This window comes from Mesorhizobium sp. P2_A12 (assembly GCF_056405075.1).
In genome coordinates this window covers 56,548-165,798 of record NZ_JBFUCU010000009.1, presented here as the reverse complement: position 1 = coordinate 165,798, position 109,251 = coordinate 56,548, and the positions used below count along the sequence as shown (strand labels likewise).

Here is a 109,251-nt window from a genome sequence, read left to right as displayed (position 1 = left end):
GATGCAGCGATGAATAGCGCCATGAGATCGATCACCCGGGCCTGCGCCCTGTTTGCATGCGTGACGGTATCGGCCGTGGCACGTGCGGACGAACCGGCTCCGTCGCGCCCGCCGATCGACAAATGCGTCTGGGAAAAACTGACGGATAAAACTGTCGGGCTTGCCGCATGGGTGCAGCGTTGCGATTTCGGCTTCCGCCAGATCCATTTCGAGTTCGTCGGCAACGCGCTTGCCATCAAATACAGCGATGGTGGCGACGCCGACCCGCTTGTCGAGTTGTATGACATCAGGCCCGGCGAAACCGCCGAGGCCGCCTTGCAGCGGCTGTTCCTGGAAAAGACCGACAAGGCTGTCAGCGCCCGCTGCGTGCTGATGCCTTACACCGAGGGCACCATGCCCGCCGGCGTCAAGCGCTACACATTCAGCCCCGACGCCGCTTACGCGAAAGAGTTGAAAGCGAAGGCCGACCCCAACGAGGTACCCGACCCGCCCTGCGGCGACTGGGGCGAAATGCCTGACGGCATCCAGTATTTCGAGGTGCCAGCGGGTGAAACGCAAAAGCTGCTGTTCGTCCGCATCGGCCAGGATCAGCCGTTGTTCGATGAGCAGACGCTGCAGGTGTTGCCGAAGGGGTAGCGCCGGGGCCTCACGGACAGCTCTCTCTGAGGCTGGAGGTCAGAGAACTGTCTTCAAGGGTTCGGGAATGTAGTGGAAGCCTTCGCCGTGCTTCACGACATGGCCAAGGCCAGGCCAGGGAAAATGGTATCCCATCATCCGCGTACGGTCAGATGTCAGCATGTCGAGCATTCGAATGCGCGTTGCCGCTGCCTGCTTGGCGTCCGTATCAAAGACGAATGTCCCGCGAGGATCTTCCAGCAGCAGAACAGAGTGATGCGCGAGATCGGCGGCGTAGCAGAAGGTTTCGGAGCCGGAGGTAATCATGAACATGGAATGTCCTACAGTGTGCCCCGGCGCCGCAAGTGCCTGGACGCCAGGCAGAAATTCCGGGCCATCCTTGTAAAAGACGATCCGGTCGCGCAAAGGCAATAGGTTTCGGCGGGCAGTTTCGATAAGCGGCTTGAGTTGAGAGCCGAGCTTCACTTCGTCGGTCCAGAAGTCCAGGTCGGCTGAACTGATATAAATTTGGGCGTTTGGAAAGACCGCCTGCCCATTGATGTCGACGAGACCACCGCAATGGTCGGGGTGAGCGTGGCTGATCACCACGGCATCGATATCGCTGGGCGCGATGCCAGCTTTCACCAACGTTGAGGCTAACTTGCCGGGAAGTGGCCCAAAGCTTTTAGAAGTTCCGACCCCGGTATCAAAGACGATGAGTTTGTCGCCGGTGTTGAGAACGAGGACGTTCTGCTCGAGGACGATGTCATCGGTTGGCAAGAAATTACTCTGCAGGAGCTTGGTGATCTCCCCCGGCGGAAACCCGTTGAAGCTGGCTGCGGGTTTGCCCATCGGCAGAGGTCCATCTGAGACGACCGTCGCCTCGATCGCGCCAATCATCAAACGATGGAAGGCCGGTGCTTGGGTGCCGAGAAGAGGCGCCCGTGCAGCAGCGCGGTTCGTGAGCAACGCACTGCCGATTCCGGCCGCACCCAGCCTCAAAAGTGATCGTCTATCCAATGTCGACATCGCAGGTCTCCGATTTCGTTGTTTCTGTTTGAATGTGACCGGCCTGATATCGGTTGGAACGTTTTTGCCCGGCGCGGATCCGCCTGAATATTGATCCGATAACGTTTAGGAGATAAATAGCAGAATGCGCCACTCACTCGTAACCAATGGTTTGTAATGGATCGCTTATCCAGCATGGCTGTTTTCGTAAGGGCCGTCGAAGCCGGCTCGTTCGCCGCGGCAGCTGACGCACTCGACCTATCTGCCCCTATGGTCGGAAAACATGTCAAAATGCTCGAGGACCATCTTGGCGTCCGTCTCATTAACCGTACGACGCGCCGTCAGAGTCTCACCGAAACCGGGCAGTGCTTCTACGAGCGTTGCAAGACAGTGTTGATGGAGGTCGAAGCGGCAGAGGCATGCGCGGCAGAAAGCCGTGCGATGCCGCGCGGCCGGCTGCGTGTGAATGCACCCGTGACTTTCGGCGCTCATTGTCTCGCGCCAATCCTGCCTGAGTATCTGCGGGCCTATCCCGAGGTGTCGGTCGATCTCAGCTTGAACGATCGCATCGTGGACCTTGTCGAGGAGGGCTACGATGCGGTCATCAGGGTCGGGGTCTTGTCGGACTCGACTTTGATCGCGCGTCCTCTGGCGCCTTATCGCTTGGTCGCTTGCGCCGCGCCGAGCTATCTGACTGAACGCGGCACGCCATCGTCACCCATGGATCTTGGTGATCACGAATGCCTTGGATTCGTTCATTGGGCGCGGCGCGGTTCTTGGGAATTCAAAGATGCAAATGGTGCCACGAAAACGGCAGCGATTGCTGCCCGACTGACCACAAACAGCGGTCAAGCCCTCCGCGCTGCGGCACTTGCGGGCTTTGGGATTATCCTGCAGCCATACGCGCTGGTGGCTGCGGATCTCGAAGCCGGACGGCTGGTCCAACTGCTGTGCGACTACGACCCGCCGTCGCGGCCCATGCACATTCTATTTGCGCCCGACGAGCGGCCTGGCCCAAAGCTCCGCAGCTTTGTCGATTTTATGGTGCAGCGCTTCGGATGAAATGATGGTGGCATCAACCAGCCGCCGCGGCGGCTGAAATCCAAACGGGCGGGCCCTTCAGCACGTCAACCCGATCTCACCCTTCTGCGACCCGCCGATCATATTCGTCCCGCTTGATCGCGACCCTCAAAACATTTCGGCCCGATCTTGCGACCGGGCCGATGATGTTGCGTTTTAGCGTATCAATTTTCCTCAGCTGCACCCGCTCGTCGCGCCACAGGTGTCGCACTTCTCACAAGTCCCGTTCCGCACCATCGTAAAGTTCTGGCACTCTGAGCAGGAATTGCCGGTGTAGCCCTGCAGCAGCGATTTGGCGCGGCGGTCGTTGGCGAGTTTCTTTGCCTCGGCCGCTTCATTGGCCGCTGCGTCGGTGAACAGTGCTGCCGTGGCGTCCGAAGCAACACCCGCCGCTTCCTCGAAAGCGATGTCCTCGGCCAATTCCTTCGCCCGCTCCTCATAGTCGCGCTTGTAGGCGACCGCTTCGTCGCTCGCCGGTTTCAGCGCCAGCACGTTGGAGCCGGAGAAGGCGGTCGGCGCCGAGCGGGCAGGGGCGCCCGAGGGAGCCGCAAAGCCCTTCGGATCGTTGCCGCTCACCCGCGACACCAGCTTCACCGGAGAGGCGCCACGGGTCAGGCCCTTGGAGACCGCGTCAGTCTTGCCTTCGCTGATGCCTCGGCCAAGCGCGGTGTTGGAAAAGTCCGACTGGTCGACATGGGCGAGGTCGTTGCGGCCGAGATAGGAGATCGCGAGTTCCCGGAACACGTAGTCGAGGATCGACGTCGCGCTCTTGATGGCGTCGTTGCCTTGCACCATGCCGGCAGGTTCGAACTTGGTGAAGGTGAAGGCGTGCACATATTCGTCGAGCGGCACGCCGTACTGCAGGCCGAGCGAGATGGCGATGGCGAAGTTGTTGAGAAGGCCACGCAGGGTCGCGCCTTCCTTGTTCATGTCGATGAAGATCTCGCCGAGGCGGCCATCGTCATATTCGCCGGTGCGCAGGAAGATGGTGTTGCCACCGATCTTGGCCTTTTGCGTGTAGCCCTTGCGGCGGCCGGGCAGCTTTTCCTGCTCGCGCGACACGCGCTCGATGATGCGCTCGACGATCCGCTCGGTGATTTGCGCGGCGCGCGCCGCCGCCGGTGCGGCGATCAGCTGCTCGATCGCCTCGTCCTCGTCGTCCTCGCCATCGGCGAGCAGTGAGGAGTTGAGCGGCTGCGACAGCTTCGAGCCGTCGCGGTAGAGCGCGTTGGCCTTCAGCGCCAGCTTCCACGACAGCATGTAGGCGCCCTTGGCGTCTTCCACCGTCGCATCGTTCGGCATGTTGATGGTCTTGGAGATGGCGCCGGAGATGAAGGGCTGTGCCGCCGCCATCATCTGGATGTGGCTGTTGATCGACAGCGACCGCTTGCCGATCTTGCCGCACGGGCTGGCGCAGTCGAACACCGCCAGGTGTTCGGCCTTGAGGAAAGGCGCGCCTTCCAGCGTCATCGCACCGCAGACATGGATGTTGGCGGCCTCGATGTCCTTCCTGGAGAAGCCCAGCGCCGGCAGCATCTCGAACGAGAAGTCGTTGAGCTGCTCGTCGGTGAAGCCAAACGTCTCCTTCACCCAGTCGGCGCCGAGCGTCCACTGGTTGAAGACGAACTTGATGTCGAAGGCCGACTTCAAGGCTGCGTTGAGTGCCGCGATCTTGTCGTCGGTGAACCCCTTCGCCTTGAGCGCGCCGGGATTGATCGCGGGCGCCTGGTTGAGGTTGCCGTGGCCGACCGCATAGGCCTCCATCTCGCCGATCTGGGCTTCCGAATAGCCGAGCGTGCGCAGCGCTTCCGGCACCGCGCGGTTGATGATCTTGAAATAGCCGCCGCCGGCCAGCTTCTTGAACTTCACCAGCGCGAAGTCGGGCTCGATGCCGGTGGTGTCGCAATCCATGACCAGGCCGATCGTGCCGGTCGGCGCGATCACGGTTGCCTGCGCATTGCGATAGCCATGCTCCTCGCCGAGCTCGATGGCGCGGTCCCAGGCGGCCTTGGCGTGCACCGCTAGGTCCTGCTGCTTCAGGTCGGAGGCGACCAGCGGCACCGGGTTGACGGCGAGCTTCTCATAGCCCTGCTTCTCGCCATAGGCGGCACGGCGATGGTTGCGCATGACGCGCAGCATGTTCTGCGCGTTGCGGTCGTAATCGGCGAAGGCGCCGAGTTCGGCGGCCATCTCGGCCGAGGTGGCATAGGCCGTGCCGGTCATGATCGCGGTGAGTGCGGCGCAGATGGCGCGGCCCTCGTCGGAGTCGTAGGGGATGCCCGACGTCATCAGCAGGCCGCCGATGTTGGCGTAGCCGAGGCCGAGCGTGCGGTATTCATAGGACTGCTTGGCGATCTCCTTCGACGGGAACTGCGCCATCATGACCGAGATTTCGAGAACGATGGTCCACAGCCGCACCGTGTGCTCGTAGGCGGCGATGTCGATCGTGCCGTCGGCATTGCGGTAGGGCAGGAGGTTGATCGAGGCCAGGTTGCAGGCCGTGTCGTCGAGGAACATGTATTCCGAGCACGGATTGGACGCCCGGATCGCACCGGCGGAGGCGCAGGTGTGCCAGTCGTTCATCGTCGTGTTGAAATGCAGGCCCGGATCAGCCGACGCCCAGGCGGCGTAGCCGATCTTTTCCCACAGGTCCCGCGCCTTCAGCGTCTTCAAGACCTTGCCGTCCTTGCGGGCGGTCAGGTGCCAATCGGCATCGTCCTCGACGGCGCGCAGGAAATTGTCCTTCAGCGACACCGAATTGTTGGAGTTCTGGCCAGAAACGGTGAGGTAGGCATCCGAATCCCAGTCGGTGTCGTAGGTCTTGAACGACATCGACGTGTAGCCCTGCTTGGCGAACTGGATGACGCGATAGATGTAGTTCTCCGGCACAGCGGACTTCTTGGCCGCCTTGATCTCGCGCTTCAGCGCGGTGTTGATCGACGGGTCGAAGCAATCGTCGTCATGGCCTTCGCAGTTGACGCAGGCCTTCATGATCGCTTCGAGATGCTTCTTGACGATCTTGGAGCCGGTGACCAGCGATGCGACCTTCTGCTCTTCATTGACCTTCCAGTCGATGAATTCCTCGATATCGGGGTGATCGGCGTCGACAATGACCATCTTGGCGGCGCGGCGCGTCGTGCCGCCCGACTTGATGGCGCCCGCCGCGCGGTCGCCGATCTTGAGGAAGCTCATTAGGCCGGACGAACGGCCGCCGCCGGACAGTTTTTCGCCTTCGCCGCGCAGCAGCGAGAAATTGGAGCCGGTGCCGGAGCCGTATTTGAACAGGCGCGCTTCACGCACCCAAAGGTCCATGATGCCGCCCTCGTTGACGAGGTCGTCCTGCACGCCCTGGATGAAGCAGGCATGCGGCTGCGGATGTTCATAGGAGGATTTCGACTTGGTCAGCTTGCCGGTGAACGGGTCGACATAGAAGTGGCCCTGGCTCGGGCCGTCGATGCCATAGGCCCAGTGCAGGCCGGTATTGAACCATTGCGGCGAATTCGGCGCCACGCGCTGGGTGGCCAGCATGTAGGCAAGCTCGTCGCGGAAGGCGCGCGCGTCTTCCTCCGACGCCTTGAAGTAGCCGCCCTTCCAGCCCCAGTAGGTCCAGGTGCCGGCCAGCCGGTCGAAGACCTGGCGCGCGTCGATCTCGGAACCGTAGCGTTCGGCTTCCGGCAGCTTGGCAAGCTCGGCCTCATCGGCGACGGAGCGCCACAGGAAGGAGGGGACGTCGTTCTCTTCGATCTTCTTCAGTCGCGCGGGGACACCGGCCTTGCGGAAATACTTCTGCGCCAGGATGTCGGCGGCGACTTGGGAGAACTGCGCCGGCACATCGATATTGTCGAGACGGAACACCACCGAGCCATCCGGATTCTTGATCTCCGAAAGCGCCTTGCGGAATTCGATCTCCGCGTAAGCCGATTGCCCTTGCTTGGTGAAACGACGCTCGATGCGCATTGGTCCGATCCCTTTTGTCTATATATAGCGCTTTCGTCAGGGGATTTCTGCCCCCAATGCGAAACACGCATGTCCGCCGCCTGCCGGCGTTCGAAAACGGCCGGCTCTCCATTTCGCAGTCTCCGCCGGCCCTGCTGGTCAAACTCCTTGCGAAGTGCCTGTCCAACGCGCTGACGAACCCCGCGGGTCCCTCAAAACTGATTTTTTTCCGATTCCCTCACTTGAGGGAAATTCACACTATCTAGCGTCGAACTTGCCTGCAAACACTAAATATAGTGTTAACAGACAATTTATTCCAGTCCGACAATTCTCCCTATTGTCCCCAACCGCCCCACAACCCCAACGCTTCCGCCGGCCTCGTAGACGGGCGGAAATGCGGGCAAAAACGCACATAATCCGGGAAAAAGACCGGGCTCAGAACTTTCCGGTCGCACTCTCAACAGGAGCGCATGGCCTATAAAAGGCGACTCGTTTTGCGCCGTCAAGGATTCGTTTGCGTAGCTTTTGTGACCCCAACATCTTGTGTGTCACATATGTGGATAACGGGGATAGAATTGCAGCGCGGCGATCGCTTCGCCCAACCGCTGCGTCCCGAGGGATCAGCCGTAATGCAGTTTCGGCTTTGGCTCGGTGCCGGTGAACTGCACCCCGATGCGGTCATTGCGGCGCCAGCGAACCTCGCATCGATAGGCGATGCCGTCGAGCGGCACGTAGAGAAGAAAGCGATCGGGAACCCGAGCCTCGAGCGGTATCTTCAGTTCGGCGCCGCTGTCGTGCTGATTGCGCAACGTGCAGCCGACCTCCGAATTCTGAATCCCGGTGATGATCGTTCCGCCCTTGAGCACGCGCGGACGATGCTCGCGCTTGGGCTCGCCGGAATCCTCCGGCAGTGGGTCTACAGGGTTCACCATCGATAACACGCCAGACCGAGCGATTCCTATCCGTGAATGATTAGCAAACCATTCACGGTCCTGCATCGAAAACCGTGCAGGCGTACTTGGTGTGGAATAGACTCCTGGAACCGGAGATCGCGGCCGATCAGGGAAATCGATGCGGATCGGCGCAGAAATAGGCGATGATCTGGCAAAGGTCGGGTTCGTTGACCATGCGCACCGCTTCCTTGGAACTGACCCATTTGCGGGTGCGCGAATTCTTTTCCTTCCAACGATCGGCGATCTTGTCGACGTGCAATGGAAACACCAGGACTTCGCACGGCACTTCCTCGCCGGAAGCCAACACCTTGGCGTAGAAATAACGACCGGCCTCAAGGTGCGACACCGTTCCGCGCAGCCCGGCCTCCTCGCCGGCCTCGCGCGCGGCAGCCTCGCAGAGCGGTTCCCTGGCTTCCGGCCAGCCCTTGGGCAACACCCAGCGGCCGGTATCACGGCTGGTGATCAGCATGACCTCGACGCCATTGTCGGTATCCCGCCAGGGCAGGGCGGCAACCTGCAGGCGGCMCGGCGCCGTGCCGAAGAGTCGCCGGACCCGTTCGGCCAGATGGTTGTGTGTCGTTGGCCTTGTCAACATCGGAGAAGCTAGCCCCAGCCTCCAGAATCGTTTGCCGCCTCACGAATCTTACGGCCAATTGTCAGCAATAAAAGTAAAAACTTTGGATGCACTGGCCAATTTCCGCCAACAAAGGTCGATTTCACAGGAAATCGTACCCCGTGGGCCCATTCCGAAAGCAAATGGTACCCAGTAGCGGCTAAAAATTTAATAAAAACGTTCTGTCGCGAATCAGCCGGCGTGATCGTCGGCGATCGGCTTCTGATAGGTGAAGCCCATGTCCCACGGGAAATAGATCCAGGTGTCCTGGCTGACTTCGGTGACGAACGTGTCGACCAACGGCCGGCCTTTCGGCTTGGCGTAGACGGTGGCGAAATGCGCCTTCGGCATCATCGCGCGCACAATGCCCGCCGTCTTGCCGGTGTCGGTCAGGTCGTCGATGATCAGCACGCCGGCCCCGTCATCGGCCAGCAGGGCAGGGGTGATCTCCTTGAGAACCTGCAGCTGCCCCTGGCTGGTGTAGTCGTGATAGGAGGCTACGCAGACCGTCTCGATGACGCGGATGCCGAGTTCGCGCGAGATGATGGCAGCCGGAACCAGCCCGCCGCGCGTGATGCAGACGATCGCTTTCCATTGCCCCTTGTTGGCACCCGCAAGCCGCCAGGCGAGCGCCCGGGCGTCACGATGGAACTGGTCCCAGGAGACAGGAAAGGCTTTTTCAGGAAGGGACATGTCGCGCACTCCGCAGCACGCGGGGATCGCGCGCAAGAAAACAGGGGAATGCGCGCGGAATTAACTGGAAAGCCTTGGCCTTGGCAAGGGCAGGGGCCAGCGATCGCTGTGGACTTAAAGCGCGTCGCGTTGAACGGATTCAAGCTACGCGCTTCAAGTTTTTGTTTTCTGCATGTCGTTCTCCCAAAACCAGGGTCACTTTTGGGCGACATGCACTAGCGTGACAGGAAGGCCGCCACCGGCGTCGTGCGCAGCACAGTACGCGTCACGCCGCCGAACAGAAGCTGGCGTAGCCACGAGTGGCTGTAGGCGCCGAGCACCAGCAGATCGGCGCCGGTTTCCGCGATTCTGGTCTGGATGATGTCGTCGATCGAATTGCCGCCCGATCTCTGCACCGAGACGCTGACGGTGGCGCCATGGCGCGACAGCGCGGACGCGATTTCGGCGCCGGCGGCTTCCGGGCTCTCGTCGAGCGAGTCGGGTGGGTCGATGACCAATATGTCGGTTTTCTCGGCTTCGATGATGAACGGCAGCGCGTCGAAGGCGGCGCGGGCGGCTTCCTTGCTGCCGTTCCAGGCGAGCAGCACATGCTTGAAGGTGGTGACCAGCGGGCCGGCGTGCGGCACCACCAGCACCGGCCGCCCGGCGTCATAGACCAGCGTATCGACATCCGCGCTCGGGTCGCCGCCCGTCTCGCGCTGCGCGGCGATGATCAGATCGGCGGCGCGCACGCTGGAAATGCCGGTCAGCGCGCTGTCGCCCGAAAAGCTCTCCAGGCTTCGCCACTCGAAGGAAAGTCCGGAGTTCTCGATATGCCTGAGAAAAATGGCCTGCAGTTTCTCGGCCCGCTCCCGGTTCATGTCGGCCGAAACCTGCAGGAATTCGGTGTCCGGAAAGCCGGTGGCCGAGGTGTAGGGCACCGGAAGCGTTTCGGCGTGGATACCGGTCAGATGGCTCTGGAACCGGTTGGCGAGCGGAACGGCGCAGTCCAGCACGCGCTCGGCGTCCTGTTCGTTTTGCAGAATGGCGACGATGGTCTTGAATCGCATGGTAATCCCCTCAGTTTACAAGCGATTGAACTCGCGCGAAGGAAACGTCGCAGCGTCGTGCTTGGTTCCGGTCTGGACCAGATCAGCCGGGATTGCTGGCGAACCCGGCCACCATTGCCTCGACATCGGCACGCGCTGCGTCAAGCGCTTCCTGGCTGCGGGCGCGCACGACCAGTTCGGTCCAGAATTTGCCATCGCCATATTTCGGATAGGAGCCGATGATCGTGTCCGGATGCGCTTTCTGGATGTCACCCAGCGGTCCGCCGATAAGGCCCTCGCCGAAGGGACAGTGCACGCTTGCCGACAGCATCCGGGTGCCGGCCTTCAGCGTCGGCACGACATTGTCGAGCATCGCCTGGAAGATCGACGGGACACCCGCCATGACATGGACGTTGCCGATGCGGAAGCCGGGCGCAACGGACACCGGGTTGTCGATGAGATCGGCGCCGCGCGGCATCCGCGCCATGCGTTTGCGGGCCTCGGTGTATTCGATGCCGCGCGCGGCATAGCTTGCCTCGAGCATGGCATAGGCCTTGGCATCGTATTCGCAAGGCACGCCGAAGGCCTTGGAAATCGAATCGGCCGTGATGTCGTCATGCGTCGGGCCAATGCCGCCGGTGGTGAATACGTAGGTGTAGCGTGCGCGCACCGCATTCACCGCCGCGACGATCTCGCCTTCCTCGTCCGGAACGATGCGCACTTCCTTCAGGTCGATGCCGATCGCCGTCATGATATCGGCGAGATGGCCGATGTTCTTGTCCTTGGTGCGGCCGGACAGGATCTCGTCACCGATGACGAGCATGGCGGCGGTTACGATTTCGGGCATGGAAGGCTCCGGCAAGACGAGTCGCCTCAGATAGCGCGGCGCGGCAGCAGCCGCAATGCCGGCTGGGCGGCGAACAATCTGTGCCGATATGCGAGATATCCATCGAACCAGGCCCGGTTTCGATGCAAGGTTGCAGCGGCACCGGATGCGGCTAAGCTCAAGCCGGTTCTGGTGCGGGTGAACAATGCTCCTGTCGTTTCTGTCATGGCTGCTGGCCGGACTTTTGTTGCTGACGGTCCTGGGGATCGCCAGTCTGGTGCTGGCGACGCTGTGGATCGCGGCCAAGGCCGAAAGGCTGGTGCCGCCGGTCGGAAAATTCATCGAGGTAGATGGCAACCGCATCCACTATGTCGACCAGGGCGAGGGGCTGCCGATCGTCTTCCTGCACGGGCTTGGCGCCCAACTCCACCATTTCCGGCGCACGCTGTTCGGGCGGCTAGGTGCGGGCTACCGGTTGATCGCGCTCGATCGACCGGGGGCGGGCTATTCGGTGCGTGCGAGCGGCGCAACGGGGCGGCTGCCCGAACAGGCCGAGATCGTGCGACGCTTCATTGAAGCTCTCAGGCTGGAAAAGCCGCTGGTGGTCGGTCATTCCCTGGGTGGTGCCATCGCGCTGACCCTGGCGGTGGAACATCCCGAGGCGATTTCCGGCATCGCTCTTCTGGCGCCATTGACCCATATGGAAGCCGGCGGGCGCGAAAAGTTCGGCTCACTCTATATCCCGTCACGCCTGTGGCGCTGGATCATGAGCTACACGGTGGCGATACCGACAAGTCTCCGATATGCGCGGCCGACAATGGAGTTCATCTTCGCGCCGCAAGTTCTGCCCGGCGATTACATGGTCGGAGGCGGCGGCTGGCTCGGGCTCAGGCCGGCCCATTTCTATGCCATGTCCTCCGATGTCGTGGCGATCGAGCGCGACCTTGGCCGCATCGAGAAGCGCTATGGCGAGATCGCCATGCCGGCCGGCATTCTGTTCGGCGATGCCGATCGCGTCACCACCTTCCACACCCAGGGCGCGCCGATGAGGTCCAGGATCGAGGGGCTCGATTTCGAATTGGTCGAGGGCATGGGGCACATGCCGCAATTCGTCGCGCCGGAGCGGATCGTCGCCTTCATCGAGCGCGTCGCCAATCGAGCCTTCGCCGGTCGGGCATCACCGCCGGCTCACGACAATTTCACTGAACCATCAGGCTGATTGCCGGTTTTACCCGTGTCGCACCCAAGGCGGCAAAGACACGGAGCAGTTCAATGGTCACGAAACTTCTGGCAGCATCCGTCCTGACGATTGGTCTTGCCACATCGGCTATGGCGCAGTCGTCGGACAGCACCTATTCCAACAATCACGACTGGTGGCCGTTCGGCAATGGAAACCACACAAGCGTCGATACCACCACCACCGGAAGCATCAACGGCGACCGCTCAGGATTGAACACCCTGGGCAATACCGGCCCGATCGGCCCTTGTGCCTACGACACCGCCGGTCCCGATGCGAATGCCCAAGGGAACGTGAACGATCAGTATTGCGGCAAATAGTCGGAGCACGATCCCGAAAAGCGAGTCATCGGTTTTCGGAAAAGATCACGCTCAAAAAGACAAAGCCGTAGGGCAGCCGCCGGCTGCGGGACGTCTTCTCTCCGGACGTCTGCGGTCGGCGCCCTGCCTGTCCGATTACTGAGACCAGGATACAAGAATTTACTCGGAGACTTCTGTCTGCGGGCGGTCCCGGCCGTCGGCCAGTTCGTCGTGCCATTTGCCTTCGGCATCCTCGTACTGGATGCCGTCCGTAGCCCCGGCGACCTGTTGCTCGGCCGAAGCGATTTCGGCGGCGCGCAGCGCGTCCTGATGCGTGGGAAACGTCTCCGAGAAGGTCGCACCGACCTTATAGGCCCAGCCGCCGTCATGCTCGACGATCTTGTAAGTCAGCTTCGCCATCAAAACCTCCAGTTGAAAGGTCCGTCTGCTCAATGCAGCCGGCCGTCGGGCAGTCTGTCGTCGGGCACCAGCACTTCCGATTCCTTGGCGGCTTCAATCAGTGCCCGGCGCGCATCTGCTGTCGAACGATAACCTTCCAGCACTTTGAGGCAAGTGTCGAGGGCATCACGATGGCGCGGGCCGCGATTGAGCGGCCAAACGGTCATCAGGCACTCCGCCGCTTCCTGGGCGCTGCGGATATGACGATATTTGCCGACGTGGCCAAGTTCGACGACGACCGGCACTTCAAAAGGTTTGTTGTCCATCATGGCCGCAACGCAAAGCAGCCAATTTGGTTGCAACCATGTCCTTGAGCCTGCGCCCAAAAGTCGCGTCGCGTTTGCGACACGCTCTAGGTCTTTGTTTGACGCATGTCGTCATTCCAAACCGGATCCAATTTTGGGTGACATGCACGGGCGTCTCAGTAGCCGCAATCGTTGCGCAACCAGCGTGCATTTGCCCAGCCGGTCCTGCCGCCGATCTCGACCTGATACCAGTTGCCGCGGCGGTCGAAGATCTCGGTGTGATCGCCATTGAACAGTTGGCCGATCATCCGCGACGACGAGTTCGGCCGCGTCCGCACGGCGAGAAAGCCGCTGCCCGTCGCCAGATTGTAGCGGCCGGACAGGCCGTGCACCGTGCCCTCGCAATATTGCGCGCTGGCCGGTGTCGACGCGCCGATCCAAAGTCCGGCCACAGCTGTCAGTGCTGCAACAGGCAAGAATGCCCTGAACGACATGATTTCCTCCCAAGCCCGGCCGCGCCCGCCGCAGCCTCACCCAAGGTAACAGTTTGCGGACAGAATTGAAGCCAAGCTGTGGCAAACTGTCCAGAACTGCGGGCCGCGCCGGGATCAGGAGAAGGGATCGATCAGCCCGCCGCCTTCATCCAGTGCTGCATCGTCGTGACCGAACGGGCAAGCTGCGGCGCCGGGTGGATTGTCTCGCTGAACGTGGCCGCCGCACGCCATCCCCAGCGCGGATCGGCCAGGAAGGCGCGCGCCAGCGCCACGATGTCGGCGCGGCCCTCGGCGACGATCGCTTCGGCCTGCTTCGGGTCGTCGATCAGGCCAACCGCGCGTGTCGCAATGCCGGCGCCCTTTCGTACGGCTTCCGCCAGATGCACCTGGTAGCCCGGTCCGGTGGGCAATTTCTGCAACGGCGAATTGCCGCCGCTCGAGCAGCAGAGATAGGCGACGCCGACCTCCTTGAGGGCTTTCGCCACTTCGATCGCATCCTCGATGTCGAAGCCGCCATCGACCCAGTCCTTTACCGACAGCCGCGCGCCGAGCATCAGATTTGGCGTTGCCTTCCGCACTGCCTTGGCGATCTCGACGGCAAAACGCATGCGGTTTTCCAGCGAGCCGCCCCAGCGGTCCGTGCGCTGGTTGGACAGTGGCGACAGGAACTGGAAGATCAGATAGCCGTGTGCTGCATGCAGTTCGAGGAAATCGAAGCCGGCGCGTTCGGCCCGCCTTGCCGCCTCGGCGAAGCTTTCGATGAGCTGCAGGATTTCTTCATCCTCCAGCGCGCGCGGCACGTTCCAGCCGGTGTCGTAGGCGATGGCCGAGGCCGACACCGTCTGCCAGGGATCATCGTTTGGCTGCAGCGGCCCGCCGCCCTCCCACGGCTTGCGGTTGGAGGCCTTGCGGCCGGCATGGGCAAGCTGCGAGCCGAACTTCGTGCCGGGAGCGGCGACGCGTCTGGCTGCATCCAGCGTGCGGCGGGCGGCCGCCTCATTGTCTTCGGAATAAAGGCCGAGGCAGCCATGCGTGATACGCCCGCGCCGTTCGACATCGGTCATCTCGACCATGACCATGCCGGCGCCGGACATGGCAAGGTTCATCCAGTGGTAGAGGTGCCAGTCGCTGGCCGAGCCGTCTTCGGCGGAATACTGGCACATCGGTGCGACGGCGATGCGATTGGGGAAGGTGAGGCCGTCGAGGGTGATTGGCTGAAAAAGCGATGCGGTCATGAGAAAGGGCTCCGGGAGGGGTAAACCGCTATCTAGGTAGTGGATCGAAGGCGCGCCAGACACGAGAAGGTGACACTGCCTCTTTGGACCGATTGCCTGCATTGCGCAAATGCCGGTTCGCGGCTACGCCTCGACCGGGTAGCATGGAGACCACGATGGAAGATCGCATTCGCATCCGTTCGGAGGAAATCCTCTCGGACGATTGGGCTGTCCTGAAGAAGACCGTCCTCGACTACCGCCGGCGTGACGGACAGTGGGAAACGCAGATCCGCCAGACCTATGATCGCGGCGACGGCGCGGTGATCCTGCCTTACGATCCCTCGCGCTCGACCGTGCTTCTGGTGCGCCAGTTCCGCTATCCCGCCTACGTCACCGGCCACCGCGAGCCGCTGATCGAGGCCTGTGCCGGCCTGTTGGACGAAAACGATCCGGAAACCTGCATCCGCAAGGAGGCCGAGGAAGAACTGGGTTACCGACTGCAGAACGTGGAACGGCTGTTTTCACCCTATATGAGCCCGGGCAGCGTCACCGAACGGCTCTGGTTCTTCGTCGCCCGCTATTCGCCTGCCGACCGCATCTCGGCCGGCGGCGGCGCGCCGGACGAGGGCGAAGACATCGAAGTGCTGGAAATGCCGCTCGACGAGGCACTGGCCGGCATTGCCGATGGCCGTATCATCGACGCCAAGACCATTATCCTGATCCAGCATCTGAAGCTGAATCCGATCCCTGCTTGATCGATTTCCGGCGCTTGCATCCTGTCGAAAGGCTGGCTCTCGAATAGATGGCCGAATAGGGACGGTTGGCCGTGGGATATTTAGCGTTCGCGCGCCCGGCGCGCGGAGGCCGGCCCGGGGCCGCGCATATAGTGAAGTTCCGGCCGGTAGCGCGGTGCAACAAATTCGCGGAAGGCTGATGCCAACCGAGTGATCAAGGCCAAACGTCCCATGACCCAATCTCGGTAAGACACTGCGGGCGGCTGTTCGTTTCCGAATTTTGGCTGTGCTATCCACATGACGGCAAAGTCCGTGACGTTGAAGCCGACGCCGATACGGTCTCGCGTGAGGGACCGCTTGAACAAAAGACCGAATCGGACTGGATCGCCGTCAGAAATTCCCATGAGGTCTCTGACGACAAGAGGGCTACCCCCAGGGCCGTGACCAGGAACACTGCGGGAAGGCCGAACAGAAGCTTGCGCGACATCATTGTCCCAACCTCACACGCCGGTGTCGATGTGGAACAGCGTCTTGCGCCCGGCATGTCTGAAGCTGTCGGAGCAAGAACCGTGCCACGCCTGCGCCCGCGCGCGATTCCGGCCGGACCAATCTTGGCCGACGGCCGCCCAAACTGATGCACGCAGATGTCCCGTAATGGGTCATTTGCGCTTGGCACCAGATTTGCACTGTCAGCAATGCCGGGTGTTGGGGCCGGCATTGGGGTGGGTGGGGGCCTCGCCGCTTCGCAAATGGAGCGGCGAGGCTTTTCATTCTGCCATCAGCCTTCAGGCGGCTCGACAGCCGATCGGGGTGACGAGAGGCCGCCGAGCCTAGCCGGCTTGGGGCTTCTTGTTGGGGCAAGCCGGCTGAAGCCAACCTAATATTAGCTACCCTGCAACAGAAGCCTGTTCGGACGTTTTCCCCTGCTAATGGCCGCTGTGCCGCAATTCCACAAAGCTGGATGTCCAGGCGCTGATCGACAGGTCGGCCCGGATCGCGAGTCGATGCATTGGGAAACTGGTGCGGGACGTGTTTGACGATTTCAGCGAGTGGCGCGGAGCCTGGATTTTTGCCGTTTGGATCATGCCGACTATGCGGTGGGACACGACCCGGGCGGGGCGGCCCAGCGGCCTGGTTGCTAGGTGTGACCGGCAGCTAGGCGGCTGGGCCTGACCGGCGGGGCGGGTTGGGGCGGCGCCGGCTGGCGACGATATATATGCTACTGCTAATATAAGAGGAACACACCCATATGAACGAAGGAAGTAGCAAAAGGTGGAAGCACAAACCGGCCGCAACCGAGCGTTCTCGATAAGCCGCATTGGCGGACCGTGCTGGACCACCAAAGACAGGCCAAAGCGCGCTGGCGGCGGCAAGGGAGATCGGCGACAAGGTGAGGATCGAGGAGATCGCGCCGAAGGTGAAGTGCTGACGGGAGTGCATTCTTCCCGGGGCGGCCCAGCGACTTGCTAGGGGACTAGCAGCGGTGGCCGCTGGGCCTAACCAGTCCGGGCTCGAGGAGGCGCTGTGCTGGCTGACCCGAAGCATGCGCTCGCGCTAATGCAAGAACCAGAGCGCATCCGCATGAAGGGCTACCACCGAAAGGTTGAAGCGCGCTGCTGCCGACGGAGTGTGAGGGACGAACCCCGAATGCAAGATGGCTCTATGAGGTACACCCGGATGAGGTACAGCCGTGCCTCACATGGCGAGCCTTTTAAACGGGCTCACGGAACAAGAGAGCGGTGATCCGGTTTCAGGGGGACGGGAGGAAGTGGACATGCCAAGCAAAGTCAACGATCCGCCACCGAAGCCTGACACGAAGAAGTCACTCCGTCGTCCCGACAAGGAAGCATCGCCGGAGCCTGAACATGTCGATCCTCCACCGCGAGACGTGCGAGAGGCCCCGGCACCAAATCCAAATGGCGATAAGAATTCCTGATCGCAGGGGCGTGACGAAGGGTCCGCTGCCTGACCGTGGCTGGCTTCTTCATTGAGAGTTGATTTCAACATGGTGCGGACGACGGGAATCGAACCCGTACGATCAGAGATAGAGGGATTTTAAGTCCTTTGAGGCTTTGCGCGTTGCTGGTAGGCTGCCGGAGCGGCAAGTAAAGGGAAGGGGAAGCTTATGATCAGTCGCAGTTCGTTCTATCGTGCGGTCGCCATCTGTGGCTTGCTCGCGATCTCTTCGGTGGCCGGCGACGGCTTTGACGGCATTTTGGGCTTTCGCCTCGTCAACCCGGCGGAAGCAAAGACGGTGGTGATCCAGAGGACGACCATCTACATCACGACCCTGCCCAAAGGATGTGTGAAGACCACCTACAGCGGTGGCGCCGTGGTCTGGAAATGCGGGACGAAGTATTACCAGCCCTACAAGAACCGCTACGTGTTGGTTTATATCAAGTAAGGGCGCTGGCCTCACCAAGAGGCCGCGAAGAGCCTTTTCGCCAAGCCGCTGGCGTGACACTGCGCGCCGGCAGCCGTTCGGCTGCGGTCCCTGGTTCGTCCGAGGGAGCCTTTTGCCTGGGGGCGCGTGAGCCAAGAGTGGTGCGGACGACGGGAATCGAACCCGTACGATCAGAGATCGAGGGATTTTAAGTCCCTTGCGTCTACCAATTCCGCCACGTCCGCAGGCCGCGATTACAAGCACTTAAGCGAACATAGGTCCAGCCATTCAAGCCCGCTTGGCACCGGATTGGCACTGAAAGGCCGGATTACTGTTCTGCGCCCATTCTCATCGCGGTTTCAATCGCCGCTGCAACACCTTCGTCCGACCGTGTGAACAGATGGGCGTGGACTGACAGCGTGACCACAGGTGACGCATGCCCTAGGCGACGGCTGATTGCAACCACATCGAGCCTGCTGGCGATCAACGCGGAAGCATGGGGTGTAAGGTCGTGGAACCGCACCTTGGCTGGGCATGCGCCACGTTCCCAAGCAAAGACGAGTGCGAAGCCGGAAGCGAACACCGCGGCGACGTGCTGGACGAGCCGCACGACAAGGATGCAGACGAGCCTTAGCTCGGCCGGACCGTAGGAACCGATCAGCGGCTCACGATGAAGGTCGATGATACCGCGTTGATCGAGGATGGCGAACAGGACGCTGGGGAGATGCCCGTGGAATGCCGGACGGTGGACGGAAGCTGAGTTTCGACCCAGTTTGAGACATTCCTGCTGTCCCTGGTGGCGGGTTTCTCACCGGTGCCCACATCCCTCCGGTGAAGCTGTCCGAATCGGCGATCTGCAAAACGTTAAGTGGGTCCGAATCGTACTTAGCGCCGAACCAACCTTCATATTCAATGCGGATCCAAAACTGGGCCTGCGGTTTCCAAAAGCTTTGCCGCGGATCGCTGTGCGTCATCCCGAACGAGCAGGTCGTCTTATCGCCGTTTTGGAGGAGTGGAATTTCCGTCGACTGGGTGAAACACGCCAGCCACCGCTTTTTGGCATCCTCATTGGCACCGACTCCGAGCGCCGCTTTGAGGCCGGCCTGGTCGTGAACGATCAGGCGGATATTTTTCGCGGGAATTGATCCAGAGTTCAGCACCACGAGATTGTAGGCAATCCCATCGTTTCCGCCGCTGTGAGTTTTGACCGCGGCCGTTACGATCGGGCGAAATTGTCGCCTCCAGAAGTAGACGGACATGCCAAGTGCAACCAGAGATACGGCCAGAGCGGCAAGCGCTAATAAGGTGTCCAAGTTCGTTCTCCTTCTCGTCTTGGCCCGCCTAGCTAACGACGGCGGGCCTCTTCAAGGCGGAAACACGAGGTACGTCCCTCGTGGTACTTGAACAAATCCTGGTCAACCTCTCCTCCGGTCAACCAGCTTTGAGCGTTTCCCTGAAGCGGGCCGCTGCTGATGGAGTGCAGGGAAGAACGCGCAATGCAAGATGGCTCTATGAGGTACAGCCGGATGAGGTACACCGCGCCGCCAAAGGCCCGCCTCAAGGTGGCGGGCTTTTGATTTGGCACCGCAATTGGCACCGGAAGAGCAGGGAAGGGTAGGGATCGATAGATATGTCGGGCTCAGGTAGCGCCTGCAAAGCCCGGAAAACAAGGCTGGCCAAGACTGCGAAGGACGCGTCTGGACGGCTTGGCTCGCATCTAAGATCCCTTGCCTCTACCAATTCCACCACTTCCGCAGGCCTGCCTTTTTCAGATGTCAGGATGCGGGCCGTCAAGTCGTGTCCCTGGTCAGGTCTGAATACGGAAGCCAGACCGGGCGGTTTGATCGTACTGGTGCGATCACGGAATTATGCGCGCCGGAGGTACTGGTATGATACTACTCGGCGGATCAAACCCGCCCAGGCCGGCGCTTCTCAGCCCAACCCATCACCCCGCCCAACTGGGGGCGTCGGCCGCCCCTTCCACCAGAGAGCTTCTTGAGCCACGGCCTTGGCCGGGTCGCGCCAGGCCGCTGGCGAGGCTCAGAACTTGTAGCTCAAATTTATGCCCACCGTGTTCAGCTTCACATCCTGGTCGCGGTCGGTGAAATCGCCGGACGCGTCAAAATGCTCCGAGCCGAAATCATAGTAGCGATACTGGGCGCCGACGACGAACTTGTCGGTAAGCGCGTAGTCGACGCCGGCACCCACGGCCCAGCCGACACTCGTGCGTGAGCTGTCGAACGCTGTGGCCGTCGCTTGCGACGTTTCGATGCCGGCAAAGGCGATGCCGCCGATGCCGTAGACCAGCAGCCGGTCCATTGCGTAGCCGGCCTTGGCGTTGATTGATCCGAACCATTTGACGTCGGTGCCGAAAGTGTTTCCCGGCTCCGCCTCGGTCGTGCCGTCGACCGAGGAGTAGTTGAGGTCGGCCTCGGCGCCGATCACCGCCTGGTCGAACTGCCACAGGCCGGCGATATGGCCGCCGACAAAACCGCCGTCGATGTCGGGCGAGACGGAAAAAGGCTCGCCCCCCGTCCCCGTGATATCGGACTGGCCCCAGCCATATCCGGCCTGCAAGCCGGCGTAGTAGCCGGTCCAGTCGAAGCCGGGCGCGGTCATCGGGACGTCGACGGTGGGGTCGGCTGCGGAAGCCGGCACGGCCAGGGCAGCGAGAAAACCGGCAGTTGCGACCATCAGGCGACGCACATCGAACTCCCCGAAATGACGAATTCAGAAAGGCCCTTTCCGGAAGGGTAACCCGATTTACGACAAAACGGAATCCTATTCTGGCCGATGCCGGTCGCAAGCCCGGTGCCGCCAGGCCGGAGACAAGCGGCATTGCCGCGGCAGCGTCGCCGTGCAAGATCGGCGGTTTGTGGAGAAAATTCCCGATGCGCGTCCTGTTTGGCCCGATCGCTGCAACAGCCGTCGTGCTGCTCGCCTGCGGCCTTGCCATGGCCGAGCCGTTGACGCTGGCCATCGCCAAGGCCATGGTGGTACCCGATTCGGCACCAGGACAAGTGGCGCTCAACCTCAAGATGACGCCGGACAGTGGGCGGGCATTCGCCGCTGTCACAAAGGCGAATGTCGGGAAGACGATTGATCTCAGCGTCGGCGGCAACGTCGTGATGTCGCCGCGGCTGGTCGAACCCATCCTCGGCGGCGAGGTCATGATCAGCGGCAGGTTCGCCAAGGGCGAACTCAGGCGTCTCGCCGAACAAATTTCGGCCGGAAAGGCGAAAGTCACTGTCGACGTCGGCGCGCAGTAGCCTTCGTAAGGCCGAACAGCCTTTGTCAAGGCGCGACAGGTGCCAGTTTGATGCTGGTCAAAACCACACTGGCTTGGCACAGTCGGGCAAACAGGAGTCTTTCATGGCCAAGAAGCCATCGGCGCATGCGACGAAACCGAAACCCTGGACCGAGATGGCAACGCAGCTGGTCGATGTCGCCATGGGCCGCAAACCCGCCGATCTCGTCATCCGCAACGGCCGCTGGGTGAACGTCCATTCTGGCGAGATCATCGCCGGGACCGACATCGCCATTGCCGGCGGGCGCTTCGCCTATTGCGGGCCGAACGCCAGCCATGCCATCGGCCAGGGCACAAAGGTGGTCGACGCCGGCGGGCGCTATCTGGTTCCCGGCCTTTGCGACGCGCATATGCATGTCGAGAGCGGCATGGTGACGGTCACCGAGTTCTGCCGCGCCGTCATTCCGCACGGCACCACCTCGATGTTCATCGATCCGCACGAGATCGCCAATGTGCTGGGCCTGCCCGGCGTGCGGCTGATGCATGACGAAGCGGTCGCGATGCCGGTCAATGTGCATGTGCAGATGCCGTCCTGCGTGCCTTCGGCACCAGGGCTGGAACATGCCGGCGCCGAGCTAACGGTCGCCGATGTCGCCGAAGCGATGACTTGGGAAAACATCATCGGGCTGGGCGAAGTGATGAATTTCCCCGGTGTCGCCGCCAACGACCCGGTCATGTCTGGCGAGATCGCGGCGACCGTGAAAGCGGGGAAAACGGTTGGCGGCCACTATGCCTCGCGCGATCTCGGCCTGCCGTTCCACGGCTACGTCGCTGGCGGGCCGGAAGACGACCACGAGGGCACGCGGGCCGAGGATGCCATTGCGCGCGTGCGCCAGGGCATGAAGGCGATGCTGCGGCTGGGCTCGGCCTGGTATGATGTCGCCTCGCAGATCAAGGCGGTGACCGAGAGCGGCATCGATCCGCGCAACTTCATCCTGTGCACGGACGACAGCCATTCCGGTACGCTGGTCCATGAAGGCCATATGGACCGGGTGGTGCGGCACGCAATCCAACAAGGGTTGAAGCCTGTAACGGCAATCCAGATGGCGACGCTCAACACCGCCCAGCATTTCAAGCTCGAACGCGAGATCGGCTCGATCGCGCCGGGGCGGCTGGCCGACCTGCTGATTGTCTCGGATCTCTCCGCGATGACCATCGATGAGGTCTACGCTCGTGGCGTCAGGCTGGCCAAGGGCGGCAAGCTCGAAATCGACATTCCTGCCTACGACTACCCGAAGACGGCCAAGAACACCGTCAAACTCGGCAAGAAACTCAAGACCGGCGACTTCGACATCGCGGCTCCCAAGGGCGCCAACGAGGTGCGCGTGCGCGTCATCGGCGTCATCGAAAACCAGGCGCCGACGCGGGCATTGGAGGCCGACCTGCCGGTCGAGGACGGGCTGGTCGCCATGGATCGCCGCAACGATATCTGCCAGATCGCGCTGGTCGAGCGCCACAAGGGCACCGGCGGCGTCACCAATGCCTTCGTCTCCGGTTTCGGCTACATGGGCGATTGCGCCATGGCCTCCAGCGTGGCGCACGATTCGCACCACATCATCGTCGTCGGCACCAACAAGCAGGACATGGCGCTGGCCGTGAACCGACTGGGCGAGGTCGGCGGCGGCGTCGTGCTGTTCTCCAAGGGCAAGGAACTGGCGCTGGTCGAAATGCCGATCGCGGGGCTGATGTCGGACGAGCGGGCGGAAATCGTCGCCGCCAAGGCCGAGAAGCTGACCGAAGCGATGCGGAAGATGGGCTGTTCGTTGAACAACGCCTATATGCAGCACTCGCTGCTGGCACTGGTCGTCATTCCGGAACTGAGGATTTCCGACGTCGGGCTGATCGATGTGACGACGTTTCAGAAGGTCGATCTTTTCGTCTGAGATCAGCCGTCGGCGCTCGGCTGATCACCCGCCAGCGCCGACGGTCAGCACCCTGAACGGCGTGGTGATCACGACCTCGGCGACCGAGCCGACGGCCTTGCCTATACCCTGGCCGATGTTATCGAACCGCACCGCGTCGGGCTCGTCCGCTCGTAGAGCGGCCGGTGTGCGCAGCCGGTCGCCGAGCAGTTGCACCAGGATCGGGTTGTCGGCGAATTTGGCATGGTTCAAACGGTCGCCGCTCTTGGTCTTGGTCAGGTCCACCACGACCACGCCATAGCTGGCAAGGTCGGCGGCATTGCTGTAATCGCCAACGCGCGGCTTATCGCCAGAGATCAGGGAAGACAGCTTGAGCGCGCGGTCGTCGCCCGAGAGCAGGATGGCGAACGGCTTGTCCGGCTTGCCGTAGCGGATCATCTGCTTCTTGAACACATCGACATCGATGTCCGGTGAGGCCAGGATGACATAGCCGAGCTTGCCGCCGAGGTCGCGATCGCCGATGATGGCGAGCTGCCGCAGCGCTTCCATCGTCACCCAGGTTCCCATCGAGTGAGCGATGATGTCGATGCTCTTCACCCGCGTCCTGGCCAGCATCCTGAGCGTCGCCTCGAGGTCGTCACGCGCCGCGTTGGCGCTTTCCTTGTCGTAGATATAACCGGTCGTCTTGCCGCTTGACGCCCAGGAAAATAGCACCGGAGTGCCGGGATATTTCGTGTCGTGGGCAATCTGTGTCAGCCGATAGATGCCGTCGTCGAAACCGTTGTTGAAGCCGTGCACGAAAACCAGCGCACGTCCGCCGCTCATGGCGATGTCTGCGCCGACCGCCTTGGCGAATTGCGGCGCGCCTTCATAGAAGGTCACGTCCTTGGCGGTGAAATCCTTGGCCGGATTGCTGTTTGCGGATCCCTTGACCCGCTCGATGGCACCGAGCTGATGGCTTTTGGGAACGGTCACGTCGACCCGGGCAAAACTGGTGGTCAGCGAACGGTCGCCGTCGTAGACCTGTCGCGGGTTCTTTGTTGCCCTCTGCCGGGTGGTGGCAACGAAGATCTCATGCGTCGCAGCGATGTCGGAAGCGGGCACCGTGATCGTCGTCTTGTTGAGCAGATCATGGGTTTTCTGGCCGGCGCAGCCGGTGACAGCCAGCGCGAATGCGACGACAAGGTAGCTCTTCGAACGCACGGTCACACGCCGGCTCCGCAAAGGGGGACGTCAAACGCATGACGTCGCTGGATATTCCGATAAAGCCAGAGCTCGGCGCGGTCCAGTTCAAAGTGCGCCTAGATGTCTGCAATGCTGAACAGGCACGGCAAAATCGGGGGATTTCCTCTATTTCCCGAGCAGGCCGATGCGATCGGTCACGTCACGATCGCTGGCAAAGCCGTCATCGTCGCGCAGCCGCTGGCCGATCATCTTCACCAGTTCGGGATTGTCGGCGAATTTGGTGTGGTTGAAGCTATCGCTTCCCTTGACCTTTGAAAGATCGACCACGGTCACGCCGTAGGAGGCAAGATCGGCGGCATCCTTGTAGTCGCCGACGCGTGGCCGCGAGCCGGCAATCAGGCCGGAGAGCCTGAGTGCCCGATCGTCGTCGGACAACAGCAGGATAAATGGTTTGTCAGGCTTGCCGTAGCGCCTCATCTGGCTCTTGAACACATCGACATCGATGTCGGGCGAGGCCAGCACCACGTCGCCGAGCTTGCCGCCGAGATCGCGGTCGCCGCTGATGGCCATCTGGCGCAGTGTTTCCATCGTCACCCAGGTTCCCATCGAATGGGCGACGATGTCGATGCGCCGCGCTCCGGACTGCTCCAGCATCCTCAAGGTCACTTCGAGCTGGTCGCGGGCCGCGCTGGCGCTTTCCTTGTCATAGACATAGTCGGTGGTCTTGGCGCCCGAGGCCCAGGAAAACAGCACCGGCGTGCCCGGATAGCCGGAATCATGGACGATTTGGGTCAAGCGGTAGACGGCATCATCGAAGCCGGTGTTGTAACCATGGACGAAGACCATGACGCGGCCGCCGCGCGCCGCGATGTCAGCGTCGAGCGCGCTGGAGAACTTCGGCTGCGCGTCGTAGCCGACGACTTCGGACGCCATGAAATATTTCGCCGGGTCGTCGGATTTGCCGCGCGACCGGCGCTCGATCTGGCCGGTCTGGTGGGAACCTGGCACCGTGACGGTGACGCGGGCGTAATTCAGCGTGGCCGAGCGCTCGCCGTCGAAGACCTTGTTGGGATCGTCGGATTTCTTGCGCGTCGTCGCGATGAAGATGCTGTGGTTGCCGGCGATCTCCGTCACCGGCGTCGCGACGATGGCGCTGCCAAGCAGTTCCTGTGTTTGCGTGCCGGCGCAGCCGGCGACGAGCAAGATAAGGACAACGGCAAAGATATTCTTCAAAGGCACTCAGAAATTCCAACTCCGGCCAAAAGGCCTGCCTACCCCCGCGACATCCCGGACAGCCAGAGTGCGGCAGAACTAAGTCGCGTCCAGCCGAAATGTGCTCAGCGCCCGGTCACAGTCATCGCACTGTTGCGCGAAAGCCAAAACGGCGGCAGAAACGCCGGAATGTTGGAGAAGGGCAACACCTCCGGCTTGAGGCGGATGCCGAGTACATCCGCCATGAAGCCGCGTCGCGCCTCGATGCGGCTCCAGGCCTCGGGATAGCGCGCCGCGATCTCCTCGCGCAGAGGCTCGTCGGCGAGCGCGATGCCGTCCTCGATATTGGTGGTGAAATAGTCGCTGCCGGTCGCCGGGATGACGTCGACCTGCAGTGCCATGCCCGATCGAAGTCTGATGTCGGAGCCGGAAAACACCGGCGAATGCATCCATTCGTCGATATGGACGAGATGGCCGGGATTGAGTGAAACACCAAAGAAGGGATCGCCTATGCGGTCATGCACCGCTTTCCACAGCGTGCCTCCCGTGGTGCCGATGCCGATCGCTTCGTACCAGTCGACGACAGCGGCAAAATAGGGCGCGACCAGTCTTTCGACATAGTCGCGGATGGCATGCGGAAGTTCGGATGCCTCCTCGGCGAGGAAACCGGCGCGGGCATTGAGCGCACCCTGGATGCCATAGGCCATGGTGATCGGGTCGCCACGCCGGATGATGTCGGTGCGCGGGCTGGGCAGGCCATAGGCGGCGCGCTTGCCCGCCGACAGCATCGGATGACAGCCATGCGGTAAGCCGTTCATGCCCATCAGCCGGGCCGCCTGCAATTCGGTCATGCCAGGCTCGATGCCTTGCAGGACATTGCGCAGTCCCTGCGAGGTGAAGGTCGCGGCGAACTCGAAGGCAGCCAGTTGGTCGGCCTCGTTGATGGCGCGCAGCCCGTCGGTGGGGTTCATCAGCAGATTGGCCGCGTTCACGACCGCGCCCTTGTCGCCGACAAGCGCGCGAAGCGTATCGGCGATGTAGGAGGGCAGGTCGAGCGCCGTCTCGCCAAAGCCGGCATCGCCAGCGCCGAACGGCTTCCAGCCGATGGCGCCGATGCGCTGGCCGGGCCTCAGGCCGCTACCGGCGAGGATGTCGGGCAGCGCGTCCGAGCGATCGCGCGGCTGCGCCGGCAGCGAGAACGTCTGGTAGAGGACACGTTCGTATGGCCCGTCGCAGAGTTCGGCATAGCCCCAGCCTTCATTGCCGACGAGAAGCCTTGGCTGCTTGCCGGGAACGATGATCAGCAGCGTTTCCTCGAAGCGCGGATCATAGCCCGAGAGATAGGCGACGTTGGCCGCGTGTTCGCGATCGCCATAGATGGCGAAGGCATCGAGGCCGGCCTTGGCGCCCAGTGCCGTCAGCGCCGCGATGCGGGCTTCGTGGGTGGCGCGCGCAACCAGCGGCATCACCGTCGGCTCGCCGAATTCCGGCAAGGACATGGATTTCAGGCCGACCGATGCGACAGGCATGAACAAACGCCTCCAAGTGCTTGCAAGGATTCTGCGAATGCCCGTTGCAGAGGGGCATGACTGGCCGGACAATGGCGTCGCGGGCCCGGATATGCAATAGGCGGGGTCGGCCGCACGGCGGCAGGGCGTGCAACAAATAGCCGGTGCGCGGCCCGATCGATGATAGTGGTCCGCGACAACAGGCCGGTGCGAGGTGGTTTTCCGATGAACAGTTTCTCTTCCCGCGTCGCCACCGCTGCCGCCGCGATCCGCCAGATCTTTCCGGAAACGCCGCTGCAGGAGAACGACTACCTGTCGAAAAAGACCGGGGCTCGGGTGCTGCTGAAGCGTGAGGACCTGTCGCCGGTGCGTTCCTACAAGATCCGTGGCGCCTTCAATTTCTTCCGCAAGACGCTTGCGGCCGGCAACGAGGCTGAACTGTTCGTCTGCGCGTCCGCCGGCAACCATGCGCAGGGCTTCGCTTTCGTCTGCCGCCACTTCGGCAAGAAAGGCGTCGTGTTCATGCCGGTGACGACGCCGCAGCAGAAGATCGACAAAACCAGGCTGTTCGGCGGCGATTTCGTCGAGATCAGGCTGGTCGGCGACTTTTTCGACGATTGCTACCGCGCCGCCTTCGAATTCACCGAAAGTTCCGGCGCCCACATGGTGCCGCCCTTCGACCACAAGGACATCATCGAGGGCCAGGCGACCGTCGCCTATGAGATTGCCGACCAGATGCCGGGCGCCCGCATGCCCGACATCATCATGCTGCCGGTCGGCGGCGGCGGGCTCGCCGCCGGCGTCACCCACTATTTCGCCGATCAGGGCCGCGAAGCCCGCTTCGTCTTCTGTGAGCCGGCCGGCGCGCCTAGCCTTCGCGAGAGCCTGTCTGCCGGAAAGCGCCTGAAGCTCGCCAAGGTCGACAATTTCGTCGATGGCGCGGCGGTCGCCGAGATTGGCCGCGAGCCGTTGCGGCATCTCAAGGATTTCCCGGCCGACATGGTGCGGCTGATCCCGGAAAACCGGCTATGCGCCACCATGATCGAGATGCTCAATGTCGAAGGTGTCGTGCTGGAGCCGGCCGGCGCGCTGGCGATCGACGCGCTGAAGGATTTTTCCAGGAAGGAGATCAGGGGCAAGACGATCGTCGCCGTGGTTTCGGGCGGCAATTTCGATTTCGAGCGTCTGCCCGACGTCAAGGAGCGGGCGCTGCGCTTCGAGGGCCTGAAGAAATACTTCATCATCCGCTTTCCGCAGCGGCCGGGCGCGTTGCGCGATTTCCTTGAAATGCTTGGGCCCGACGACGACATCGCCCGCTTCGAATATCTGAAGAAATCGGCCCGCAATTTCGGTTCGGTGCTGATCGGCATCGAAACCAAGGATCGCCGCAATTTCGACCTGCTCAAGGCGAATTTCGAGGCCGAAGGCGTCCAGTACCAGGATATCACCGACAACGAGACGCTGGCCGGGTTCATCATATGACTGATCGATGATCAGATGACTGATCAGGGGAAAAGCTTCGTCGCGCTGTTTTCCGGCATCAATGTCGGCGGCAACCGCATCGTCAAGATGGCGGAGCTGCGGTCGTTCTTCGAGGACCTCGGCTTTTCCGATGTCGCCACCTATGTGCAGAGCGGCAATGCCGTGTTCCGGGCGAAGACGGGTGACGCGGCGACGCTGACCAAACAGATCGAAGCAGCCTTCGAGAAGAAATGGGGGTTCCATTCGCGCATCATGGTGCGCGATCTCGGCTGGTTCGAGCGGTTGGTGAGGGAAAATCCCTATCCGGAAGTGGCTGCGGACCATACGAAGCTCCACGCCTATGTGCTGGAGCGCGAGCCGACCGGCGATGAGGTGGCGCGGCTGGCTGAAAAGTGCACCGGCCCCGAACGATTCGAGATCAAGGGTGACGTGCTTTACCTGCACACGCCGGACGGGCTCGGCAAATCGGTTTTTGCCGGGCTGATCCCGCGCACGCTGAAGGTGCCGGGCACCGCGCGCAACTGGCGCTCGGTGTTGGCGCTGCTGGAAATGGCCGGTCGGGCAGGCGGAGCTTAGGCCGATTGCGCTGCCGTGGCGGGCTTCCAGTCGAAAGTCAGTTCTTCGCGAAAAGCAAAGCGTTTGATGTGATCGGCGACGACACTTTCCAGACGCTCGAGCGATTCGCCTTCCTTGGTTGACACAGTGATATGCAGCGCGCTCGCATCGGCATCCATCACCGTGCGGCCGAGCGAGAGATCGATGGTCCCATGGTGCGGATCGAACTCGACGGGGAATTTGTGCGCCCAATGCTTGCACAGGTGCCGTCGCGCAAAACGCCAAAGGCTGCCGGCGATTTTTCGCCCGCGTCGAGGCCTACCAGCTTCCGGTGTTCGCCATCGATGCCCAGGGTTCGGCCTTGGCCTTGGCCGGGCCTTTTTGCAGGAGCTCGATCGAAATGCCGTCCGGCGACCTGATGAAGGCCATGTTGCCGTCGCGCGGCGGCCGGTTGATGGTGACGCCATTGTCCATCAGATGCTGGCATGTGGCGTAGATGTCGTCGACCTCATAGGCGAGGTGGCCGAAATTGCGCCCGCCCTTGTAGTCTTCCGGATCCCAATTGTAGGTCAGTTCGATGAGCGGTGCCTTTTCATTGACGCCGCTCTCCTCGTCTTCCGGCGCGGCCAGGAAGATCAGCGTGAAGCGGCCTTGCTCGTTTTCGTAGCGGCGCACCTCCTTGAGGCCGAGCTTGGCGCAGTAGAAATCGAGCGAGGCGTCGACGTCGGCGACGCGGACCATGGTGTGCAGATAGCGCATGTGACTTCCTCGATGAATTGCGTTGCGGCGCAACATAGGATCGACCCGCTCAAAGGGCAATCGTTCGGCACTGCGCAATGCCGGCAAAGAACAAATCCGGTATTCCCCCAAAAAAGGCACGTCAGGTCTTGCACACACCGGAAGCCGCGGTGTTAATCTGGTGTCAAGAATCAGTTGCGGTGTTCTTGAAAAATATGGGGGCATTCTTATGGGGGAAAAGGCCTCTTTGACGGGGCGGAACGGAACCCTTGGCGACGCCTTGCATCGTGACGAAGGCGGCGATGCCGCCGATCTGCTCGAAATTGCCGGCGCCATCAAATGGTTCGATGTGGCCAAGGGCTACGGTTTCATCCTTCCGGATGACGGCATATCGGGCGACATCCTCCTCCATGTGACATGTCTTCGAAAAGACGGCTTTCAGACGGCCCTGGAGGGCGCACGCGTGGTCTGCCTCGTCAAGCATGGCGATCGCGGGTTGCAGGCCTTCCGGGTGCTCTCCATGGACGTCACCACCGCGGTCCATCCGGCCGAAATGCAGGAGCAGCGCACCCATATCGCGGTGACGCCGGAAAGCGGCCTCGAACGCGCTTTGGTGAAATGGTTCAACCGCACCAAGGGGTTTGGTTTTCTCACCCGCGGTGAGGGCACCGAGGACATCTTCGTCCACATGGAGACCTTGCGCCGTTACGGCATCACCGAGCTTCGGCCGGGGCAAGTCGTGCTGGTTCGTTTCGGACGCGGCGACAAGGGCCTTATGGCCGCCGAGATTCACCCCGACATGGGGACCTTGCCGGTCTCGCACTAATTCAGTCGCCCAAAAGTGGCCCATCCCGACCGATCGGGATGGCGCTCCATGTCCTCTTTGTTTGACCATGATCTCCGGACAAACAGTTCGAGAAAATCGGGTTCCACTTTTCGGGATCATGGTTTAATGCATGTCGCCCGAAAGCATAGTCCACGGGCCTGACCCGAGGCGACGCGCTCCCGGACGATTTCCGGTCGAGGATTTTGAATGGCTCACAGGAACTGGCTGACTGCGGGTTTGGTGTGCGCCATTGTCGCCGTGGTCGTGGCCGCGGGTGCTTATTTCTATTCCGACCGGCCGACCTCGGCCGACAGCCGGGCGATGATCCTTCCGGTCGATCCAGCGCCGCTGGTTGTGGTGACAAAAGGCGGCGATCGTTCTTTTTCCATCGAAGTCGCCAACACCGCCGCAGAGCGCGAGGCCGGGCTGATGTACCGCCAGGACATGGCGGACGACCATGGCATGTTGTTCGTCTTCGATATCCAGCAGCAGGTTGGCTTCTGGATGCAGAACACCCCGATGCCGCTTGATCTGATCTTTGTCGGCCAGGATGGCAAGATCCGGGCGATCAAGCACGGCGAGCCGCAATCCGAGGCCATCATTTCGCCTGGCGTGCCGGTGCGTTTCGTGCTGGAGCTCAAAGCGGGCACCGCGGCCAGGGATGGCATCGAGTATGGCGACCTGTTGCGCCATCCGGCCGTTGGCACGGCGTCTGGTCCGGGCGTGCCGCCATCGGACAATGGCGATGCGCCCAACGGCGGTGCCGGTTGAGCGCGCAGGCGGGATCGCTGATGCAGGCTTTCACCCATGACGGCTTTGATCTTGCCTTCCTCGACCGCCAGCCGGCGTCGGGTGAGGGCGATCCGGTGCTGATGATCCATGGCTTTGCCTCGACCCACTATGTCAATTGGGTATCGCCGGGCTGGTTCAAGACGCTGAACGATGCCGGTTACCGCGCCATCGCCTTCGACAATCGCGGCCACGGTTCGTCGTCGAAGAGTTATGACGAGGCCGACTACACGCCGGTCAAGATGGCTTCGGATGCCGCCGCCTTGCTTGGCCATCTCGGCATCGAACGCGCCCACGTGATGGGCTATTCGATGGGCGCGCGCATTGCGGCGTTCCTGGCGCTGTCCGATCCGGACAAGGTGGCGACGCTGGTCTTCGGCGGGCTCGGCATCGGCATGATCGACGGCGTCGGCGATTGGGATCCGATCGCCGCGGCCCTGCTCGCCGACGATCCTGCCGCGACCAGCCATCCGCGCGGCCGATCGTTTCGGGCCTTCGCCGACCAGACCCGCAGCGACCGCCGGGCCTTGGCCGCCTGTATCGCCAGGTCGCGAGAATTGTTGAGCGAGGACGATCTTGCGCGCATCGCCCAGCCGACGCTGATCGCCGTCGGCACGACGGACGACATTGGCGGCTCGCCCGATGAACTCGCGGCATTGATGCCGAACGCCAGGGCCTTCCACATCGAGGGCCGGGACCATATGCTGGCGGTCGGGGACAAGACCTTCAAGCAACGCGTGCTGGAGTTCTATGCCGAAAATCCGCTCTGAGCGGACGGCGGCGGGGGCGTAAGGGCCTCCAACGACCGCGCCATGTTCAATCTGGCCTGCGGCTCGAAGCGCTGGCGAAACTCTTCGGTGTGGAAGATGTGCGGGCGGGCGAGGAAATTCTTCAGGACCGCGCTGCGGCCGGTCCGCCACATCGGCTCCTCCACCCAGGCGTATTCGCGCCGGACAGCGTGCTCATAAGCGTCGAAGGCATCCGGCTGAGCACCCAGGATCGACAAATCCATGTCGAGGAAAAGACCGGCGTCCCGTACTGCCGTCGGGTCGTCGAACGACGGCAGCTGGTGCGTGGCGGTGGCGACGATCATCGATGAGATGCGGTCGAGGCGCCCAGCCTCGACGCGGCCCGCGAGCTTTTGCTCGGCAAGGGCGGCACTTTGCGCCTCGTTGTCCTTTGCCTTGCTGTCATAGATGGCGTCATGGAACCAGATCGCCGCTTCGACGGCCTCGGGATCGCGGAGCAGCCCTCGATAGTCACCTGCCAGCGCCAGCATCGCCTCGATGTGGGCAAGGTTGTGATAGTGGCGGTCTTGCGCGGCGTAGAGCGCTGAAAGTTCGCGTTTCAGCGGCTCGTCGATCAAAGGTTCGTTTTCCATACGGCGTCACTATCACCCGGTAAAACAATCCCGGCATCCTGGGCCAAAACACGGCACGGCGGAAGGCGGCGGGGAGCCATGGTGCCGTACCCGATTGACCAAATCGCATGATGGCGGGAAGCTCCTTGGCATGAGCAGGATCCACGCGGTCACCCGATCGGACGCATCTTGTCATTTTCAAAGCACTCAAGCCCAAGGAGCCTGACATGACCACCGCAACCGAGACCCCTCGACCGGGGACTATCGACATGAAGCTGGAGGCCGTCATCATTTCCGTTTCGGATGCCGATCGGGCCAAGCGTTTCTATGGTGGCCTGGGCTGGAGGCTCGATGCCGACTTCGTCGTTGGCGATGCTTTTCGGGTAGTGCAGTTCACGCCTCCGGGTTCGCCATGCTCGATCCATTTTGGCAAGGGCCTCACGACGGCCGCCCCGGGCTCGGCAAAGGGACTTTATCTCGTGGTGTCCGATATCGTGGCGGCACGTGCTGAACTGGTGGCGCGCGGGGTCGATGCGAGCGAAGTGTTTCACCGTGCGGCCCCTGGGCAGCCGCCGATCAGCGGCAGGCATCCGGAGGGCCGCAGTTATTCCTCCTTTGCCTCGTTCAGCGACCCGGACGGCAACAGCTGGCTGCTGCAGGAGATCACCCAGCGATTGCCTGGGCGCGTCGATGCCCACGACACGACATTCACCTCATCGACCGAGCTTGCTGCAGCGCTGCGGCGTGCGGCGGCCGCGCATGGCGAACACGAGACGCGGACCGGCGGACAGCGGGATGAGAACTGGCCCGACTGGTACGCCGAATACATGGTAGCGGAACAGGCCGGCAAGCCGCTGCCGACTTGACCAGCGGCCACAGTAGCGCGCGTCGTGGACGTCGCGGCGAACGCGCCGAGACCTGGTCGCTATTCCTTCCGCTCGGTCAAGCGCGGAAGGTTACGTTTTTCGGCGCGTTGTCGATCAAGGGTTCGTTTTCCATGGCCGCTTGAATTCCCGCGAACCAAATCCATTTGACATTGCACTAAGGAAAATTGAGTTCAATCGTGCTATGATCTGGCTTATATGTGCGGCCAGACAAGGCAAGCACAACAGGCCAGCCCGGCAGGACGCAGGACGAGACGGCAATGAACAGCATCAGCATTTCCCGACAGAGCGCATTGCAGCCGGTCGATCCGATCTGGCGCTCGATCCGCGACGAGGCCATGGAGGCGGTCAACCGCGACCCGCTGCTTGCCGCGTTCCTCTATTCGACCATCCTCAACCAGGACAGCCTGGAAGAGGCGGTCATCCATCGGCTGGCCGAGCGGCTCGACCATCAGGACATCGGCTCCGATCTCATCCGCCAGACCTTCAAGTCGATGCTGGCCGACGACAAGGACTGGCCGACGACCGTGCGCGTCGACATCCAGGCCTATTACGACCGCGATCCAGCTTGCGACCGCTTCATCATGCCGGTGCTCTATTTCAAGGGCTTTCACGCGATCCAGACCCATCGGCTGGCGCATTGGCTGTGGAAGCAGGGCCGCAAGGATTTCGCGCTCTATCTGCAGAGCCGTTCGTCCTCGGTCTTCCAGACCGACATCAACCCGGCCGCTCGCATCGGCAAGGGCATCTTCATCGACCACGCTACCGGCCTCGTCGTCGGCGAGACCGCGGTCATCGAGGATGATGTGTCGATCCTGCACGGCGTGACGCTGGGCGGCACCGGCAAGGCCGGCGGCGACCGTCACCCCAAGATCCGCTACGGCGTGCTGATCGGCGCCGGCGCCAAGATCCTAGGCAACATCGAAATCGGCCATTGCTCGAAGATCGCGGCAGGCTCGGTGGTGCTGTCGCCTGTACCGCACAACAAGACGGTTGCCGGCGTGCCGGCCCGCGTCGTCGGCGAGACCGGCTGCGATCAGCCGTCGCGCCAGATGGACCAGCTTCTGCCGTCGCAGACGATGGATCAGGTCGTCAGCTTCGACATCTGATTTTCATCCGCCCGCTGCTTGCGGCCGGTTGCCGGCCGTGGGGCAGGAGCGGGCGGTTGTTCCCGTGTTATCGGGCCGCTTGCCTTTACATCGCCATTGTCGACGTGCCAGAAGCGCGTTCGAACGAGCAAGCCCGATGATCGGAGAAGACTGTTGAAGCCCGACGAAATCAGAAAGCTGGACGCCTATTTCAAGCGCGTCTTCCAGAACCCCAAGCTCGAGGTCAAGGCACGGCCGCGCAAGGAAGATTCGGCCGAGGTCTATGTCGGCGACGAGTTCCTCGGCATCGTCTTCAAGGATGAGGACGACGGCGACTACAATTTTTCGATGGCGATCCTCGACATCGACCTGGCCTGAGCCAGCAATCCTGCGCTCGGCCGGCTCCGCTTCGAATGCGGCCGGCCAGCCCGATTTCACCTCCTAATGTCGTGTTTTCAGGAAGCGAGTGGCTTCGCTGGCGATTGCCGCGTCGAGCGCCTGCCAATCACCCAGGAACTCCCGCGGGAAACGATAGGTGAGGCTGAGCTCGTCGCCGACCTGGATGTCGCGCTCGCAGGGCGCCAGCGATTCCTCGGCACTCGGACCGCTCAGGCAGCGGGCCACGAACGGGTCCTTGCCAGGGCGCTTGCCGACAACCAGCACCTCGTTCAGGTAACCTGATTTCTCGTTGAAGCCGTACACCGTCGTGCCGCCGGGGCCCGCGATGCCGGGTTGGATGATCAACGCGCTGTAGATCGGCGCGAAGCGGCCGCTCATGTCGCGCGACATCATCTGCTGCTCGAAGGATAGGAAGATGATGTTCCTGCTCGCTCCCATGTGATTGAAATCGTCGCGCGCCGGCTCGCTGTAGCCGTCCATCTGCGGATAGCGCAGATAGAGGTCGAGCCGCGAGGCAATGCCGTCGCGCCGGGCCTGGGCGAAACGGATGACATTGGCCGGCACGGCGATGACATTGTTGCCAATCACAACCTGATGGATCGTTGCGTCGTCGGTGTATCCGGCCATGGCGATCGAATGGCCGAACCATTTGCCGGCAAGGCTGATCGCTACCGACAGCAGCGCCAGCGCCGCGAATGCGTAGAACACCCGCTTCATCAACACGGAATCGACCACGGTGAGTTGGGGGCCGTCGTTGATCGCTGCCTGCTTCATCTCAGTCCCCGCATCTGGGCTGCTGTCCGCTCATGGGTGTCCTTGGGCGGCACACATCGCACGGCACGGCTCTTGCAGCCTTCATGGAACGACTGTGCAATTTCATGGTAAATGGAACGTAAAGATGGGCCCGCTGGAACTCAACGTATTCGCTTTTGTCGTCGGACTGACGGCCTGCGGGCTGGCTGGATCGATGATGGAACTGGTGTCGGGCCGCAAGGTCGCTTTCACCGAGCCCTACGTGTCGCCGTCGCATCTGTTGCGCTCGCTGCTCGCCACCGCTTGCGCGGGCCCTTTCATGTTGGTCAACGACGCCCTCGATGCCCGGCGTGAGCGCCGCATTTCGACCTTGGCGCTGATGTCCTGCGGCTGCACGGCCATCGCCTGGTCGTTGGCGCTGGGCGTCGTCGTGCTTGCCATTGCCTCCTGGACGATCGGTCTCCTAGGCTCCAGCCTTCCAGGCTGAGACGATTCGGAGACCGAAAATGCCGCTTTATGCGATCGATGGAACGGAACCCAGCTTCGCGGATGCGGACTCAAACTGGATCGCACCCGATGCGACACTGATCGGCGACGTGCGCGTCGGCCGCAATGCCGGCTTCTGGTTCGGCGCCGTCATCCGCGGCGACAATGAGCCTGTTATCATCGGCGCCGACACCAATGTGCAGGAACACACGGTCATGCACACCGATCCTGGCTTTCCGCTGACCATCGGACAAGGTTGCACCATCGGCCACCGCGCCTTGCTGCACGGCTGTACGATCGGCGACAACAGCCTGATCGGCATGGGCGCCATCGTGCTGAACGGCGCCAGAATCGGCAGGAACTCGCTGGTTGGCGCCGGCGCGCTGGTCACCGAGGGAAAGGAATTTCCGGACAATTCACTGATCGTCGGCTCGCCGGCCAAGGCGATCAGGGTGCTGGACGAGGCGGCTGTTGCCAGACTGCGCGGCTCGGCCGCGCACTACGTCGCCAACGGCAAACGCTTCAAGGCGGGACTGAAGAAGGTTTGAGGCGAGCCCTCGCTCGCCGATGGTTTCATCGCGCCCCAACTTACCGTCGGTTGGAGCTGCGCCTGGCCATCGCATCGCGCAGCAAGGAAGCGCCGGCTTCAAAGCCGGCAATGTCGGCTTCCTCGGCGGCTGTCCTGTAGTCATCGATGCGGGTTTCGAGCGCGGGGTCGGCGCCTGCCGCCAAAAGCAGGCCGATCGCCTCGACGCTTCGGATGGCCACCGAATAGTGAAGCGGCGTCCAGTCGTTCACGCCCCGCATATTGGGATCGGCGCCCCCCTCGATCAGCACCCGCACGATTTCCAGCCTGTCGGCCCGGTCGGTGGATAGCGCCGCAATGATTGCCGGAAATCCACCGTGATCCTGATAATTCGGATCTGAGCCCGCATCCAGCAAAGTCGAGATGAAGCCTAAGGGACTCCAATAGATTGCATATTCCAGCGGATGCCCGAGGCCGAGCTCGAACGGCATGCGTTCGTCGAACCAGCAGGGCGAGCCGCCCAAGGCCACGCCGAGGCCCTCGAAATCGCCGGCCTTGAAGGCATCGTCGATCGCCTTGAACAGACGATGGCGCTCGCAACGATCTTCCGGGATTTCCAACATCGCCGTGATCCAGAAGAAACCAACGGCCTATAGTGCCTCGATCTCCTGCCCGTGGAAAGGCTGTCTTGATGTTCTGACGCGCCTGGCGGGTCGATGGGACCTATGACCCTCCAGGCATCGCTAAGCGGCTTTCTTCTTTACCTTCTTCCCAACCGTAGGCTTGGTCCGTATTCGCATGGCTCCGCCCTGGACTTCGATCTCAAATGCGTCTGTACTCCTCACCAGATCGCTCAGTTTGCTGAAACCGTAGCTGCGGGGATCAAAATCTGAAAACAGGTTTGATAGCCGTTGTCCGAAGGTTCCGAGATGTACCCAACCATCCTCGCCTTCCATCTGGCCTATGACTTTCTTGAGCATGGGAATCGCGGCACTGGGCAATTGAAGCGGCTTGGCTGCGGGCGCACTATCGTGAGTGTTTGCGGTGCCACGTAGAAGGTTTTCAGTATAGACGAAACGCCGACATGCTTGCCGGAAACTTTCCGGCGTTTTCTGCTCCCCAAACCCGAACACGTCGACTCCCTGTTCGCGTATGCGTGCAGCAAGCCGGGTGAAATCGCTGTCGGAAGAGACCAGACAGAAACCGTCGAAACGACCGCTATGGAGCAGGTCCATAGCGTCGATCACCAGTGTGATATCGGACGCGTTTTTCCCGATGGTATTAGCGTATTGCTGCTGCGGGATAATCGCATGCTTTGACAAGACATCAGCCCATCCCTTCGACCGGGCGTTTGAAAAGTCACCGTAGATGCGGCGGACGCTGGCCTCGCCAATCTTTGCGATCTCCTCGAACAGGCCGTCGACAATCTTGGCGGAAGCGTTGTCTGCGTCGATAAGGACCGCAAGGCGCGGTGATCGGGGTTCGGTCGGCATGCGACACTTCCTGGGCTGACGCACTCTCGAGTTTCGAACTGTAGCTGGTGAAGCCATCACCAACCGCGGTTCGCTACACAGCCGTTGTAGCAGAAGTGAGCCGCAAACCGAAATCTAAGCTATTGGAATTGCGCCTTTATCGGAATTTCAAAAGCTTATTCCAGAAATGGCGGAGCCGGCCCGGGGACGGGGCCGGCTCCTTTGACCCGGTCGTTGGGGACGGGGAGGGTGGGGACTCGACCGGGTTTCTCCTGAAGCGGCCGCCTTCATGCGACGCGCTTGACCTCTAGTTTATGCATGTCGTTATCTCAAAACGGGGGTCACTTTTGAGCGACATGCATTAGCGGACGCTGGCGACCGCGTCTGAACGGCCGTCGTTGATCGTCACCCAAACACCAGAGTTCTGGTCTGACTGGCGCTTGAGATAGGTGTAGTCCGTGTCCGTCCAGGCCAGCACCTTGGTTTCCAGATTGTCGAGGATGAATTCCCCAAGGCTGGTGCGCACGGTCAGCACCGCGTGGCCGTCGCCGTTCGGCTGGCGCGCGACCGTCATCAGCAGATTGCCGGCCGGCACGCCCGCACTCATCAATTCGCGGCGCTTTTCCAGTGCGTAGTCCTCGCAATCGCCATAGCCATTGTCGGGATAGGCCCAGTATTCCTCGGCACCGTAATTTTCCATGTCGGTGCGCGGCTTGACCCTTGCGTTGACCGAATTGTTGATGCTGACGATCGTCGCCCACAATTTGCGGGTCAGTTCGACGGGCGGGCCCTTGGGCGTCCGCTCGCTGCATTCGCCAGGTATGCGCTGGCAGAATTCATAATGGCCAACAGGTTGCGTGGTGCGCCCGCCGGTGTGCATATAGGCCGGTCCCGCGGCATATGCTGATCCCCAAGCGGAAAGCTGCATCGCCATTGCCGCCAGCAATAGCTTGCCCCTCGTCTTCTTCATTCTTGTAGTCTCCCCGTTCGAAGGAGACATTGCCACATGTGGATTTATTTGGGGCAAAAGTGCGAAGTAGATATTGAGTAAAACCCCAGTAGAATAAGCGTAAAATTTGAATCATTTGAGTATTGAATTGTTTGGAGTTTGCGGCGAGGCGCTCCGCGAGCCTCTATGTCAAGCGGCCCTGTAGGAAATGGCGTCGGGCTGTCGAAGCTTCTCCGTCCGGGCATGAAAAACAAAAAACCGGCCGCTAAGGCCGGTTTCCTGGGGTGCTTGTGTCGGCCTTGTCAGGCGCGCGGGGTGTTGAATTCGGAATCGAGCGTTTCGGGACGCTGTATGACGGCGAATTCGATGGCGACGCCGTCCTCGAAATGGCGGACGATCTGTCCGCGCATCGTGCCGAGCATGACCTGGACGCCGATCGCCGGCTTGACGTCGATCTCGATCGCGGCGCCGGAAAGCGACAGGTCGATGATACGGCACTGGTACTGGCGCCCGTCGGTGAGCTGCAGCACGCTGGTCGGGTTGCGCGGCGCGACACGCTCGTGCCGACGGTCTTCCGGCAGGTCGAGTTCGTGCTTGTTGGCAAGCCACGTCAACTGCGCGGCAAGCTTGTCCTTCTTGCGGTCGGACGCGATGACGGTCATCGCGAAACCATCCTGCAAGGTGCGCGTGACGACACCTTCGATGCGGCCGATATGGTCGATATAAGCGATGACTTTTTCGCCCGGCATGCCAATGCGTTCGGTGCGAAGCGCTACATTGCCCGGTGACATGTCGACGACCTGGCAGGGGTGTTCGGTGCGGTCTTCCAGCATGAAGCGCCCGTAAATCTTGACCCGGACGCGCTGAAAGTTACGCCTTTCAGCTTGGGACGGCGCATAGTCGACCGCCGCTGACCTCATGACTGCCACACCTCGTTTGGCATCCCGCGCGTCGATGCGAGGAACTTCATCGGAGAAGTACAACAATGGGGGTTAATAAAGGGGAAAAGCAGGTCCCGTTGCTGCGAGATTTGCCCTCTATTCCTCGCGTCCGCCATCGAAGACGACGAGATGGCGGATGCGGCGCGCGCGGCCTAGCGCCGATATCGTCTCGGGTGTCGCGAGTTCGTCGGGAACGAGCGAAGGAACATCGATCGCCGGACGGTTGTTGAGGAGCTCCTTCTCCGGATCGATGACGCGGATCGAATCGATCAGGGCGTCTGTGATCGGATCGGCACCCAGCCAGAAGGGCTTCTCCACGGCACTGATCACGCCCAGGCAGCGCGGATTTTCAACACCGCCGTCAAGCGGCAAGGCAAGCAGTTCGAACTTGTTGGTACGGCCGTTGCGGCTGAAACCCTCGAAGGCGATGAGCACGACCGACTTCTGGTCGAAGACGCCATGAATCAGCCGCGAGACGAGCCGCTGATCCTTCTCGCGCCACAGCGACGGAAAGGAGAATCCCTTGAGCTCGCGGCCATAGCAGGCGCAAAGCCTGGTGCCGGCCAGCCGGAAGACGGCTTGCCCGCGCGTGTCCCTTTCCAGGATGAACGTATCGGCCAGCAGCGACTTGATATCGGCCGGCTCAACCTCCGAACGCTTCGGGGCGGGGCGTCCGTCACGCAGGCGGTTCCAATATTGGAACAGCGTGATCGATCCGTTCTGGTTCATGCTATGCTACTCCGCGCAATCTGTCGTCTGATGTCCCATCGGTGAACAGAAAGGGCGCCCTCCGATGACCTACATGCGTTGCGGAGCAGGAAGCGTGCCAGCGTCGTTAACACTTGTTCACGGGTCGGGGCCGTTAAGGTTAACAACTGGTTGACGTTGCAGCGAGGCGGCCCCTATGGCACACAAAAACCACTCCAGAAGCGGTCGTTTCGCGACGATCGGCAGCACTTCAGTCAAGAGTTTTAGGGGGAGCAGGGGGCTCGACCGGCCGTTCAAGGGAAACCTTGAGCGGCTTTTTTTTGATTCGCGATGAGGCGATTCGCCGTTTGCGGTTCGTTCGGGGGTGATCTAGATGCTCGAACCCGAATCCCTGCTTGAGTGCAATTTCATATGAGCGAACCGGAAGGCCCCTCGGAAATCGACCCGATCGAGGATGGACCCGAACAGCGGCGCGAGCCGGTGTTCAATCTGCCACCTGTCGTCCTGGCGGTGATGGGCATATGCGCGGTCGTCTACCTGTTGCAGCAGTACGTGCTGACGCAGGAACAGCAACTGACGTTGCTCTACGACGGGGCCTTCATCCCTGTTCTCTACACCGGCAAATACGGCTTCGACTGGTTCCTTTTCACTCGCCCGTTCACCTACGCCTTCCTGCATGGCAGCTTCGCCCATATTGCCATCAACATGGTCTGGCTCGCCGCTTTCGGTTCGCCATTGGCAAATCGCCTGGGGCCGCTCCGGTTCGCGCTGTTCTTTGCCGTGACCGGGCTGGCTTCGGTTGCGCTTTTCTGGGTCATGCATCCGTACGGAGAGGCGCCGCTGGTCGGGGCATCGGGCGCTATTTCCGGCATGATGGGCGCTGCCGCGCGTTTCGGTTTCCACACTCAGCGCTCGTCGGCCGGCAAGGCAGCCTTCGCCGGCCCCGTGCTGCCAATCGCCATCGTCCTGCGCTCGCGCGGCGTCGTGATCTTCCTTGCCGTGTGGATGATCATCAACCTCGCCACTGGCCTTCTCGGCTTTGCCCCGGGAATTGACGGCCAGATCGCCTGGGAGGCCCATATTGGCGGCTTTGTCGCCGGCTTCTTCGGCCTGCGCTGGTTCGACCGACCATGGCAGGCGCCTGAATGGGACACCACCGACCGCCGCACTTGAAATGCAACCGATCACGGCGCACCATGTTCACTCTTATGTGAAAGCCGGTCAGGGCAGGAACCGGCAGGCAAAAGCAGAGGAGGACGCCATGACGGTTAAGGCAATTCTCGAGAAAAAAGGCCATGACGTGTTGACGCTCGGGCCGAACGAAAAGCTGAGCGAAGCCATCCGCATCCTGGCCGAACACAAGATTGGCGCGCTGGTCATCACCAATGGCGATCGCAAGATCGTCGGTATTCTTTCAGAGCGCGACATCGTGCGGGTGGTCGCCAGGGAAGGTGGAGCCGCGCTCGATATCGCGGTGCGCTCGGCGATGACGCCGAAGGTTAAGATCTGCAATGAGAACCACACCGTCAACGAGGTGATGGAGATCATGACCAAGGGCCGCTTCCGCCATCTGCCGGTGGAAAAGGACGGCATGCTCGATGGCATCGTGTCCATCGGCGACGTGGTCAAGCGCCGCATCGAGGACGTCGAGCGCGAGGCCGACGAGATCAGGGCCTACATCGCCACCGCTTGAGCGATGAACGGAAACCGCCGGCCGGCGAGCCGACCGGCGGAGCCGCGGTCTAGCTGTGGTCGAGCCCGCACGGGTCGAAGCGGCTGAAAAGGCCAGGCTGTGGCTTTACGCTTGTCTCTTTTGGCGGTTTGCACTAGCGAATGACTTCCACGTTCGACGTGAAATTCACGTTCAAATGTGAGTTCAGTCATCGCAAGTCGCAGGCCATCATGACCCTCATCGACACCCGTACCCCTGACGCGAAACGCCTGATCCCGGGCGCCACCGGCGACTGGGAGATCATCATCGGGCTCGAGGTCCACGCTCAGATCACCTCGGAGGCAAAGCTGTTTTCCGGCGCCTCGACCGCTTTCGGTGCCGCGCCCAATGCCAATGTCAGCCTCGTCGATGCGGCCATGCCGGGCATGCTGCCTGTCATCAACGAGGAATGCGTCAAGCAGGCGATCCGCACCGGCCTTGGCCTGAAGGCGCAGATCAACCACAAGTCCGTCTTTGACCGGAAGAATTATTTCTATCCGGATCTGCCACAGGGCTATCAGATCTCGCAGTTCAAGCAGCCGATTGTCGGCGAGGGCACCGTGATCGTCTCGGTCGGTCCGGATCGTCAGGGCGAGTTCGAGGATATCGAGGTCGGCATCGAGCGGCTGCACCTGGAGCAGGATGCCGGCAAGTCGATGCACGACCAGCATCCGACCATGTCCTATGTCGACCTCAACCGCTCCGGCGTGGCGCTGATGGAGATCGTCTCCAAGCCGGATATGCGCTCGGCCGATGAAGCCAAAGCCTATGTCACCAAGCTGCGCACCATCGTGCGCTATCTCGGCACCTGCGACGGCAACATGGATGAAGGCTCGATGCGCGCCGACGTCAACGTCTCGGTGCGCAAGCCGGGCGGCGAGTTCGGCACGCGCTGCGAGATCAAGAACGTCAACTCGATCCGCTTCATCGGCCAGGCCATCGACTATGAGGCGCGCCGGCAGATCGCCATTCTGGAGGATGGCGGCAAGATTGATCAGGAAACGCGGCTGTTCGACGCCGTCAAGGGCGAGACGCGCTCGATGCGCACCAAGGAAGAGGCGCACGACTACCGCTATTTCCCCGATCCCGACCTTTTGCCGCTGGAATTCGATCAGGCCTATGTCGATGCGCTGGCTGGGAAATTGCCGGAATTGCCGGACGACAAGAAGGCGCGGCTGATCGCTTCGCTCGGCCTGTCGACCTATGACGCGTCGATCCTGGTCTCGGAAAAGCCGATCGCCGACTATTTCGAGAAGGTGGCCGCCGGCCGCGACGGCAAGCTTGCCGCCAACTGGGTCATCAACGACCTGCTCGGGCAATTGAACAAGGCCGGCAAGGATATTGAAAACGCTCCGGTTTCGCCCGATCAGCTTGGCGCGGTCATCGATCTGATCAAGGATGGCACCATTTCCGGCAAGATCGCCAAGGACCTGTTCGAGATTGTCTGGAACGAGGGTGGCGATCCGCGCCAGCTGGTCGAAAGCCGTGGCATGAAGCAGGTCACCGACACAGGCGCCATCGAGAAGGCAGTCGACGAGGTGATCGCCGCCAATCCGGACAAGGTCGAACAGGCCCGCGCCAAGCCGAGCATGGCCGGCTGGTTCGTCGGCCAGGTGATGAAGGCGACCGGCGGCAAGGCCAACCCGCAAGCCGTCAACGACCTCGTCAAGGCCAAGCTCGGCATCGCGGATCAATGAGCGGAGACGCGAAGCCGGGCGACCCGGCAAGCGTCTCGTCGGCCCTTTTGATTGCCGGCGCCGCGTTGCTTTTTGTCGGCACGTCGCTGCATCCGATGCATGAGGATCCGAATGACGCGCTTGCCGCCTTCGGTGAATATGCCGCCGACCACATCTGGTTGTTCAGCCACATGGCACAGCTCGCCGGCGTCCTCTCGATGGTCGCCGGCCTGGTGCTGATCCTTGGCCGTCTGTCGGACGGCCCGCTTCGCGGCTGGGCACTTCTGACGATCCTGTTCGGCGCGGCGTCGCTGGCGGCGGCAGCTGCCTTGCAGGCCGTCGACGGCATTGCGCTGAAAGCCGTGGTCAATGCATGGGCGGCCGCCGATACGGCGACAAAGCCATCGTTGTTCAGCGCCGCCTTCGCCGTGCGCCAGATCGAAGTCGGTTTTGCCGCGATCAGCGCCATGCTGCTCGGCTTGACGGTTCTGCTCGCCAATGTCGCCCTGCGTCAGGCCAGGCGCTGTCCGTTGTGGCTGTCGTTGCTTGGCGGCGTCGGCGCTGTGAGTGTCCTGGTCGGCGGTTTCGCGACCGCGGCAACCGGTTTCTCCGGCACCGCCATGGCGGCCAACATGCCGGGCAGCATGGTGCTTCTGGTCTGGGTGGTGCTGCTTGCCGTGGCCGACTTCCAGCGCAAGCCGGTCGCAACATAGGCGGGAGAGGACCATGTTCGTTCGCACCGCCGGGGAGCGCGACCTTGCCGCAGTGCGTGCGCTGCTGGTCGAGACCTGGCATGCGACCTACGACGCAATCTACGGCGCTGCCAAGGTGACCGAGACCACCGACGACTGGCACTCGATTTCCTCGCTGCGGTCGCGGTTGACGCGGCCGAACTCGGAATTCCTGGTGGCCGATGATGGCAAGCGGATCGGCGGCATGGCTTTTGCCGAAGGCGCCGAAGTGATCGTGCTCAAGCAGCTCTACGTGCTGCCCAGCCTGCAGGGGCGAGGCATCGGCGGCATGCTGCTCGACGAGGTCATCGAAAGTTTCCCAGAGGCCCGCGCCATCCGCCTGGAGGTGGAGGAACAAAACATCCGAGCCATCGCCTTCTACGAGGCAAACGGCTTCTTGCGATCCGCCGATGTCGGCGAACATACCGGGGCCTTCGGACATCCGACGCGCGTCTACATCAGGGCCCTTGCCGGCTGACCGCTACCTGCCGGCGTATCTCGATCACCTTCGCGCGAGCACCACGACAAAGCCCTATTTTCGTTTGACGGCTTGAAAGTCCCGCAGCAAAGCTCCTTCAGCTGACCCTGCCGGAAGCCGGAACAGACGGACGCGTGTGTTGGGCAGCGTTGGGGGATTTTCATGCCGAGCTTACCGGAACTGATGCCGACACAGGTGTCGGACGAAACCTTTGGCGGCGTCACTTATCATATCGCCGGCGAATTGGTGCCCGTGCTTTCGGTCGATGTGACGCGCATGCCGGTCTATTTCGAGCATCACATCCTGCTGTGGAAGAACTCGACCATCAACATTGGCCTGAAATCGCTGAAGGGTGCGCTGAAGCGCATGATGGCCGGCATGCAGATCTTCGTCACCGAAGCGTCCGGGGCAGGGATCATTGCCTTCAGCCGCGATGGGCCTGGCCATATCGTGCCGATCCACCTCAGGCGTGGCGACGAGATTCAGGTACGCGAGCACCAGTTTCTCGCCGCCACCGGCAATGTCGAGTACACTTTCGAGCGCGTGCGCGGCCTGGCGACGATGCTGTTTGGCCAGAGCGGCTTCTTCATCGACCGCTTTCGCGGCGATGCGGGCGATGGCATCGTCTGGCTGCACGGCTACGGCAATGTCTTCGAGAAAACGCTCGCCGCCGGCGAAACCATCGACATCGAGCCGGGCGGCTGGCTGTTCAAGGATGTCTCGGTCAGGATGGAAACCAAGATTGATCGCCTGTCGAGCGGCTTCTTCGGCGCCAACATGAATTTCATCGTCAACCGCTTCACCGGGCCGGGCCGGGTCGGCATCCAGTCGATGTATCTGCACATGCCGACCGAGGAATAGGCGGCGATCAGATGGCTCGCGATCTTCGCAGGTTCGCCGGCATGGCTCCGGCCCAGGAGCCGGGCCGACCTGCGCCGACATCACGCTCCACCGGCATTGCTGGCCGTCATCGGTTCCGCATACGGCCATGCGTCATCTCGGCGTTTGCTGCGCCGGCTCACGACGGATATGCACGAACATGACCAAACTGTCCCGCATTGCAGCGCTGGTGCTGCTCGCCATCATCATTTTCTCAACCCTGTCGCCGATCCAGATGCGGCCACACATAGCCGAGGCGAACGTTGAGCGCGCCTTGGCTAATGTGCTCTTGGGCTTCGTCCTGGCGCTCGGCTTCCCCAACCGTCTGTATCAAGCTGCGATCTTCGTGGTTGTGACCGCCGGCGTCCTGGAACTGCTTCAGATCATTGATCCCGGTCGCCACGCGCAGTTTGCCGATGCAGTTGTCAAGGCATCAGCCGGAATTGTTGGGATTCTTGTGGGGCAACTGTTCGTCAGGACCAGCGGACGAATGGGAGAGAGGTAGGCGCGCGGCAGCAAACCGCCGCGCTAGAGCAATTCCAGGAAAAGTGTGGTCCGGAATTGCGTCAAAACAAAGAGTTAGAGCCGTTCGCCGTTTCCGTGAAACGGTGAACTGCTCTAGGTGGAGCGAACGTCCACATTGTCGATCAGCCTCGTCTTGCCGAGCCAGGCAGCCGCAAGCACGCGCCCTTCATGATCGCGACGCCATGGCGCCAGCGTCAGGCTTTCACGGGCCTCGACATAGTCGACCTTGCGGAAGCCGGCCGCGACCAGGGCACGACTGGCCTCGGCGGTTGCGTCGCCTTGGTCGGCACCTGCCGTCAAAGCCACCGCCGTGTCGCGTAATATCACATTGAGTTGGCGGGCGATCTTGAGTTCGGCTTCGCCGAGATAGGCGTTGCGTGACGACATGGCGAGACCATGTGCGTCGCGTATCGTCGGTGCGCCGATGATCTCGACCGGCAGGTCGAGGTCGCGGCAGAGCTGCCTGACGACGCAAAGCTGCTGGTAGTCCTTCTCGCCAAAGATCGCGCAGTCGGGCGTTGCCTGCAGGAAGAGCTTTGCCACGACGGTGGCGACACCGTTGAAAAACGTCGGCCGAAAGTCCGATTCGAGCCCGGCGGAGGGGCCGCCGACCGAGATTTTGGTGGCAAAGCCGGCGGGATACATCTCGCCAACTGTCGGTGTGAAGGCAAGGTCGGCTTTGGCCACCTTCAGCCGATCGAGGTCGTGGGCGAGCTGGCGCGGGTACTTGTCAAGGTCTTCCGTCGGCGCGAACTGCGTCGGATTGACGAAGATCGACACGACGCAGCGATCGGCCTTTTCGAGTGCGATCCTGACCAGCGAGATGTGCCCGTCATGCAGCGCGCCCATGGTCGGCACCATTGCGACACTAAGGCCGTCGCGTCGCCAGCCGTGGATCTGCGAGCGCAGTGCGGCAACGCTGTCGACGACGACGGGCCGGCTCATGCGTCATCCCCGTGCTTTGTCGCCGAAAAGACATGGCCGGGGCCTGGAAATGTCCGGCTGCGCACCTCCGCCGCGTAGCGTTCGGCGGCATGCGAGATGACGCTGCGCAAATCAGCATATTCCTTGACGAACTTAGGCACCCGGTCGACGGTCAACCCGACCATGTCGTCAATGACCAGGATCTGGCCGTCGCAGTCGCCGCTGGCGCCGATGCCGATGGTTGGAATGGTGATGCGGCGGGTGATGTCGGCGGCAACGGCCTCGACCGTGCCTTCGATGACCACCGAGAACGCCCCGGCGCTTTCGACCGCGAGTGCGTCGCGAACCAAAGCCGCAACGGCCGCCTTGGTGCGCCCTTTGATCTTGTAGCCGCCGTCTTTCTCGACAGATTGCGGCTGCAGGCCGATATGTCCCATGACCGGAATGCCGGCAGCAACGATTGCGGCGATCTGCCGGGCCATATCGACGCCGCCTTCCAGCTTGACCGCCTGGCAGCCGGTTTCGTCGATCATCCGCCGCGCCGAAGCAACGGCTAGCGCCGCCGAATCCTCATAGGTGCCGGCCGGCATGTCGACGACGACGCAGGCCTTGGCCGCGCCGCGCATCACCGCTTGCCCATGCGCGATCATCATCTCGAGCGAAGCGCCTAGCGTCGTCTCGTGGCCGTGCAGCACCATGGCGACGCTGTCGCCGACCAGGAGCAGGTCGACATGGTCGTCGAGCAAGCGGGCGATGGGATAGGTGTAAGCGGTGAGGCAGACAATCGGTGTGCCGCCCTTGTGGCGGCGAATCGTGTCGGCGCTGATACGAATGTCGGTGGTCGGTATTTCCGCGCCCAATCGTCACCTCCGTCGGCCTGCCGCTGGTTGGATACCGGCTTGGGCGCGCAAAGCTTTAGAAAGACCGCAAAGGCTTGGCAAGCGTGCATCTTGCGGTCGAGAGGATCACGGGCTTGTGTCGGGTTCCCGGCAAGCCATTTGCGTCCTCCCTGCGGCAAAACCCTTGCCTTCCCGAAGGCCTGACGCCATAAGCAGGAAACGGGCGCTGCCGGCGCGAGGGTTCTGAGATGAAGACTTTCCTTACGCAGTTTTTCACCTGGTGGAACAGCCAGACGCTGGGAACGCGCCTGCACACCTGGCGGTATGGCAAGAAGGTCGGCCAGGACGAGACGGGCAATGTCTACTACGAAGGCGGCATCGATTCGGAAGGCCGCACGCGCCGCTGGGTCATCTACCGCAACTATTCCGAAGCCTCCGCAATACCGCCCGGCTGGCATGGCTGGATGCATCACCGTGTCGATGTCGCTCCGGCCAGCGAGGCCTACAAGCCGCGCGACTGGCAGAAGCCGCATCAGCCCAATCTGACCGGCACCCCGGCGGCCTACCGCCCGAAAGGCTCGGTGCTGACCAATCAGCATCGCCCTCAGGTCACCGGCGACTACGACGCCTGGACACCCGGATCGTAACGGCCTCCGACTTGTAACTGCGCAAGGTGCGGGCCGATCCTTTATCGCCACAATTGGTGTTTAGCTGCTTGCTGATCAGAAAACGGCGACTAGCCTTGGCGATCGACAGAATCACCCGGCCGCGAACCACCGGTATCCCTAGATGAGCTTTTCCAACCGAATATCGACGGGCGGCCTTGCGCTAGCCGCCAGTCTTGCCGTCAACACCGCGGCCTTTGCCGCTTCGCCTGAACCGGCACCCGCTGCACCGGCGCCGGCGGCCGCAGCCGGATCGGACCGGGTCACCAATCCCGTCGCCGAGTTTGCCGGCATCGACAAGATCACCGGCCGCATCATCACCTTCGATGTCTATATCGACGAGACGGTGCAGTTCGGTGCTTTGCAGGTGACGCCGCGCGTCTGCTATTCGCGGCCGCAGACCGAAGAGCCGAAGACCGATTCCTTCGTCGAGGTCGACGAGATCACACTCGACCGAAAGATCCGCCGCATCTTCACCGGCTGGATGTTTGCCGAGAGCCCTGGCCTCAACGCCGTCGAGCATGCGGTCTATGACGTATGGCTAAAGGAGTGCAAGCAGAAGTCGGATGTGCCGGCGCCCGACGCCGCCAAGGCGGACGCGACCAAAGCCGACGCGTCGAAGCCTGCCGCGGCCAAGCCGAAGCCTGCCGCCACTCCGGACGTGGTACAGCCCGATGCCACGGACCCGGCTATTACGGAACCGGATACCACGGAACCGAATACCACGGAACCGGATACCACCGAAGCCAACTGATCCTCTGGAACCGTCGTGGCCACCATGCGTTGGACCACGGACGACCGCGCATTCATGCGCATGGAGGATATTCCGATGTCAGACAGCAAGCGGATCACCGCCGGCAAGGCGGAATTGCTCGAACTCGAAAAGGGGTTCTGGACGGGCGACGCGGCCTACTACGCGGCCAATGCCGACACCGAATGCCTGGTGGCGTTTCCGCAGATGGCCAAGGCGATGGACAATGCAGATCTCGCGAAGACCGCGACCAAACCCAACCGTTGGCGCGATCTCGATATCGAGCTGAAGGGAATAATCGAGCCGGGCAGCGACATTGTCATGCTGACCTACGAGGCGCATGCGAGGCGCGAGAACGGCGAGCCCTACGCGGCGCTGGTCAGCACCGGCTACGTCCATCGCGTCAACGGCTGGAAGATGATGTTCCATTCGCAGACTCCGCTGGAAGCCGCGGCCGGAAGTAAGAGGCTCGATCGTCAGGGGTAGAATACGGCCTCGCCCTTCAGCGCGTCGGCCAGCATTTTCTCGTATTTGCCGCGCGGCACGTCGACCGCGCCGAAGCGCTTGAGGTGCTCGGTGGTGAACTGCGTATCAAGCAGAGCGAAGCCGCGCGCCTTCAACCGCTCGACGAGATAATAAAGGCAGGTCTTGGACGCGTCCGTCTCCCTGGCGAACATGCTTTCGCCAAAGAACACCCGGCCAAGGGATACGCCGTAGAGGCCGCCAACCAGCCGGTCCTCGTGCCATGCCTCGACCGAATGACAATGCCCTATCCGGTGCAACTGCACATAGGCTTCGCGGATCGGCGCATTGATCCAGGTCGAGCGGCGCTCCTCGCGCCTTTCGGCGCAGCCGTCGATCGTCGCCTCGAAATCGAAATCGAAACGGATGTCGAAAGGATGCTTCTTGATCGTTTTCCTGAGGCTTTTCGGCGTGTGAAAACCATCAAGCGGGATGATGCCGCGCGTTTCCGGCCGCACCCAGAACACCTCCGGATCGCTGGCACTTTCGGCCATCGGGAACACGCCCGAGGCGTAGGCCTTGAGCAAAAGGTCGGTCGGGATGCGATAGCCGGGCGCGAAGGGGCGGGTCATCGCGTCCCCGGACTACTCTTCCTTGGCCAGATATTTTTCCAGCCAGTGGATGTCATAGTCGCCATTGGCGATGTCGGCATTGCCGACGAGATCGCGAAACAGCGGCAACGTCGTCTTGATGCCGTCGACAACGAATTCATCCAGCGCGCGGCGCAGCCGCATCATGCACTCGACGCGGTTGCGCCCATGCACGATCAGCTTGCCGATCAGGCTGTCGTAGTAAGGCGGGATCTTGTAGCCGGAATAGACGCCGGAATCGACGCGGATGCCGAGACCGCCCGGCGTATGGAAGTGGGTGATCGTGCCGGGCGAGGGGGTGAAGGTGCGCGGATCCTCGGCGTTGATACGGCATTCGATGGCGTGGCCGTTGAACTTGATGTCTTCCTGCTTGACCGAAAGTCCGCCGCCAGACGCCACGCGGATCTGCTCATGCACGAGGTCGATGCCGGTGATCGCTTCGGTCACCGGATGCTCGACCTGCAGGCGCGTGTTCATCTCGATGAAGTAGAACTCGCCATTCTCGTAGAGGAACTCGATCGTGCCGGCGCCGGAATAGCCGAGGTCGGCGATCGCCTTGGCGCAGACGCCGCCGATGCGCGCACGCTCCTCGGCATTGAGGGCCGGCGAGGGCGCCTCTTCCCAGACCTTCTGGTGCCGCCGCTGCAGCGAACAATCGCGCTCGCCGAAATGCACGCCGCGGCCAAAACCGTCACCGAACACCTGCACCTCGATGTGGCGCGGCTTTTCCAGGTACTTCTCGATGTAGACGGCATCGTCGCCGAAGGCGGCACCGGCCTCCGAGCGCGCCGTCTGCAGGGCGACCTCGAGGTCGGCTTCGGTATGCGCCACCTTCATGCCGCGTCCGCCGCCGCCGGCCGACGCCTTGATGATCACGGGATAGCCGATCTCGCCGGCAATGCGCTTGGCCTCTTTTTCATCGGTGACCGCACCGTCCGAACCGGGCACCACCGGAATGCCGAGCCGTTTTGCGGTGCGCTTGGCCTCGATCTTGTCGCCCATGATGCGGATATGGTCGCCGGACGGGCCGATGAAGGTGATGTTGTGGGCGGCCAGGATGTCCGCGAACTTGGCGTTTTCCGACAGGAAGCCATAGCCCGGATGCACCGCATCTGCGCCAGTGATCTCGCAGGCCGCGACGATCTGATGGATGTTGAGGTAGCTGTCGCGCGATGGCGGCGGCCCGATGCAGACGCTTTCGTCGGCGAGCCGCACATGCATGGCATCGGCGTCGGCGGTCGAATGCACCACCACCGTCTGGATGCCGAGTTCTTTGCAGGCGCGCAGCACCCGAAGCGCGATTTCGCCGCGATTGGCGATGAGGATCTTCTGGAACATCCGGCCCGCTCTACTCGATCACGACGAGCGGCATGCCGTATTCGACCGGCGTCGCATCCTCGAACAGGATCGCCGTCACCGTGCCGGAGCGCGGCGAAGGAATCTGGTTCATCGTCTTCATCGCCTCGATGATCAGCAGCGTCTGGCCTTCCTTGACCTTTTGGCCGACTTCGATGAACGCCTTCGCGTCGGGCGATGGCGCCAGATAGGCGGTGCCGACCATCGGCGAGGTGATCGCGTTCTTCGCCACGTCGACCACTGCCGGGGTTGCCGCGGCAATGGGCTGGGCGGATGATGGCGCATAGGCCGGCTGCGGTGCCGCGATCGCGTGCACGGCCGGGGCCTGCCGCGAGACACGCACCTTCAGGTCGCCCAGTTCAACCTCGATCTCGGTGAGGTTGGTGTCGTTCAGTATGCCCGCCAGATCGCGGATCAGCTGCTGGTCAACACCGGTCTTCTTTATCGACATTTTCGAGCCTTCTGTTTGTTGGCCGGTCATAGGCGTGCGGCCAGCGCCTGCAGGGCCAGCGTGTAGCCGAGCGGCCCAAAGCCACAGATCATGCCGACGGCAACCGGCGCGACCATGGACACGTGGCGGAATGGTTCCCGCGCATGGATGTTGGAAAGATGGACTTCAGCGACGGGCAGCGGCGCGATGGCGCGGATGGCGTCGTGGATAGCGATCGAAGTGTGGCTGTAGGCGCCTGGATTGATGACGATGCCGGCGGCCTTGTCGCCAGCTTCCTGAATCCAGTCGACAAGGTCACCCTCGTGATTCGACTGGCGGAAATCGATCTCGAGCCCAAGTGCTGTGCCGGCCTGTTTGCAGTCCTCGGCGATCGCGGCAAGCGTCTTGCCGCCATAGATGCCCGGCTCGCGCTTGCCGAGCGCGTTGAGATTGGGACCGTTCAGGACGAAAACCGTTTTCAAAAAAGCCGACCTTTCCCGGCGCCGACATCAAGCCGGCGCGCTGGGCCCTCTATAATGGGCATAGACGCCTGCGAAAAGAGCGCAAGTGCGTTCTTTCACTGTCCACAACGCGCGGAATGTGCCCGTGAGAATGCGCTCGTGAGCAAGATCAGAGCGCGGCTTTCGCCGCCTCGATCTTTTCAGCAAGCACTTCCTGTCCAAGCGCCCCGAACACCACCTCGTTGCCGACCACATAGGACGGCGTTCCGGTGATCGCCAGCTTGTTGGCAAGATCGTAGGTCTTGGAGAAGGCCTCGTTGATCGACGGGTCCTTCATCTTCTCGCGCAGCGTCGCTTCGTCGGCGCCGAGCGAAAGCGCGATCTTGATCGCCGCCGCCTCGGTGGCGCGTCCCTGGCCGCCGAGCAGTGCGTTGTGGAACTCGCCATACTTTTCCGGCTTCATCAGGTGGAACGCCATCGAAACCACGCTCGCCTTCTGCGAATCCGGTCCGAGGATCGGGAATTCCTTGAGCACGAAGCGCAGGTCCGGATCGGACTTGGTCAGCGCCCGCATGTCGTCGATGGCGCGTTTGCAGAAGCCGCAATTGTAGTCGTAGAACTCGACGATGGTGACCTTGCCGTTCGGGTTGCCGACGACGCCGTCGAAGGCCGAGTTGAAGATCTGGTCCTTGGCATCCTTGATGACACCCATATGGGCGATGCGCTGCTCTTCCTTCTGCTTGGCTTCGAGCGCGTCCTGAACCTCCAGAAGCACTTCCGGGTTCTTCAACAGATAGTCGCGGATGATGCCTTCGACCTCGGTGCGGTCGATCTTGGTGTCGGCCTCTGCCGTCTGGGCCGGCTGCGCCGTACCGGCCTTGGCAATCTGTGGGTTTCCGGCCACGAATCCGAAAGCCAGCATGGCCAGGGCGGCCACGGCCCCCGTGGTGCCCAGCAGCAGTGCCTTTTTCATCGTTCCTGTTCCTTCTACCTGTTTTTCCGGCCCGGTTCGTCTGACTGTGTCGCAGCATGCTGCCGGAAGGTTCACTTGATCTTGGTCGATGGTGCGTAGTTTATGATGTCCTGGGCTCGAAGCCAGCGCGGTTCGCCGCGCTTCATCTGCTGCTGTGCCCGCATGGCGAAGATCTTAGCATCCTTATAGTTGCCGGAATAGAAATGACCTTCGGCGGTGGCAAGTTCTGCGCCCGGTATGTCTCCCAGTTCGCCATAGGCCTGCGCAAGGTAGCGGTAGCCGGCGGCATTTTCCTTGTCTCGCTGTAGACCATTGTTGATCTGCACGACGGCTTTCTTGAGGGATTCAGGCGTACCGACGGCCATCAGCGCCTGACCAAGGGAGACAGGCAGCAACCCCGACCGCGCCGGGTCGAGGCTGACCGCCTTGGCATAGGCATCCGCGGCATCCTTGGGCTTGTTCGCCTTCATCAGGATGTCGCCTCGCAGTTCCTGGAAATATGCATTCTTCGGCTGCGCCTTGATCAGTGCATTGGTCTTGGCGAGCGCGGTGGCGATGTTGCCGAACAGGTACGTCGACTCGGCTTCGCCATATTGTGCGGCAAGGCTGCCGGGCATCTTGCGCATCAGCCGCGCCAACCCCGCCTGGCCTTCCATATAGACGGCGATCTTCATGCGCATCATGTCGTGCCGCTGCTGCAGCGCCGGCGGGTCGACCTTGTCGACATTGGGGCTCTGTTTCACCAGCACTTCGAGATTGGCGATACGGTCCTGCGGCATCGGATGGCTGATCCGGTAGGGATCGACCTGGGCGCCCGACAGCGACAGCGCCGTCTGGAAACGGTGGAACGTCTTCAGCATGCCCATGCCGGACTGCCCGGTGGCGTTGAGATAGGTGATCGCCGAGCGGTCGGCGGTTATCTCCTCGGTGCGCTGATAGGCGAGGATGCTTCGCTGCGCCATCTCGCCGCCGCCCGCCGCCATGCCCATGCCGGCGCCGGCAAGGCCGCGGCTGTTGGTGGTGGCACCGGCGACCATGGCGCCGGCGCCTAGCAATGTGGCGATGATGGCCATCGTCTTGGCACGTTCGAGCTGTTCGCGCAGCTTCTGCTGGTGGCCGCCGGCGATATGGCCGGCTTCGTGGGCAATGACGCCGATGATCTCGTTGGGTGTCTCGGCCGTCATCAGCGCGCCGGTGTTGATGAACAGCCGGCGCCCGGTGACGAAGGCGTTGAAACTCTGGTCGTTGACCAGCACGATGTCGATGCCGTCGTTTGCCAGCCCAGCCGCCTTGAAGATCGGCCGCGCATAGTCGCGCACCAGCGCCTCGATCTCTGCGTCGCGGACCACAGGCACGTTCTGGGCGAAGGCGCTGACCGAATCCGCCAACGCGACGGCAACGCCAAGCGAAAGCGTCGCAAAGACGCGCGCTGTCCGGGCAATCGTCGATCTGGGTCGGCTCAACATGACGGTTCCACTGGTAGACGAGCGGGCGAAAGATGAAAAGTCGGCGCCGGAAACTTCCTCAACTTGTGATCCTCACATCAATCGGGCATTTGTGCGGCGCATGCGCCCGAGTTTGGCGCCTTCAACCATCGGGAATACTGGTTAAATGGTCGTTTCGCTCTCACGTCGTGGCAATGTCGAGCCGTTCCATGCCATGGACATTCTGGCCGAGGCAAACCGCCTGAAGGCCCAGGGTGTGCCGGTTGTTTCCATGGCCGTTGGCCAGCCCTCCGACCCTGCGCCGATCGGCGTTCGCGCGGCCGCGGCCAAGGCCTTGCAGGACGGACGCATCGGCTACACCGACACGCTCGGCCTCGCCGCATTGCGCAAGGCGATCGCCGAGCACTACGCCGATCACTATGGCCTCGATATTCCACCGAGCCGGATCGCGGTGACCACCGGATCGTCGGCCGCCTTCAACCTTGCCTTCCTGGCGATGTTCGATCCGGGCGACCGCGTCGCCATCGCCGCGCCCGGCTATCCCGCTTATCGCAACATCATGGCCGCGCTCGGCATCGACGTGGTCGAGATCGAACTCGGCGACGCCGCCTACCTGCATGCCGGTCATCTCGAAACCGCGCATCGTGAAAAGCCTCTGAAAGGCGTGCTGTTTGCAAGCCCGGCCAATCCGACCGGCGCGGTCATTCCGGCCGATGAACTGGCGGCCCTTGTTAGGACCGCGCAGGAACTCGGCATCGCCGTGATATCAGATGAAATCTATCATCGGCTGGCCTATGCCGCCCCCGACACCACCTCACTTGCCTATGGCGGCGACGTGACGGTGATCAACTCGTTCTCGAAATATTACTGCATGACCGGCTGGCGCATCGGCTGGATGGTGTTGCCCGAAGAACTGGTGCGGCCGGTCGAGCGCGTCGCCCAAAGCCTCTACATCTCGCCGCCGGAACTGTCGCAGATCGCCGCGATCGAGGCGTTCAAGGCGACTGAGGAGCTGGAAGCGGTGAAAGGCCGCTACGCCTGGAATCGCGAGCTGTTGATGAAACGCCTGCCGGAACTCGGCTTTCCGCTGGCGGCACCGATGGACGGCGCCTTCTATGCCTTTTGCGATGTCACCAGGCACACCAACGACAGCATGGCCTTCGCACGAAAGATGCTGGCGCAGGCGCATGTCGCGGCGACGCCAGGCCGCGACTTCGACACCCAGGCGGGGCACCGCACGATGCGTTTCTCCTATGCCGGCAGCCACGACGACATGGTCGAGGCGATGGCGCGCATTGAACGCTGGTTGAGGTAGCACCATGCCAGAACTCGAACAGGCGCTCGCCGAAGTCGCCGCCGAAATGGCCGAACGCACCGATCGCGGCGCTGTTGCCACCTACATTCCGCAGCTCGGCAAGGTCGACCCCAAGAAGTTCGGCATTGCCGCCGTTACCAATGACGGCCGCGTGCTGATGGCGGGTGACGCCGATCAGGCCTTTTCGATCCAGAGCATCTCGAAAGTGTTCACCTTGACGCTGGCGCTCGGCAATGTCGGCGATGCGCTGTGGCAGCGGGTCGGACGCGAGCCGTCGGGCAATCCGTTCAACTCGATCGTCCAACTCGAGCATGAGAACGGTATTCCGCGCAATCCGTTCATCAATGCCGGCGCCATCGTCGTTTCCGACATCCTGCTTGCCGGCCACCAACCGCGCGAGGCTATCGGCGAAATCCTGCGCTTCATCCAGTTCCTGGCCGATGACGAGACAATCATCATCGACCGCGAGGTCGCGGCCTCCGAACGGGCCACCGGCTATCGCAACTTCGCGCTTGCCAACTACATGAAATCCTTCGGCAATCTCAACCATGCGCCGGAGCTGGCGCTGGGTGTCTATTTCCACCACTGCGCCATCGCCATGAGCTGCCGGCAATTGGCGCTCGCCGGCCGCTTCCTCGCCAATGGCGGCAAGAATCCGGCGACCGGACATAGCGTGGTGTCGGCCGAGCGGGCGCGCCGCATCGGCGCCATGATGCTGACCTGCGGCCACTATGACGGCTCGGGCGACTTTGCCTTCCGCGTCGGCATTCCCGGCAAGAGCGGCGTCGGCGGCGGCATACTGGGCATCGTGCCGGGCGTAGCCTCGCTCGCCGTCTGGTCGCCCGGCCTCAACGCCAACGGCAATTCCAAGCTGGGCTCGATCGCGCTGGAAAAGCTGGCCAGGATGATGAACTGGTCGATCTTCGCGCCGTAGAGCGGTCTATTGTTCACGGAAATGCCGCTCGACTGATAAACTTCATGCCCGCCGGGTAAATCTGCAAAAATTGCCTTGACCACAGTAATGTCGTCCGTTCTTGTTGGGGACGACTGCAAATGGGTAGCACCAGTCCTTGAACAAGACGGGTCCCCTGACGCAGTTTTTTGTTTTTAAACCCTGTCTGCAGCGAAAGAGAACGAGTCATGCCCATCGGACGCATAGGACAGGAATTCATCGTCAATTCGACGGCAACGGGGGGTCAGGTTAGCCCAACGATCACGGCGCTAGCCGATGGCCGCTTCGTGGCCACCTGGCAGTCCTATGATACCGGCGACGGAAATGGCGCTTGCATCCGCGCCCGCATCTACAATGCTGACGGTTCAGCGGCTAGCAACGACTTCATCGTCAATTCGACGACACCAGGCGATCAGCGTACCCCCGATATCACGGCGCTGGCCGACGGCCGCTTCGTGGCCACTTGGCAGTCCTACGACACCGGCGACAGCAGCGGTATCCGCGCCCACATCTACAATGCCGACGGTTCAGCGGCCGGTAGCGACTTCATCGTCAATTCGACGACAATATTCGATCAGCATAGCCCCGCGATCACGGCGCTAGCCGATGGCCGCTTCGTGGCCACCTGGCAGTCCGATGAATACGGCATCGGCAACGGCACTTCCATCCGCGCCCGCGTCTACAACGCCGACGGTTCAGCGGCCGGCAACGACTTCATCGTCAATTCGACGACATCAGGCGATCAGCGTACCCCCGATATCACGGCGCTGGCTGATGGCGGCTTCGTGGCCACCTGGTATGCCTATAACGAGGGCGACGGCGATGGCACTTGCATTCGCGCCCGCGTCTACAATGCCAACGGTTCGGCGGCCGGCAATGACTTCATCGTCAATTCGACGGCAACAAACGATCAGGTTACCCCCACGATCACGGCGCTGGCCGATGGCCGCTTCGTGACCACCTGGACGTCCCGTGACCCCGGCAACGGCACCGGCCTGTGCATCCGCGCCCGCGTCCACAATGCCGACGGTTCGGCGGCCGGCAACGACTTCATCGTTAATTCGACGACAACGAACTTTCAGGTTAGCCCGGCGATCACGGCGCTGGCCGATGGCCGCTTCGTGGTCGCCTGGCAGTCCTTCGACGGCGATGGTAGCGGCAGCTGCATACGCGCCCGCATCTGCAATACCGACGGTTCGGCGGCCGGCAGCGACTTCATCGTCAATTCCACGACAACGGGCGATCAGGGTGGCCCCGATATCACGGCGCTGGCCGATGGCCGCGTCGTGGTCACCTGGGAGTCCCTTGATGCCGGCGACGGCAGCAGCGGCTGCATTCGTGCTCAAATCTTCGATCCTACCATCTTTGTCGGCACTGCCGCCGAGGATATCTGGCAAGGCAGCAATGTCCTCGCTGACCACATCAATGGCGGCGACGGCAACGACACGCTGTCGGGCCTGGGCGGCAATGATACGATCAGCGGCGATGCCGGCGCCGATCTGATGATCGGCGGCGCTGGCAACGACACCTACTTTGTCGACAATGCCGGCGACCACGTGATCGAGGCCAATGGCCAGGGCACCGACAATGTACAGAGCTACGTCTCCTTCAACCTTTCCGGCCAGGAGATCGAAAACCTGGCGCTGAGAGGTTCGGGCAATATCAACGGTACTGGTAACTCGATCGCCAATGTGATCACCGGCAACTCCGGCAACAACGTCATCGACGGGCTAGGTGGTGCCGATACGATGAGCGGAGCGCAAGGCAACGACACCTACTTCGTCGACAATGCCGGGGACATCGTCGATGAGAGCACTGCTGGTGCCAATGGCACCGATACCGTCAATGGCTACATCTCGATCAACCTTGGCGATGCCGCCCACTTCAAGGGCAATATCGAGAATGTCGCGCTGCTCGGTGCGGTCGCGATCAACGCCACCGGCAACAGCCTGGCCAACACGCTGACCGGCAATTCCGGCAACAATGTGCTGGATGGAATGGGTGGCGCCGACACGATGAGAGGCGCTCAGGGCAACGACAGCTACTATGTCGACAATGCGGGCGATATCGTCAGTGAGAGCACCGCCGGCGCCAACGGCATCGATACCGTCAACGGCTACATCTCGATCAACCTCAGCGACGGCAACCACTTCACCGGCAATATCGAGAACGTCGCACTGCTCAGTGCGGCCTCGATCAACGCCACCGGCAACAGCCTGGCCAACACGCTGACCGGCAACTCCGGCAACAATGTGCTGGACGGCAAAGGTGGCGCCGACACGATGATCGGGGCTCAGGGCAATGATGGCTACTATGTCGACAATGCCGGCGATATCGTCAGTGAAAGCACCGCCGGCGCCAATGGCACCGACACCGTCAATGGCTTTATTTCGATCAACCTTGGCGATGGCAACCACTTCACCGGCAACATCGAGAACGTCGCACTGCGCAGCGCGGCCTCGATCAACGCCACCGGCAACAGCCTGACCAACACGCTGACCGGCAATTCCAGTAACAACGTACTGGACGGCAGGGGCGGCAACGACACGATATCCGGCAGCAGCGGCCAGGACATCTTCGTCTTCACCACGGCGCTCAATGCCTCGACCAATGTCGACCGCATCACCGACTTCTCGGTGGTCGACGACACCATCCGGGTCGACAATGCCATCTTTGCCGCGCTTGGCGGCAACGGCACGCTGACGGCCGACCAGTTCGTCAAGAACACAACTGGCCTTGCCGCCGACGGCAACGACCACATCATCTACGAGACCGACACCGGCTGGCTCACCTATGACAGCAACGGCAGTGCCGCCGGCGGCTCAACCCATTTCGCCACACTGGCCGCGAACCTGGCGCTGACCAACGCCGATTTCGTCGTGGTGTAAGGTCAGCAGGCACTTCGGTTTCCGTCGACGATACTCTCTGCGCCGGCGGTTTCACACTTTGAATGGCTTTCCCGTCCTCGCGACCAGCCGGAACGCCAGATATGAAAAATCCCGCGCCGTCTTTCGATTGGCGCGGGATTTTTTTGTCAAGAAATCAAGTCAAGCGGCTGAAAGGCTTAGAAAAAGCCCTTCCGCTGCCACCATCCGGCGCGCTTCGGCTTATCCTCGGTCTTGGCCGCCGGTTCGTCGGCAACGGTCGAAGACACCACCGGCACGACCGGCGCATCCACGGCCGCCGGCTTGCGCCGTGACGGGCGGACCTTCGGCGTCTCCTCGACAGTCACTGCCGCTGCCTCGTCGGACGCCGTGGCCGGCGTCTCGGCCGGTGCTGCCGCGACCGCTTCGGCAGCAGCCGGCTCCTCGGCGACGACCTCGGCCGCGGCCTTCTTCGGCTTGGCGGCACGACGTGGCTTCTTCGGCTTTTCCGTGCTCGGCGCGTCGTCATTGGCCGGAGCAAGCGCCACTGGCTCTTCGGCCGGTTCGGCAACTACCGACTCACTGGAGACCGTCACGCTTTCCGCTACGTCGCTATCTGACACATCGAGCGTCTCGCCAGCGCTTGCCTCGACCTCGCCTTCACCGTCTTCGCGGCGATTGCGCTTGCCGCCGCGCTTGCCGCGCCGGCGCTTCTTGCCCTGGCCTTCATCCGAAGCCTCAACCGTCTCGGACGTTTCGGCCACACCGAGAGGAGCGTCGTCGTCTGTTTCCGCGTCGCTGTCGCTGGCAGTGGCTGCCGAGCCGGAGAACTCAGCGGCCGGTGCGGAGACGGAAGACCCGTCCGCAGGTGTGCCGTGTTCGCGGTCGCGGTCCTTGCCGCCACGACGCCGCCGGCGCTTGCGGCGCTTGCGGTCGCGGCCTTCGCCGTCTTCGCCACCGGCAGCAGGCCGTGGCTGTTGTTGCTGCGGCTGCTGCTGGCGTGGCTGCTCAGCCTGCACCGGCACCTCGTCGTCTTCCTCGATGACGACGATCTCGTCCTCGGGCTCATCCGGCTCGACATAGGCCGGCAGGCTGCGCACCTCGACAAAGCCTTCCGGCTTTTCCGCCAGTGCGCCGCGGAAGATCGCATAATGCTGCGCGCCTACGGAATCGTCGGCCTCGACGGTGATGGTCAGGCCGAAGCGGCTTTCCAGTTCCACCAGCGTGCCGCGCTTGTGATTGAGCACGTAGAGTGCGGTCGCCGCCGGCGTCCGCACCGTGATGTGGCTGCGCGAATCCTTGAGCAGGAATTCCTCGATCGCCCGCACCACCATCAGCGCGACCGACGAATCGGACCGCACATGGCCGGTGCCGCCGCAATGCGGGCAGGGCTTCATGGTCGATTCCAGCACGCTGGCGCGGATGCGCTGGCGTGACATCTCCATCAGGCCGAAATGCGAGATGCGGCCGACCTGGATGCGCGCACGGTCGTTCTTGAGGTGATCCTTCAACCGCTTCTCGACGGAGCGGTTGTTGCGGTTCTCCTCCATGTCGATGAAGTCGATGACGATCAGGCCGGCGAGATCGCGCAGCCTGAGCTGGCGGGCGACTTCCTCGGCCGCTTCCAGGTTGGTGTGGAGCGCGGTGTCCTCGATCGAGTGCTCCTTGGTGGAACGGCCCGAATTGACGTCGATGGCGACCAGCGCCTCGGTCTGGTTGATGATGATGTAGCCGCCGCTCTTCAGCGTTACTTGCGGCTGCAGCATGCGGTCGAGCTGTGCCTCAATGCCATTGCGCACGAAGATCGGCGTCGTGTCGCGGAACGGCTGAACCACCTTGGCGTGGCTCGGCATCAGCATGCGCATGAAGTCCTTGGCTTCGCGGTAGCCTTCCTCGCCGGAGACGAGGATCTCGTCGATATCCTTGTTGTAGAGGTCGCGCACCGAACGCTTGATCAGGCTGCCTTCCTCATAGACCAGGGCAGGGGCCGTCGATTGCAAGGTGAGACTGCGGACATTTTCCCAAAGCCGCATCAGATACTCGTAGTCGCGCTTGATCTCGGCCTTGGTGCGGCTCTCGCCGGCGGTGCGCAGGATGACGCCCATGCCCTGCGGCACTTCGAGATCGGCAACGACCTCCTTGAGGCGCTTGCGGTCGACCGCGCTGGTGATCTTGCGCGAAATGCCCCCGCCGCGCGCCGTGTTCGGCATCAGCACCGAATAGCGGCCGGCGAGCGACAGGTAGGTGGTGAGGGCAGCACCCTTGTTGCCGCGCTCTTCCTTGACGACCTGCACCAGCAGGATCTGCCGGCGCTTGATCACTTCCTGGATCTTGTACTGGCGGCGCACCGGCTTGCGGCGGTTGCGCACTTCTTCCAACGCATCCTCGGCGCCGACCGATTCGACCTCGTGGTCGTCCGGGTGCGAGGATTGAACCTCCTCAAGCATGCCGCGATCATTGTCGCCTGACGTCGCTTCGCTGCCTTCTGCTTGCGGGACGGCTTCGGAAATCACATCGGCTTCGACCGAGGCGGCGATCGACGTCGGGCCGCCGTCGCGCGTTTCGGTTTCGTCCTGCTCGGCAGAACCTTCGTCTTGCCCAGACGCATCGGCATGTTCGGACGTGTCGGCATGTTCGGACGTATCGACATGTTCGGACGCATCAACATGTTCGGACGCATCGGCCGCGTGTTCGATGATCTCCGAAGTGTGAGAGATCTCCTCGACAACGACATCGCCATTGTCGTCGCCTTCGCTTGCCTCGACGGAGCCTTCGCTCTCGCCGGCCGCGCTTGCATCGCGCCTGTGTTCACCACGGTCGCGGCTCTTGCCACCGCGCCGGCGTCCGCGCCGCCCGCGATCGCGGCTCTGGCGATCATCGCCGTCGCCATCCTCGTCCTCCTCATCTTCGGCCTCCTGCGCTTCGGCGCGCAGCAGTGCCTGACGGTCGGCGACCGGAATCTGGTAGTAGTCGGGGTGTATTTCACTGAAGGCGAGGAAACCGTGACGGTTGCCGCCATATTCGACAAAGGCTGCCTGAAGGGAGGGCTCTACGCGCGTTACGCGGGCTAGGTAGATGTTTCCTTTGAGCTGCTTCTTGTCCTGGGATTCAAAGTCGAATTCTTCGATACGGTTACCGCGAACGACGACAACGCGTGTTTCCTCCGGGTGGGAGGCGTCTATCAGCATTTTGTTGGGCATTATTTCGTTTCCCCCCGGCAGCCGTCAGCCGCAGCTTGCGGGGCAAAGCCCGCTGCTGCGTGTCTGGAGTGTGGGTGCCGGATAATTGAACGTCCGCCGGCCGCCGCTTGAGCGCCATGGCGGTGCCGCCCGCAGCCATAATGGCGCGGTTTGATGCGGACCTTTCCATGATTGCGCTTGAAGCCATCGTCACCAGCAGAACCTTTTGAACCAAAGCCCGGACAAACCGGACCAGCTTGTTTGCTCTTACAGAGCCGGCGCGGGAACAAACCCGGCCGTTTTCCTCACGCAGGCGATTCCCCCGCCACGGGCGCACACCTGCGAAATTTCGTCGCGATCACCTGAACCCTTTTCGCATGAAGCGAAAGGAGCCGCCTTTCATCTGACCCTGTAGCAGGAAGCTGCGGAGGAGGGCGGTTCCAGGATTGCAGTGATCCAGTATCGCTTTTATGATTTGGCGGGGTGGAAGGCAACCCCGATTTCCGATGCCGGCAAAAAGCAGTTCCGTTACGTAAGACAGGCTGCGACCCTTGCATGAAAAGGCTTGGTTAACCTTCTCTGGATACCAATCGTTAATCGAGTTCGCGGCCTTACCGGCACTTCGACGAAACGACGGGCGCCTGGCGCCAAACCGGGAGCGACTGGAAGAGAGATGGGACTGGCAGACTTCACAGACAAGGGATGTCGTGTTGGCGGCCGGATCATCGTTGCCTTCTGCCTCGTGCTGTTGCTGGTGATCTCTTCCGCCTCGTCCTCCGTTGCCAATGCCGCCGAAGCACCGCTGGTGGCAAAAGGCTACAAGATGGCGGGCGATGCCACCAAGATGCGCATCGTCATGGATTTCGACCGCGAACCTGATGTCAAATGGTTCCTGTTGCGCGGTCCCAATCGTCTTGTCATCGATCTTGCGAATACGCGATTCGCCATTAACGCCAAGGACTTGAAGGCGCGCGGCCTGGTCAGGGGCGTGCGCCTGGGCGCGCTCGGCGAGGGCGTTTCGCGGCTGATCCTCACCGGCAAGGGACCGTTCGCCGTCGACAAGCTCGATGTGCTCAAGAACGAGGACGGGACCGGCTACCGCATCGCCATCGACATCTCGGCAGCCTCCGCACGCGAGTTCGACGCGGCACTTGCCAATCAGGCGTTGACCACCGGATCGACAGTTTCGACCGACAAGGGCGGGCGGGTCGGCACCGGACCGGTGTCCAATCCGGGCCATCGCTTCACCGTCGTCATCGATCCAGGCCATGGCGGCATCGACGGCGGCGCCGAGGGCCTGAACGGCACCATCGAGAAGAACGTCACGCTCGCCTTCGCCACCGAGTTACGCGACAAGCTGGCGGCCGTCGGTAACTATGACGTGTTCATGACGCGCGATACCGACGAGTTCCTGCGGCTGGATGATCGCGTGCGCATTGCCCGGCAGCACGAGGCCGATCTGCTGATTTCCATTCATGCCGACACAATCAGCGTCAAGGGCATTCGCGGCGCCACCGTCTACACCGTTTCCGACAAGGCTTCGGATCCCGAGGCGCAGGCGCTTGCCGACCGCGAAAATCTCTCCGACCAGTTCGCCGGCATGGAAATCAAGAACGACAGCAAGGAAGTCACCGACATCCTGATCGACCTGATCCGCCGCGAAACGCACAATTTCTCGATGAGCTTCGCCCACACCCTGGTCGGCCAGCTTTCGACCAGCGTCGGCCTCATCAACAATCCGCAGCGTTCGGCGGGGTTCAAGGTGCTGAAAGCACCCGACGTGCCATCCGTGCTGGTCGAACTGGGTTATCTCTCGAATGCCAAGGACGAGGCGCAGCTGCTCAACGCCGACTGGCGCGGCAAGGCGGCTCAGAGTATAACCAATGCCGTCGCACTTTTCGCGTCAGCCAAGACCGGAGCCGGAACCGGAGGCTGACATGCTCCGCGTCGCCCGGAACCCGAGGCAGCGTTGCGCGGCGACAACAGCTGTTGCCTTTATTTGCGGCCTGCGGTCACGAATTCAGGCATTGCCGTATTTTGTCCACATGGTGGCGACATGAGTTTTCGATTGCGGATTGGGACCGGCTCGAAAGCTTGCGCGGAAGGCGGCTTCGTTTAGGAAATTCCCGAACCAAGGACTGGAGCGGGTATGATTCGTCTCATTGGCTATTTTTTCGGCATCGGCACGACGCTGGCCCTTCTGGTCGCGGCGGGCGTTGCGATCTATATCGGCCATTTGTCGAAGGACCTGCCCGACTACGAGGTGCTGGCCAAATACGAGCCGCCGGTGACCACCCGCATCCACGCGTCGGACGGCGCGCTGATGGCCGAATATGCCCGTGAGCGACGCCTGTATCTGCCGATCCAGGCCATACCGGATCGTGTCAAGGCGGCCTTCTTGTCCGCCGAAGACAAGAACTTCTACAATCACCCCGGCATCGACGTGACCGGCCTTGGCCGCGCCATCATTGTCAACCTGCAGAATTTTGGCTCAGGCAAGCGCCAGGTCGGCGCCTCGACGATCACCCAGCAGGTGGCGAAGAACTTCCTGTTGTCCTCGGACCAGACCTATGAGCGCAAGATCAAGGAGATGATCCTCGCCTTCCGCATCGAGCAGGCCTATCCCAAGGATCGTATTCTCGAGCTCTACCTCAACGAAATCTTCTTCGGCTTCGGCGCCTATGGCGTCGCCGGTGCGGCGCTGACCTATTTCGACAAGTCGGTCAACGAGCTGACCGTGGCCGAGGCCGCCTATTTGGCTTCGCTGCCGAAGGGGCCGAACAACTACCATCCCTTCAAGCATGCCGATCGCGCGCTGGAGCGCCGCAACTGGGTCATCGACCAGATGGTCGAGAATGGCTACGTGACGCGTGAGGAAGGCGCCAAGGCCAAGGCCGAGCCACTAGGCGTGACGCCGCGCCGCAACGGCACCTATCTTTTCGCCGGCGAGTACTTCACTGAAGAGGTGCGCCGCCAGATCATCGCCCGTTACGGCGAGAATGCGCTTTACGAAGGCGGCCTTTCCGTCCGCACCACGCTTGATCCGAAGGTTCAGCTCATTGCCCGCAAGGCGATGCAGAACGGGTTGATGAAATACGACACGCTGCGCGGTTATCGCGGACCGGTGACGACCATCGACGTGTCCGGCGACTGGGGCGTGCCGCTGGGCAACGTCAAGGGGCTGGAGGATGTCCCCGAATGGTCGCTGGCCGTAGTGCTAGACAGTTCGGAGACCGGCCTGTCGATCGGCCTTCAGCCGGCGCGCCAGGCGTCGGGCGAGATCGTCAAGGAACGCGTCGAAGGCACCGTCAGCAAGGACGACATGGGTTTCGCCATGCGCCATCTGGTCGACGGCAAGACCGTCAAGGCCAAGTCGCCGGCGGACGTGTTGAAACCGGGCGACGTCATCTTCGTGCAGAAGAACGATGGCGCCGATGGCGCCTACAGCCTGCGCCAGGTTCCCGAGGTGGAGGGCGGCCTGATCGCCATGGATCCGCATACCGGCCGCGTGCTGGCCATGGTCGGCGGCTTCTCCTACGCCCAGTCCGAATTCAACCGCGCGACGCAAGCCATGCGCCAGCCAGGCTCCTCGTTCAAGCCGATCGTCTATTCGGCCGCGCTCGACAATGGCTATACGCCGGCCTCGGTGATCATGGACGGGCCGATCACGATCCAGAGCGGCAACACGACCTGGACGCCGAAGAACTATGACGGCACCGTTGCTGGTCCGGCGACATTGCGCTCCGGCATCGAGAAGTCGCGCAATTTGATGACGGTGCGGCTTGCCAACGATATGGGCATGAAGCTGGTCGTCGAGTATGCCGAGCGCTTTGGTGTCTACGACCATCTGGCGCCGTATCTGCCGATGGCGCTGGGCTCCGGCGAAACGACCGTGATGCGCATGGTGTCGGCCTACTCGATCATGGCCAACGGCGGCAAGTCGATCAAGCCATCGCTGATCGACCGCATCCAGGACCGCTACGGCAAGACGGTGTTCAAGCAGGACGAACGTGGCTGCCAGGGCTGCAATGCGCCCGAATGGCAGAACCAGCCGGAACCGGAACTGGTCGACAATTCCGAGCAGGTGCTCGATCCGATGACCGCCTATCAGATCACCTCGATGATGGAAGGTGTCGTGCAGCGCGGCACCGGCGCCACCATCGGCGAACTCGGCCGCCACATTGCCGGCAAGACCGGGACGACGAACGACGAAAAGGACGCCTGGTTCATCGGTTTTACGCCCAACCTCGTCGTCGGCCTCTACATGGGCTACGACACGCCGCGCGGCCTTGGCCATGGCGCTACCGGTGGTGGTCTCGCGGCACCTATCTTCAAGGACTTCATGCGGGTGGCGCTGGATGGCACGCCCAATGTCGACTTCAAGGTGCCCGAAGGCATGAATCTGATCGCCATCAATCGCAAGACCGGCATGCGTGCCGCTTCGGGCGATCCCGGCACCATCATCGAAGCCTTCAAGCCGGGTACCGGGCCCGCCGACAGCTATTGGGTGATCGGCATGGGCGCCGACGGCTCCAATGCCACCGGCGGTGCACTGTCGCCGCAGGCCAACCAGGCCATCCAGTCCGGCGGCGGCGGCCTTTACTGACGATTTTCATGAGCGGATGGGCTGGCCTTGCGCCGGCCCATTTTGCTTTACAGCCGGCGGCGGCCTCCCTATGTATCGCGCCGACCGATTTCATCAAACAGGACAGAACAGCCAGCCATGCGCGCGGAAACGCAGAATATTGTCGACGAGATCAGGCAGGCGATTACCCTGCTGAGGAGGCATCTTTGACTGGGATCAGGCCATAAAGCGGCTTGAATACCTCAACGTGCGCGCCGAGGACGCCAGCCTCTGGAACGAACCGCTGGAAGCGCAGAAGCTGATGCGCGAACGGCAGGGCCTCGAGGAAGGTATCGCCTCGGTGAAAGGCCTGACGCAGGCGCTGGATGACAATATCGGGCTGATCGAACTCGGTGAGGAAGAGGGCGACGAGGGCGTCATCGCCGAGGCGGAAGCCGCGCTCCGTTCGATGCAGGGCGAAGCGAAAGCCCGCCAGGTCGAGACGCTGCTGTCGGGCGAGGCCGACGCCAACGACACGTATCTTGAAGTCCATGCCGGCGCGGGCGGTACCGAAAGCCAGGATTGGGCCTCGATGCTCTTGCGTATGTACACACGCTGGGCCGAGCGGCGCCGCTTCAAGGTCGAGGTGCTGGAAGTGCATGACGGCGAAGAGGCCGGCATCAAGTCCGCCACGCTGCTGATTAAGGGCCACAACGCCTATGGCTGGCTGAAGACGGAATCGGGCGTTCATCGCCTGGTGCGCATTTCCCCCTATGACAGCAATGCGCGCCGGCATACGTCGTTCGCCAGCATCTGGGTCTATCCTGTCATCGACGACACGATCGAGATCGACGTGTCCGAATCCGATGTCCGCATCGACACCTACCGCTCGTCCGGCTCGGGCGGTCAGCACGTCAACACCACGGATTCGGCGGTACGCATCACCCACCTTGCCACCGGCATCGCGGTCGCCTGCCAGGCCGAACGGTCGCAGCACAAGAACAAGGCCAAGGCCTGGGAGATGTTGCGCTCGCGCCTCTACGAGGAAGAGCTGAAGAAGCGCGAGGCGGTTGCCAACGCCACCGAAGCGTCGAAGAGCGATATCGGCTGGGGTCACCAGATCCGCTCTTATGTGCTGCAACCCTATCAGCTGGTGAAGGATCTCCGCACCGGCGTCGAGAGCACCAGCCCGTCAAGCGTGCTCGATGGCGACCTCGACGATTTCATGGAAGCCTCCTTGTCGCAGCGCATCGAAGGCGGTGCGGGTGAAGCGGTGGTGGATCTGGATTAGGTCACGCACTCATGAACTGCTGGCGGTGGCTGCAAGGTTCTGATTCAAGCTTCTTGAAGGGAGCTGCTGATGGGCCAGCTTCGCTACGAGTTGACGGATTTCGAGTGGTCGGTGATCGAGCCGCTGCTACCGAGCAAGCCGCGCGGGGTGCCTCGGGTTGACGACCGGCGTGTTCTGAACGGGATTTACTGGCGTCTTCGGACCGGCTCGCCGTGGGCGGACATTCCCGAGCGCTACGGCCCGTATACGACCTGCTACAACCGCTTCGTCAGATGGCGCAAGGCGGGCGTATGGGACCGGCATCTTCGATGCCGTATCAAGGGCTTACGATGGCGATGTGCAGATGATCGACAGCTCGTCGATCCGGGTTCACCAGCATGGTGCCAACGGTAAAAAGGGGGCGCGCTGGATACCGCCCCCGGGGCGTGAGCCTGACGACAGATGCATGGGGCGCTCGCGCGGTGGACTGACCACCAAGATCCACGCGACGCGCGCGGCCTGCCGATCGCGCTCAAGCTGACGCCCGGACAAGCACACGATGGCAGGAGCGCCGCCGACATGCTCGATACGCTCGGCGGCGGCGACCTGCTGCTCGCCGATCGCGCCTACGACAGTGATGCCTTGCGCCTCGAGATGGCCGCGCGCGGCGCATGGGCCAACATCAAGCCGATGCCCGGCCGCAAACGCCGCCCGCCGTTCAGCGCCTTCCCCTATCGCTACCGCAACCTCGTCGAACGCTTCTTCAGCAAGCTCAAGCACTTCCGTGCCGTCGCCACCCGCTTCGAAAAGCACAGCGAAAACTACCTTGCTCTCGTCAAACTCGTTTCAGCCAAAATCTGGATGCGCTTTACGAGTCGGTGAGCTAGAAAGTCCCCCTCGGACGCTCGGAGAGGCGTTCAGGCAGGAGCCCGACCATGATCAAGATGAGCGTCTACTATCCGGCCGATCGCGGCTCGAAGTTCGATCACGACTACTACCGCACCCACCACATGCCACTGATCCAGGAACGGCTCGGCGATGCCTGCCTGCGCTACGAGATCGATAAGGGCCTTGCGGGTCGCGAACCTGGAAGCGCGCCGGAGTTCGTCGCGGCGTGCCACATCTACTCGCCGACCCTGGGGACATTCCAGGAGGCGTTCGGTCCCCACCGCGCGGAGATCGTCGCGGACGTCGCCAACTATACAGACATCGCGCCCATCGTGCAGATCAGCGAAATCGTTGGAGGGTAGGAGGCTTCGGCGCGTCAGGCGTAGCCGTTGAACTTTCCGGGATCGGCGTAGTGCTGGCGCACCTGATCCATGGTGACGTAGCCGGTGCCGAACCGGTCGACGATCGGGAATATGTGGTTGCCGTTGAAGCGAAAACTACCTTGCTCTCGTCAAACTCGCTTCAGCCAAAATCTGGATGCGCTTTATGAGTCGGTGACCTAGTCCTTGGAGCATGAATTCCATCCCGATTCCATCGGGATGGAGCAGGGCTCCAGAACCGCGGCCCTACATAGACCTGGATAGGACAATGGCTCGCAAGCTTGTCGGAAAATGTCTGTGCGGCGCTGTGCAATACGCCGTTCGGGACGAGTTTGTTTACGCTGCCAACTGCCACTGTTCCAATTGCCGACGAACCACGGGTTCGGCCTTCAAGCCGTTCGCCGGTATCGAGCGCGAAAAATTTGCCTTGAGCGAAGGCGAGGACAAGCTTCTGATCTTCGGCGATCAAAGCGGCCATGATGCGCATTGCGGGTTGTGCGGATCATTGCTGTATTCGCTCGTTCGCGAGGGGGCTTTTGTCCACGTGGCGATGGGAACCCTTGCCGACGATCCGTCCATCCGCCCGTCCGCCCATATCTTCGTGGGCTCCAAGGCGGGCTGGTTCACCATCACCGACGACCTGCCGCAATATCAAGAGCACGTGATTGCCGGGTCTGACGACGAATAGGCGTCGGTCGGCCACGTAGCAATTTCTTGCGCCGACTCACATTTGCGCTCACCATCACCGCATTGAGGGAGACAAAAGCATTTATGGCTGGGCGCGGCATATCTGCTAGCTGACGATCTGGCCGCTGGGAAGACACGTTCAGGGAACGGGCAAGCGAAACGCTTGATGGCTCGTTTGAAAGGAACGTTTCCATGTCTGCCACACCCAGATCGGCCAAAGCCGTCCGACCGGCCGGTCGACTCCTGTTTTCCCTGCTTGCAATTCCAATGATAGCAATGCTGTCCTCGCCGGCGTTGGCGCATGATGCCAGGCCGACCGCGGCGAAGCCGCAAGGCTGGAGCTATCCGTTCGCCTGCTGCGCCAATTACGATTGCCACGAGGTGTCGCAAACCTCGATCAGCGAGCGCCCGGAAGGTTATGTCATCAAGGACACCGGGGAGGTGTTGGCCTACAGCGACAGACGAATCAAGGATTCGCCCGACGGCGAATTCCATTGGTGCGCCCATGAAGCCGGGCTCGATGCCGGCAAGACCATCTGCCTGTTCGTGCCGCCGTCGTCCTTCTAGGCCTTCTGGTCTGGATTTAGAATGGAAGGTTCAGACGGCGCGCCGTCTGGCGCCTCTGCTGACAGAGAGTTGTCAGGAGCGCCTCTTTATGCTGCCTTTGCCGCACGAGGCGGCGGGCGACAGGAGGAGTTGATGACCATCAAGGCAAGCTGTCATTGCAAGGGGACGACATTCGAGGTTTCCCAGGCGCCGCAGACGGTGACGCAATGCACCTGCTCGTTCTGCTCGAAACGCGGCTCGCTCTGGGCCTATTACGTTCCGTCGCAATTCAAGCTCACCAGCCCGCCGGAGAACGTTTCCGTCTACCAATGGGGGTCAAAAACCGTAAAGCACGGTTTTTGCGCCACATGCGGCTGCGGCACCTTCACAGAAACGCCGGATTGGTCGACCGGCGAGCCTGATTTCGACAATCCCAAGATCAGTGTCAATTCGCGGCTGTTCGACGATTTCGATCTGGACAAGGTCGAAGTGGTCGTCATCGACGGCAAGAATCTCTGGTAGCCCGCCATGGGGCGACCGGCCAATCGGCGTCGGGGAAAAGCCGTTGCGGTAGCTTTTGCCGTTCCGCTTTTCGCCGCATTTCATGTTACAAGTCGCGGGAAGGGCTGATTTGGCGCCATCGCCGTGGCGTGACCTGGAGAGGGACGATCCTATGAAAAAGACTGTGCTCGTCGTTGTGGCGACGGCTTTGCTTGTGAGCGCCTGCACCACCACCGATCCGTACACGGGCGACCAGAAGATTTCCAACACCGCCGCGGGAGCCGGTCTTGGCGCCTTGGCAGGTGCCAGCCTCGGCCTCCTTGCCGGCGGCAACGACCGCCGCAACGCACTGATCGGCGCGGGTATCGGCGCGCTTGCCGGTGGTGCCATCGGCGCCACCATGGACCAGAACGAGGCCGAACTGCGCCGGCAGCTTCAGGGCACCGGTGTCAGCGTCACCCGCAGCGGCGACCAGATCATCCTCAACATGCCCTCCGACATCACCTTCAACACGGATCAGGATGCTGTGAAGCCCGGCTTCTACCAGGTGCTGAATTCGGTCGCGCTGGTGCTGAAGAAGTTCAAGCAGACCACGGTCGACGTTTTCGGCCACACCGATTCGACCGGTGGGGACCAGCACAATTTCGATCTGTCGCAGCGGCGCGCGCTGGCGGTTGCCAACTACCTGTCCGGTCAGGGTGTCGATCAGCGCCGCTTCGCCGTCACCGGTTTCGGCAAGACACGGCCGATCGCATCCAATGCGACGGCCGAAGGCCGCGCCCAGAACCGCCGCGTCGAGATCCAGCTGTCGCCGCTCACCTGATCTGTCCGGCAAGCGAATGCAAAACGGCCCCATATATGGGGCCGTTTTTGTTTGAGCGGATGCCGGCGCAGATTGGCGCTCAGCGAATTAGCTAGTTCTAACTAACTAGTTTCCCGCAGCCACGGAAAGGAATAGCATCGACCCTGTTCCGGAGGGGATGAGGCGGATACAACTGGCCGCGCAATCAGCATTTTTTCCCGCCTCGGTCTTGCACGGCCAGATTCAGAAAATCTGGGAGGAATGCATGACAAGAACAGCCAGCCTTGGGCGCTGCGGCGTCCTCGCTTTAACCAGTCTTGTGGGCGCATGGTTGGGCGTCGCCACGGCTCGGGCCGAGGATGCCGGCAAGGCCGACATAGAGGCCTTGAAGAAGTCGCTTGCCAAATATGAGGACTACACCGCCGCCGTCCGCGACCTCTATCTGTCGACAGTCGGCTGCGTCTACTTCAGCGGAGAAAAGATACCGGGCACGATGGATTACCCGAAAGGCGCCATGGGTATCCATTTCGTCAACGTCCCCAGCGTCGGCCAAAAACTCGATCCGATGCACCCCAACGTGCTGATCTACGAACCGACTAAAAAAGGCCTGCGCCTTGTCGGGGCGGAATGGCTGGTGCCGCTGACGCCGGACATCAAAGCGCCGCCGAAGCTGTTTGGCCAAACCTTCATGGGCCCGATGGAGGGACACTATCCGCTCATCCCGAGGGAGTTCGTCCACTACGATCTTCACGCCTGGTTCGTGGACAATCCGAACGGCCTGTTCAGTCCGACGAACCCGAAGGTGAAATGCAACAAGGCCGAGTTTCCGATGCTGGAGAAGCCGACCAAGATGATGCCTGGCCCGATGTAACGGGCGAGCCAGGCTCGGAGCAATTCCAGCACATGCGAAAACGTCTTCCGTCCGGAATGCGTCAAAACAGAGAGATAGAGCGGTTCGGGGTTTCAGTGAAACGGTGAACCGCTCTACGAGCTTACCGTGAAGGCAAGCCGATGGCCGGTTTGCCTTCGAATGCGATTGGGGATCAGACCTTGGCGACGATCCGCATGAAGGCCGGCATGTCGTCGCCGAAGCCGACAGTGGTGTCGTTGTCTTCCTGGCGGTGGCGGGCAGGGCGGTTGCTGTCGCGCTGCGGCCTGGTGTCGCCACGTTCCGGAGCGCGCGGTTCGTTGCGATCGGATGATTTGCGCTCGATGTTTTCCGAGCGGATCGCTTCCTTGCGTGCACGCCGTTCGCCGATGTCGGCGACCGCGGTCTCTGGCACATCAGGCTGTTCCTGCTGCTGCGCAATGACGGCCGGGGCGTCTTCCTCACTGTGTTTGGAGCGACGTTCGCCGCCCCTCTTGCGCTCGCCCCTGTCCTTGCGATCGTCATCCTTGCGGCCGGCACGGCGAGGCGCGCCCTTGCCACGGCGCGGAGCATCGTCCTCGCCCCCTTCGCTGGCGACCACCGTCGACAGGTCGCCATCATGCCACTCGATCTTGTTGCCGATCAACCGCTCGATGGCGTCGATATACTTGGTGTCCGACTTGGTCGCGATGGTGAAGGATTTGCCTGAGCGCCCGGCACGGCCGGTGCGGCCGATGCGATGGACATAGTCTTCGGCATGGATCGGCACGTCGTAGTTGAAGACGTGGCTGACGTCGGGGATGTCGAGGCCACGTGCGGCGACGTCGGAAGCAACGAGATAGCGCAGCTTGCCATCGCGGAAATTGGCCAGCATCTGCATGCGCGCACGCTGGTCCATGTCGCCATGCAGCGCGCCGGCGTCGAAATCATACTTCAGCAGCGAGCGGAACAGCTCCGACACCTCGACCTTTCGGTTACAGAAGATGATGGCGTTCTTCAGCTCCGCGTCCTCGGCCTTGATCAGGTTGCGCAGCGTCTCGCGCTTGTCCCACGGCTTGGAGCCGGATTTGACCAGGCGCTGGATGATGTTGGTGGCGGCCGACGCGGCCTTCGAGACCTCGACGCGCACTGGCGCGTGCAGGAATTTCTCGGTGAGCTTGGTGATCTCAGGCGGCATCGTCGCCGAGAAGAACAGCGTCTGCCTGGTGAACGGGATCATCTCGCAGATGCGCTCGATGTCGGGGATGAAGCCCATGTCGAGCATACGGTCCGCTTCGTCGATGACGAGGATCTCGACGCCGTTGAGCAACAGCTTGCCACGCTCGCGGTGGTCGAGCAGGCGGCCGGGCGTCGCGATCAGCACGTCGGCGCCGCGCTCCAGCTTCTTGTCCTGTTCGTCGAACGAAACACCGCCGATCAACAGCGCGATGTTGAGCTTGTGGTTCTTGCCGTATCTGATGAAATTTTCCTCGACCTGTGCGGCGAGCTCGCGGGTCGGCTCCAGGATCAGCGTGCGCGGCATGCGGGCGCGGGCCCGGCCTTTTTCGAGGCGGGTCAGCATTGGCAGCACGAAGGAGGCCGTCTTGCCGGTGCCGGTCTGGGCGATGCCCAAAATATCCTTGCCTAGCAAGGCGTGCGGGATGGCACCGGCCTGGATCGGCGTCGGCTGGGTGTAGCCGGCATCGGTGACCGCGGAAAGGACCTTCGGCGACAGGCCTAGGTCTGAAAAGGTCAACGCTTCTGGAGCGGTCGTGGTGTCTGAGGACAAGTGTTGTTGTCTTTGGCTGGTTCGGGGAAGCGCAACAGCATGTGTGTCGCGGCAAGCGCCACGCGCCTGCAAGATTGGTATTGCGATTAGGCGCAAGCCCACGATTTGTCAACAGAAACGGGCAGGAATGGCACGATTGTGAAGTTGTAACCTTAATCGCAATGCTTAATCGAGGCGTTGATCGCTGCGCCGGCTCAGTAGCGGAACTGCTCGGCGAGAATGCGTTCGTTCCAGGAATGATTGGGATCGAACAGCAACGTTGCCGTCGCGGTTGGTGATTCCCGCACCGTGACCGAGGTCACCGCCTTGACCTCGGTATGGTCGGCGGCGGCGTTCACCGGCCGCTTTTCCGGCTCGAGGATGTCGAAGCGCACGGTCGCCTTGTTGGAGAGCAATGCGCCGCGCCAGCGGCGCGGGCGAAACGGGCTGACCGGGGTCAGCGCCAGCAGCGGCGCGTCGAGCGGCAGGATCGGCCCATGCGCGGAAAGATTGTAGGCGGTGGACCCGGCAGGCGTCGCGATCATCACGCCGTCGCAGCTCAGTTCCTCGAGCCGTACCTGCTCGTCGACGGTGATGCGGATCTTGGCCGTCTGATAGGATTGGCGCCAAAGCGCCACCTCGTTGATCGCCAGCGCCGAAACCGTTTCGCCTTCCGAGGTCTCCGCCAGCATCTCCAGCGGGCGGATCGTTTCGGCGACGGCGGCCGCGAGACGCTCGGTGAGGCCACCGGAGCGGTATTCGTTCATCAGGAAACCGATGGTGCCACGGTTCATGCCGTAGACCTTCTTGCCCGTCCCCATCGTGTCACGCAGGGTCTGCAGCAGGAAGCCGTCGCCGCCAAGGGCGACGACGATCCCGGCATCCTCGATGGTGGACTGTCCATAGCGCGCCGACAGGCTTTCCAGCGCCGTCTTGGCGTCAGCGGTGTCGGACGAGACGAAGGCGATGCGGCTGGCGGTTTGGCTCATGGCTCCCCGATGACGACCGCGGCAGCCGGTTACCGGGGCCGCGCCAGCGTCGGGGTAGCATGGGCAGGGTACGTCTGCAAAGAGAGCCGTTGTTCCGGCCGGCGGGCGATCGCAAAGCGGCGAGATTCGGCCTGCCGTTCGCGCAAAATGTCAAAGGCAACGCGAATGTGATGGTTAAGACGAGGGTTAAACTATCGTAAAGCCGCATCGGTCATGTTAGCCGACAGTGGATGGTGGCGGGGGCCTAGCCAGTAGAGGCCGACATATTGCCGGTAGCACGCCTTATCATCGTCTTCCTGATGCTGGGAAGTTTCGCTCTTGTCTTCGCCGCACTGGTGCGCCAGTCCGAAGAGACGAGCTTTCGGCCTCAGCCCACGGCGTCGCGCTGCGGCGACGCAGCCGGAACGCCATGCCCGCAACGGGCGCTGTAACTCCCGAAGACATGTTGTTTCTCCCTGAAGCCGAGGCCGGTGGGCCGCCGCGGATCGATGGCGTGCGCCAAGCTTGCTCGTTGCGCCTGCGGCCCTTCGCGACGTAGATGAGAGCCTCGATTGGCGGATAGGCTTTGGACCGGTGGCGCAAGCCAACTATCCGTCGTTCTTGGGAAACAAGCCCTGCGGCGCGTTGACTGGCCGGGTGTCTGGAGGGGGAATTTTCCATGTCGCGCAGCGTGTTGGTTTCAGGTGGCTGCGGTTTCTTAGGCTCGCATCTGATCGACCGTCTGCTGCGGCGAAACGACCTGGAAAGGCTGGTCGTCGTCGACAATCTATGGACCGGGACGCGAGACAACATTGCGCATGTCACCGACCCGCGTTTCAGCCTTCAGATTGCCGACGCCGACAGCTTTTCATCCGGTGAGCGGTTTGACGAGATCATCCATCTGGCGTCGCCCGCTTCGCCAATATGGTACATGCGCGAGCCGATACGCACGATCAAGGCCAACATAGGCGGCGCGCTCAATCTTCTGATGCTGCTCAAGCCCGGCGGTCGTTTCTGCTTTGCCTCGACTTCGGAAATTTACGGCGATCCCAATGTTTCGCCGCAACCCGAGAGTTACAGGGGATCGGTCGACTGCACGGGTCCCAGGGCCGCCTATGATGAGAGCAAGCGCTGCACCGAGGCATTGCTGTTCGAGCAGCAGCGCGTCAGCGGGCTTGATGTTCGTGTCGTCAGGATTTTCAACACCTATGGGCCGCGAACCCGCATGGACGACGGCCGCGCCATTTCGAACTTTGTCATCCAGGCTCTGACGACAGGGGTCCTGACGGTTTACGGCGACGGCTCCCAATCGCGCAGCTGGGGTTATGTCGACGACATCGTCGAGGGACTGGAACGTTTCTTCTGGCGCGACAGCATCTCGCACCGGGGTCCGCTGAACATCGGCAACAATCACGAGGTTTCGGTTCTGCGCATCGCTGAATTCGTCAGCTCGCTTGTCCCTGGCAGCCGCATCGAGCACCAGCCTCCGGTTCCCCAGGATCCAACCAACCGATGTCCGGATCTGACTTTGGCGAGGCATGTCCTTCCTGGTTGGGAAGCAAAGACCGGCTACCGTGAGGGCATCGAGCGGACGTTCGAGTGGTTTCGCCAACAGATCGCCGCGACCAGGGCGTGACGCCTTCCTAGACCGGATTGGCGACAACCAGCGCAATACGCTCCTCGCCGCGCGCAGGGGAGAAGAGCGACATGGTCATCAGCAGCACGGCTGCCAGAAACAGGCGCATGACCTTGATCCAAACCCTGCAGGCCGCAGCGGTCACGCCACGACTTGCCCCAATTCATCAATGGCCTCGTCCTTGAGCATATCATGATGGGTTTACCGGCGCATCGGCGGCATCCTCAACGGTCGATGCCCTGCTCGCGACTGCAAAAAGATATTGACTGTATGTTTAGTCATAGTTATTCCTATCGGTGAGGATCAAGTTGGTCAGCCGGTTTTGCGCTGGTGAATGACCACGGAGGAGAGGGGAATATCTTGACAGCCATACGGCCCGCCGTTGAGGCGAAGGGCGTCACCAGGATCTTTCGGGGAACCGGTCAGGACCAGGTCAGAGCACTCGACAACGTCTCCGTCGCGATCCGCGAAAATGAATTCTTCACGCTGCTCGGCCCGTCCGGCTGTGGAAAGACGACGCTGCTGCGCCTGATCGCCGGCTTCGACTATCCGACTGACGGCGAAATCCTGCTCTATGGCCAGGACATCGCGCCGCTGCCGCCTTTCAAGCGGCCGGTCAACACCGTCTTCCAGTCTTATGCCCTGTTCCCGCACATGACGGTCGCCGACAACATCGGCTTTGGCCTGAAGATGCTTGGCAAGCCGAATGCCGAGATCGAGGCGCGTGTCGACACGATGTTGAAGCTCGTGCACATGCAGGAGCTCAAAAATCGGCGCACCAGCCAGATCTCCGGCGGCCAGCAACAGCGTGTGGCGCTGGCCCGTGCACTGGCACCACAGCCGAAAGTGCTGCTGCTCGATGAACCCCTGTCGGCGCTCGACCACAAGCTGCGCAAGGAAATGCAGATCGAACTGAAGCGGCTGCAGCACGAAACGGGCATCACCTTCATCTTCGTCACCCACGACCAGGAGGAAGCGCTGACGATGTCGGACCGCATCGCCGTGATGTCGGCGGGAAACATCCTGCAGGTCGGCACGCCCTGGGACGTCTATGACCACCCGGCGGAACGGTTCGTCGCCGACTTCATCGGCGAGACGAACTTCCTGACCGGCATGGTCGAAAGTGCGGGCAATGGCCGGGCGCGGATTGCCTTGCGCTCGGGTGCGAAGATCTGCGCGACCGCCGCCGCGGGTTTCCGCGCAGGCGGCAACGCAACGCTGATGGTCCGGCCTGAGCATGCCAAACTCGTCAAAGGCCGCGGCGACCTGACCGGTACGATCGAGACCATCGTCTATTTCGGCACCGACACGCACATCCATGTCCGGCTGGAAGAAGGCGGAGTCTTCATGGTGCGCCAGCAGAACTCGCGCAGCGCCAGCTGCGGCTTCGAAAACGGCGACAAGGTCGGCATATCGATCGGCGACGATGCTGCCCAAGTGCTGAAGGACTAGGGCCATGGCGACCGCGATAGAGGTAGCCGAAAAGGCCGAACGTGACGACATCAGGTCACGCTGGCTGCTTTCCACCCCGGCGCTGCTGATCGTCTTCCTCGCGGCCCTCGGGCCACTGCTGATCGTGGTCGTCTATTCCTTCCTCACGCCAGGCAATTACGGCGATGTGAAATGGCAGTTCTCGACCGATGCCTGGGTGAGCGTGTTGTTCGAGCGTGATGTCTTCGACGACACGCTGTCGTTGGCCACCGCATATCTGTCGATCTTCTGGCGCTCGGTGTCGCTGTCGCTGGCAACCACCGTGCTGACCCTGATCCTCGGCTTTCCCACCGCCTATTTCATTGCCACGCGGCCGGATCACCGGCGCGACATCTGGCTGTTCCTGATCACCATCCCGTTCTGGACCAACCTTCTGATCCGCACCTTCGCCATGCAGCAGGTGCTGCGCAATGACGGCATCATCAATTCGGTGCTGCAACTGCTTGGGATCACCGACCATCCTGTGCAGCTCATGTACACCAATTTCGCCGTCCTGGCCGGCATGGTCTACGTGTTCCTGCCGCTGATGGTGCTGCCGCTGTACGCCAGCATGGAGAAGATCGACTTCCGCCTTGTTGAGGCGGGCTACGACCTCTACGCAACGCGGTTCGAGGTTTTGAGGCGCATAATCATCCCGCTGGTCACGCCGGGCATCGTCGCCGGCTCGATCCTCGTCTTTATCCCCTCGCTCGGCGCCTATGTGACGCCGAGGGTGCTCGGCGGCGGCACCAATCTGATGATCGGCAACCTGATCGAGCTGCAGTTTGGCCAGGGCAGAAACTGGCCGCTTGGTGCGGCGCTATCGATCACCCTGATGGCGATCGTCATGGTGGCGCTGCTGCTCTATGTCCGCAACACGACCAGGTCGGATGGCGCCCATGGCTAATCGCTTCGACGTGCGGCGGCAGAACGGCTTCGTCAGCGTGGCGATGCTGTGTTTCTTCCTGCTTTACCTGCCGATCGCCACGCTGGTGGTCTACGCCTTCAACGACAATGATTCCATTGTGATCTGGAAAGGCTTTTCGCTGCGCTGGTTCCACATCGCCTGGAACAATGGGCTGGTCATCGAGGCGTCGATCCGCTCGTTCCAGATCGCCGCTGTCGCCGCCGTGCTGGCGACAATCACCGCCACGATGGCGGCGTTGGCGACGACCAGGACCAAACCGTATCCGGGATTGACCCTCAAATACGCCTTCATCAACCAGCCGCTGATGGTGCCGGAGATCGTCACCGCGGTGGCGCTGCTGATCGTCTTCTCGCGCATCAAGATCTGGACCGGCTATTCCGGGCTAGGCTACCTCGTCTCCGCGCACACCGCTTTCTGCATCCCGTTCGCCTATCTGCCGATCCGGGCGCGGCTTGAAAGCATGGACCTGGCGCTGGAGACGGCGGCGGCCGATCTCTACGCAACGAAGTGGAAGACATTCCTGCACGTGACATTGCCATTGCTCTGGCCGGGCATTCTCGCCGGACTGATGCTCGCCTTCGTCGTCTCGCTGGATGACGTCGTCATCACCGAATTCGTGAAATCGGGCGGCCAGGACACGCTGCCCACCTACATGCTCGGCCAGCTCCGGCGTACCGTCACGCCGGAAGTCAATGCGATCTCGACGGCCTTCCTCGTGCTGTCGATCGGCATCGTCACGGCCTTCTTTTTCATCAGCAGGAAACGGACCTGAGGCGGCAACGCCGACGGTCCCAACAATGGGAGCATGGAGCATGAACTGGAAACTGACCGCGACGGCGATCGGGCTGTCGCTGCTGGCCGTGACGGGTGCCGCCCGCGCCGAGGGCGAGCTCAACATCTACAATTGGGGCAACTACACCAACCCCGATCTCATCAAGAAATTCGAGGAGACCTACAAGATCAAGGTCACCGTCACCGACTTCGATTCCAACGACACAGCACTCGCCAAGATCCGCCAGGGCGGTGCCGGTTTCGACATCGTCGTGCCTTCGGCAAGCGTCGTCCCGATCTGGATCAGCGAGGGGCTGCTGCTTGAATCGCGCCCGGACCAGATGGAGAATTTCAAAAACGTCGATCCCAAATGGGTCGATGTCCCCTTTGATCCGGGCCGCAAATACACTGTTCCGTGGCAGTGGGGTACGACAGGCGTGTCGGTGAACAAGTCGGTCTATTCGGGTGATGTGAACACGTCCGCGATCTTCCTCGATCCGCCGCCCGAGCTCGTCGGCAAGATCAATGTCGTTCCCGAAATGGGTGACGTCATGTTCCTCGCCATCGCCTACGAAGGCGGCCGATACTGCACCGACGACAAGGCTGTGCTGAAAAAGGTGCGCGACAAGCTGGTCGAGGCCAAGGCGAAATGGCTGTCCTTCGACTATGGCGCCGTCGACGGCCTCGGCAAGGGCGACATCGCCGCCGGCGTCAACTGGAACGGCATTTCGCTCCGCCAGCGGTTGCAGAACGACAAGATCGTCTATGGCTATCCCAAGGAGGGCTACCCGATCTGGATGGACAACGTCGCTGTCCTCAAGGACGCCAGGAATGTCGAGAACGCCAAGCTCTTCCAGAACTTCATCATGGACCCGCAGAACGCTGCACTGATCTCTGCCTTCGCGCGCTATTCGAACGGCATCAAGGGCTCGGAAGCCTTCATGCCCGACGACATGAAGAACGCGCCGGAAGTGAACGTTCCGGCCGAATTCGCTGCCAAGGGACAGTTCATGCCCGCGATATCGCGGCGCGGCCACCTCCCGTCCATGCCAAAGGCGATCCGGCGATCGCAGGAGACTTCCCATGACTGATCTCGACCTTTGCTACATGCCGGCCAGCGAGGCGCTGCGGCTGTTCAAGGCGAAGAAGCTTTCGCCCGTCGAATTGATGCAGGCGACCATCGACCGGGCCGAAGCGACGAAACCGGCGATCAACTGCTTCACCTTCACGCATTTCGACGAGGCGATGGAGCTGGCCAAGAAAGCCGAAGCGAAATACGCCAGGGGCGCCAGGACTGGCGCGCTCGAGGGCCTGCCGATCGGCATCAAGGACGAGAGCTACATCAAGGGCAAGCCGACATCGCACGGCTCGCTGCTGTCGAAGGATGCCATTGGTGGCCACACTTCGACGATGAACGAGCGCATCATCAAGGCCGGAGGCATTGTCCATGCGCGCACGGCAACGCCCGAATTCAGCTGCGCCGGCTTTACCTGGTCGAGGCGCTGGGGCGTCACGCGCAATCCGTGGAACCCCGACTTCACGCCGGGTGGTTCGTCCGGCGGTGCGGCGGCAACGCTGGCCTCGGGGACATCGGCGATCGCCACCGGTTCGGACATTGCCGGGTCGATCCGCATTCCGGCGTCCGCTTGCGGTCTCGTGGGCTTCAAGCCGCCTTATGGCCGCAACCCGGACGAGCCGCCGTTCAATCTCGACTTCTACTGCCACACCGGGCCGCTGGCGCGAAACGTCGGGGATGCGATCCTGCTGCAGAATGTCATGGCGGGACCAAGCCCTCTCGACATCGCCACGCTGCGTCCGAAATTGCGCCTGCCGCTCGACTACAAGCCGATCAAGGGCTGGAAGATTGCTCTCTCGATGGACCTCGGGTCCTTCGAAGTGGATGCGGAGGTGCGCAAAAACACACTCGCCGCCTGCGACGTGTTCCGCTCACTTGGCGCCACCGTGGAGGAGGTGGATCTGGGCTGGGGCGACGAGGTGCTCAAGGCCGGCATTGCCTATCTGGAGCACCTCTTCGGCGCTTCGCTGGCGCAACTTCTCAAGCAGCACGGCGGGGATATGACCAGCTATGCACGGCAATTTGCCGAAGATGGGCAAAAGTCGAAGGCCACGGATTTTGTCGCAACCCTCGACGTGGCGGCCAGGATGTACCAGACGCTCGGGCCGTTGCTGGAGACATATGATGTGCTGATCTGTCCGACCAATGCGCTCCCCTCTGTGCCGGCGGAGTTCGACCACACCAGGGACGCCGTCGAGATCAACGGAAAGCAGGTGAACCCTTCGCTTGGCTGGGTGATGACGACACCGTTCAACATGCTGAGCCGTTGCCCGGTTCTGTCCATGCCGTCGGGCCGCGCGACGAATGGCGTGCCGACCGGCATCCAGATTGTCGGCCGCACCTATTGCGACGCCGATGTCTTCCGGGCGGCGCTGGCCTATGAGACGGCTCAGGGACAGTGGTACACAAACGCCGAAACGCGACCGTTGCTGTGAGAGCCATGTGGCCCTTGCCGCGCTGGTGCTTGATCTCCGGCTTCGGTTATGGTGAGCCGGCGCGCGGGGCTGGAAAACTCCGCCGCAAGGTTTGAAAGGCTGGACAGAAATGGCGCAACGCAAGGCAGCCGCGAAGGCAATGGTCGCCGAGGCTGGCGACAATCGGCTAGAGCCGGCCCCCAGGGATCGCCGGCGCGAGCGCGGCGAAGCCAGCATCCAGCGCATCATCGACGCCACCATCGATCTCATCGCCGACGAAGGCCTGGCGAGCGTCACGATGCAGCGCATCGCCGAGCATGTCGGATCCTCCAACGCACTGGTGGTTTTCCATTTTCGCAGCAAGGAGAACCTGTTTCGCGCCGTGCTGCAGTATCTCAGCGATCAGTACGATGAATTGTGGGCGACGCTGGTGCGCGTGCCCGGCCTGTCGCCGGTCGAGCGGCTGATGGGCGCGGTCGAATGTGCGCAAAGATTCGCGCGGCAGCATCCGAAATGGGTCTCTGTCTTTGTCGTGTTCTCCAGTGACCGCAAGAGCATGCAGATCTACAACGAGATCGGCCTGCCCAGCGATCTCAGCTACAATGCCGAGGCGCGCGACCTGCTCGTCGAAATCAAGCGCAGCGGCGGCTACACCGATGTCGACCCCGATACATTGGCTGAAAGCCTCAACTATCTCGTCCATGGGGCATGGATCTGGGATCATCTCAACCCGCCGGCGGGCAATTCCGATGTGCTGAGGAAGACGATGCTGATGTTGCTGCATCAGTCGTTTCCGCGACATTTCGAATTGATGCGCTAACTCGTTTCCTAGGGCTGCCGCAGATGGCAGCCGGCCTGCCGCTTCTGCGCCAGATACTCGTCGACAAGCTGGCGGTAGCGCACCTTGCCGAAGCTCGGAAAATGGCCGCCATGCACGACCGCGACATCGAGGTCGCGCATGGCGAGCAGCGACGCCATGTAGTCGGAGATATCGGAGTGGTAGACGTCGTCGATCAGCGGGCCGTCATAGATGATGTCGCCGGAAAGCAGGATGCCGGTCTTCCTCTCGTGGAGCGCGATGCCTCCGGGTGAATGGCCTGGCGTGTGGATCACCTCGAAGGCACGGTCGCCGAGATCGACGACGTCGCCATGGGCGAGCAGGCGGTCGGCCGGGGCAGGCATGACGCGGTAGTTCGCCGTGTTCCAGCCTTGCGGCATACCGTCGAACATCTCGTCGGTCGCATAAGTGCCGGCGGCCGTCCATTCGTTGCGCGGATCGGCGAGGATTTCCGCCTCGGCCGCGTGCACGCAGCGGTCGGGAAATTCGTGATGGCAGCCGATATGATCGAAATGCGTGTGGCTGGCGACGCAGGTCACCTTTCGCTCCGTCACCAATGGCACATGGCGCCTGAGGCTGAAATGACCGAGGCCGGTGTCGAAGAGAAGGTCACGGTCGCGGCCGCGCACATGCCACATGTTGCAGCGGAAGAACGGCTTGATCCACGGCTCATGGATCAGCGTCACGCCATCGCTCATGCGGATGGTCTCGTACCAGTCTGGAGCACCGATGACCGGAAGCGTTCCCATATTCAGTCCGTCAACAGGATGATCTGGTCGGTATCGCACGAAACCGCAACCGTGTCGCCCGGCTGGACTGCCGCTGAGGCCGGAAGCCTGGCGATGAAATGCAGCGAAGGGTCTTCGATGGAAGCCGCCAGCACGCGCTTGAAGCTGCCCTGGAAGACGACGTCGCTGACCTCAGCCCTGCCAAGCCTGACACCGCCGCCGGCCGCGCCCAGGATGAGATGCTCCGGCCGTATGGCGAGGCCGACAGCCGAGCCCTGAGGCAGGGCGCTCGGCAGTGAAACCGGCCCGACCGGCGTCGCGACAGTGCTTGTCCTGTCGCTGGCCTCCGTGACCGTGCCGGCCAGGATCGTGCTTTCGCCCATGAAGGTGGCGGAAAAGCGCGTCGCCGGCCTGGCATACACGCGTTCAGGCGGCCCTTCGTCCTCGATGCGCCCGTCATTCATCACCACGCAGTGGTCCGCCAGCGCCATCGCCTCTTCCTGGTCGTGCGTGACGTGGATGAAGGCGGTGCCGACGCGCTTCTGGATCGCCTTCAACTCGTCCTGCATCTGGCGGCGCAATTTCAGATCGAGCGCGCCGAGCGGCTCGTCGAGCAAAAGCACCGCCGGTTCGATCACCAGCGCACGTGCCAGTGCCACGCGCTGTCGCTGGCCGCCGGAGAGCTGGTGCGGTCTCTTGTCGAAGGAAGAGGCCAGTCCAACCAGCGCCAGCGCATCGCGCGCCCGGGCGGCTCGCGTCGCGCCATCGACGCCCTGCATGCGCAGGCCGAAGCCGACATTGCTGCCGACGCTCATATGCGGGAACAGAGCGTAGTCCTGGAACACTGTCGTCGTTGGGCGCCTGGCCGGCGGCACCGAGGTGCAGTCCACACCGCGGATGAACACCTTGCCTTCGCTCGGGGTGACGAAGCCGCCGAGAATGGACAGCAGCGTCGTCTTGCCCGAGCCTGAGGGTCCGAGCAGGATGGTGTAGCTGCCCGGTTCGATCCTGAGCGAAACGTTCTTGAGCACCGTCTGTTGGCCGAAGCGATGCGAGATTGAGTCTATGTCGACCAAAGGCGCGGTCATGCTCTTCTCCTGCGCAGCAATGTCAGTTCGAACAGCACGACCAGCACGATCGAGACGGCAAAGACCAGCGAGCCGACGGCGTTGGTCTTGGGATTAAGGCCGGAACGCAGCAGGTTCCATATCTCGACCGGCAAGGTCGTGTCGAAGCGGGTCAAAAGGAAGGAGATGACGAACTCATCCCATGAGAAGGTCATCGACAGGAAGAAGCCGGCGAAGATGGCCGGTGCCATGACCGGCACTGTGATCAGCAGCAGCACCTTCCATTCCGGCGCGCCGAGGTCGCGCGCGGCGCGTTCGATGTTTATCTGGTGGTCGCCCATCTGGCTGTAGATGATGGCAAAGCACAGCGGCAGGTTGATCACGACATGGCCGATGCCGGCGGCAAGCAGCGATTTCGGCACGCCGGCCCAGTTGAACAGCACCAGCAGCCCCATGCCGATGATGAGATAGCTGACCGTCAGGGGCAGCGTGATCAGCCCGCGCAGCAGGCCGGAGCCGGGCAGGACGAAGCGGGCAAAGCCCCAGGCGGAAAGGAAGCCGAGCGTGACGGCGGCCAGCGACGAAATCGAGGCAACCAGCAGCGAATTGACCAGCGCCGAAGTCAGCCGCGTGTCCGACAGAACCGCGTCGTACCAGCGCAGCGACGGGCCGGTGAAGGGTGGGATCGGAAAGGAGGTCGACTGGAGCGAGAACAGCACCAGCACGACCACCGGAAGGAAGATGAAGCCATAGACGGCAAGCGCGTAGAGCCAGGATACGATGCGGACAATCCGGTGCATCAGGCCCGCTCGATCTTCAGCCAGCGGGCGCAGGCCAAATAGGCAATGGTGACGACCGCCATCAGGATGATCGACAGCGCCGACGCCAGCGGAAAGTCGCCACGGCGGCCGATCTGCATCATCACCAGCTGCGGCATCAGAAGCTCGTTGTTACCGCCCAGGATCTGCGGCGTGATGTAGTCGCCGATGCACAGCACGAAGGTGAGGAAGGCGCCGACCATGATGCCGGGCAAGGTCAGCGGCAGGACGACATGCAGGAAGGTGCGCACCGGCCCGGCGCCGAGATCGGCGGCCGCCTTGCGATAGCTCGGGCTCAACTGCTTCAGGTTGGCGAAGATCGTCAGCGTCAAAAGCATGACGAAGAAATGCACGAAGCCGGTGACGGTGGCGAAACGCGTGTTGGCGAGTTGCAGGGGCTCGGCGACCACGCCGATGCCCGTCAGCGCCCGGTTGATGACGCCGTTCTGCGCCAGTACCAGCAGCCAGGAATAGGAGCGCACGACATAGGACGTCCAGAACGGCAGCACGGCCAGCATCAGCGCCAGCCTTTGCCAGCGTTCCGGCACCTGTTCGGCCAGGATCCAGGCGAAGGGGTAGGCGAGCAGCACCGAGACGACTGTGACGATCGCCGTCACCTCGAGCGAATTCACCATCGCCTGCCAGTAGGAAGGGTTGGTGAAGAACTGGCTGTAGTTGGACACCGTGAAGCCGCCGCCCTCATGCGCCGTCAGGCTGGACAGCCCCATGGCGATGAAAGGCAGCACGAAGAACAAAAGCGTCCAGCCGAGTGCCGGCGTGACCAGCGCCCAGGGCAGGGCGCGGCCACCCCGTGGCGGGGCACGCCCGTCGTTTGCGGCGGTCATCGGCGGTATCAGCTCATTTCGCCTGCAGCATTTCGGTCCACATGTCCTGCATCTTCTTGTCGAGGTCGGCGTTTGGCGCCGGATAGGCCTGGGCGCGTGCAAGGAAGCCCGGCTGCTCGTCGAAGCGGAGGATCTTCTTCTGCTCGTCGGTCAACGCCGCCTTGGTGTTTGCCGGCATGCCCCAGTAGCAGGATGAGGTGGCGAGCCGCGCCTGGCCCTCCGGGCTCATGATGTACTGGATGAATTTCAGCGCCATGTCCTTGTTCTTGGAATCCTTGAACATGGCCAGCGACTGCGACCACAGCACAGCACCTTCCTTGGGGATCGAGAAGTCCAGCGCCGGGTTCTCCTTGGCCAGCCCGGCCGTCACCCATTCGCCGCCGCCGACCAGGATATCGACTTCGCCGGTCGCCAGCGCCGTCTGGCTGGCGGTTACCTCGCCGACCAGCTTGGCATTGGCCTTCATCTTGAGAAGCTCGTCCTTGAGGGCGGGCAGGTCGGCTTCGGTCAGATCAGCCGTCTTCTTGCCGATGGCGAGTGCGGCCATGCCGATGACCGGCAGATAATAATCGTAGATGGCGACCTTGCCCTTGTATTTGTCGCCGGTCAGCGCCGCCATCGACTGCATGTCGGCCGGGTCGACCTTGGTCTTGTTGTAGCCGATCGTGTTGTAGCCGAACTTTTCGGTGATGCCGTAGCGCTTGCCGCCGACCACGGTGGAGCCGTCCATCTTCACCTGGGGAAACATGTCGGCCAGGGGCAGCTTGTCGTCGGGCAGCGGCTCGAACAGGCCCTTTTCGACGCCGCGCGGCACGTCGATCGAGTCGATCACCATCACGTCCCAGTCGCCCGGCTGCGATTGCTCGACGATGGCGAGCCCGGCGCCGGTGCCCTCGAACTCCTTGACGTTGACTTTGACGTTGTTGGCCTCCTCGAAGGGCTGCAGAAGTGCGGGATCGGAATGATCGCACCAGATCAGCGCGTTGAGATCGGCGGCTTGGGCGAAGCTGCCGGCGCCGAGCAGCAGCGCCGTGGCGGCGCACGCTGCGTGTAGGTGGCTCTTGAGGATGGAAAGCGGATTCCGGGATGCGGATTTTGCGGACATCGAGTGTTCTCCCTTGCCTTTGTGGCTTCTTGCAAAAAATTGAACCAATTCTAAAATTGGGTCAATTCTGTTTCCGTGGCAAGAGGCTGATATGAGCGGATTGCGGGCAAGACAAAAGGCGGACCGGCACAGACGCATCATCGAGGCGGCGGCAGAGCTTTTCCGCGAGGCCGGCTATGAAGGCGCCAAGATCGAGGCGATCGCCGCGCAGGCCGAAGTCTCGGTCGGCACAATCTACAATTACTACCAGAACAAGGGCGACATCCTCGGCGCCATCGTCTCGCTGGAAGTCAACGAGGTGCTGAATGCCGGGCACGGCGTCGTCGCCAAGCCGCCGGCCAATGTCGGCGATGCGCTGGACACGCTGATCGGCATCTATATCGAACACTCGCTGCACTATCTCAGCAAGGAGATGTGGCGGCAGGCAATGGCGATCTCGACGCAACTTCCAGACAGCCCGTTCGGCCAGGCCTACACCGCGCTCGACCGTTCACTGACCGAACAGATCCGCGCGCTGATCGCCCGCCTGCAGGCGCTCGGCTTGGTGCGGCAGGACATCGACGGGGCAGCACTCGGCGAACTGATCTTCAACAACATGAACATGATGTTCATCGAGTTCGTGAAACGCGACGAGGCGAGGATATCGGAATTGCGCGCCGCGATACGCCGGCAGAACCGGATTCTGGTGGCGGCGATTGCGGTCTGATTGTCAGGAGCAGGCAGCAGAATCGATTTTTGGACCAAGCCGCGGCTCAATCCCCTTGAGTCGAATCTGAAATCTGCTACAACCCATGAGTGTATTTCTGGGGGGGGGTGAATGCAGTTTTCCATCTGGCATTGGGCAATACTTCTGTTGTTGATCGGAGTGCCTGTCTTCTTCGCGGTTCGATCTGCCTACAAGCCCGTCCAGAATCCGGCGGAACTCGTCGGAATTGGAGGGTGGCTGATGCTTCTCGCGATTGGTCAGGCCATGGCTCCATTGCGTACGCTCGCCACATTGGGTTCCTCGAGCGATGGTTACAACCAGCTTATGCTGGTGCCGAACGGACCCATGGTGGTCTACGGCGAGGTTGGGCTGGTGCTGGCATTTCTGGTGCTTCAAGTGGTCGTGCTCGTTGCCATGCTGAGGCGGAGCCTAAGGTTCAAGCAGCTCTTCCTCACCCAATGGCTAGCAATCCCGGTGGTATTCATCCTGGACGCGATCTGGGTTTCCACGGTTTTCGGCGTCCCGGTTGGACAAGTGGTCACCGGAGAAGCGCTTGCTACGTCCATAACCTCGTTTGTCCTGGTCGGACTATGGGTCGCCTACGTCTACAGATCGGTCAGGGTGCGCAACACGTTCACCAGAGTGAAAGCATCCGCCCAGGTCGCGAACGCGGCATAGAAGCGGGGCAATTCGAATATTTTGGAGCGCGAGCGCTCTCGGTCATTCCTGAAACCGCTCGCTGATCCCGTCGCAAAATGCTAGCATAAGCAGCAGTCAAACAGTGCTGCCATTTCATCAATGCTTAGAATTTCGGGAACTCTTCTCCATGGCGGGTCAACCCGTGCGCCGGTTGAGGTTCGTCCCGATTTTGGCGGCGGCCATATTCGACACGGTGTTCAACGGCCGAGCCTCGAAACATGGGAACGTGTCTCGCCGCCGACGACCCTTGCGGGGCTAATTCGAGAACTCCAGCGGCAATTTCCCCACATGGCCATACATGCTACCGGCGGAGTGCGGACAGTCCGCCGACAAGCCGAATTGATGGCGGATCGGCGGCTTTCGAACCGGGCGCAGTTCCTGAGGGTATATCGTCAAGCCCAGCATATTACCGAGATGGACGCGTGGGTCGTTCAACATCCTCGCGCTACCCGATCACAAACCACCGAGGCGTTCGAACAGATAATACACCGCGCCCGCGGACGCGGGGCTACGGTTAGCAACCATCTGGATGACCGCGCCCGCGATATTTCCATTCCACATGGAAATCCTCACGAGCAAGCGGAAGTGCAGCGCGCGCTGCAAAATTGGGGTGCACACGTCATCCTGGAAGGAGATGCAACCGGCGGGCCGCATTGGCACGTGGACTACACGCCACAAGTCGGGCCACCAATGGGGCGCAGGCCTTGATCGAGGTGCTGCTGCGAGAACGGCGGCCCAAAGCGGTGATGCCTAAGGCATTGAATTAATTGGCAGACCGCGGGAAACTGGTGCCCCCGGACGGAATTCCTGAAACGTGGGATTTCAATGACTTGCTGAAAAGTGGGCAGTCCGGCATTGCGCGATTTCATTATGTTTTTCGGGCTGGCTGTCCCACTATTCTGGCCGCGCCCTGACCGACCTCTCGCGCTCGATCTGCCGTTCCCTCGGCCATTCGCTGTGATCGACCGTCAGCGGATGGACGATCATGCCTATGCGCTTGTGGTCACGTCCGGCGGCGCGGCACTTCTGGCAAGAGAAATACCGCCCGATGTCCTGCACCAGGCACGAATGATCGAACCCGATGCGATGGCCGAGCGCGACCAGGTTGAGCCGGCTCTCATGGCGGCAGCCCGGCGTCTGGCAGTGGATCGTCGCCTCGTGGCCCGTCGCCAGCATCTTGCCGATGGTGTCGATCGACAGCGGATAGGTGATTTCGGGCAGCTTGAACATGCTACCGCCGGTGCTGTTCGATCGTCTCAATGCGCGCCTTGACGCCATCCGCGACCATCGATTGCTCGAGCGATTCCGCTTCGGCTTTGTTCCTTGTGGACAGCAGCGTGCGCCAGTGCGGCTTATCGTAGATGCTGACAACGTAAAGTGGTCCCGGTTTATCGCTCATCGAGCCGATATAGCGCAGCCCCAGACGCAGAAAAAGGCCCGATGCCGAAGCACCGGGCCAGTCTTGGGAGTAGCCCGGAACCGCCGGGCGCCGAGGGTTAGGCGGGCGGCGGCTTTCGGCGCAGATCGTCAAGCTCCCGTTTCATCTCTTGGATGACGTCGCGAGTGCCATAGACGGAGCCGAAGTCCTGCCGCAGCTCATCCAGCCGGCGATTGAAGTCTGCGGCTTGCTGGTCATAGGCGCGGTTTCGTTCCATCCATTCGGCGCGGGTGACGGTGCCCGATCGCAGATCCACAATGGCACTCTCCGTGCGAAGACGGTCTTCGGCGCCCCGATCTGTGCGCCATTTCATCTCTTGCTGGGAGACGGTGTTGGCGGCGAGCGTCTGGATGCTTTTCTGTGTCTCGACAATCGCCGCCTTCATGTCGAGATTTGCATCCCGGATCGGCGTCAATGCCTGGGTGACGAAGTAGCCCAGCACGCTCGACGCCACCCCGATGGCGAGGAAGATGACCGGCCATTGCGTCTTGTTGCGCTCGGCCAGATTGTTCGACAGCGCTGCGATTGACTGGTTGATCTGGTTGAAGCCGGTGCGCATCTCGACTTCGACATCGTTGATGCGTCGGCCCATGTTGGTGACACGCTCACCCATCGCCCCCTGAAAGGGATCTGGGTATTGTCGATGCGCATCCTCGGTTCCGTTTGCCATGTCATCCGCCATTTATTTCCCCACGCCCATGCACTGCGAAAATCAAATTCTACCGAGAAGCATCAGGATGAGCACCACGATCAGGATCACGCCGACAAGGCTACCGGGCGCCGGACCCCACGACGCCGAGTAGGGCCACGTGGGTAAAGCGCCGACCAGGATCAATATGAGGATCAAGATCAGGATTGCTGAGAGAGACATGGGGATGATGCTCCTTTCGTGGTTGCAGTTATCTGACCAGCGCGTTGATGGTCGTGGCTTTGGCATGATTCAGCCGCCGGCATTCACCGGATATCGCCCGGTCCTTCGCCCACAGGCGGCTCACCTCGTCATCAGGAATGAAGCGGTGCGGGACGTTGACGACCGTATCGCATTCGCGCATCACGCTCGGATCGACATGCTGTTTCGGCTGGTCAACGACCAAAGGCGTCGATACCGATCGACAGCCGGGCGGGGATGCCGCGCCCAGGCTTGCAAGCGCCAGCAGTATCACCAGCCGCTTTCGGGCCATTGTCTTCGTCCTTCTGTTGCCGGATGCGGTCTTCGAGGTCGGCGATACGCACGGTGTCAGCGTTCTGCTCGTCGGCGAGCTCTTGGGCCGCTGTATCGATTTCTGCCTGTTTGACCTTTGCCTTCGCGGCTGCGGCGATCTCGGCACGGCGCTGTTTCTCTTGCCAGACGAGACGTTCGTTGAGCTGGCCGGCGGCATATTCTCGATCGACACGGCCGTCGACGAAGCCGGCAAGCGCCGGCCCGGCGTAGGGGATGTCGCGCAGCGGCCCGATCGGCACGCCCTCGTAGTAGCCGACGATGCCGCCGGCGACGACCAGCGGAAGGCCGAAGCGTGATGTCGCGAAGGCGAGGAACGGCCCAACATAGGGGATTTCGGCGAGGGCGATCATTAGGCGTCCCTTAAAACGCCACGGTGCAGGAAGCCGTGGAAGCCGGGAACCCCGATCGATCCAGCGCCGGCCGAGCAGGTGTAGCCGTTCTTGTCGACATGGATCTCGCCGCCAAGCGTGCCGTGCCTCACCCAGCAGCGATGCTCTTTGTCGTCAGGCTTGGTGCAGTTGTTGGCGCGGCTGTCGATGTGCCACCAGGTCGTGCTGTTGATCACGCCTTCGTTGCTGTAGGGCACGATGCAGGCGACCGAGAGCCCGTCTGGCCCTTTCGGACCCGATTCGGAAACGAGTAAGGCACCGACCGGAAGATCATCGGTCTCTTCACCGGTATCGAGCTTGCGGTAGATCGCATGCATGATCCCATTGCCATCGTCTGGCGAATGACGGCCGGTGAATTCCCACCAGGTGCAGCGGTATTCGATCATCAGCAGCTCTCCCAAACACCGTCTGTCAGGTAGCCATGCCAGTGATTGCTCATGTCGACATTGTGGAGAAGGACCGAGGCTCGCACAGTCGGTTTGTCGCGGCTCCCATTCCAAGTCCACGCGCCAGGTCCAGCCACCTTGACGCCGCCGACCGATCGGCAGCCGCAAGGGCACTGGAAATGGAAGCCGGCCGGTTGGTGCTCGGCCGTTTCGTAGAATTTGATGGCACCGGCCGGGGCGCTCTCCGCGACGATGCTTTCGACCAGAGTGGCCTTGACAGGCTGGGTCTTGACCTCGCCCATCAATGCGAGCCCTTCAGGCAATACATCTGCTCCAGAGCTCGGCGCTTGGTCAGGCCGGGGAGCGGCTTCAGGACGCCGTGAACACGCGCCTTGTCATAGGCTGTGATTTTCAGGCAGGCCGCCTTGACGTTGCCGGCCCGCAGAAAGGCAGCGATCGAACCATTGCAGAAGGCGCCGTTGCCAAGATTGTAGGAGAAGTCGTTGAACGCCGCCTGCACGAAGACATCGAGGTTTTCATAGCCTGGCACACATTTGGCGTTGCCCTGCTCGTAGTGGGCCATACGCCGCTGCAGGAGCGCCCGGCACTCGGCCTCGGAGAACTTGCGGCCGACGGCATCCTTGGCGTTCTCCGTCTCGCCATAGCAGTACGTGAGAACCCCGACCGGATCACGATAGGCATAGGCCATGTAGCCTTCCTGTGGTGCCGCGATGGATGCAGCCAAGGCGATGCCAGCGGCAACGGCGGCAGCGCCACCAGCCTTCCTGTTGGTGCTATTCGTCATGGCTGCGTTCCCCTGAGATTGTTCTGCTGGACAATGCGGGCATAGATCGCCGCCATGGACACGAGGCCGGCGAGGCCGCCGAAAAGGTTGCGAGGGATGGGCAGGATGCCGTCGAGATACGGGACGGCGACCTCAAGCCCGGTCAGTACGATGACTGCCGCGTTGAGGCGCACGCTCCAGGCCCGCATCAAAATGCGCCTCCATTGCGGAAGCGGCGTCGGCACAGCAGCGGCAATCTTCTCCGTCACGGTCGGTTTGTCGGCCATTGCAGTTCCTTTCCGCCCTCGCGGGCAGGTTGCGTGATCGCGGAAGTTGAGTTTTTAGATTTTCAGGAGCATTCTCCTGCCGGGCGTGGGGAGACTTGCCGGGTTGGGGTTTCTGAGAACACTTTTGATCGTGGCGATTGGCGCTGCCTTAGCTGGCGGCTCAGTCAAGGTCGTTGAATGGATGACCCTTAGCCCACCAAAGCCGGCCATAACGGGCGATCCGCCGCCTCTGCCAATTGTCAAACAGAAGCCGGTGCGAAAATGGAAATGGCGCCTGACATAGCGGTACGAGCGCAGCGCTTCACGCCGGCTGCAAAACTTGCCGGCGTCTGTCTGGCCTATGCCGGCACCGCCGCGTTACTGTTTCCAACATCATTCCTGGCGGCCTTCGGCGACACCAGGATGCGGATCTATTATCTGCTGATGCCGTTGATGATGTTCCTCGGACTGGCATTCGCTGGCGTCATCAACCGGCCGAGCTCGCCCATCGGCTTCGTGCGTGACAAGATTAGGTCTCGGGGTGCCGGAGCGCTGATAACGATCGGCATCTTCATGCTTTGCCTTGCGGCGTTCACGGCCTACAAGCACGACTTTTCCGGCTTGGTGACGTTCTTCGCTGACCCTTTGTTCGCCCGTGTCGACGCCACCATTCATTTTGGCGATCCGTGGCGCGAGGCGCGATCTGTTCCGCTTCCCTGGCTGTTGGATCGGCTGCTCTATTCCTTTTACTCGCAGCTTTGGATCGTACTCGTGGCCGTCATCGTCATCGTTGCCGCGTGGCTGGAGAATGCCGCTGCGCGCCAGCGATATTTCACCGCGCTGATGGCGACAGCGCTGTTGCTCGGCGTCGTGGTCCGGTTGGCAGGCTCCTCGGCCGGGCCAGTATTCTACGATCGCCTGTTCGACCCTGATCTTTTCGAGGATCTCATGGAGTCTTTGAAGGCCAGCAATGCCGGGCCCGACATGCTTCAGATCACCGACTATCTCTATGAGTCCTACACCAGCAAACAGACGGTGGTCGGCAGCGGCATCTCGGCCATGCCAAGTTTCCACGTCGCAATGGTCACCTTGAACGCGCTTTTCCTCTGGAGCCTCAACCGCTGGGTCGGCGCCGTCGCCTGGCTCTACGCGGCGCTGATCATGTTCGGATCGGTCTATTTTGGCTGGCATTACGCTATCGACGGCTACGTCTCGATCGCAGCAGTTCTGCTGATCTGGCGCTGGGCAGGGCGCCTAGGTCAACGTCACCTTCGGATCGATATAGAACGTTGACGACGCTTTCGCCGCTTTCACGCGAACGTAGATCCAGCCCTTTTGCTGTGCCGTGAAGGCTTTAGACAGTTCGAACTTTGTCGTTGATCCGCCCCAGGTTCCGGAGCCGGCCGTTTGCCCGGCATGAGCGGCGAGCACATCTGCCTTACTATCGTTGACGAACGATGCCAGAGGCGACGAGGCGTCTCCCAGCTCTTGGATCTCCAGCCAGATTTCATCATCGAATGGAACGGCGCCACCGCCCCAGATGCATTGTAGGGTAGCTGTCACCGATGATCCGGTGGTGTCGTTCCAGACAGGGATCCACGGGCTTTCAAAGGGCGTGAACCAAGTCGTATTCGCGGATGTGACGATCTTCCATGCCAGCGGTGTCGTGCCGTCCGAAGCGCCGCCGGTGCGGACGATGGTCAGTTCTTCATCAAGGCTTCCGGCGTATTGGGTGCTGTTGACGTTGTAGTTCACGCCAGAGGAACCCGAGCGATAGGCGTCCATTTCCAAGGCAGGCGTCGTTGGCGTGGCGAATTTCGTCACGCTAGCATTGAGCTTGCAGTCGATCAGTTGCGCGCGACAATTGCCTGACGCCGTATTGCCGATAATGGTCTTGCCCGATCCGGCCGCGCTGAGATCGACGCCACGCAGGATGATGTCGCCAGCCCGCGCGCTGATCCAATCGATCAGGGTTGTCGGTATCGTCCCAAGCAATGCCGATGCCGTATTCATCCATCTGAAGATCACGGAACTTTGCAGCCTTATGCCCTGCCCTGTGGCGGCAAAGGAGGCGGTCGTGTTCCTCAGTTCGATATAGATGCCGTTGAATGCGCCGTTGCCCAGAGATATGCTGCCTGCTGCTCCAGTAGCTACCAGCCGCAGTGAACAGTCTTCGAAAATGAAGAGCCCGCTGGCGGTGCTCCCAACACTCATTGTTGGCGAACCGGCGCCGGTCGAGCAATTGAAGATGATGCCCTTGTACCATGCTCCTGTGCTGCCGGCGAAATTGATCGCGCTGGTGCCGGTTGTGGTGATGGTCGCCGTTGCTCTAAGATCGGCAGAGACGGGCGGAACCGTGCCACTGTGGTTCACGCAGATCACTTGCGTTGGGTTGGCGATGGTTCCTGGCGGCGTCAGCGTTATGGCTGACGCCTGTGTCTCGGCATGGTCTTCCGACACATAGAACACGTCGCCGGCAGCCTTGCCGGAAAATGCCGCCGCAAGCGTGGTGTAGGCGTTGGCCCAGTCGGCTCCGGTTCCGGCACCAGCGGCACCAGATCGAACGTAGTAAGCGGTCATCGATCAGGCCTCGTTGATGTAGCCGAATGGCGTCATCGATTGACGCGGGCCATTGCTGTTGATGTAGCCGCCGGGAACCATGGCCTGGCGGGTAGCGGCGGCGACGGCCACAGTGATTGTGAACGTCGGCAGATCGGCAGTGGCCAGAGCGGCATCAGTCACGCGCACCGACAGGCTGGCATAAGTGCCTTGAAGCGTCGGCGTGCCGGAAACGGCGCCGCTCGATGAGTTGATCGAAAGTCCCGCCGGCCAAGAGCCAACCAACGAATAAACATATGGCGTCGTGCCGCCGCTGGCCGTAGCCGTGAAGCCTGTGTATGCGGCATCTTCGGTGGCGGAGAGGACGGGCGTTCCAGCGATAGCAAGTTGGTGTCGGCCTGATCCGAAACCGATCAGTTGATTGACCCTAAGCATCGTTGGCGGCGTTCGTGGTGTAGAACAGCTTGATGCCGATCAGGCGCATGTCTTCGCTCATGTCGTCGTTGCCGTCCGACACGACACGCTGCACCCGGAAGAGACAGAGGTCGCCCTCGGCCGGAGAGCCCGCGATGGTCACCGCTGAGCTCTCGGCCGTCACCAAAAGTTCGAGCGCGCCAGATTGCGCATCGTCGGTGACAACAACAGGCGTTCCAACCGCGGTATCGAGCGCCTCATTGTCGGACCGAGCCACGCCCGCCAGCGAGATCGCGACACCGTCGGTGTCGGTCGCCGAGGTGGTCCACCATGCCTGGAATGTAACCGTGCCCTCATCCCAGCCCTTCGGCATGGCGATGTCGAACCACGCCTGTTCGGCCGTGGTGGCGTCGAAGTCGAGGACGGAGAAATTCACCTTGTTCGAAGAGGTCTCAACCTGGCCCGCCGCCGGTCCGTTCGTGGTTGCCGGCGTCATCGCCGAGGCAGGAATCCAGACCGTCTGCTTGCCGATCGCCTGCGCCGTGGTGGCGAGCTTGGCGTTGGTCACAACACCGTTGTCGATCGTCCAGGCTGCGCCGGAGCTGGTGACTGTGATGTCGCCATAATCGGCATCAGCAACGCTGGATTTCCTGGCGGCGCTCGTCGTCCTGTCGCTCGTGATGGTGCTGCGATGAACGACATTGCCGCCGCTCCCCTGACGTGGCCAGCCGGTCCCTACCATGTCGTGACGTCGAAAGCCGGCGGCGGCAACGGGTTGCCGAACATCTACATCGCGGCGCCGGACGACAAGAAGCTTGCCGCGATATGGGGCGGCGCCGACCAGCGTTTTGCCACAGCCTACCTCCTGGCGGCGGCGCCGGCCCTACATCAGGCGCTGGAAGCGATTAACGAGCGCATCCGCGAGGTTCGCATCGCGTTCGGTGCACCGGGCGACTACGGCTACGAGACAAAGGAGGGGAAGGCGCTTGCCGCCCTCTACACCGCCTACAATGAGGCACAGCCAGCGCTGCGCGCCAGCGAGGGCGCGTCATGATTATCGTGACCATCCTCAGCCTCGGCGCCGTCACCGCCGCGCTCCTCGCTCTGGCGGTCACGCTTGGCCACTGGCGGCCGGCGCCGATCCGTTCCGGCTTCGAGATCCGTTACGAGCACCGGCCGGGGAGGTCGATGCCGTGAGCACCTGCACTATGCCCGGATGCGATCGACCGCTGCATGTCAAGTTTCGCGGTCTCTGCCGGTCTCATTACCTGCGCTGGTATCGCCACGGCGACCCGCTCGCCGGCGGCACGGCGATGAATGCGACCGTCGAATGGCTGCTGTCGCACGTAGGCCACAAGGGCGCCGAGTGCTTGACCTGGCCTTTCTCTACAAATGGGGGCTACGGACAGACATGGTGGAACGGCAAACCGGCGCTCGCCAGCCGCGTCATGTGCACTCTGGCTCATGGCGAGCCACCGACGCCAGAGCACCACGCTGCGCATAGTTGCGGCAAGGGCGATGAGGGCTGCGTGCACCCGGAGCATCTGTCTTGGAAGACGCCGCTCGCGAACCAGCATGACAAGTTTTCCCACGGCACCACCAATCGGGGTGACCGTCACGGGATGTCGAAACTCACCGCCGACCAGGTGACGGCAATTCGTTCCCTTCGCTCATCTAGATCGACTGCGGAGCTTTCCCGGCAATTCGGCGTCACCCAGAAAACGATCAACGGCATTTTGGCCGGCCGATCGTGGGCATGGCTCCCTCACGAAGAGGGCAACCATGTCGATTGAAATCATTCGCCCGGCGGATCGAGTCTCATGGTTAGCCGCGCGTCAGAAAGACGTGACGGCCAGTGTCGCAGCTTCGCTCTTGGGTGTGCACCCATATGTCTCGCCCTATGCGCTCTTCATGGAGAAGACCGGCCGTCTTTCCCCCGACGACGGAGAGACCGAGGCGATGGAACGCGGCAACCTGATGGAGCCCGTTGTCGTCGCCATGATCCGGAAGCGTTTCCCGGATTGGACGGTGACCTACGAGAACGACCGCGCGTACTACCGTGATCCCGCCCGGCGCATCGGCGCCACCCCGGACGCCTTCCTGGAGCGGCCGGACCGCGCCGGTACCGGGAACTGCCAGATAAAATCCGCCTCGGAGGAGGCATTCAAACAGTTCTGGCTTGATCCCGATACCGGCGATGTGGTGCCGCCGACCTGGATCGCCGTCCAGGCGATCACCGAGGCCCAGCTGACCGGCTGCGCATGGGCCTGCGTTGCGCTGGTGGTGATCACTTGGCGCGGCACCTTCCAGCTGCACATCATCGATATCCCGATCCACCTCCGGCTGTGGAACCGCATCATCACCAAGGTCGACGAGTTCTGGACGATGGTGGCGAGCGGCGAGGAACCCGATCCGGACTGGCAGCGTGATGGTGACGTCGTCATGGACGTCTACCGCGATAGCATGCCGGAGCGGCGCGATCTCAGCGGAGACGACTCCATCGACACAGCAGTGGCCGAATACCGCGCCTGCAAGGAAGCCGCGAGCGCGGCGACGAAACTAGCCGACAGCCTTCGCCCCATCATCATCCGTGCCCTCGGCAACGCCGAGATCGGCCTGACCGCCAACTGGGAGGTCTCAGCGCGGACCTCCTTCCGGAACGCATCGCAATCGCGCGTGCTGCGCGTCAAACCACGGAGAGATCTCAATGGAAGTTTCTAGCGCCCCATCTGTCGTCGGGCCCGGCCACAATCTGGCGACGACAGCCGACATCCTGCGCGACCGCTTCAAGCCGGTGCTCGACGAGGTCGAGGATCTCGCAAAGCGTGCCACCGCCGCCAAGAACGCGCTGACGGACGGGGTCATCAGCAACGACAGCGAGCGTGATCCACTGATCGCGCTGGGCATCGAAGCGAGAAAGCTTGCGAAGCGGCTCGGCGAAACGAAGCTGGCGACGACGAAGCCGTTGCGCGACGAGGTCACCGAAACCAATCGGTTCTTCGACACCATCACGGTACGCCCGGAGACGATCCAGTCGGCGTTCGAAACCATCGTCGGCAAGTATGACGCGAAAAAGCGGGAAGAGGCGAGGGTGGCAGCGGCCGAGGTCGCCAAGCTCGCCCAGGAAGAGGCGAAGCGCAAGCTCGAGGAAGCCGCAGCATCGAGCCATAGCGTCCTCGGAGATGTCCTCATGCAGGAAGCCGTCGACGCCGAACACAAGGCGGCTGTTCTTGTCAACGAAGCCGTCACCGCCGGCAGCGGCCCCACTCGTACCGAAGTGGGTACCGTGTCGGCCAAGGCGACATGGACGCACCGCATCACGGAGCCGTCGAAGATCCCGCTGGAGAAGCTGCGGCCGTACATGTCGATCGACGACATCGACAAGTTCGTCAGGGCCTACGTCCGCGCCAACAAGAACACGGCGCCGTTGCCTGGCGTCGAGATTTTCCAAGACCAGAAGACTTCATTCCGCGGCTGATCGCCGGCGGCCAACAGGAGAACCGATACGATGAACACCCAATCGAAGGCCGTCGAAACCGTCGACCGCGGCACCGGCGAACTCACCACGCTGCCGCCAGGCATGGGAGGCAATCAGAGCCTCGCCGTCCAGCTGGCAATGGCGGAACTCAACCAGGACGTCATCACGGCCAGGGCGTTCCCGCGTTCGGTCGCCAATGTGATGCGCAACATCACCGAGCTCGTCATGCTTGACGAGCAGACTGCCAAGGAATGCGTCTATGCGGTGCCGCGTGACGGCAAGACCATCCGGGGTCCCTCGATCCGGCTCGCCGAGATCATCGCGAGCAGTTGGGGTAATGCCCACTGCGCCTCCCGCGTCGTCCACGTCGACAAGATCGAGAAGTACGTCGAATCGGAAGGCGTCTTCCACGACCTCGAAACCGGCCTGAAACGCACCGCACGGACCCGCAAGAACATCTCGAAGCGTGACGGCGGCCTATACAGCCAGGACATGATCATGACCGCCGGTAATGCGGCGGCCTCGATCGCCATGCGCGAGGCCATCCTGAAGGGCGTCCCCAAGGCGGTCTGGCGGCAGGCCTTCGATCACGCGGAAAACGTCATCAGAGGTGACGTCACCACGCTGGTGGAGCGCCGCGAGGAGGCCATGAAGGCGCTCGCCGGCATCGGCGTCGCCCCGGAGCGGGTGTTCGCCGCGGTTGGTGTCGCCGGCCTCGAGGAGATCGGCCTTGAGGAACTCGCGGACCTTTACGCGATGTACCAGGGCGTCAAGAACAGGGAGACAGACGTCGACGAGGTCTTCCCGGCGGTAAAGAAGACCGGCGATCAACCCACCGGCCTGAAGGGCAAGCTCGATCAGCTCGCCGGCGATGACGCCACCACAAAGAAACCCGCTGCCGACAAAGCAGCGCCGAAATCGGATGCCGGTTCTTCTCCGGCCGGCTCCGACAAACCCGGAAAGGCCTCCACCCCCCAGGCCGCTTCCGGGCAGCAGCCGTCGTCCGGCAAGCCCACCCCTGCTGAGCCGGACGACGGCGACCCCATCGCGAAGGCGACCCGCATGGGTCGCGCCGCCTACCGCCGCAACATGAGCAAGAAGGCGATCCCGGTCGACTTCAAGGCGGAGGGCAGGGAGGCGGAGCGCCAGGCCTGGCTCGACGGCTTCGTCGCCGAGGAAGACGCCGAGGCGCCGGAGCCCGGCAGCACGGAGGAGGATTGAGACATGTGGAACCCTAGGAAGGCCAGGCGCGACGTCGCGCTGACCGACGCCGAACTTGAACCGGAGATGGCGGTTTCGATTCTCGACCGCAGCGCGAACTCGGTCACCAGCACGCTGGACCGTTTTCGCGCCGAAGAGGTCAGGTTGGAGCGGGATATCGCGGAGTTGACGGAACGGCTCCGGCAGACCCGGGTTGCGATCACGGCGTTTGATGCCGCCGGCGCCATCCTGGAGGGCGGCAAGGATGTTGCCGCATCACCACCGGCCAAGATCGGTCGGCTGGTCCCGCGTGCGGTGCCGGAGCAACCGACCATCGTGCACACCCACACGGACATCCGGGCATGACCGTCGAAATCCATGCTTCCGACGTCGCCACGTTCGCGAATGGCCGCAAGGTCGTCTCGGTCACCAAGCCCGGCACTATGAAGATGCCGAGCCGCACTGGGCCGATCGACGCGACATTCAAGGTCGGCGACGTCATGCTCGTCGATGCCAGCGGACGCGCCATTGTGGCGCCGCTGAGTTTCACCGGCGCTACCGAGATCGCGCGGCTCGTCATCGAGGGTGACCCTCATGCGGTGACGGACAGCCATTCGCTGCGCGCACTGGCGACGGCCGTGATCGGCTTCGCCGCCCAGGTGGTGGCGCCGGAGCCGGTCCGAGAGCCACCACCGCCAGACCAGACGGCGTTCCTGAATGGCATGCCGACCAACGAGGAGAGAATTTGATGGTGAAGTTTCGCAAAGGCGACCGCGTGTCGATCGAGACGACGGTTCGGTACGATCAGAGCGACGATGGTCACGTATTTGTCGATATCGGCAGCGGCGCGGTTGTTGACTCTGCGCGGCTCACCATGATCGCACCGCGCTTTGATGTGGGGGAATTCATCGCCGCAATGGATAGCCTCGGCAACGAGGCTGGCGGCCACGTCAAGGCTGTCTGCGACACAATGGTCTGGGTGAAGCATCCCAGCGGTGAATACGCGACGTACGAGGCCACCAAGGTTCACCGGCTCGATCCGCCCGAGCCGGCAATCGTCGAACCGGCGCCTGTCCCGGTTGAGATCGATATCCCTGCACCGCTCGAGGCGGCGCCAGCGGAAGACCTGCCCTTCTGACAACCGAGGAAATCCCCATGACCATCGCAGACCGCGTGAAGACAATCATCGTCGACCATCTCAGCATCGACACCGACAAGGTGGTCGATCAGGCGTCGTTCATCGAAGACCTCGGCGCCGACAGCCTCGACCTCGTCGAGCTCGTCATGTGCTTCGAGGAGGAGTTCAACATCGAGATCGCCGATGCCGACGCCGAAACCATCTTCACGGTTCGTGAGGCCGTCGCCTACGTCGAGAAGGCGATCGGGTGATGGCCTCGATCGAGATCAGCCCAATCGAAGTGCTGGCGCTGAAGAAGCTCGCGCTGATCAACGGCGCGCTGGCGCAGAGTCTGAAAGACGCCGGCGCAAAGCGTGAGCAGACCGCGCTTCTTCTGGTGCTGATGGATGTCGCGGCGCGTGCGGACCTCGCGAACCAGACGGGAGGCGCGCGTGGCTGACCCGCTCACCCTCATCCGCGTCGTCGACACCGAAACCACCGGCATCGACGATCCCGCCGAGATGGTGGAGGTAGGTTGGACCGATGTCCGCCTGTTCCCTGACGGCTGGGCGATCGAGCGCGGGCCGATATCGCGGCTGGTCAACCCGGGCATGCCGATCAGCTTCCCGGCGATGGCAGTTCACCACATCACCGATGCGGTAGCAGGGGGGGGGTATGGACCCTGATCAGGCGCGTGCTGAGATAGTCGCCGGCGCCGATATCCTCTGCGCACACAACGCCGCGTTCGACAGCCGGTTCATTCGCGGTCACAACTTGCCTTGGATCTGCACCTTCAAGGCGGCGCGTACCGCCTGGCCGGAGATGCAGTCGCACGGCAACGGATCGATCCGCTACGAGCGCGGCCTCTGTCTCGACGACCCCCGGACGGAGCCGTCGCATCGCGCCGGCCCTGACACTTGGATCACCGCCCACATTCTCCTTGACCTCCTGAAGCTCTACACGCCCGAGATGCTGATCGACATGTCGACGAAGCCGGTCACGCTGATGAAGGTCGGTTTCGGCGAGCACTACGGCAAGCGCTGGTCCGAGGTGCCGACCAAATATCTCGACTGGATCCTGCATAAATCGGACATGCCGACCGATCCCACGAAGGAAGACACGGTCCACACCGCGCGCCTGGAATGGGTGAAGCGGACATCCGATCCCCAACCGCAACAGCCACGGGCACAGGTTGAAGTCGTCGATCCGGATGCCTGGCGCAAGACCATCGGGGGAAGCTTCTGATGGGCGATGCCGAGATCTATGTGCCCGGCGTTTGGCGCTGCCCGAAATGCCGTTTCAGGCTGATCCAGGCGAATCTCAATACGCACGACGGGACGGTCACGGCGCGGGACAACCCCGGTGATCGCTGTCCGAACTGCTCCGGGCCGCTGTGGCGCGTCACATGGAAGGATGAGGCCGAGGAGAACCTCGACATTGGCATTCAGCAGGTCTCGCGAGCAGTTGCCGCTGAGAAGCGATGCCAAGAACTCCTCGAGGCAAACAACCGCTTTGAGCAGGATGGCCGAAACTGGCGGATCGTAGAGCGTCTGCGTGTCGGCGAGGGCAGCTCGGTCGAGATCCTCTGCGACAACGCCGATTTCAACGGCCAGCCCAACAATGCAGTGGTCTGCAACGGCGACTGGACCGACTGGCAGAGCATCAGATTCACCGGCGACACCATCGCGGCCGCGCTTGGCGCCGCGATGGTCGCCTTCACTCAATGGAGCAGGAAGAGTCATGACTGAGCAAGCTTTCCCCACGCGCGACGTTCTATCGACCGTCACCGGCCGCCTCATGGGCGAGATCGGCGGCGTCTATGAAGTGCTCAACTGGATGACGGGCGAGAGCGTCTATACGCATCAGATCCCCCGCATCAGTCGCGAGGCGACACCTGTCGTCCTGAACCTTCACCCTGAGCTTCAGGAAGCGATCACCGAAGCCGAGCAGGTCAATCCTGAAAATGTGTTCGCGTGGCGCGACACATGGGAGAAGCGCTACGGCCTCACGATCACCGTTCCGAAGATGACGATCGCCGAACACGAGCGGATCGATCCTGTGTCGGAGCTGGCCGAGATGGTTCCTCCGGACAAGATCATTGTCGTCAACGTGGACGACGTGTGATGCCTGGCCTCCGCGAAGCCAAGATGGAGCAGCTGCTCGACGCGATGGAGCAGGGCGTCGTGACCGCCGATGCGCTGGCACAGCAAGCCGAATGCTCCGAGCGGACCGTCTACCGCTACGTCCGCGAGCTGCGCGCCCACGGCCACAACATCCTGTCAGGCGCCGGCTACGGCTACCTGCTGAAGAAGCGCGCATCGGAGGCGGCCAATGGGTGAGATCACCGCAATTTCATGGTGCGACCACACCTTCAATCCGTGGATCGGCTGCACGAAGGTCTCGCCGGCGTGCGACGGTTGCTATGCCGAGGCGCTGATGGACAAGCGTTACGGCAAGGTCAAGTGGGGTGCACCTGGTCAAGGTGTAGGCACGCGCGTCCGGACCTCGATCGGCAATTGGCATCAACCGATCAAGTGGAACCGGAAGGCGATGGAGGTCGGAACTCGGCCGTTCGTGTTCTGCTCCAGCCTCGCCGACGTGTTCGACAATCAGATCCAGACGGCGTGGCGCACCGATCTGTTCGAACTCATCCGCGCGACGCCGCAACTTGTCTGGTTGCTGCTGACGAAGCGGCCGCAGAACATCGTTCGCATGTACGGTGCGGCCTTCGACATGGCTTGGCCGCGAAACGCCGCGATCGGCACGACGGTCGAGGATCAGGAGCGCGCGGACCTCAACATCCCGCGCCTCCTTGAGGCCAAAGCGGAATTGAAACCGGTCTTCGCATTCCTCTCGTGCGAGCCGCTGTTGGGACCGATCCATATAGCCGAATACCTGCCGATCGGCTCATTCAATGGGCTGTTGCCTCGCGAGCAGAGCGCCATCGATTGGGTGATCACAGGCGGCGAGACCGATCAGGGCGGCCACAAAGCGCGCCCGACGCATCCTGACTGGCTCCGCAGCCTTCGCAATCAGTGCGCCGCCGCCGGCGTCGCCTACCACCACAAGCAGAACGGCGAGTGGGCACCCGGCGAATGCTCAGACCGGCGGCAGACGCGAACCGAGGAGGTCGCGACCTATTTCGACGAATCTTGGGGTAAGCCCGCGCATTGGGATTTCGGCCGCATCACGCCTCGCAACAGCGAGGAGATGCATCGGGATGACGAACCGGATGTCTGGCGGCTGGGAAAGAAGCACTCAGGCCGGATGCTCGATGGCGTCGAGCACAACGCCAGACCGCTGGTGCAGCTATGAGCGTTTCAGCCTATCCGCTCCAATGGCCTGCCGGTCGCCCGCGCAAGCCCGCCGGCGTTCGCGTCCCAGGCAAGTTCAACACCAAACGCGACAACGGTCGCTATCGTGAGACGAAGGCCCTGACGGTCGCAGACGCCCTATCGCGCTTGCAGGACGAACTCGACCGGCTGGGCGCACGATATCCGGTGATCAGCACGAACCTTGAAACGCGACTTGATGGCATGCCGCGCTCCGGACAGTCCGAACCGGCGGACCCAGGCGTTGCCCTCTATTTCCAGCTTCAGGGCAAGCCGCATTGCATGCCGTGCGACACCTACACCAAGGTAGCGCAGAACATTGCCGCCATTGCGGCTCATATCGAGGCCACGAGAGCGATTGAGCGCTACGGCGTGTCGTCGGTCGCCGAGATGTTCGCAGGCTTCACGGCCCTGCCTGCGCCTGGTGCGCGCCGCCCGTGGCGAGAAGTGTTCAAAGTCGATGGCACCGTGCCGACCACCGCCGCCGGCGTGGAGAGCCGCTATCGCTCTCTGGCGAAGGCACGCCATCCCGACAGCCCTGGCGGCTCGCACGACGCAATGGCCGAACTGAACGCGGCCAGAGAACAAGCCCTCAAAGAGATAGGTGCGTGATGGCAGAACCGGAAGAACCGCCGACCCCGTCGATGGACGACAAGGCGACGCCGTCGCCGCCGACGCGGACCACGGAGCAATACGATGCCGACTGCCGAGCAGGCGTCCAGCGGGTCGGAAAACCCAGAGATCGGAAGGACAAGTAGATGGCCGGCAGCGTCAATAAGGTGATTCTTGTGGGCAATTTGGGCGCCGACCCAGAAATCCGCCGCCTCAACTCCGGCGATCCGGTCGTCAATATCCGCATCGCCACCTCGGAGTCCTGGCGGGACAAGAATTCCGGCGAGCGCAAGGAGAAAACTGAATGGCATAACGTGGTGATTTTCAACGAGAACATCGCCAAGGTCGCGGAACAATATCTCAAGAAGGGGATGAAGGTCTACGTCGAGGGCCAGCTGCAGACCCGGAAGTGGCAGGATCAATCCGGAGCGGACCGCTACACCACCGAAATCATCCTGCAGAAGTTCCGCGGTGAACTTCAGATGCTCGATACGAAGAGCGAGGGTGGCGGCGATCGGCGGGAGGACAGCGGCGGGTACAGCCGGTCGAGCGGCGGAGGCGGTCGGTCGAGCGAAGGCGGGTTTGGAAACGGAGGGAAGGGCGGTAGCGTCGGTGGCGG

At 62.1% G+C, this 109,251-nt stretch carries 124 protein-coding genes, 1 tRNA gene and 1 pseudogene (2 of these 126 cut by a window edge); 71 read left to right on the top strand and 55 right to left on the bottom strand.

What is annotated here, in order from left to right:
• Both AC1DZU_RS20470 and AC1DZU_RS20465 read left to right on the top strand, forming a co-directional pair.
• Positions 1 to 17, top strand: partial view of a hypothetical protein gene (locus AC1DZU_RS20470; RefSeq protein WP_477287740.1) — the end only. Its footprint begins 505 nt before the window's first position; 17 of the gene's 522 nt are visible here — the last part of the coding sequence; its start codon lies beyond the left edge, outside the window; its stop codon occupies positions 15 to 17.
• A gap of 4 nt (positions 18 to 21) precedes the next feature.
• Positions 22 to 636 (top strand): hypothetical protein, encoded by a 615-nt coding sequence (locus AC1DZU_RS20465; protein WP_477287738.1) that lies wholly within the window; start codon positions 22 to 24, stop codon positions 634 to 636.
• Positions 637 to 675: 39 nt separating this feature from the next.
• On the opposite strand, the gene AC1DZU_RS20460 is transcribed toward AC1DZU_RS20465, so the two are convergent.
• Positions 676 to 1,644, bottom strand: a complete 969-nt coding sequence (locus tag AC1DZU_RS20460; protein WP_477287736.1) for an MBL fold metallo-hydrolase — start codon at positions 1,642 to 1,644, stop codon at positions 676 to 678.
• Between the two features lie 156 nt (positions 1,645 to 1,800).
• Between AC1DZU_RS20460 and AC1DZU_RS20455 the strand changes: the two genes are divergently transcribed.
• A complete protein-coding gene (locus tag AC1DZU_RS20455) occupies positions 1,801 to 2,685 on the top strand; it encodes a LysR family transcriptional regulator (RefSeq protein ID WP_477287734.1) in 885 nt (294 codons plus the stop codon).
• 192 nt (positions 2,686 to 2,877) lie between these two features.
• On the opposite strand, the gene AC1DZU_RS20450 is transcribed toward AC1DZU_RS20455, so the two are convergent.
• The 6 genes from AC1DZU_RS20450 to AC1DZU_RS20425 all read right to left on the bottom strand — a co-directional run bounded on the left by AC1DZU_RS20450 (position 2,878) and on the right by AC1DZU_RS20425 (position 10,773).
• Positions 2,878 to 6,660, bottom strand: coding sequence for a vitamin B12-dependent ribonucleotide reductase (locus AC1DZU_RS20450; RefSeq protein WP_477287733.1), 3,783 nt, complete (start codon positions 6,658 to 6,660; stop codon positions 2,878 to 2,880).
• A 599-nt stretch (positions 6,661 to 7,259) separates the two neighbouring features.
• The gene (locus AC1DZU_RS20445; RefSeq protein ID WP_477287731.1) at positions 7,260 to 7,571 is read right to left on the bottom strand and encodes a PilZ domain-containing protein; all 312 of its coding nucleotides are present in this window, start codon (positions 7,569 to 7,571) and stop codon (positions 7,260 to 7,262) included.
• A gap of 127 nt (positions 7,572 to 7,698) precedes the next feature.
• Positions 7,699 to 8,187: an NUDIX hydrolase gene (locus AC1DZU_RS20440; protein ID WP_477287729.1), complete on the bottom strand. Its 489-nt coding sequence runs from the start codon at positions 8,185 to 8,187 to the stop codon at positions 7,699 to 7,701.
• Positions 8,188 to 8,397: 210 nt separating this feature from the next.
• Positions 8,398 to 8,898 (bottom strand): xanthine phosphoribosyltransferase, encoded by a 501-nt coding sequence (gene gpt / locus AC1DZU_RS20435; RefSeq protein WP_006200882.1) that lies wholly within the window; start codon positions 8,896 to 8,898, stop codon positions 8,398 to 8,400.
• Positions 8,899 to 9,113: 215 nt separating this feature from the next.
• Complete coding sequence (locus AC1DZU_RS20430) at positions 9,114 to 9,947, bottom strand: universal stress protein (protein WP_477287727.1); 834 nt, start codon at positions 9,945 to 9,947, stop codon at positions 9,114 to 9,116.
• Positions 9,948 to 10,029: 82 nt separating this feature from the next.
• Entirely contained in the window at positions 10,030 to 10,773 is a 744-nt protein-coding gene (locus AC1DZU_RS20425) for a competence/damage-inducible protein A (protein ID WP_477287725.1), read from the bottom strand.
• 184 nt (positions 10,774 to 10,957) lie between these two features.
• Between AC1DZU_RS20425 and AC1DZU_RS20420 the strand changes: the two genes are divergently transcribed.
• Positions 10,958 to 11,971, top strand: a complete 1,014-nt coding sequence (locus AC1DZU_RS20420; RefSeq protein WP_477287723.1) for an alpha/beta fold hydrolase — start codon at positions 10,958 to 10,960, stop codon at positions 11,969 to 11,971.
• A 53-nt stretch (positions 11,972 to 12,024) separates the two neighbouring features.
• Entirely contained in the window at positions 12,025 to 12,309 is a 285-nt protein-coding gene (locus AC1DZU_RS20415; protein ID WP_477287721.1) for a hypothetical protein, read from the top strand.
• A 159-nt stretch (positions 12,310 to 12,468) separates the two neighbouring features.
• Here AC1DZU_RS20415 and AC1DZU_RS20410 read toward each other — a convergent pair whose 3' ends face one another.
• The 4 genes from AC1DZU_RS20410 to AC1DZU_RS20395 form a co-directional block, all read right to left on the bottom strand.
• Entirely contained in the window at positions 12,469 to 12,708 is a 240-nt protein-coding gene (locus AC1DZU_RS20410; RefSeq protein ID WP_095090749.1) for a DUF2188 domain-containing protein, read from the bottom strand.
• Between the two features lie 29 nt (positions 12,709 to 12,737).
• The gene (locus AC1DZU_RS20405) at positions 12,738 to 13,016 is read right to left on the bottom strand and encodes a DUF982 domain-containing protein (RefSeq protein ID WP_477228526.1); all 279 of its coding nucleotides are present in this window, start codon (positions 13,014 to 13,016) and stop codon (positions 12,738 to 12,740) included.
• Positions 13,017 to 13,168: 152 nt separating this feature from the next.
• Complete coding sequence (locus AC1DZU_RS20400) at positions 13,169 to 13,486, bottom strand: SH3 domain-containing protein (protein ID WP_095090747.1); 318 nt, start codon at positions 13,484 to 13,486, stop codon at positions 13,169 to 13,171.
• 131 nt (positions 13,487 to 13,617) lie between these two features.
• On the bottom strand, positions 13,618 to 14,721 hold the full coding sequence (locus AC1DZU_RS20395; RefSeq protein WP_477287718.1) for an NADH:flavin oxidoreductase/NADH oxidase: 1,104 nt from the start codon (positions 14,719 to 14,721) through the stop codon (positions 13,618 to 13,620).
• Between the two features lie 155 nt (positions 14,722 to 14,876).
• Here AC1DZU_RS20395 and AC1DZU_RS20390 point away from each other — a divergent pair, with 155 nt between their 5' ends.
• Together AC1DZU_RS20390 and AC1DZU_RS20385 are read left to right on the top strand one after the other, a co-directional pair.
• Entirely contained in the window at positions 14,877 to 15,455 is a 579-nt protein-coding gene (locus tag AC1DZU_RS20390; RefSeq protein ID WP_379097208.1) for an NUDIX domain-containing protein, read from the top strand.
• 2,104 nt (positions 15,456 to 17,559) lie between these two features.
• Positions 17,560 to 17,838 carry a hypothetical protein gene (locus AC1DZU_RS20385; protein ID WP_477287716.1) on the top strand — a complete coding sequence of 93 codons (279 nt, stop codon included), beginning with the start codon at positions 17,560 to 17,562 and terminating at the stop codon, positions 17,836 to 17,838.
• 138 nt (positions 17,839 to 17,976) lie between these two features.
• On the opposite strand, the gene AC1DZU_RS20380 is transcribed toward AC1DZU_RS20385, so the two are convergent.
• The 3 genes from AC1DZU_RS20380 to AC1DZU_RS20370 form a co-directional block, all read right to left on the bottom strand.
• Positions 17,977 to 18,062 (bottom strand) — tRNA-Leu (locus AC1DZU_RS20380).
• A gap of 420 nt (positions 18,063 to 18,482) precedes the next feature.
• Positions 18,483 to 19,130, bottom strand: coding sequence for a hypothetical protein (locus AC1DZU_RS20375; protein WP_477287714.1), 648 nt, complete (start codon positions 19,128 to 19,130; stop codon positions 18,483 to 18,485).
• A gap of 727 nt (positions 19,131 to 19,857) precedes the next feature.
• The gene (locus AC1DZU_RS20370) at positions 19,858 to 20,523 is read right to left on the bottom strand and encodes an outer membrane protein (RefSeq protein WP_477287712.1); all 666 of its coding nucleotides are present in this window, start codon (positions 20,521 to 20,523) and stop codon (positions 19,858 to 19,860) included.
• A gap of 185 nt (positions 20,524 to 20,708) precedes the next feature.
• Between AC1DZU_RS20370 and AC1DZU_RS20365 the strand changes: the two genes are divergently transcribed.
• Positions 20,709 to 21,086, top strand: a complete 378-nt coding sequence (locus AC1DZU_RS20365; RefSeq protein WP_477287711.1) for a SecDF P1 head subdomain-containing protein — start codon at positions 20,709 to 20,711, stop codon at positions 21,084 to 21,086.
• A gap of 103 nt (positions 21,087 to 21,189) precedes the next feature.
• A complete protein-coding gene (gene ade / locus AC1DZU_RS20360) occupies positions 21,190 to 23,007 on the top strand; it encodes an adenine deaminase (protein ID WP_477287709.1) in 1,818 nt (605 codons plus the stop codon).
• Between the two features lie 24 nt (positions 23,008 to 23,031).
• Here ade and AC1DZU_RS20355 read toward each other — a convergent pair whose 3' ends face one another.
• The 3 genes from AC1DZU_RS20355 to AC1DZU_RS20345 form a co-directional block, all read right to left on the bottom strand.
• Positions 23,032 to 24,195: an alpha/beta hydrolase gene (locus AC1DZU_RS20355; RefSeq protein WP_477287707.1), complete on the bottom strand. Its 1,164-nt coding sequence runs from the start codon at positions 24,193 to 24,195 to the stop codon at positions 23,032 to 23,034.
• A gap of 141 nt (positions 24,196 to 24,336) precedes the next feature.
• The gene (locus tag AC1DZU_RS20350; RefSeq protein WP_477287705.1) at positions 24,337 to 25,410 is read right to left on the bottom strand and encodes an alpha/beta hydrolase; all 1,074 of its coding nucleotides are present in this window, start codon (positions 25,408 to 25,410) and stop codon (positions 24,337 to 24,339) included.
• Positions 25,411 to 25,508: 98 nt separating this feature from the next.
• Positions 25,509 to 26,912, bottom strand: a complete 1,404-nt coding sequence (locus AC1DZU_RS20345) for an aminopeptidase P family N-terminal domain-containing protein (protein WP_477287703.1) — start codon at positions 26,910 to 26,912, stop codon at positions 25,509 to 25,511.
• 204 nt (positions 26,913 to 27,116) lie between these two features.
• Here AC1DZU_RS20345 and ilvA point away from each other — a divergent pair, with 204 nt between their 5' ends.
• On the top strand, positions 27,117 to 28,373 hold the full coding sequence (gene ilvA / locus AC1DZU_RS20340) for a threonine ammonia-lyase IlvA (protein WP_477287701.1): 1,257 nt from the start codon (positions 27,117 to 27,119) through the stop codon (positions 28,371 to 28,373).
• A gap of 15 nt (positions 28,374 to 28,388) precedes the next feature.
• Positions 28,389 to 28,949 (top strand): DUF1697 domain-containing protein, encoded by a 561-nt coding sequence (locus AC1DZU_RS20335; RefSeq protein ID WP_477287700.1) that lies wholly within the window; start codon positions 28,389 to 28,391, stop codon positions 28,947 to 28,949.
• Here AC1DZU_RS20335 and AC1DZU_RS20330 read toward each other — a convergent pair.
• On the bottom strand, positions 28,946 to 29,227 hold the full coding sequence (locus tag AC1DZU_RS20330; RefSeq protein ID WP_477287919.1) for a DUF2218 domain-containing protein: 282 nt from the start codon (positions 29,225 to 29,227) through the stop codon (positions 28,946 to 28,948). The two genes, AC1DZU_RS20335 and AC1DZU_RS20330, sit on opposite strands and share 4 nt — an antisense overlap.
• Before the next feature lie 19 nt (positions 29,228 to 29,246).
• The gene (gloA, locus tag AC1DZU_RS20325) at positions 29,247 to 29,687 is read right to left on the bottom strand and encodes a lactoylglutathione lyase (RefSeq protein ID WP_379017903.1); all 441 of its coding nucleotides are present in this window, start codon (positions 29,685 to 29,687) and stop codon (positions 29,247 to 29,249) included.
• A gap of 208 nt (positions 29,688 to 29,895) precedes the next feature.
• On the opposite strand from gloA, the gene AC1DZU_RS20320 reads away from it, so the two are divergent.
• The 3 genes from AC1DZU_RS20320 (at position 29,896) to AC1DZU_RS20310 (ending at position 32,051) form a co-directional block, all read left to right on the top strand.
• Positions 29,896 to 30,492 (top strand): cold-shock protein, encoded by a 597-nt coding sequence (locus AC1DZU_RS20320; RefSeq protein WP_184872181.1) that lies wholly within the window; start codon positions 29,896 to 29,898, stop codon positions 30,490 to 30,492.
• Positions 30,493 to 30,699: 207 nt separating this feature from the next.
• Positions 30,700 to 31,263, top strand: a complete 564-nt coding sequence (locus AC1DZU_RS20315) for a DUF192 domain-containing protein (RefSeq protein WP_477287697.1) — start codon at positions 30,700 to 30,702, stop codon at positions 31,261 to 31,263.
• 20 nt (positions 31,264 to 31,283) lie between these two features.
• Positions 31,284 to 32,051, top strand: a complete 768-nt coding sequence (locus AC1DZU_RS20310) for an alpha/beta fold hydrolase (protein WP_477287695.1) — start codon at positions 31,284 to 31,286, stop codon at positions 32,049 to 32,051.
• Here AC1DZU_RS20310 and AC1DZU_RS20305 read toward each other — a convergent pair.
• The gene (locus tag AC1DZU_RS20305; protein ID WP_477287693.1) at positions 32,030 to 32,662 is read right to left on the bottom strand and encodes an HD domain-containing protein; all 633 of its coding nucleotides are present in this window, start codon (positions 32,660 to 32,662) and stop codon (positions 32,030 to 32,032) included. The two genes, AC1DZU_RS20310 and AC1DZU_RS20305, sit on opposite strands and share 22 nt — an antisense overlap.
• Before the next feature lie 206 nt (positions 32,663 to 32,868).
• On the opposite strand from AC1DZU_RS20305, the gene AC1DZU_RS20300 reads away from it, so the two are divergent.
• The 3 genes from AC1DZU_RS20300 (at position 32,869) to AC1DZU_RS20290 (ending at position 34,991) form a co-directional block, all read left to right on the top strand.
• Positions 32,869 to 33,507 (top strand): VOC family protein, encoded by a 639-nt coding sequence (locus tag AC1DZU_RS20300; protein WP_477287691.1) that lies wholly within the window; start codon positions 32,869 to 32,871, stop codon positions 33,505 to 33,507.
• 278 nt (positions 33,508 to 33,785) lie between these two features.
• Positions 33,786 to 34,634 carry a serine O-acetyltransferase gene (gene cysE / locus AC1DZU_RS20295; protein ID WP_095091679.1) on the top strand — a complete coding sequence of 283 codons (849 nt, stop codon included), beginning with the start codon at positions 33,786 to 33,788 and terminating at the stop codon, positions 34,632 to 34,634.
• A gap of 153 nt (positions 34,635 to 34,787) precedes the next feature.
• Positions 34,788 to 34,991 carry a DUF3126 family protein gene (locus AC1DZU_RS20290; RefSeq protein ID WP_006200852.1) on the top strand — a complete coding sequence of 68 codons (204 nt, stop codon included), beginning with the start codon at positions 34,788 to 34,790 and terminating at the stop codon, positions 34,989 to 34,991.
• Between the two features lie 63 nt (positions 34,992 to 35,054).
• On the opposite strand, the gene AC1DZU_RS20285 is transcribed toward AC1DZU_RS20290, so the two are convergent.
• A complete protein-coding gene (locus tag AC1DZU_RS20285; RefSeq protein WP_477287688.1) occupies positions 35,055 to 35,786 on the bottom strand; it encodes a hypothetical protein in 732 nt (243 codons plus the stop codon).
• A gap of 124 nt (positions 35,787 to 35,910) precedes the next feature.
• On the opposite strand from AC1DZU_RS20285, the gene AC1DZU_RS20280 reads away from it, so the two are divergent.
• Positions 35,911 to 36,252, top strand: coding sequence for a DUF6949 family protein (locus tag AC1DZU_RS20280; RefSeq protein WP_477287686.1), 342 nt, complete (start codon positions 35,911 to 35,913; stop codon positions 36,250 to 36,252).
• A gap of 19 nt (positions 36,253 to 36,271) precedes the next feature.
• The gene (locus AC1DZU_RS20275; protein ID WP_477287684.1) at positions 36,272 to 36,799 is read left to right on the top strand and encodes a gamma carbonic anhydrase family protein; all 528 of its coding nucleotides are present in this window, start codon (positions 36,272 to 36,274) and stop codon (positions 36,797 to 36,799) included.
• Between the two features lie 40 nt (positions 36,800 to 36,839).
• Here AC1DZU_RS20275 and AC1DZU_RS20270 read toward each other — a convergent pair whose 3' ends face one another.
• The 5 genes from AC1DZU_RS20270 to AC1DZU_RS20250 all read right to left on the bottom strand — a co-directional run bounded on the left by AC1DZU_RS20270 (position 36,840) and on the right by AC1DZU_RS20250 (position 40,868).
• Positions 36,840 to 37,400, bottom strand: coding sequence for an ankyrin repeat domain-containing protein (locus AC1DZU_RS20270; protein WP_477287682.1), 561 nt, complete (start codon positions 37,398 to 37,400; stop codon positions 36,840 to 36,842).
• A 120-nt stretch (positions 37,401 to 37,520) separates the two neighbouring features.
• Positions 37,521 to 38,270 carry an NYN domain-containing protein gene (locus AC1DZU_RS20265; protein ID WP_477287680.1) on the bottom strand — a complete coding sequence of 250 codons (750 nt, stop codon included), beginning with the start codon at positions 38,268 to 38,270 and terminating at the stop codon, positions 37,521 to 37,523.
• A 340-nt stretch (positions 38,271 to 38,610) separates the two neighbouring features.
• A complete protein-coding gene (locus AC1DZU_RS20260) occupies positions 38,611 to 39,219 on the bottom strand; it encodes a transglutaminase-like cysteine peptidase (protein WP_477287678.1) in 609 nt (202 codons plus the stop codon).
• Between the two features lie 281 nt (positions 39,220 to 39,500).
• Positions 39,501 to 40,118 carry a PilZ domain-containing protein gene (locus tag AC1DZU_RS20255; protein WP_095091678.1) on the bottom strand — a complete coding sequence of 206 codons (618 nt, stop codon included), beginning with the start codon at positions 40,116 to 40,118 and terminating at the stop codon, positions 39,501 to 39,503.
• 117 nt (positions 40,119 to 40,235) lie between these two features.
• A complete protein-coding gene (locus AC1DZU_RS20250; RefSeq protein ID WP_477287676.1) occupies positions 40,236 to 40,868 on the bottom strand; it encodes a PAS domain-containing protein in 633 nt (210 codons plus the stop codon).
• Between the two features lie 390 nt (positions 40,869 to 41,258).
• On the opposite strand from AC1DZU_RS20250, the gene AC1DZU_RS20245 reads away from it, so the two are divergent.
• The 7 genes from AC1DZU_RS20245 (at position 41,259) to AC1DZU_RS20215 (ending at position 46,827) form a co-directional block, all read left to right on the top strand.
• The gene (locus tag AC1DZU_RS20245) at positions 41,259 to 42,020 is read left to right on the top strand and encodes a rhomboid family intramembrane serine protease (RefSeq protein WP_477287674.1); all 762 of its coding nucleotides are present in this window, start codon (positions 41,259 to 41,261) and stop codon (positions 42,018 to 42,020) included.
• Positions 42,021 to 42,108: 88 nt separating this feature from the next.
• Positions 42,109 to 42,540, top strand: a complete 432-nt coding sequence (locus tag AC1DZU_RS20240; protein ID WP_184870665.1) for a CBS domain-containing protein — start codon at positions 42,109 to 42,111, stop codon at positions 42,538 to 42,540.
• 209 nt (positions 42,541 to 42,749) lie between these two features.
• Positions 42,750 to 44,255 carry an Asp-tRNA(Asn)/Glu-tRNA(Gln) amidotransferase subunit GatB gene (gene gatB / locus AC1DZU_RS20235; protein ID WP_477287672.1) on the top strand — a complete coding sequence of 502 codons (1,506 nt, stop codon included), beginning with the start codon at positions 42,750 to 42,752 and terminating at the stop codon, positions 44,253 to 44,255.
• The gene (locus AC1DZU_RS20230) at positions 44,252 to 44,947 is read left to right on the top strand and encodes a hypothetical protein (protein ID WP_477287670.1); all 696 of its coding nucleotides are present in this window, start codon (positions 44,252 to 44,254) and stop codon (positions 44,945 to 44,947) included. Before gatB ends, AC1DZU_RS20230 begins: the two co-directional genes overlap by 4 nt.
• 13 nt (positions 44,948 to 44,960) lie before the next feature.
• Entirely contained in the window at positions 44,961 to 45,443 is a 483-nt protein-coding gene (locus AC1DZU_RS20225; RefSeq protein WP_477287668.1) for an N-acetyltransferase family protein, read from the top strand.
• Positions 45,444 to 45,605: 162 nt separating this feature from the next.
• On the top strand, positions 45,606 to 46,304 hold the full coding sequence (locus AC1DZU_RS20220) for an AIM24 family protein (RefSeq protein WP_477287666.1): 699 nt from the start codon (positions 45,606 to 45,608) through the stop codon (positions 46,302 to 46,304).
• A gap of 178 nt (positions 46,305 to 46,482) precedes the next feature.
• Positions 46,483 to 46,827, top strand: a complete 345-nt coding sequence (locus AC1DZU_RS20215) for a hypothetical protein (RefSeq protein WP_477287664.1) — start codon at positions 46,483 to 46,485, stop codon at positions 46,825 to 46,827.
• 113 nt (positions 46,828 to 46,940) lie between these two features.
• Here AC1DZU_RS20215 and panC read toward each other — a convergent pair whose 3' ends face one another.
• Positions 46,941 to 47,792: a pantoate--beta-alanine ligase gene (gene panC / locus AC1DZU_RS20210; RefSeq protein ID WP_477287662.1), complete on the bottom strand. Its 852-nt coding sequence runs from the start codon at positions 47,790 to 47,792 to the stop codon at positions 46,941 to 46,943.
• Positions 47,789 to 48,631 (bottom strand): 3-methyl-2-oxobutanoate hydroxymethyltransferase, encoded by an 843-nt coding sequence (gene panB, locus AC1DZU_RS20205; protein ID WP_477287660.1) that lies wholly within the window; start codon positions 48,629 to 48,631, stop codon positions 47,789 to 47,791. Before panB ends, panC begins: the two co-directional genes overlap by 4 nt.
• Positions 48,632 to 48,858: 227 nt before the next feature.
• Between panB and AC1DZU_RS20200 the strand changes: the two genes are divergently transcribed.
• The 3 genes from AC1DZU_RS20200 to AC1DZU_RS20190 all read left to right on the top strand — a co-directional run bounded on the left by AC1DZU_RS20200 (position 48,859) and on the right by AC1DZU_RS20190 (position 50,512).
• On the top strand, positions 48,859 to 49,257 hold the full coding sequence (locus AC1DZU_RS20200; protein WP_477287658.1) for an NADH:ubiquinone oxidoreductase subunit NDUFA12: 399 nt from the start codon (positions 48,859 to 48,861) through the stop codon (positions 49,255 to 49,257).
• Positions 49,258 to 49,399: 142 nt separating this feature from the next.
• Positions 49,400 to 50,029, top strand: a complete 630-nt coding sequence (locus AC1DZU_RS20195; RefSeq protein ID WP_477287656.1) for a DUF2155 domain-containing protein — start codon at positions 49,400 to 49,402, stop codon at positions 50,027 to 50,029.
• Positions 50,030 to 50,104: 75 nt separating this feature from the next.
• A complete protein-coding gene (locus AC1DZU_RS20190) occupies positions 50,105 to 50,512 on the top strand; it encodes a hypothetical protein (RefSeq protein ID WP_477287654.1) in 408 nt (135 codons plus the stop codon).
• On the opposite strand, the gene aat is transcribed toward AC1DZU_RS20190, so the two are convergent.
• From aat to AC1DZU_RS20160, 6 genes are all read right to left on the bottom strand, one after another.
• Positions 50,503 to 51,120 carry a leucyl/phenylalanyl-tRNA--protein transferase gene (aat, locus tag AC1DZU_RS20185; RefSeq protein WP_477287652.1) on the bottom strand — a complete coding sequence of 206 codons (618 nt, stop codon included), beginning with the start codon at positions 51,118 to 51,120 and terminating at the stop codon, positions 50,503 to 50,505. The genes AC1DZU_RS20190 and aat overlap by 10 nt on opposite strands.
• Before the next feature lie 12 nt (positions 51,121 to 51,132).
• Positions 51,133 to 52,476: an acetyl-CoA carboxylase biotin carboxylase subunit gene (gene accC / locus AC1DZU_RS20180; protein ID WP_095090710.1), complete on the bottom strand. Its 1,344-nt coding sequence runs from the start codon at positions 52,474 to 52,476 to the stop codon at positions 51,133 to 51,135.
• Positions 52,477 to 52,486: 10 nt separating this feature from the next.
• Positions 52,487 to 52,945 (bottom strand): acetyl-CoA carboxylase biotin carboxyl carrier protein, encoded by a 459-nt coding sequence (accB, locus tag AC1DZU_RS20175; RefSeq protein ID WP_477287650.1) that lies wholly within the window; start codon positions 52,943 to 52,945, stop codon positions 52,487 to 52,489.
• A gap of 26 nt (positions 52,946 to 52,971) precedes the next feature.
• Positions 52,972 to 53,406 (bottom strand): type II 3-dehydroquinate dehydratase, encoded by a 435-nt coding sequence (gene aroQ, locus AC1DZU_RS20170; protein WP_095090709.1) that lies wholly within the window; start codon positions 53,404 to 53,406, stop codon positions 52,972 to 52,974.
• A 148-nt stretch (positions 53,407 to 53,554) separates the two neighbouring features.
• Entirely contained in the window at positions 53,555 to 54,358 is an 804-nt protein-coding gene (locus tag AC1DZU_RS20165; protein ID WP_095090708.1) for a DsbA family protein, read from the bottom strand.
• Between the two features lie 71 nt (positions 54,359 to 54,429).
• Positions 54,430 to 55,824 carry a M48 family metalloprotease gene (locus AC1DZU_RS20160; RefSeq protein ID WP_477287647.1) on the bottom strand — a complete coding sequence of 465 codons (1,395 nt, stop codon included), beginning with the start codon at positions 55,822 to 55,824 and terminating at the stop codon, positions 54,430 to 54,432.
• A 145-nt stretch (positions 55,825 to 55,969) separates the two neighbouring features.
• Here AC1DZU_RS20160 and AC1DZU_RS20155 point away from each other — a divergent pair, with 145 nt between their 5' ends.
• The 3 genes from AC1DZU_RS20155 (at position 55,970) to AC1DZU_RS20145 (ending at position 60,958) form a co-directional block, all read left to right on the top strand.
• Complete coding sequence (locus tag AC1DZU_RS20155; protein ID WP_477287645.1) at positions 55,970 to 57,118, top strand: pyridoxal phosphate-dependent aminotransferase; 1,149 nt, start codon at positions 55,970 to 55,972, stop codon at positions 57,116 to 57,118.
• Between the two features lie 4 nt (positions 57,119 to 57,122).
• A complete protein-coding gene (locus tag AC1DZU_RS20150; protein ID WP_095090705.1) occupies positions 57,123 to 58,052 on the top strand; it encodes a glutaminase in 930 nt (309 codons plus the stop codon).
• Positions 58,053 to 58,258: 206 nt separating this feature from the next.
• Positions 58,259 to 60,958, top strand: coding sequence for a beta strand repeat-containing protein (locus AC1DZU_RS20145; protein WP_477287643.1), 2,700 nt, complete (start codon positions 58,259 to 58,261; stop codon positions 60,956 to 60,958).
• Between the two features lie 176 nt (positions 60,959 to 61,134).
• On the opposite strand, the gene AC1DZU_RS20140 is transcribed toward AC1DZU_RS20145, so the two are convergent.
• Positions 61,135 to 64,134, bottom strand: a complete 3,000-nt coding sequence (locus AC1DZU_RS20140; RefSeq protein ID WP_477287641.1) for an Rne/Rng family ribonuclease — start codon at positions 64,132 to 64,134, stop codon at positions 61,135 to 61,137.
• A gap of 652 nt (positions 64,135 to 64,786) precedes the next feature.
• Here AC1DZU_RS20140 and AC1DZU_RS20135 point away from each other — a divergent pair.
• The 10 genes and pseudogenes from AC1DZU_RS20135 (at position 64,787) to AC1DZU_RS20090 (ending at position 74,622) form a co-directional block, all read left to right on the top strand.
• The gene (locus tag AC1DZU_RS20135) at positions 64,787 to 66,049 is read left to right on the top strand and encodes an N-acetylmuramoyl-L-alanine amidase (protein WP_477287639.1); all 1,263 of its coding nucleotides are present in this window, start codon (positions 64,787 to 64,789) and stop codon (positions 66,047 to 66,049) included.
• 213 nt (positions 66,050 to 66,262) lie between these two features.
• A complete protein-coding gene (locus AC1DZU_RS20130; RefSeq protein ID WP_477228494.1) occupies positions 66,263 to 68,719 on the top strand; it encodes a penicillin-binding protein 1A in 2,457 nt (818 codons plus the stop codon).
• A 117-nt stretch (positions 68,720 to 68,836) separates the two neighbouring features.
• Positions 68,837 to 69,968 (top strand): peptide chain release factor 2 gene (prfB, locus tag AC1DZU_RS20125; protein ID WP_477287636.1). Its coding sequence is split into 2 segments (ribosomal slippage): positions 68,837 to 68,902 and positions 68,904 to 69,968, totalling 1,131 coding nucleotides; the frame shifts between segments, so codons are not numbered across the junction.
• Between the two features lie 69 nt (positions 69,969 to 70,037).
• Positions 70,038 to 70,829: pseudogene (locus AC1DZU_RS20120) on the top strand (IS5 family transposase).
• Between the two features lie 53 nt (positions 70,830 to 70,882).
• Positions 70,883 to 71,197 (top strand): EthD family reductase, encoded by a 315-nt coding sequence (locus AC1DZU_RS20115; protein ID WP_477287634.1) that lies wholly within the window; start codon positions 70,883 to 70,885, stop codon positions 71,195 to 71,197.
• Positions 71,198 to 71,483: 286 nt separating this feature from the next.
• On the top strand, positions 71,484 to 71,903 hold the full coding sequence (locus AC1DZU_RS20110) for a GFA family protein (RefSeq protein ID WP_477287632.1): 420 nt from the start codon (positions 71,484 to 71,486) through the stop codon (positions 71,901 to 71,903).
• Between the two features lie 191 nt (positions 71,904 to 72,094).
• The gene (locus AC1DZU_RS20105) at positions 72,095 to 72,469 is read left to right on the top strand and encodes a hypothetical protein (RefSeq protein WP_477287630.1); all 375 of its coding nucleotides are present in this window, start codon (positions 72,095 to 72,097) and stop codon (positions 72,467 to 72,469) included.
• Between the two features lie 132 nt (positions 72,470 to 72,601).
• Positions 72,602 to 72,970 (top strand): GFA family protein, encoded by a 369-nt coding sequence (locus tag AC1DZU_RS20100; protein WP_095091674.1) that lies wholly within the window; start codon positions 72,602 to 72,604, stop codon positions 72,968 to 72,970.
• Between the two features lie 151 nt (positions 72,971 to 73,121).
• Positions 73,122 to 73,772 (top strand): YiaD family glycine zipper/OmpA-like lipoprotein, encoded by a 651-nt coding sequence (locus tag AC1DZU_RS20095; protein WP_095090696.1) that lies wholly within the window; start codon positions 73,122 to 73,124, stop codon positions 73,770 to 73,772.
• Between the two features lie 244 nt (positions 73,773 to 74,016).
• A complete protein-coding gene (locus tag AC1DZU_RS20090; protein ID WP_477287627.1) occupies positions 74,017 to 74,622 on the top strand; it encodes a hypothetical protein in 606 nt (201 codons plus the stop codon).
• A 172-nt stretch (positions 74,623 to 74,794) separates the two neighbouring features.
• Here AC1DZU_RS20090 and AC1DZU_RS20085 read toward each other — a convergent pair whose 3' ends face one another.
• Both AC1DZU_RS20085 and AC1DZU_RS20080 read right to left on the bottom strand, forming a co-directional pair.
• The gene (locus AC1DZU_RS20085) at positions 74,795 to 76,387 is read right to left on the bottom strand and encodes a DEAD/DEAH box helicase (protein ID WP_477287625.1); all 1,593 of its coding nucleotides are present in this window, start codon (positions 76,385 to 76,387) and stop codon (positions 74,795 to 74,797) included.
• 194 nt (positions 76,388 to 76,581) lie between these two features.
• Entirely contained in the window at positions 76,582 to 77,355 is a 774-nt protein-coding gene (locus tag AC1DZU_RS20080) for an NAD kinase (protein ID WP_477287623.1), read from the bottom strand.
• Between the two features lie 658 nt (positions 77,356 to 78,013).
• On the opposite strand from AC1DZU_RS20080, the gene AC1DZU_RS20075 reads away from it, so the two are divergent.
• From AC1DZU_RS20075 to AC1DZU_RS20045, 7 genes are all read left to right on the top strand, one after another.
• Positions 78,014 to 78,970: an NAD-dependent epimerase/dehydratase family protein gene (locus AC1DZU_RS20075; protein ID WP_477287621.1), complete on the top strand. Its 957-nt coding sequence runs from the start codon at positions 78,014 to 78,016 to the stop codon at positions 78,968 to 78,970.
• 360 nt (positions 78,971 to 79,330) lie between these two features.
• Entirely contained in the window at positions 79,331 to 80,422 is a 1,092-nt protein-coding gene (locus tag AC1DZU_RS20070; RefSeq protein WP_477287619.1) for an ABC transporter ATP-binding protein, read from the top strand.
• A gap of 4 nt (positions 80,423 to 80,426) precedes the next feature.
• Entirely contained in the window at positions 80,427 to 81,347 is a 921-nt protein-coding gene (locus tag AC1DZU_RS20065) for an ABC transporter permease (RefSeq protein WP_477287617.1), read from the top strand.
• Positions 81,340 to 82,140 (top strand): ABC transporter permease, encoded by an 801-nt coding sequence (locus AC1DZU_RS20060; RefSeq protein ID WP_477287615.1) that lies wholly within the window; start codon positions 81,340 to 81,342, stop codon positions 82,138 to 82,140. The genes AC1DZU_RS20065 and AC1DZU_RS20060 overlap by 8 nt, the downstream gene beginning before the upstream one ends.
• Before the next feature lie 40 nt (positions 82,141 to 82,180).
• Positions 82,181 to 83,230, top strand: a complete 1,050-nt coding sequence (locus tag AC1DZU_RS20055; RefSeq protein ID WP_477287613.1) for an extracellular solute-binding protein — start codon at positions 82,181 to 82,183, stop codon at positions 83,228 to 83,230.
• Positions 83,223 to 84,650 (top strand): amidase, encoded by a 1,428-nt coding sequence (locus AC1DZU_RS20050; RefSeq protein ID WP_477287611.1) that lies wholly within the window; start codon positions 83,223 to 83,225, stop codon positions 84,648 to 84,650. The genes AC1DZU_RS20055 and AC1DZU_RS20050 overlap by 8 nt, the downstream gene beginning before the upstream one ends.
• Positions 84,651 to 84,759: 109 nt before the next feature.
• A complete protein-coding gene (locus AC1DZU_RS20045; protein ID WP_477287609.1) occupies positions 84,760 to 85,449 on the top strand; it encodes a TetR/AcrR family transcriptional regulator in 690 nt (229 codons plus the stop codon).
• Between the two features lie 8 nt (positions 85,450 to 85,457).
• Here the strand turns inward: AC1DZU_RS20045 and AC1DZU_RS20040 are convergent, their stop codons facing one another.
• From AC1DZU_RS20040 to AC1DZU_RS20020, 5 genes are read right to left on the bottom strand one after another with little or no spacing between them, the layout of a single operon-like run.
• Positions 85,458 to 86,216: an MBL fold metallo-hydrolase gene (locus tag AC1DZU_RS20040; protein WP_477287607.1), complete on the bottom strand. Its 759-nt coding sequence runs from the start codon at positions 86,214 to 86,216 to the stop codon at positions 85,458 to 85,460.
• A gap of 2 nt (positions 86,217 to 86,218) precedes the next feature.
• Complete coding sequence (locus AC1DZU_RS20035) at positions 86,219 to 87,283, bottom strand: ABC transporter ATP-binding protein (protein ID WP_477287605.1); 1,065 nt, start codon at positions 87,281 to 87,283, stop codon at positions 86,219 to 86,221.
• Entirely contained in the window at positions 87,280 to 88,062 is a 783-nt protein-coding gene (locus AC1DZU_RS20030) for an ABC transporter permease (RefSeq protein WP_477287603.1), read from the bottom strand. The genes AC1DZU_RS20035 and AC1DZU_RS20030 overlap by 4 nt, the downstream gene beginning before the upstream one ends.
• Positions 88,062 to 88,925: an ABC transporter permease gene (locus AC1DZU_RS20025; RefSeq protein ID WP_477287601.1), complete on the bottom strand. Its 864-nt coding sequence runs from the start codon at positions 88,923 to 88,925 to the stop codon at positions 88,062 to 88,064. Before AC1DZU_RS20025 ends, AC1DZU_RS20030 begins: the two co-directional genes overlap by 1 nt.
• 13 nt (positions 88,926 to 88,938) lie before the next feature.
• Positions 88,939 to 90,030, bottom strand: a complete 1,092-nt coding sequence (locus AC1DZU_RS20020) for a polyamine ABC transporter substrate-binding protein (protein ID WP_477287599.1) — start codon at positions 90,028 to 90,030, stop codon at positions 88,939 to 88,941.
• Positions 90,031 to 90,121: 91 nt separating this feature from the next.
• On the opposite strand from AC1DZU_RS20020, the gene AC1DZU_RS20015 reads away from it, so the two are divergent.
• Together AC1DZU_RS20015 and AC1DZU_RS20010 are read left to right on the top strand one after the other, a co-directional pair.
• Entirely contained in the window at positions 90,122 to 90,736 is a 615-nt protein-coding gene (locus tag AC1DZU_RS20015; RefSeq protein ID WP_477287597.1) for a TetR/AcrR family transcriptional regulator, read from the top strand.
• 111 nt (positions 90,737 to 90,847) lie between these two features.
• The gene (locus AC1DZU_RS20010) at positions 90,848 to 91,414 is read left to right on the top strand and encodes a DUF2569 family protein (RefSeq protein WP_095090677.1); all 567 of its coding nucleotides are present in this window, start codon (positions 90,848 to 90,850) and stop codon (positions 91,412 to 91,414) included.
• Between the two features lie 915 nt (positions 91,415 to 92,329).
• Here the strand turns inward: AC1DZU_RS20010 and AC1DZU_RS20005 are convergent.
• The 10 genes from AC1DZU_RS20005 to AC1DZU_RS19960 form a co-directional block, all read right to left on the bottom strand.
• Complete coding sequence (locus tag AC1DZU_RS20005) at positions 92,330 to 92,665, bottom strand: hypothetical protein (protein ID WP_477287595.1); 336 nt, start codon at positions 92,663 to 92,665, stop codon at positions 92,330 to 92,332.
• Position 92,666: 1 nt separating this feature from the next.
• The gene (locus tag AC1DZU_RS20000; RefSeq protein ID WP_477287593.1) at positions 92,667 to 92,966 is read right to left on the bottom strand and encodes a hypothetical protein; all 300 of its coding nucleotides are present in this window, start codon (positions 92,964 to 92,966) and stop codon (positions 92,667 to 92,669) included.
• Complete coding sequence (locus AC1DZU_RS19995) at positions 92,932 to 93,432, bottom strand: hypothetical protein (RefSeq protein WP_477287591.1); 501 nt, start codon at positions 93,430 to 93,432, stop codon at positions 92,932 to 92,934. Before AC1DZU_RS19995 ends, AC1DZU_RS20000 begins: the two co-directional genes overlap by 35 nt.
• A 153-nt stretch (positions 93,433 to 93,585) precedes the next feature.
• Positions 93,586 to 93,744 (bottom strand): DUF3309 family protein, encoded by a 159-nt coding sequence (locus tag AC1DZU_RS19990; protein WP_477287589.1) that lies wholly within the window; start codon positions 93,742 to 93,744, stop codon positions 93,586 to 93,588.
• Positions 93,745 to 93,772: 28 nt separating this feature from the next.
• A complete protein-coding gene (locus AC1DZU_RS19985; RefSeq protein ID WP_477287587.1) occupies positions 93,773 to 93,967 on the bottom strand; it encodes a hypothetical protein in 195 nt (64 codons plus the stop codon).
• The gene (locus AC1DZU_RS19980) at positions 93,957 to 94,445 is read right to left on the bottom strand and encodes a hypothetical protein (RefSeq protein ID WP_477287585.1); all 489 of its coding nucleotides are present in this window, start codon (positions 94,443 to 94,445) and stop codon (positions 93,957 to 93,959) included. Before AC1DZU_RS19980 ends, AC1DZU_RS19985 begins: the two co-directional genes overlap by 11 nt.
• Complete coding sequence (locus AC1DZU_RS19975) at positions 94,445 to 94,870, bottom strand: hypothetical protein (RefSeq protein ID WP_477287583.1); 426 nt, start codon at positions 94,868 to 94,870, stop codon at positions 94,445 to 94,447. The genes AC1DZU_RS19980 and AC1DZU_RS19975 overlap by 1 nt, the downstream gene beginning before the upstream one ends.
• Positions 94,870 to 95,193, bottom strand: a complete 324-nt coding sequence (locus AC1DZU_RS19970) for a ubiquitination-like system serine protease family protein (RefSeq protein WP_477287581.1) — start codon at positions 95,191 to 95,193, stop codon at positions 94,870 to 94,872. The genes AC1DZU_RS19975 and AC1DZU_RS19970 overlap by 1 nt, the downstream gene beginning before the upstream one ends.
• Positions 95,172 to 95,675: a glycoside hydrolase family protein gene (locus AC1DZU_RS19965; protein ID WP_477287579.1), complete on the bottom strand. Its 504-nt coding sequence runs from the start codon at positions 95,673 to 95,675 to the stop codon at positions 95,172 to 95,174. The genes AC1DZU_RS19970 and AC1DZU_RS19965 overlap by 22 nt, the downstream gene beginning before the upstream one ends.
• Positions 95,672 to 95,941 (bottom strand): DUF7940 domain-containing protein, encoded by a 270-nt coding sequence (locus AC1DZU_RS19960; RefSeq protein WP_477287577.1) that lies wholly within the window; start codon positions 95,939 to 95,941, stop codon positions 95,672 to 95,674. Before AC1DZU_RS19960 ends, AC1DZU_RS19965 begins: the two co-directional genes overlap by 4 nt.
• Positions 95,942 to 96,208: 267 nt before the next feature.
• Here AC1DZU_RS19960 and AC1DZU_RS19955 point away from each other — a divergent pair, with 267 nt between their 5' ends.
• Entirely contained in the window at positions 96,209 to 97,213 is a 1,005-nt protein-coding gene (locus AC1DZU_RS19955) for a phosphatase PAP2 family protein (protein WP_477287575.1), read from the top strand.
• Here AC1DZU_RS19955 and AC1DZU_RS19950 read toward each other — a convergent pair.
• From AC1DZU_RS19950 to AC1DZU_RS19940, 3 genes are all read right to left on the bottom strand, one after another.
• Complete coding sequence (locus AC1DZU_RS19950; protein ID WP_477287573.1) at positions 97,175 to 98,389, bottom strand: hypothetical protein; 1,215 nt, start codon at positions 98,387 to 98,389, stop codon at positions 97,175 to 97,177. The two genes, AC1DZU_RS19955 and AC1DZU_RS19950, sit on opposite strands and share 39 nt — an antisense overlap.
• A 114-nt stretch (positions 98,390 to 98,503) precedes the next feature.
• Entirely contained in the window at positions 98,504 to 98,914 is a 411-nt protein-coding gene (locus AC1DZU_RS19945; protein WP_477287571.1) for a putative Ig domain-containing protein, read from the bottom strand.
• Positions 98,907 to 99,635, bottom strand: a complete 729-nt coding sequence (locus AC1DZU_RS19940; RefSeq protein WP_477287569.1) for a hypothetical protein — start codon at positions 99,633 to 99,635, stop codon at positions 98,907 to 98,909. Before AC1DZU_RS19940 ends, AC1DZU_RS19945 begins: the two co-directional genes overlap by 8 nt.
• Before the next feature lie 3 nt (positions 99,636 to 99,638).
• Between AC1DZU_RS19940 and AC1DZU_RS19935 the strand changes: the two genes are divergently transcribed.
• From AC1DZU_RS19935 to ssb, 19 genes are all read left to right on the top strand, one after another.
• Positions 99,639 to 99,947 carry a hypothetical protein gene (locus tag AC1DZU_RS19935; RefSeq protein ID WP_477287567.1) on the top strand — a complete coding sequence of 103 codons (309 nt, stop codon included), beginning with the start codon at positions 99,639 to 99,641 and terminating at the stop codon, positions 99,945 to 99,947.
• Positions 99,944 to 100,090, top strand: coding sequence for a hypothetical protein (locus AC1DZU_RS19930; RefSeq protein WP_477287565.1), 147 nt, complete (start codon positions 99,944 to 99,946; stop codon positions 100,088 to 100,090). Before AC1DZU_RS19935 ends, AC1DZU_RS19930 begins: the two co-directional genes overlap by 4 nt.
• The gene (locus AC1DZU_RS19925; protein WP_477287563.1) at positions 100,087 to 100,686 is read left to right on the top strand and encodes a hypothetical protein; all 600 of its coding nucleotides are present in this window, start codon (positions 100,087 to 100,089) and stop codon (positions 100,684 to 100,686) included. Before AC1DZU_RS19930 ends, AC1DZU_RS19925 begins: the two co-directional genes overlap by 4 nt.
• Positions 100,676 to 101,614: a YqaJ viral recombinase family nuclease gene (locus AC1DZU_RS19920; protein ID WP_477287561.1), complete on the top strand. Its 939-nt coding sequence runs from the start codon at positions 100,676 to 100,678 to the stop codon at positions 101,612 to 101,614. The genes AC1DZU_RS19925 and AC1DZU_RS19920 overlap by 11 nt, the downstream gene beginning before the upstream one ends.
• On the top strand, positions 101,601 to 102,371 hold the full coding sequence (locus AC1DZU_RS19915) for a hypothetical protein (RefSeq protein ID WP_477287559.1): 771 nt from the start codon (positions 101,601 to 101,603) through the stop codon (positions 102,369 to 102,371). The genes AC1DZU_RS19920 and AC1DZU_RS19915 overlap by 14 nt, the downstream gene beginning before the upstream one ends.
• A gap of 30 nt (positions 102,372 to 102,401) precedes the next feature.
• Positions 102,402 to 103,592 carry a hypothetical protein gene (locus tag AC1DZU_RS19910; protein WP_477287557.1) on the top strand — a complete coding sequence of 397 codons (1,191 nt, stop codon included), beginning with the start codon at positions 102,402 to 102,404 and terminating at the stop codon, positions 103,590 to 103,592.
• A gap of 3 nt (positions 103,593 to 103,595) precedes the next feature.
• Positions 103,596 to 103,937 carry a hypothetical protein gene (locus AC1DZU_RS19905; protein ID WP_477287555.1) on the top strand — a complete coding sequence of 114 codons (342 nt, stop codon included), beginning with the start codon at positions 103,596 to 103,598 and terminating at the stop codon, positions 103,935 to 103,937.
• Positions 103,934 to 104,320: a hypothetical protein gene (locus AC1DZU_RS19900; RefSeq protein WP_477287553.1), complete on the top strand. Its 387-nt coding sequence runs from the start codon at positions 103,934 to 103,936 to the stop codon at positions 104,318 to 104,320. Before AC1DZU_RS19905 ends, AC1DZU_RS19900 begins: the two co-directional genes overlap by 4 nt.
• Positions 104,320 to 104,709, top strand: coding sequence for a hypothetical protein (locus tag AC1DZU_RS19895; protein ID WP_477287551.1), 390 nt, complete (start codon positions 104,320 to 104,322; stop codon positions 104,707 to 104,709). Before AC1DZU_RS19900 ends, AC1DZU_RS19895 begins: the two co-directional genes overlap by 1 nt.
• 17 nt (positions 104,710 to 104,726) lie before the next feature.
• Positions 104,727 to 104,960, top strand: coding sequence for an acyl carrier protein (locus AC1DZU_RS19890; RefSeq protein ID WP_477287549.1), 234 nt, complete (start codon positions 104,727 to 104,729; stop codon positions 104,958 to 104,960).
• Positions 104,960 to 105,148: a hypothetical protein gene (locus AC1DZU_RS19885; protein WP_477287547.1), complete on the top strand. Its 189-nt coding sequence runs from the start codon at positions 104,960 to 104,962 to the stop codon at positions 105,146 to 105,148. The genes AC1DZU_RS19890 and AC1DZU_RS19885 overlap by 1 nt, the downstream gene beginning before the upstream one ends.
• On the top strand, positions 105,141 to 105,374 hold the full coding sequence (locus AC1DZU_RS19880) for a 3'-5' exonuclease (protein ID WP_477287545.1): 234 nt from the start codon (positions 105,141 to 105,143) through the stop codon (positions 105,372 to 105,374). Before AC1DZU_RS19885 ends, AC1DZU_RS19880 begins: the two co-directional genes overlap by 8 nt.
• The gene (locus AC1DZU_RS19875) at positions 105,364 to 105,933 is read left to right on the top strand and encodes a hypothetical protein (RefSeq protein ID WP_477287543.1); all 570 of its coding nucleotides are present in this window, start codon (positions 105,364 to 105,366) and stop codon (positions 105,931 to 105,933) included. The genes AC1DZU_RS19880 and AC1DZU_RS19875 overlap by 11 nt, the downstream gene beginning before the upstream one ends.
• The gene (locus tag AC1DZU_RS19870) at positions 105,933 to 106,436 is read left to right on the top strand and encodes a hypothetical protein (RefSeq protein WP_477287541.1); all 504 of its coding nucleotides are present in this window, start codon (positions 105,933 to 105,935) and stop codon (positions 106,434 to 106,436) included. The genes AC1DZU_RS19875 and AC1DZU_RS19870 overlap by 1 nt, the downstream gene beginning before the upstream one ends.
• A complete protein-coding gene (locus AC1DZU_RS19865; protein WP_477287539.1) occupies positions 106,429 to 106,812 on the top strand; it encodes a DUF7736 domain-containing protein in 384 nt (127 codons plus the stop codon). Before AC1DZU_RS19870 ends, AC1DZU_RS19865 begins: the two co-directional genes overlap by 8 nt.
• Positions 106,812 to 107,027 (top strand): helix-turn-helix domain-containing protein, encoded by a 216-nt coding sequence (locus AC1DZU_RS19860; RefSeq protein WP_477287537.1) that lies wholly within the window; start codon positions 106,812 to 106,814, stop codon positions 107,025 to 107,027. Before AC1DZU_RS19865 ends, AC1DZU_RS19860 begins: the two co-directional genes overlap by 1 nt.
• On the top strand, positions 107,020 to 108,003 hold the full coding sequence (locus AC1DZU_RS19855) for a phage Gp37/Gp68 family protein (RefSeq protein ID WP_477287535.1): 984 nt from the start codon (positions 107,020 to 107,022) through the stop codon (positions 108,001 to 108,003). Before AC1DZU_RS19860 ends, AC1DZU_RS19855 begins: the two co-directional genes overlap by 8 nt.
• The gene (locus tag AC1DZU_RS19850; RefSeq protein WP_477287533.1) at positions 108,000 to 108,632 is read left to right on the top strand and encodes a J domain-containing protein; all 633 of its coding nucleotides are present in this window, start codon (positions 108,000 to 108,002) and stop codon (positions 108,630 to 108,632) included. Before AC1DZU_RS19855 ends, AC1DZU_RS19850 begins: the two co-directional genes overlap by 4 nt.
• A gap of 146 nt (positions 108,633 to 108,778) precedes the next feature.
• Positions 108,779 to 109,251, top strand: partial view of a single-stranded DNA-binding protein gene (gene ssb / locus AC1DZU_RS19845; RefSeq protein WP_477287531.1) — the 5' portion only. The gene runs 43 nt beyond the window's last position; only the first 473 of its 516 coding nucleotides appear in the window; the start codon lies at positions 108,779 to 108,781; the stop codon falls past the right edge of the window.

Coding starts and splice junctions, on each gene's coding strand:
- AC1DZU_RS20300 (WP_477287691.1), top strand. CDS start 32,869: ATGACCACCGCAACCGAGACCCCTCGACCGGGGACTATCGACATGAAG.
- AC1DZU_RS20250 (WP_477287676.1), bottom strand. CDS start 40,868: ATGAACCAGAACGGATCGATCACGCTGTTCCAATATTGGAACCGCCTG.
- AC1DZU_RS19860 (WP_477287537.1), top strand. CDS start 106,812: ATGCCTGGCCTCCGCGAAGCCAAGATGGAGCAGCTGCTCGACGCGATG.
- AC1DZU_RS20230 (WP_477287670.1), top strand. CDS start 44,252: ATGAGCGGAGACGCGAAGCCGGGCGACCCGGCAAGCGTCTCGTCGGCC.
- AC1DZU_RS20265 (WP_477287680.1), bottom strand. CDS start 38,270: ATGCCGACCGAACCCCGATCACCGCGCCTTGCGGTCCTTATCGACGCA.
- gpt (WP_006200882.1), bottom strand. CDS start 8,898: ATGTCCCTTCCTGAAAAAGCCTTTCCTGTCTCCTGGGACCAGTTCCAT.
- AC1DZU_RS20395 (WP_477287718.1), bottom strand. CDS start 14,721: ATGACCGCATCGCTTTTTCAGCCAATCACCCTCGACGGCCTCACCTTC.
- AC1DZU_RS19980 (WP_477287585.1), bottom strand. CDS start 94,445: ATGATCGCCCTCGCCGAAATCCCCTATGTTGGGCCGTTCCTCGCCTTC.
- AC1DZU_RS20405 (WP_477228526.1), bottom strand. CDS start 13,016: ATGATGGACAACAAACCTTTTGAAGTGCCGGTCGTCGTCGAACTTGGC.
- AC1DZU_RS20390 (WP_379097208.1), top strand. CDS start 14,877: ATGGAAGATCGCATTCGCATCCGTTCGGAGGAAATCCTCTCGGACGAT.
- AC1DZU_RS20225 (WP_477287668.1), top strand. CDS start 44,961: ATGTTCGTTCGCACCGCCGGGGAGCGCGACCTTGCCGCAGTGCGTGCG.
- AC1DZU_RS19990 (WP_477287589.1), bottom strand. CDS start 93,744: ATGTCTCTCTCAGCAATCCTGATCTTGATCCTCATATTGATCCTGGTC.
- ade (WP_477287709.1), top strand. CDS start 21,190: ATGGCCAAGAAGCCATCGGCGCATGCGACGAAACCGAAACCCTGGACC.
- AC1DZU_RS20305 (WP_477287693.1), bottom strand. CDS start 32,662: ATGGAAAACGAACCTTTGATCGACGAGCCGCTGAAACGCGAACTTTCA.
- AC1DZU_RS20115 (WP_477287634.1), top strand. CDS start 70,883: ATGATCAAGATGAGCGTCTACTATCCGGCCGATCGCGGCTCGAAGTTC.
- AC1DZU_RS20100 (WP_095091674.1), top strand. CDS start 72,602: ATGACCATCAAGGCAAGCTGTCATTGCAAGGGGACGACATTCGAGGTT.
- AC1DZU_RS20220 (WP_477287666.1), top strand. CDS start 45,606: ATGCCGAGCTTACCGGAACTGATGCCGACACAGGTGTCGGACGAAACC.
- cysE (WP_095091679.1), top strand. CDS start 33,786: ATGAACAGCATCAGCATTTCCCGACAGAGCGCATTGCAGCCGGTCGAT.
- AC1DZU_RS19915 (WP_477287559.1), top strand. CDS start 101,601: ATGGAAGTTTCTAGCGCCCCATCTGTCGTCGGGCCCGGCCACAATCTG.
- gatB (WP_477287672.1), top strand. CDS start 42,750: ATGACCCTCATCGACACCCGTACCCCTGACGCGAAACGCCTGATCCCG.
- AC1DZU_RS19905 (WP_477287555.1), top strand. CDS start 103,596: ATGTGGAACCCTAGGAAGGCCAGGCGCGACGTCGCGCTGACCGACGCC.
- AC1DZU_RS20110 (WP_477287632.1), top strand. CDS start 71,484: ATGGCTCGCAAGCTTGTCGGAAAATGTCTGTGCGGCGCTGTGCAATAC.
- AC1DZU_RS20275 (WP_477287684.1), top strand. CDS start 36,272: ATGCCGCTTTATGCGATCGATGGAACGGAACCCAGCTTCGCGGATGCG.
- AC1DZU_RS20190 (WP_477287654.1), top strand. CDS start 50,105: ATGTCAGACAGCAAGCGGATCACCGCCGGCAAGGCGGAATTGCTCGAA.
- AC1DZU_RS20060 (WP_477287615.1), top strand. CDS start 81,340: ATGGCTAATCGCTTCGACGTGCGGCGGCAGAACGGCTTCGTCAGCGTG.
- AC1DZU_RS20415 (WP_477287721.1), top strand. CDS start 12,025: ATGGTCACGAAACTTCTGGCAGCATCCGTCCTGACGATTGGTCTTGCC.
- AC1DZU_RS20245 (WP_477287674.1), top strand. CDS start 41,259: ATGAGCGAACCGGAAGGCCCCTCGGAAATCGACCCGATCGAGGATGGA.
- AC1DZU_RS20005 (WP_477287595.1), bottom strand. CDS start 92,665: ATGTTCAAGCTGCCCGAAATCACCTATCCGCTGTCGATCGACACCATC.
- AC1DZU_RS20040 (WP_477287607.1), bottom strand. CDS start 86,216: ATGGGAACGCTTCCGGTCATCGGTGCTCCAGACTGGTACGAGACCATC.
- AC1DZU_RS20045 (WP_477287609.1), top strand. CDS start 84,760: ATGGCGCAACGCAAGGCAGCCGCGAAGGCAATGGTCGCCGAGGCTGGC.
- AC1DZU_RS20400 (WP_095090747.1), bottom strand. CDS start 13,486: ATGTCGTTCAGGGCATTCTTGCCTGTTGCAGCACTGACAGCTGTGGCC.
- AC1DZU_RS20135 (WP_477287639.1), top strand. CDS start 64,787: ATGGGACTGGCAGACTTCACAGACAAGGGATGTCGTGTTGGCGGCCGG.
- AC1DZU_RS20240 (WP_184870665.1), top strand. CDS start 42,109: ATGACGGTTAAGGCAATTCTCGAGAAAAAAGGCCATGACGTGTTGACG.
- AC1DZU_RS20345 (WP_477287703.1), bottom strand. CDS start 26,912: ATGCCTGTCGCATCGGTCGGCCTGAAATCCATGTCCTTGCCGGAATTC.
- accB (WP_477287650.1), bottom strand. CDS start 52,945: ATGTCGATAAAGAAGACCGGTGTTGACCAGCAGCTGATCCGCGATCTG.
- AC1DZU_RS20105 (WP_477287630.1), top strand. CDS start 72,095: ATGTCTGCCACACCCAGATCGGCCAAAGCCGTCCGACCGGCCGGTCGA.
- AC1DZU_RS20195 (WP_477287656.1), top strand. CDS start 49,400: ATGAGCTTTTCCAACCGAATATCGACGGGCGGCCTTGCGCTAGCCGCC.
- AC1DZU_RS19870 (WP_477287541.1), top strand. CDS start 105,933: ATGGGCGATGCCGAGATCTATGTGCCCGGCGTTTGGCGCTGCCCGAAA.
- AC1DZU_RS20410 (WP_095090749.1), bottom strand. CDS start 12,708: ATGGCGAAGCTGACTTACAAGATCGTCGAGCATGACGGCGGCTGGGCC.
- AC1DZU_RS20445 (WP_477287731.1), bottom strand. CDS start 7,571: ATGGTGAACCCTGTAGACCCACTGCCGGAGGATTCCGGCGAGCCCAAG.
- AC1DZU_RS20455 (WP_477287734.1), top strand. CDS start 1,801: ATGGATCGCTTATCCAGCATGGCTGTTTTCGTAAGGGCCGTCGAAGCC.
- AC1DZU_RS19960 (WP_477287577.1), bottom strand. CDS start 95,941: ATGGCCGACAAACCGACCGTGACGGAGAAGATTGCCGCTGCTGTGCCG.
- AC1DZU_RS20465 (WP_477287738.1), top strand. CDS start 22: ATGAGATCGATCACCCGGGCCTGCGCCCTGTTTGCATGCGTGACGGTA.
- AC1DZU_RS20095 (WP_095090696.1), top strand. CDS start 73,122: ATGAAAAAGACTGTGCTCGTCGTTGTGGCGACGGCTTTGCTTGTGAGC.
- AC1DZU_RS20015 (WP_477287597.1), top strand. CDS start 90,122: ATGAGCGGATTGCGGGCAAGACAAAAGGCGGACCGGCACAGACGCATC.
- AC1DZU_RS20450 (WP_477287733.1), bottom strand. CDS start 6,660: ATGCGCATCGAGCGTCGTTTCACCAAGCAAGGGCAATCGGCTTACGCG.
- AC1DZU_RS20365 (WP_477287711.1), top strand. CDS start 20,709: ATGCGCGTCCTGTTTGGCCCGATCGCTGCAACAGCCGTCGTGCTGCTC.
- AC1DZU_RS20145 (WP_477287643.1), top strand. CDS start 58,259: ATGCCCATCGGACGCATAGGACAGGAATTCATCGTCAATTCGACGGCA.
- AC1DZU_RS20065 (WP_477287617.1), top strand. CDS start 80,427: ATGGCGACCGCGATAGAGGTAGCCGAAAAGGCCGAACGTGACGACATC.
- AC1DZU_RS20130 (WP_477228494.1), top strand. CDS start 66,263: ATGATTCGTCTCATTGGCTATTTTTTCGGCATCGGCACGACGCTGGCC.
- AC1DZU_RS19955 (WP_477287575.1), top strand. CDS start 96,209: ATGGCGCCTGACATAGCGGTACGAGCGCAGCGCTTCACGCCGGCTGCA.
- AC1DZU_RS19875 (WP_477287543.1), top strand. CDS start 105,364: ATGGACCCTGATCAGGCGCGTGCTGAGATAGTCGCCGGCGCCGATATC.
- AC1DZU_RS20320 (WP_184872181.1), top strand. CDS start 29,896: ATGGGGGAAAAGGCCTCTTTGACGGGGCGGAACGGAACCCTTGGCGAC.
- AC1DZU_RS20090 (WP_477287627.1), top strand. CDS start 74,017: ATGACAAGAACAGCCAGCCTTGGGCGCTGCGGCGTCCTCGCTTTAACC.
- AC1DZU_RS20280 (WP_477287686.1), top strand. CDS start 35,911: ATGGGCCCGCTGGAACTCAACGTATTCGCTTTTGTCGTCGGACTGACG.
- AC1DZU_RS20150 (WP_095090705.1), top strand. CDS start 57,123: ATGCCAGAACTCGAACAGGCGCTCGCCGAAGTCGCCGCCGAAATGGCC.
- AC1DZU_RS20385 (WP_477287716.1), top strand. CDS start 17,560: ATGATCAGTCGCAGTTCGTTCTATCGTGCGGTCGCCATCTGTGGCTTG.
- AC1DZU_RS20080 (WP_477287623.1), bottom strand. CDS start 77,355: ATGAGCCAAACCGCCAGCCGCATCGCCTTCGTCTCGTCCGACACCGCT.
- AC1DZU_RS19890 (WP_477287549.1), top strand. CDS start 104,727: ATGACCATCGCAGACCGCGTGAAGACAATCATCGTCGACCATCTCAGC.
- AC1DZU_RS19910 (WP_477287557.1), top strand. CDS start 102,402: ATGAACACCCAATCGAAGGCCGTCGAAACCGTCGACCGCGGCACCGGC.
- AC1DZU_RS20430 (WP_477287727.1), bottom strand. CDS start 9,947: ATGCGATTCAAGACCATCGTCGCCATTCTGCAAAACGAACAGGACGCC.
- AC1DZU_RS20165 (WP_095090708.1), bottom strand. CDS start 54,358: ATGAAAAAGGCACTGCTGCTGGGCACCACGGGGGCCGTGGCCGCCCTG.
- AC1DZU_RS20425 (WP_477287725.1), bottom strand. CDS start 10,773: ATGCCCGAAATCGTAACCGCCGCCATGCTCGTCATCGGTGACGAGATC.
- accC (WP_095090710.1), bottom strand. CDS start 52,476: ATGTTCCAGAAGATCCTCATCGCCAATCGCGGCGAAATCGCGCTTCGG.
- AC1DZU_RS20310 (WP_477287695.1), top strand. CDS start 31,284: ATGCAGGCTTTCACCCATGACGGCTTTGATCTTGCCTTCCTCGACCGC.
- AC1DZU_RS19850 (WP_477287533.1), top strand. CDS start 108,000: ATGAGCGTTTCAGCCTATCCGCTCCAATGGCCTGCCGGTCGCCCGCGC.
- AC1DZU_RS20035 (WP_477287605.1), bottom strand. CDS start 87,283: ATGACCGCGCCTTTGGTCGACATAGACTCAATCTCGCATCGCTTCGGC.
- AC1DZU_RS20140 (WP_477287641.1), bottom strand. CDS start 64,134: ATGCCCAACAAAATGCTGATAGACGCCTCCCACCCGGAGGAAACACGC.
- AC1DZU_RS20200 (WP_477287658.1), top strand. CDS start 48,859: ATGAAGACTTTCCTTACGCAGTTTTTCACCTGGTGGAACAGCCAGACG.
- AC1DZU_RS20020 (WP_477287599.1), bottom strand. CDS start 90,030: ATGTCCGCAAAATCCGCATCCCGGAATCCGCTTTCCATCCTCAAGAGC.
- AC1DZU_RS19865 (WP_477287539.1), top strand. CDS start 106,429: ATGACTGAGCAAGCTTTCCCCACGCGCGACGTTCTATCGACCGTCACC.
- AC1DZU_RS20315 (WP_477287697.1), top strand. CDS start 30,700: ATGGCTCACAGGAACTGGCTGACTGCGGGTTTGGTGTGCGCCATTGTC.
- AC1DZU_RS19855 (WP_477287535.1), top strand. CDS start 107,020: ATGGGTGAGATCACCGCAATTTCATGGTGCGACCACACCTTCAATCCG.
- aat (WP_477287652.1), bottom strand. CDS start 51,120: ATGACCCGCCCCTTCGCGCCCGGCTATCGCATCCCGACCGACCTTTTG.
- AC1DZU_RS20460 (WP_477287736.1), bottom strand. CDS start 1,644: ATGTCGACATTGGATAGACGATCACTTTTGAGGCTGGGTGCGGCCGGA.
- AC1DZU_RS20255 (WP_095091678.1), bottom strand. CDS start 40,118: ATGAGGTCAGCGGCGGTCGACTATGCGCCGTCCCAAGCTGAAAGGCGT.
- AC1DZU_RS20335 (WP_477287700.1), top strand. CDS start 28,389: ATGACTGATCAGGGGAAAAGCTTCGTCGCGCTGTTTTCCGGCATCAAT.
- AC1DZU_RS19965 (WP_477287579.1), bottom strand. CDS start 95,675: ATGACGAATAGCACCAACAGGAAGGCTGGTGGCGCTGCCGCCGTTGCC.
- panC (WP_477287662.1), bottom strand. CDS start 47,792: ATGAGCCGGCCCGTCGTCGTCGACAGCGTTGCCGCACTGCGCTCGCAG.
- AC1DZU_RS19930 (WP_477287565.1), top strand. CDS start 99,944: ATGATTATCGTGACCATCCTCAGCCTCGGCGCCGTCACCGCCGCGCTC.
- gloA (WP_379017903.1), bottom strand. CDS start 29,687: ATGCGCTATCTGCACACCATGGTCCGCGTCGCCGACGTCGACGCCTCG.
- ilvA (WP_477287701.1), top strand. CDS start 27,117: ATGAACAGTTTCTCTTCCCGCGTCGCCACCGCTGCCGCCGCGATCCGC.
- AC1DZU_RS20260 (WP_477287678.1), bottom strand. CDS start 39,219: ATGAAGAAGACGAGGGGCAAGCTATTGCTGGCGGCAATGGCGATGCAG.
- AC1DZU_RS20030 (WP_477287603.1), bottom strand. CDS start 88,062: ATGCACCGGATTGTCCGCATCGTATCCTGGCTCTACGCGCTTGCCGTC.
- AC1DZU_RS20055 (WP_477287613.1), top strand. CDS start 82,181: ATGAACTGGAAACTGACCGCGACGGCGATCGGGCTGTCGCTGCTGGCC.
- AC1DZU_RS19920 (WP_477287561.1), top strand. CDS start 100,676: ATGTCGATTGAAATCATTCGCCCGGCGGATCGAGTCTCATGGTTAGCC.
- AC1DZU_RS19900 (WP_477287553.1), top strand. CDS start 103,934: ATGACCGTCGAAATCCATGCTTCCGACGTCGCCACGTTCGCGAATGGC.
- AC1DZU_RS20025 (WP_477287601.1), bottom strand. CDS start 88,925: ATGACCGCCGCAAACGACGGGCGTGCCCCGCCACGGGGTGGCCGCGCC.
- AC1DZU_RS20160 (WP_477287647.1), bottom strand. CDS start 55,824: ATGTTGAGCCGACCCAGATCGACGATTGCCCGGACAGCGCGCGTCTTT.
- AC1DZU_RS20285 (WP_477287688.1), bottom strand. CDS start 35,786: ATGAAGCAGGCAGCGATCAACGACGGCCCCCAACTCACCGTGGTCGAT.
- AC1DZU_RS20010 (WP_095090677.1), top strand. CDS start 90,848: ATGCAGTTTTCCATCTGGCATTGGGCAATACTTCTGTTGTTGATCGGA.
- AC1DZU_RS19945 (WP_477287571.1), bottom strand. CDS start 98,914: ATGCTTAGGGTCAATCAACTGATCGGTTTCGGATCAGGCCGACACCAA.
- AC1DZU_RS20155 (WP_477287645.1), top strand. CDS start 55,970: ATGGTCGTTTCGCTCTCACGTCGTGGCAATGTCGAGCCGTTCCATGCC.
- AC1DZU_RS19885 (WP_477287547.1), top strand. CDS start 104,960: ATGGCCTCGATCGAGATCAGCCCAATCGAAGTGCTGGCGCTGAAGAAG.
- AC1DZU_RS19940 (WP_477287569.1), bottom strand. CDS start 99,635: ATGGTAGGGACCGGCTGGCCACGTCAGGGGAGCGGCGGCAATGTCGTT.
- AC1DZU_RS19895 (WP_477287551.1), top strand. CDS start 104,320: ATGGTGAAGTTTCGCAAAGGCGACCGCGTGTCGATCGAGACGACGGTT.
- AC1DZU_RS20420 (WP_477287723.1), top strand. CDS start 10,958: ATGCTCCTGTCGTTTCTGTCATGGCTGCTGGCCGGACTTTTGTTGCTG.
- AC1DZU_RS19975 (WP_477287583.1), bottom strand. CDS start 94,870: ATGATCGAATACCGCTGCACCTGGTGGGAATTCACCGGCCGTCATTCG.
- AC1DZU_RS20075 (WP_477287621.1), top strand. CDS start 78,014: ATGTCGCGCAGCGTGTTGGTTTCAGGTGGCTGCGGTTTCTTAGGCTCG.
- AC1DZU_RS20050 (WP_477287611.1), top strand. CDS start 83,223: ATGACTGATCTCGACCTTTGCTACATGCCGGCCAGCGAGGCGCTGCGG.
- AC1DZU_RS20215 (WP_477287664.1), top strand. CDS start 46,483: ATGACCAAACTGTCCCGCATTGCAGCGCTGGTGCTGCTCGCCATCATC.
- AC1DZU_RS20270 (WP_477287682.1), bottom strand. CDS start 37,400: ATGTTGGAAATCCCGGAAGATCGTTGCGAGCGCCATCGTCTGTTCAAG.
- AC1DZU_RS19995 (WP_477287591.1), bottom strand. CDS start 93,432: ATGCGCACCGGCTTCAACCAGATCAACCAGTCAATCGCAGCGCTGTCG.